The sequence below is a fragment of the Lachnoanaerobaculum sp. MSX33 genome, from assembly GCF_000512995.1.
Lineage (GTDB): Bacteria > Bacillota > Clostridia > Lachnospirales > Lachnospiraceae > Lachnoanaerobaculum.
The window spans coordinates 1-115,343 of sequence record NZ_AZXX01000095.1 but is presented as its reverse complement, the minus strand read 5'-3'; the positions used below and the strand labels follow the sequence as shown (position 1 = coordinate 115,343).

Sequence of the window (115,343 nt, the reverse complement as noted above, 5' to 3'; positions counted from 1 at the left end):
GATGCCTGTTGAGGAAATTGTACTTGAAAATATTACATTAAATTTTGATAAGAATGAGAATATCAAGCCTGTTGTTCCGATAATGATGGACAATTTCCCGACTATGTGTAAAAGAGGAATATTTGCAAAGAATATAAAAAAGCTGATATTAAAAAATATAGAAATTACAGGCAGTAAAGACAGTAATCCTTTTATGGAAAATATTGAGGATTGTGAATGTACAGGGGTGAGTTTTAATTGATAATAGAAGACAATAAAATAATAATCAAAGTCGGAAAAAGAGACGGTGATTACAGCAGTTTAAGAGAGTGTATGCACTCTCTTAATTTTCTAAATACAGTTAATAAAAAGATAGAGATAATACTTACAGATGAAAAATACTTTGAGCAGGTGATTATTACAAAACCTGATATCTTATTGAGAGCAAAAGAGGGGGTAAGCCCTACAATAAGCTTTTATTACGGAATAGGCTATAAATATAAAAGCATAGGAGAGTCGGGCTATTTTGAGGAAAATAAAGGAGAGGATAAGCATTTTGCAAAAAGATGGGGCGCAACGGTTATAGTTGAAAAATCCGCATATAATTTCAGAGCCGAGAATATAAACTTTGAAAACTCTTTTAATCTGTATATGACGGAGAGTGAAATAAAAGACGGCATTGAGAAAATCAGCAGTGAAGAATACGGACAGAGTAAATGTGAAATAAATGAAGAGAGATTATCCCTTGAAATTAAAGTGGGAGAGTATCATAATAAAGAGAGAGCGGCGGCTTTGGTCTGTGAAGCCGACAATTCCGTATTTGTAAACTGTAATTTCAAATCAAGCCAGGACACATTATATGCAGGACATGGCAGGCAAAGATTTATTAACTGCAATATCTATGGCAATGTAGACTATATTTTCGGTGAAGAAGATGCAAGAGCCGATTTTATAAAATGTAATCTTATATGGCTCGGATATACGGGAGAGGAGGCTTCTCCCGGAATAATATGTGCTCCGAAGGGAGTATTTACATTCTATAAATGCAGAATCGAAAAGAATAAGGATAAGAATTATAAAAGTCTTCCGGGATATATGGCAAGACCGTGGAGAGCAAGCGGCGCGGTATTATTTTGTAAATGTGATATAGAAAAAGATTCGGTATGTAGAGAAGGGTTTACAGAAATGAATAAAGTTACCCCTGAGGAAGTGGCTTTTTTCGAGCATGAAAATATTTGCAACGGACAGGTCTTTATTACGGACAGGGGTAAAGCGCTGTTTTAGTGATTAAAAAAAATATCATAGGGGGTATTTTGGTGGCTGTCAGTATTAAAGATAATGAAAAAGCTCTTGCAGGTGCAAGATGTATTATACAAAACTGGATAGAGGCAAAGGAAAATGAGGTATTACATTTTATAACCGATGAAAATCATATTAAAGAAGCAGAAATTTTTGAGCTGGCGGCCTTTGAGTGCGGTGTTATTCCGAAGATAACCATACTTTCCTCAGACGGTGTACAGTCGGGTGAAGTAATAGAAAAAATGAAGGGCACAATGTATTATTCAGATGTGATAATAGGCGCCACACATTATTCATTTATTACTACTGAAGCGGTAGAATACGCCTTGAAAAAAGGTTCAAGATTCCTTTCTTTTCCGATGCATACAAATGACAGCAGCTCTATATTTGAGAGAGAGTTTATCAGAATGAGCCCAAAGGTGGCCAAAAGAATGGGACAACCCTTAGCTGAAAAAATTACAAAAGCTGACAGAGTGGTAGTCAAAACAAAGAAAGGCACAAATGTTGCTTTTAGTATTACCGGAAGAAAGGCAGGCATATTTGCGGGAAGCTGTACAAGAAGAGGAAGAGTGGCTTCTTCAAGCTTTGAAGTATATGTGCCCATTGTAGAGATAATGACAAACGGAGTTGTAATTGCAGACGGTTCGCTTGGATATCTTGGAGCTATAAAAAATCCTATAGAATTGGTATTTGAAAACGGTTATTTGGTTGAGATAAACGGAAAAGAGGATGCGACAAGACTTAAAAAATATATGGAAAGCTTCGGAGATAAAGAAATATACTGTGCCGCAGAACTTGGAATAGGATTAAACACGAAGTCAAAATGTGAAGGCATCTGTTATATTGAAGATGAGTCAACCTATAAAACATTTCATATAGGATTCGGAAGAAATATAGCCCTCGGAGGCAATCATGAAGCAAAAGGGCATTTTGATATTGTAACACATAAGCCTGATATCTTTGTGGATGATATTATGGTTATGCAAGAAGGTGATATTATAAAATAATCGGATTATTTATAATATTCCGCCAATAATATTTGAAACAAATATATATATAGTATATATTCTATTGCTTTAAAAAATAGTGATATCATATTAAATGAATAATAAATATATTTATAAGAATTTTGTAATTAAACATTGCAATTTGATATTAAATACTCTATGATAATCGTAAAGAACTGTATATTTGTCCATAAATTTATACAGTTTTAAATGAGGCGAAATAACTTTTAGAAAGTGAGAAGCTTATGGAGATTATTAAATTAATTGGTGTACTGGTCGTGATTGTCGGTCTTGCTTTAAAGCTTGATACACTGGCTACGGTTGTAGTTGCAGGTATTATCACAGGTCTCGTGTCGGGGATGACACCTATGGAGATCCTTACAGTACTGGGAAATGCATTTATTTCTCAAAGAATATCAACCCTTTTTGTACTTGCACTACCTGCAATAGGTATTTGCGAGAGATACGGTCTTAAAGACAAGGCTGTAGATCTTATTAAAAAGATTGCAAATGCAACCACGGGAAGAATTTTGACATTGTATCTTGCAATTCGTGTATTTGCGGCGGCAACTTCTTTGCGTATAGGTGGTCATATTCAGTTTATCAGACCTCTTATCCATCCTATGGCAAGAGGAGCGGCGGTAGCAAAGCATGGAGATCTTGGTGAGGCTACCGAGGATGATATTAAGGGACTTTGTGCAGGAGTTGAGAACTTTGGAAACTTCTTCGGTCAGAACTGTTTCCTCGGTGCATCGGGAACACTTCTTATCGTATCTACACTTACAGAGCAGGGAATTGATGTTGACGTGCTTGGAGTAGCTATGTGGTCTATTCCGATTGCTATAGCAGCTGTAGTAATAGGAACGGTTTATTTCTTGCTTTATGATAAAAAGCTCGCAAAATCAATGGGAGGTAAATAATGGACAGCGTTTTAAAACTTTCTGAAATCGGAACCTGGGGACTTTCAAAGGTTGTTGCGGAGATTTTCTTTATATGTATAGGTATTGTTTTTATATTGGTAGGAATTAAGGCACTTAAAGATAAGCAGTTTGCCAACAGAAACACTACCGCATTCTTTTGGTTTATTGTGGCTTTTACATTTATAGCAGGACCGTATGCGCCTAAGTTTGTGACAGGAATTTGTGTAATTCTTATGGCACTACTTACAGCTATAGGCAAGGTAGGACAGAGCGCAAGTGATGTACCTACAGCTGCAGAGACAAGAGCAAATGCCGACAGACTCGGAAATAAGATATTTATCGCTCCTTTAGTACTTGCACTCAGTGCTTGGATTATAGCAACGGTATGGAAGAAGCTCGGTGCAAATAATGCCGTAGGTTTGTCTGCTCTTATAGCTTTGATAGTTGTATTCTTTGTAACAGGTGCCAAGAAAGAGTATGCTGTAAAAGACGGTACAAGACTTATGGACAATGTAGGTCCTGTAGGACTTTTGCCACAGGTTTTGGCGGCTCTCGGTGCAGTATTTACAGCAGCAGGAGTCGGTGAGGTTATAGCAAAGGGTATTGAGACAATTATTCCTGATAACAACAGAATCATTGCTGTTATTGTATATTGTCTTGCAATGGCACTTTTCACAGCAATTATGGGAAACGGTTTTGCGGCATTCTCTGTTATTACAGTGGGTATCGGCATTCCATTCCTTATCAACCAGGGTGCAAATCCTTTAGTAGTAGGTGCTATGGGACTCACAGCAGGATATTGCGGTACTTTGATGACACCTATGGCTGCAAACTTCAATATTATGCCGGCTGCGCTTCTTGAGACTAAGAACAAGTATGGAATAATAAAAATGCAATTGCCTTTTGCAATTGTTATGTTAGTTACTCACATCGTATTGATGTATATATGTGCTTTTAGATAAGCATTTGAAAGGATAAAATATGAAATTATTATTGACGGCTTTTGATCCGTTCGGTGGTGATGCTATAAATCCTGCGCTTGAGGCAGTGAAGCTTGTAGCTGATAAAATCGGAAGATTTGATATCGTAAAGCTGGAAGTACCTACCGTATTCAGAAAGTCAATAGATAAAGTAGCAAAGGCTATTGAGGAAGAAAAACCTGATGTAGTTCTTTGTATAGGACAGGCAGGTGGAAGATTTGAGATAACACCTGAGAGAGTTGCTATTAATGTGGATGATGCCAGAATAAAGGACAATGAGGGCAATCAGCCTATAGATACAAAGATTTTTGAAGACGGAGAGAATGCTTACTTTACCACACTTCCTATAAAGGCCATGGTAGAAGCAATCAGAGAGGCAAATCTTCCGGCTGCAGTATCTAATACGGCAGGAACCTTTGTATGTAATCATTTGATGTATGGTGTACTCTATACATTGGCAAATAAATATCCTCATATAAAAGGTGGATTTACACATGTTCCTTTTATACCTGAACAGGTGGCAAGAAGAACACCTGTGGCTCCTTATATGGCACTTGAGGATATAAAGAGAGGACTTGAAGCCGCAATAGCCGCGATTGATAAAAATTTTGATGCGGATATAAATGTAAACGGCGGTAAAGAGTTTTAATAAGTTTAATAAAAGCCTGTTTCGAGAAAACGAAGCAGGTTTTTTTAATCCAAAAAAATTGTGTAAAATAAATTTACAAAATTAACAATTGTTACAGAAAAATATATAAAAAAATACTATACTGAAAGAGTAATGAAGGTTAAAGCTTTTTACCATAAAGGAGAAGAATATGGATAAGTTTTTAAAGAATATAAATCATGAAGAAGTTTTAAAGTTGGCCGATTTGGTTCAGGCAACAGACGGACAGGTGGTTTCAAAGACCTTGGCACAGAACAAGTATGTCAGCATTACAGTTTTCGCATTTACAAAGGGTGAGGAAATTTCAACTCATGAGTCTGACGGAGATGCTTTGGTTACAGTTCTCGAGGGAACAGGGAAGTTTATTGTAGACGGAAAAGAATATATATTAAATGCAGGAGAGAGCGTGGTGATGCCGGCAAGAAAGCCGCATTCGGTTCACGCAATTGAAAGCTTTAAAATGCAGCTTACAGTAGTTTTCCCGTTAGAAAGATAAAATAAATTAAGTAAAGGAATAAAAATATGAGTGCAATACTGGGTCCAATACATCATTGGCTTTTTAGAAAGATAAAAATACAAAACGATTTAACAAATGCTTTAATAGCAACAGCAAAGGATAAGGGCTTGAATGTAGCGGCTCTTGCCGATATAGATGAGAAGTTCGGTTCACTTCCTGAGGGCGATCTTGGAAATATAATAGATCCTACAAATATACATGGTTGGTTACAGGATAAGATAGCCATAGTAGAGAGAAGACTTGCATATGTTGCAAAGAATCTTACAGAGGGAAATGCTGATGCAATCGGCATTATCTGTGAGCGCGCAAGAGCTTTCGGCAAAGAGAATGCTATTGAAAGCGGAGCTTCACCTGTTGACGGTTTTGAGTATTATGAGAATACATTTGTAAGCGGAATGCCATGCGACGGTGTAAATATGATTGTGAATGAGGACAGTGATGAGCTTATGTGGCAGGAAACTGTAGATATTCACAAGCAGTACTGGGATGAAGTAGGTGCAAATGTAGCACTGTTTTATGAAATAAGAAATGCCATGATTGAAGGTGTGTTTGACGGTAGCGGTCTGACATATTATGCTTTGGGAAATGGCTCATATAAGTTGGTAAGGGAGTAATATGTACGGAATAGAAATTTTAGTAGATGAACACAAGAATATAATAGAGTTTTGCAAGAGCATGAAGTCTATGTGCTGCTCAATCATAGAGGGAAGTGAAGTAGATGCAAAACTTGTAAGAGAATGCGTGGCTTTCGGTAAGACATATGCGGACCACCTTCATCACGGAAAGGAAGAGAAGATCCTTTTCAAAATAATGCTTGAAAAGCTGGGTCCTGTAGCAGATAAACTTATCAGAAACGGTATGCTTGTAGAGCATGACCTTGGAAGACTTCATATGAACGAGCTTTTAGAAGCTGCCGACAGATATGAAAAAGATCCGTCCACGTTAAATAAGCTCGATATAATCACAAATGCTGCCGGATATGCTACACTTCTTAACAGACACATAGGAAAAGAGGATGAAGTAGTATATACATTTGCCGAGAGAGCTTTATCGGCTGAGGACAAAGAGAGAGTCGATGTAGAGACTAAAGAATTTGACAATGATCCTGAGAATAAAGCAAATGTGGCTAAATACCTTGAGTGGTTTGAAAGCTTCAGAGCAAAATATCCTGCAAGATAAAAATATAGATTTATTTTATAGAATTAAGAAGAACATTTAATCAAGATTTTTGTAAAAGATGTTTTTCTTAATTCTTTTTTTAGGTAAGATATATTTTGTATTGCTCATACTTTAATCTAAAAATTTGAGTATGCTTTATTTAGAGTATATAGTATGATTATAATCAAAGATTTTTTAAAGATTGTTAAATGCTTTTATGAGGTAATTACAACTGAAAATCAACCGGATGAGTTTAGTAGATATATTTTGCGAAGGGAGAGTATTGATTTATGTTTTCAATATTGGGTGCGGTATTGTTTGGAGTTATAGCAATTATGACAGTTCTTGTTGCCTGCGGTTTGCCTTTGGGTGAGTTTACAATGGGTGGACAATATAAAATATTACCAAAGAAACTTAGAGTTGCGGCAGTTATTTCAGTGGCTATCCAAATTTTTGCAATGATAGTTATTTTGCAAGCCGGAGGTTTTATTTCCTTGTGGTTTCCTTTTAAGGTTACTAAATATATTTGTTTCTTTTTTGCCGCCTACCTATCTCTTAATACTATTATGAATATGATTTCAAAAAGTAGGAAAGAAAAATATGTTATGACTCCGATTTCGCTTATAGCCGGGATATGCTTTTGGATAACGGCATTTCAGATGTAGTATGTAAAATGAGGATAATCTATATTTTGTCAAATAGAAATTTGAGTAAAGGAAAAAAATGATCCTCTTGGACTTTTGAAGAATTTTTAAAATAATGTAGTTTAGAGTTGTTAGAATATAAGCCAAGAATAAAATTATGACTGTGTTTTAAAGAAGGGGAAAATATGATAACTTATGAGATTGCAAGAAACTTTGATATAGAAAAAATAATTGAAGTATTTGAAAGCTCGGGTATAATAAGACCTACAAAAGAAAAAGAGCGTATAAGGTCTATGTTTGAAAATGCAAATCTTATCTACTTTGCTTACAATAATGGGGAACTTATAGGGCTTGCAAGATGTGTTACAGACTTTAGCTACTGCTGTTATCTTTCAGATTTAGCAGTAAAAAAAGAGTATCAAAAACAAGGTGTTGGAAAAAAACTTATAGAAAAGGTGAGAGAGCATATAGGAGAAAAAGTATCGCTAATACTACTTTCAGCAAATCCCGCTATGAATTATTATCCTAAAATAGATTTTGAAAAAGCAGATAATGCATTTATAATTAAAAGAAAATCGTAACAGTAACAAGTATAGTCAGGTTAAATGAAGAATTTGAGGGAATTGAAGATGGGAATTAGAATTGAGAAAGGAATCGATAAAAATAATATTGAACTTTTATGTAGTTGGTCCAATGAACTGGGTTCTGTGTTTCAGGAGCAATGGATGGGTACACAAGTTTCATATCCGTTGAACTATGAGAAAATTGAAAAATTGGAAAACAAATTTTCTATCTTCAATGAAGAAGAGTTCATCGGAATGATACAAGAGGTGCGAATCGAAGAAGATAATATTCATATAGGTAGATTTGTATTAAATCCTAAAAAAACAGGATTGGGTTTTGGAACAGAGGCATTGAAAGAATTTATAGATTTTATTTTCAAAGATAAAAATATTAGAAGCATTTCTTTAACTGTTTTTGATTTTAATAAAAATGCAAAGCAGATTTATGATAAGCTTGGATTTGTGGTTGATGAAGTAATTGAAACTCCAAAACTGAGATTTATTATGAGAAAATATAGATAAATCCGAGTTTATTGTACGAAAAGGAAGTAGAAGCAAATCGCCGATACTTCTTTTTTATTTCGGAAAATGGAAAGAAGCATTTAGGAGAAGAATTTAGATTGAAACCGTTAAGTACATTTATTGACATTTGAAAACTATTTTACTATAATAGCCGAATTAGATATTTCATATATAAAAATTATTACTATTTTACTACTGCGATTCATTGTCCCATATGGGAGACACGAGCCGATGATTCTCGTAGTGATTTTTTGAGGCGGATAAAACCGCTATTGGAGGAGGATCATGAAAAGAGTATTGGTTATAGGAGCCGGAATAGGCGGACTTTCGGCAGCAATTCGTCTTCAAAATGTTGGGTATCAGGTGGAGATTTATGAGAAAAATACTGTTCCAGGTGGAAAGATGCATAGATTGGAATTCGAAGGTCATTCTTTTGATGTGGGACCGACATTGGTTATGATGCCATCAATCTATCGAGAGATTTTTGAAATCGCAGGACGAAATCCGGACGACTATATTCCTATGTCCAAATTGAATCCGATGTATCATGTCTATTTTAATTCATCGCCTCTAAGATTCTATTCACTTTCCAACGATTTGGAAGAACTGCATAATATTTTTGAAAATAAGGGCTTTGTCAATTCGAGCGGATTCTATGATTATCTCAGTTCGATTTACAAGCGTTATCAGATTGCCTTGGAGCATTTTATCACAAGACCTTTTAGACACAGGAGTGATTTTTATAATCCAAAGGTTCTTTGGAATGCCCTGAAATTGAAAACTTTTGACAGTGCCGACCAAATGATGTCAAAGTTCATACCTGATAAAGATCTTCAACAGATGCTTAGTTTCCAAACACTCTATATAGGAGTTTCTCCAAAGAAAGGACCTTCTTTATATAATATTATTCCGATGATTGAGTTACTTTACGGAGTTTGGTTTATCAAGGGTGGAATGTTTACGATGGCAAGTCAAATGGCAAAACTGTTTGAAGAACTTGGAGGAGTGATTCATTACGATATGCCTGTAGAAGAAATTATTACTAAAGATAAAAAGGTGAAAGGGATTTCAGTTTCAGGAAAAGAAATTCTGTCTGATTATGTGATTTGTAATACCGATTTCCCCTATGCGATGAAACATCTGATTCGTGATGATGCCTGTAGGGGTAAGTATAATTCGGCTAAGATAGATGCTATGGATTATTCCTGCTCCTGCCTTGTGTTTTATTGGGGAGTTGAAGGAGTTTATCCTGAACTTGCTGCACATACCTTTGTAATCGCAAATGATTTGGATTCAAATTTGGAAAGTATCTTTGATGGAAGTAAGATTAAAGAGCCATCGGTATATCTTCACATTCCTTCAAATGTGGATTCTTCGATGGCACCTGAAGGCAAGTCTTCTTTTTACCTGCTTATTCCGGTATCGGATGTTGTGGCATCACAGTATGAATGGGATGATGAAACTGTAAATTATTATAGAGAGCAGGCAATTTCAACTTTGGAGAAGTTACCTGCACTAAAAAATTTGAGAGATAAAATTTCCTCGGAGAGATATTTTACACCACGAGATTTTATGACTTCGTTCAATGCCTACCGAGGTGCGACTTTCGGATTGCAACCTACTTTGATGCAAAGCAATCATTTGAGACCTCAGGCAAAATGTCTTTCCTGCGAAGGTTTGTATTTTACAGGCAGCAGTACTCACCCGGGAGCAGGTGTACCGATTGTCATGCAGAGTGGAAAAATATGTGCACAGGAACTCCGTCTTGATGTGGAAGGAGCGGATTTCTCATGAATATAGAATCATCATATCAGGTAGCGGAATCAATTATGAGAAAATGTGCTTCAAGTTTCTATGAGGCTTTTGGTAAAATTGAGAGAGCAAAGTTTTTGGATATGGCGGCGGTATATGCTTTTTGTCGATATGCCGATGATTTAGCGGATACAAAATCTCATAGTAAGGTGATGAAGCTTCAACTCTTAAATGCTTTGGAAGAAGAAGTGAAGTCCTTGTATGAGGGGAGAAGACAGGAAGAACATTATAAAAAATATGCTTGGTGGCTTGCATTTGAGAATGCCGTTAGAATTCGTAAAATTCCACTTGAAGCATTGCTTGAGCAAATTGACGGACAGCGAAGTGATATTAATTTTAAAATCATTGAGGATAAAGAAGATTTAATTCTGTATTGTAAAAAGGTTGCAGGTACGGTAGGCTTGATGTTGGCACCGATGCTTCGAGGCGATAAAGCTGACGGAAAATATGAATCGATTTGTGAATCTTTGGGTATTGCCATGCAGATTACCAATATTCTCAGAGATATTGGAGAAGATTTGAGGGAGCAAAACAGAGTCTATATCCCACAAACCTTTATGAAAAAATATAGTGTTACAAGGAAAGATTTAGAAAATTTATCTGCTTTACCGAGTACTTTATCAATAAGGCATTTGTTTTTCAAATCAAATTTTAGGGTAGAAGATAATATAGTTAGTCTTTGGGAAGAGACGGCTCTGCTGTCCAAGCATTACTATGATGAATTTTATAAGCATTTGTATATGTTCAGTTCAGATGCTGTTTTTCCGGTGACAGCTGCGGCTGTATATTATCAGGATATCTTAGAAGAGGTGAGAAAAAACAATTATAATTGTTTTACAAAAAGATGTTACACGAACTCCAATAGGAAGAGAGATTTACTAAAAACAGTATCTGCCCATATTGAGAAATTTAAAAGTGAGAATTTCAACTATAATGAAGCAAATGCAAAAAATGAAAGATTAACGGATAGTTAGGATATGAAATCTATGGATATATTATTAATAGGACTCTCTTTTTTATATATTTTTTTAGTAATCGGTTTTTCTACAATTATTTTTAGGAAGAATCAAGGTGAACTAAGCCGTAAATTCATTCATATTATGGTAGGAAATTGGATTTTTATTTCTGTTTTTTTTACCGATGTCAAAGCGGCAATATTCGTTCCGGCGGTGTTTATCATTATTAATATATTGAGCCGAAAGTATAAATTGATTTCCTCTATGGAAAGGCAGGATGACAGTTGGGGAACGGTATACTATTCAATCAGCCTTTGTGTTGCGGTGGCAGTTCATTTTGCTACAGGTTGGAATATCTTTCCGATAATTGGAATCTTGATTATGGCTTATGGTGATGGCTTGGCTGCATTAGTCGGCAAAAAATTCGGGGGAAGAAGACAATATTCTTTTGCACCGAAAACCTTGGCAGGAAGTGTGACGGTTTTTATCGTGGCAACTGCAGTTACAATTATAACTATTTTAACTATTGGAGATTCCAAGAATATTGTGCGGATAGGAATTGGAACGGTTTACATAATCGGTCTTTGCAACGGGTTATTATCTGCATTTATTGAAGCTGCGGGAACTAAAGGCTCAGATAATTTGACTCTGCCTCTTGGTTCGGCACTTTTTGCGACCTTGGCGTTTTATTATGGAGATATCTTCTTTTTTGTCTACTTTATATTTTCTGCCGGTGTTCTTTTGTTAAGTCTTAAGTTTAGATTGTTGACTCCCGATGGGGTTATAGCTGCAATTTTGACGGCAATAACACTTTATCTGTTGGGTGGTGTGTGGATTGCTATGAGCCTTTATACTTTTTACTTTCTTGGAAGCATTGTAAGCAAAATTAAGAATAACCGAAAGTTGGAAGCTGATCGATTTCAAGAATCCGGAGGTGCCAGAACATGGAAGCAGGTTGTATGCAATTCTTTGCCCGCTTGTATACTGGTATTTTGTAAATATTTTTCACCGGAGAATATAGTGTTTTCTCTACTGAGTTTTGTGGTTTTTGCAGCAGCAAATGCAGATACTTTTTCTTCAGAAATCGGTGTGCTCGGTAAGGGAAAGGTTTTTAGCATCATCACCGGAAAAAGTATTCAGCGAGGTGTTTCAGGCGGAGTCAGCCGGGTAGGATTTTTTGCAGGATTTGCAGGAGGATTTTTATCGGCTTGGCTTGCTTTTCCACAGTTCGGATATCAGGGGGTTGCATTTGTGACTTTGACAGCATTCTTAGGGACTTTGATTGACAGCATTTTAGGAGCTTTGTTTCAACGAAAATATTTGACTAAAGAAGGCATTATTAGTGATAAAAAATTCTATGATAATCAAAAGCCGATTAAGGGTTTTTCATGGATGTCTAATAATATAGTAAATCTAATCAGTTTATGTATTGTCGTTTTATTAGGCTATGCAATAAACCTGATTTGGAAAATTACTTAAATGATTTAGTGATAAAAGTTTGATAGATATTAGGCTTAAAAAGACTATCTGTAGATACGGGTAATCTTTTTATGAATGAAAAGAAAACAATATCGGATTTATAGATAAAATACTAAAGTGTATATATGAATATTTTAAAAGAGGCGTGTATATGAGATATAAAGATATAAGAAAAGAATGTGAAGAGTTATGGGCAAAAAATAAATATTATGTGCTAAGCAAATCTCATAAAGCATATCTGGAGATAAGGGCATATTTGAGGGAAAAAGAACCGGATGTTTTATGGGTAAACAAAAAAATACAGGAAGCAAGAGATATGAAGGAGAGTAAAAAAGATTTTAGTAATGCCGTTCTTCATATATGGGGATATTTCAAAAAAGAAGCAAGCATAATGGAAAAAGAAGAATTATTTGATATATTAAATGAATATATGGAAGGGGAAAATAACAGGGAAACTGTAATTGAATACCTTAACACTTTACTGAAGAAATACCCCAATGAATATTTAGAGAAATCAACTTTATTAACAGGAGAATAATATGAGACTATGGCATGAAGAACTTATCCGCTTATTACCCAAAAATCAGCTGCTTGGACAACATAGGGAATGTTGTGCTCTAAGGGGCAACGGATGGAAAAAGAAACATAAAACTGTGGACTATGTGTTTTCATATTCCCCATATCATTTATTCATATATCATTCATTGGTTATGGAGGAGATGGAGAAAAGAGGATATAATGTTTCTGTGGAATGGAAGGATAAAAATTATAGAGGAAAAACAGCAGAAAAGTACAATAATCTTGAAGAGGAAATTATAGACAGCCCGATTTACAAAGAGCATAATAGTGAATATCTGTCTGAATGTATAGAAAACTTAGAAAAGAAAGGTATACATTTAAAAGTATAGTTTCTTAGAGAGGATGGCAAGAATTGAAATATTATGAAAACATAAAACTTAAAAATAATATGGTTTGTATTATAAGGAATGCAACAATTACCGATGCCAAGGGAGTGCTTGAGAATACTAAAATTATCCGTGAAGAAACAGACTTCCTTCTTTCTTATCCGGATGAAATAAACTTTAGCATTGAGGAAAAAGAGGAATTTTTGGAAAATAAAGAAAACAGCTCTTGTGAGATACAAATTTGTTCGGTTGTTAATGATAGAATTGTCGGTTTAGCCGGAATTTCAGCTGTCGGATTAAAAGAAAAGGTAAAGCATCGTGCAGAGTTCGGGATAAGTATTGAAAAAGCATATCATGGAAAAGGCATAGGCACTGCATTAACAAAGGCATGTATTCAATGTGCAAAAACTGCCGGCTATAAGCAATTGGAACTTGAGGTGGTTGCTGAAAATACAAATGCGATTGCACTTTATAGAAAATTCGGATTCACGGAAACCGGTCGTAATCCTAGAGGCTTTTGTTCTCGTTATACCGGATGGCAAGAACTTATATCTATGTTATTGGAGTTGGATTAAAGGTTGTTTTGGACAATATATTTATTAAATTTTAGATCTAGGGCAGTCATTTCTATTGCTGTTTTGCAATTTTATTCGAATAAAAAAAGAGGGTGTCGCAAATGCGACATCCTCAAATTTTTTATCTGCTCTGTGTCCAAACACCGCTTCCGTCTACATAGTAGCGGTTGTTATCAACCCACTGATTTGTAAGCATCTTACCGAGGTTGCTTCCACCCTCTGTGCTGAGCCAATACCACTTACCTGAATATGGGCTCTTAAGCCAACCGGTCACCATATAACCTCTGTTATCGAAATAGTACCAGTTGCCGCCTATCTGCTGCCAGTTGTTTGTTGTATATGTTCTGTCGGCATTGATATACCACCAGCCTACATTGTCCTTTAACCAAGCACCTGTGTTACCTGCACTTGAACCGTTAGGTCCTGTACCGTTTCCGCCATTTGAACTTGTCTGTCCGCCAAGGCTTGCTAAAACATCTTCGTCTACATCAAATTCATCTGACTCCGTCCAGTTACCCTTAGTACCGTTGCTTGCAGCTGCACGAATCTTTACAGTATAGCTTCCCTTACCGTACTCACGGATTTTGCTGCGGAAGTCATAGCTTGTTCCTGATGTTGTGATATTATCCTTGATTGAATTGTTACGATAAAGCTTTACTTCATACTGCTTTGCGTAATTTGCACTTTCCCATGTAACTACAGGACTGTCATTATCACCCCATGAAATATCGTTTACTTCCAATGCACCGCTATCGCCTGCACTTGTCTTTGGAAGAGTTACTGTGATTGACATGTTTCCGCTTGTTGTAGAAACTTTAGAGATTGTAGCACCCTTACCGGTAGCATCACTAAGTGTAACATTACCTGAAGGTGTTCCCTTGAATGTATAGTCCTCATCAGGCTTTACCTTTATAGTAACTTTCGGCTTCTTACCGAAGTCTGTGTTTGTAATAGAAGAGACTGTTACACTGTCAACTCCTGTACTGTCACTGTCTACATCAATGTTTCCGGAATTCATACCCGGTGCAAGATCGTAATTTATTTTGATCTTTACATTCTGTACAACTGTCTTTGTGTTTCTGGCAAAAGCCACACCGGCCATTCCAAGAATCATGGAAGCCGTTAAAACAACTGAAGCCACTTTTTTAATATGGTTTCTTATCATATGTTCCTCCATTCTGCAGGTTATCCTGCGAAATAAATCTTTTAATGTTATGACTATATTCTAAAGTATTTTTAGTGGAAAATATAGTCCTTTAGGCTTAAGTTTATCTTACTATATTGTAACTAATTTTGAATTTCGGCGAAAATAACAGAATAAATTTTAAAGAATAACGGAATATTATTTACGGAAAAGTATTTTATTGTAATTATCTGTATTAACATGAAAAATTAAATTAAAAAATTAAATTTGTAAAATATCCTGTATTGCACTTGATTTCCCGGATGAAATAAGGTATAAATAAAAATATAGTTAGGTTAACCTAATTATAAAAATAAAATAACCTAATTTATTAGGAGGGATAATATGTTTAAAAGAAATTTGAGTATACTTATTGCAGCCGCAGGAATGGCTTTATCACTTTGTGCATGTTCGGGAGGAAAAACTTCATATACTCAGGCTACTGCACAAAATACAGAGGCAAAGTCAATGGAGGAAACATCAAAAGCAGGTAGTGATACCATGAATAAGAAGAATGTAGTCGTTACAACTTCATTTTTACAGGATATGGTGGAAGAGCTTGCAGGTGACACCGTTAATGTAGAGCTTATAATACCTGCCGGAGAGGACCCGCATCTATATGTTGCAAAGCCTGAGGACTATACAAAACTTAGTTCTTCAGATCTTACTCTTTATCACGGCCTTCATTTTGAAGGGAAAATGGTGGAAGCACTTGAGGCCAAGGGTGAGGCTGTAAGCAGAAATTTTCCGAAAGATCGCATAGGAACAATGGATGAAGACGGCCAGGTTATTACAGATCCGCATTTCTGGTTTGATATAGGACTTTATAAAATGGCGGTTGAAGCTGCAGGTGAGTCACTTGAAAATCTGAACCCCGAATATAAAGATCAATATGAAGAGAATAAGACAAAGTATTTGGAGGAACTTACAAAGCTTGATGAGTATGTAAAGGAGAATATTTCTTCAATACCTAAGGAGAGCAGATATTTGATCACACCTCATGATGCATTTAATTATTTTTCAAGAGCATATGATATAGAAGTAAAAGCACCTCAAGGTGTAAGTACCGAATCGGAGGTGGCAAATCAGGATATACAGGAAACCATAGATTTTATAGTGGAACATAAAATAAAAGCTATATTTGCGGAATCTACAACCGATCCTGCCCGTATGGAAAAGTTAAGAGAAGGTGCGGCTGCAAAGGGAGCGGATGTAAAGATTGTAAGCGGTGAAGGAAATGAGTTGTTCTCGGATTCATTGGCACCGAAGGGAGAAGACGGCGATACATATATTGATATGTATAAGCATAATGTAAAACTTATTACCGATAATTTAAAATAGTACCTTTGAGGTTTGATATGGAAAAAGTATTGATACATTTGGAAGACTTTACAATGGCATATACAGATATTCCTGTGATATGGGATATGGATCTTGATATCTATGAGGGAAGCATTACTGCAATAATAGGACCTAACGGAGCCGGAAAATCCACATTGATGAAGGGAATACTGGGGCTTATGAAGCCTATTTCAGGTAAAGTAAGTATTATGGGTAAGTCTTACAAGGAGGTATATAAGCAGATTGCTTATATACCTCAAACCACTACTGTAAATTGGAATTTCCCTACTACAGTGATTGACGTGGTGACAATGGGTAGATATGCGGGACTTGGTTTATTTAAAAGAGTAAATGCTTCTGAAAAAGAAAAAGCTTTGGAAGCATTGAAAAAAATGAAAATGGAAGATTTTGCATCCAGACAGATTTCAGAACTTTCAGGTGGACAAAAACAAAGGGTATTCATAGCAAGGGCAATTGCTCAGAATGCCCTTATTTACTTTATGGATGAACCGCTTGCAGGAGTTGATAAGAAAACAGAAAATATAATTATAGAAACAATGAGGGAGTTTAAAAAAGAGGGAAAGACCATTATAGCTGTACACCATGATTTAAACACCCTATGCGAATATTTCGATCATGTAATTATGGTTAATAAGCAGCTTATAGCAAGCGGAAGGACCGAGGAAACCTTTGTAAAAGAGAATATAGATGCGACATATGGGGAGTAGGCTATGAATATAAGTATTATTACACAATATTCGTTTATTGTGGTTGCGATAGGAACAATGCTGCTTGCCATGGCAACAGGTATAGTCGGAACGATAAGTATTTTAAAGGGGCAAAGTCTGATAGGTGATGCTGTAGGACATGCATCACTTCCCGGCATAATTTTGGCATTTATGATATCCGGAAGAAAAAGTGCGGTTATTTTAATGCTCGGTGCAATAGTGGCAGGTATAGTTGCTTTTATGCTGATTCAGATTATTTCGGAAGGTTCCAAGATAGAAGCGGATACTGCAATGGCGGTAATTTTATCTGCAATGTTCGGTATGGGTATGGTATTAAAAAGTTATATACAGGGCAATCCGAAATATCAGGGAGCTTCGCAGTCGGGGCTTGCAAGCTATATATTCGGACAGGCGGCATATATACTGAGAGAGGATGTTTATATAATACTTGCGGTATCGATTATATCTCTTGCCCTGTTTATACTGTTTTACAAAGAGATAAAGGTATATGTATTTGATATGGTTTATGCGTATACAATAGGGATAAATTCAAGACTTACCTCTCTTCTTATAATGATAATAACAATGATTTTGATTGCTGCAGGTCTAAAGGCGGTGGGTGCCATTCTTATAAGCAGTATGCTTATAACTCCTGCCGTTACAGGTTTGCAATGGAGTAATAGCTATGAGAAAGTCTTGGTGATTGCGGCGGTAACGGGAGCCGTATCTGCATTTTTCGGTACTTTTATAAGCAGTGCGGTTAAGGGATTTTCTACAGGACCAAGCATAATACTTATTATGTCTGTTATTGCACTCTTTTCTGTATTGTTTGCACCGAGAGGTATTGTGAGAATGCTTTTAAATATTAGGAAGATGAGGGCAGGGAAATGATTGAATCTTTGTATATTCTTATAATAACCTCACTTGCCTGTGCCGTTTTGGGAGTGTTTTTAGTGTTAAGAAGACTGTCAATGGTTTCCGATGCGATCTCACATTCCGTACTTCTTGGAATAGTTATAGGATATTTTGTTACTAAAGATATAGGGAGTGTTTTATTAATAATAGGAGCAAGTCTTTTCGGTGTATTGACGACTGTTTGTATAGAGTTGCTGATAAAAAGTAAAAGAGTGACTGAAGATGCTTCTGTAGGTATAATTTTTCCATTGTTTTTTTCGATAGCTGTTATACTTATTACAAGATATGCAAGAAATGTGCATTTGGATACCGAGGTGGTTTTGATTGGAGAAATTATACTTGCTCCGCTTCATAGAATAAATTTCCTTGGTATCAGTCTTCCCAAGGCTTTGGTGCAGATGAGTCTTGTGCTTTTTATAAATGCAGCATTTATAGCGGTATTTTATAGAAAACTTAAAATAAGTTCATTTGATCCTGTATATGCAGGCGTAGCAGGTATTGCAGGTACAGGCCTTTATTATGTTTTTATGGCATTGGTTTCATTTACCGCAGTTTCGGCATTTGAATCTGTAGGTGCAATACTTGCAATTGCTTTCTTTATTTCACCGGCTGCAAGTGCATATCTGATATCAAAGGATTTGAAAATAACTATATTTTTGGCAGCTGTATATGCAGTAGTTAATTCTTGCATTGGATATTTTCTTGCTGTAAAATTTAATGTATCCATGTCGGGAATGTGTGCTGTAGTTTCAGGCTTAACATTTATGATAACCATTGCAGTATATCCCGGCGGAATTATCACTAAGATGATAAGATATATTAAAAACAAAAATCGTTTCAGTAGAGAACTTTTGATTTTACACATAGATAATCATACAGGAAAGAAAAATGCACTCGGTGAACTGGGATACAGTACAATAAGAGAGCATATTGCCTGGTCCGACAGAAAGCTCAAAAATGTTTTGGACAAGCTGATAAAAAAGGGATATGTTTATCGTGCAAAAGAAAGAGGTGTATATTCTCTGACTGAAACAGGTAAAAAATTAAGTGATGATATAAGAAAACATTACGGACTTAGAGTAAGGGAAAATGATATGGCTAAGATAGACACCGGCAGAGATGATTATATATTAGCAATTTATGAGCTTATTGAAAAAAAGGAAACTGCAACAAATAAAAAGATTGCAGAGATTTTGGGGGTAAAAGCTGCATCTGTAAGTGAGATGTTAAAAAAACTGGTAGATGAGGGTGAAGTATATACTGAGAACAAGTCGATTCTTTTGACGGAGAGCGGCAAAATAAGAGCAAGAACATTGCTTACAAAACATAGATTGTGGGAGCTGTTTTTGGTGGAATATCTGGGTTATTCATGGCAGGATGTACACGAGGATGCAAAGGCTTTGGAATATGTAACTTCAAACGGACTAAAGGACAGACTGAATGAATTTTTGAAAAAACCTATGCACTGTCCGCATGGAAATGAAATATACGAAAATCATCCTGATACCGATAAATTAAAAAAGCTCTCGGAGGTATCAAGGGGTATTTCCTGTCGCCTTCATAAAGTTGAAGATGACAGAGATTTGATTGAATATCTTGAAGAAAAAAAGATTGCTTTAGGAGATGAATTTGTAGTAAAGGATATTGATGATTTTGACGATTCAATACTTGTAAGCTCTGCAACTGAAGATAAGCATATTGCAGGCAAAGCGGCTGTAAGGATGATGGTTGAAATTATTTGATTTTTTATTTGGAGGATGGAAATTTGAAATTTGGTGTAAGAGCTCACGACTACGGAAAATATGATGCGAAAATTCTTGCAGAGAAGATTAGAGAAAACGGGTTTGAAGCTGTTCATTTGGCTGTAAAAAAATCTTTGCCGGGAATTACCGGAAATATTGATGTAAATCAGGAGGATATTGAATATATAAGAGATGCTTTTTGCGGAATGGAAATAAGTGTTTTGGGCAGCTATATCGACTTTACCACAGATGATGAAGATGTATGGGAAAAGCATAGAGATGAGTTTGTGGCGGCACTTAAAATAAGCAAACCCCTTGGAGCATTATATGTAGGAAGTGAAAGTTCTTACGGAGAAGTGGATATGGAAAACAAGGTAAGACTTTTTCCGAAGCTTCTAAAAAGACTTGATGATGTTTTAAATGAAGCCGATAAATATGATGCCTATGTGGCAATGGAGCCTGTGGCATCACATACGCTTTATAATGCAGAATGTACGGCTAAGATGTTGAATACATTGAATAGTGAGAGATTAAAGATAATATTCGATCCTTTGAATGTACTTACAAAGGAGAGAGTGTATTCACAGGAGGCTCTTTGGAAAGAATGTATAGATGCATTCGGAAAGGAAACAAAAATTATTCATTTAAAAGACGGAGTTTTTCCTGATAAAGGCAGACATGTGGCATGTAAGCTCGGTGAAGGTATTATGAGATATGATATCATTAAAGACTGGATTAAAAAAGAAAAACCGGATATCAGCGTAATAAGAGAAGAAGAAAGAGCTGAATATGCAAAAGAAGATCTTGCATTTATGAAAAATCTTTTCAGATAAAAAAGGGGCTGTAGCACTTGCTACAGCCTCTAAAAATTTATAAATCTTTTAAAGTATTAGTCTACCTTTGGGCCGGCAGCTACTAAAGCCTTACCTGCCTCATTTGTCTCATACTTCTTGAAGTTCTTTGCAAATCTTGAAGCAAGATCCTTTGCCTTGATTTCCCAATCGGCAACATTTGCATATGTATCTCTTGGGTCAAGAATCTTTGTATCAACGCCCTCAAGCTCTGTAGGAACCTCAAAATCAAAGTAAGGAATCTTCTTTGTAGGAGCATTCTTGATAGCACCGCTAAGGATTCCGTCGATGATACCACGAGTATCCTTGATAGAGATTCTTTTTCCTGTTCCGTTCCATCCAGTATTTACAAGATAAGCCTTTGAACCATTCTTTTCCATTCTCTTTACAAGCTCTTCAGCGTACTTTGTAGGATGAAGCTCAAGGAATGCCTGTCCGAAGCAAGCTGAGAATGTAGGTGTAGGCTCTGTGATACCGCGCTCTGTACCTGCAAGCTTAGCTGTAAATCCGCTGAGGAAGTAGTACTGTGTCTGCTCAGGTGTAAGGATTGATACAGGAGGAAGTACTCCGAACGCATCTGCTGAAAGGAAGATTACATTCTCTGCAGCAGGACCGTGTGATATAGGCTTAACTATATTCTCAATATGGTCGATAGGATATGAAACTCTTGTGTTCTCTGTCTTGCTTCCGTCATTAAAGTCAATCTTACCGTTCTCATCAAGAGTAACGTTCTCTAAAAGAGCATCTCTTCTGATAGCATTGTAGATATCAGGCTCAGACTCCTTGTCAAGGTTGATAACCTTAGCATAGCATCCGCCCTCATAGTTGAATACACCGTTGTCATCCCAACCGTGCTCATCATCACCGATAAGAAGTCTCTTAGGATCTGTTGAAAGAGTTGTCTTACCTGTTCCTGAAAGACCGAAGAAAATAGCTGTATTCTCACCGTTCATATCTGTATTTGCTGAACAGTGCATTGAAGCAATTCCCTTAAGTGGAAGATAGTAGTTCATCATTGAGAACATACCTTTCTTCATCTCACCGCCGTACCATGTGTTAAGAATAACCTGCTCACGGCTTGTGATATTGAAAGCAACAGCTGTTTCTGAATTAAGACCAAGCTCCTTGTAGTTGGCTACCTTTGCTTTTGAAGCATTGTAAACTACGAAGTCAGGTTTGAAGTTCTCAAGCTCCTCGGCAGTCGGCTTAATAAACATATTTGTAACGAAATGTGCCTGCCAAGCAACTTCCACGATGAAACGAACAGACATTCTTGTGTCCTTGTTTGCACCACAGAAAGCGTCTACTACATAAAGCTTCTTGTTTGAAAGCTCGTTCTTTGCAAGGTCCTTTAAAACTTTCCAAGAATCCTCTGAAAGCGGATGGTTGTCATTTGCATAATCAGCAGATGTCCACCAAACTGTATCTTTTGAATTCTCATCCATAACTATAAATTTATCTTTAGGGGAACGACCTGTGTAGATACCTGTTAATACGTTAACGGCACCAAGCTCACTAACCTGTCCCTTTTCATAGCCTGATAATGCAGAATCTGTCTCGGCTGCAAATAATTCATCATAAGATGGATTGTGTACTATCTCTGTAGTGCCTGTGATGCCATACTGAGTTAAATCAATATTTGCCATAATAATCCTCTTTTCTATAATTCATTTATTTTGTTATCATGAAACCCGGGTGAAAAGGTATTTTCCCCTTGATACAAAATATAAAGTCATGTACTCTTTGAAGTACAATAACCTTATTAGAATATACATAACAATTTGGAAAAAATCAATAATATTTTGAACTTTGTTAAAAAAAATACGAAATAAAAAAGCACCGAACGAATCAGCGCTTTAAAATAATCAAAATATTATATTTTTGATATCTGTGAAATGGCATTTTCCTTGACCATTACTTTGAAATGTTCTTTATAATAGTCTTCACTGAATGCGGTAGCGGAAAGCTTCACACCGTATTCTGAAAGAATATTTGCTGCCGAGGCGAAATCCTTTTTATTCTCATTCTTTTTTAGAACCAGAATAAAGCGTTTATTTACCTCATCCTTATATAAAGTGTTTTCACCTGAATAGATCTTTACCGCCTTTGCGGCCTCTATAAGTTCATCTAAAGTTTCAAAAGAGTATGCTCTTAAATAGCTTTCCTGTTCTTCAGACTTATCAGTTTCATCAAGATCGAGCGCACCCTCTAAAAGATTATTAAACTTCATATCAAAAGAGGCAAACACATCATCAGCCATAGTCGGAGAGAACTTTGCAAAACGCGTATCCAGCTCATCCGGATCGTCAACTTTTGTTACATATATAACAATGCTTTCGTTTGAAAGCGGAACCGCCTCTATCATCAGAGGAGAGTCATCCGCATCAAATCCTACCTCGTAAGAGGCTTTGCTCAGCATTTCCTGAAACAATGCCTTGGCATTGTCACTGCCGTAGGCCAATTCAACTACATTTAAATTTCTGTTTTCCAAATCCACATTTGACAGTGTACATCTTATCTGATTGGTACTAATCCTTTCAATTCTCAAGGTATCACCCCTTTCTATAGGAATTGTACAAATATATTGTACTTATGTTTTACAATTATGTAAAGAGAGTAAGTGCCTAAAGAAAAGCACAAAAAAAGCAGGTGATGGGAATCGAACCCACGTATTCAGCTTGGAAGGCTGATGTTCTACCATTGAACCACACCTGCAAAAAATTACTTTGTCATGATATCAAAATGAGAGATAAATGTCAAGCGGAAAAAATAGAATAAATATGAGTTTTGTGTATATTTTTTAATACATACCTGTTTGTCTTAAAATATTTTAGAAATAATAAAATATAATTAGATAAGTATTGAAAAGCTTATAGAAAAATGTTAAAATACAAGCTACATTATTAGGTTTTTGTAATTAAAACTGCATAATTCAGAGAGGAGATTTACAATGCTACTAATTGGTAATGGAAGGGTAGTTACTGGAAATCAGGAACAGCCATTGATTGAAGATGGGTCTGTAGTACTGGATGGCAACACAGTTTTAGAGGTTGGAAACTACCGTGATTTGAAGGAAAAATATGCGGATGCAACTTTCGTGGATGCAAAGGGCGGGCTCATAATGCCGGCGTTCATAAACACACATGAGCATATTTACTCAGCTATGGCAAGAGGCCTTAGCATCAACGGTTACAACCCACATGGATTCTTGGAGATCCTGGACGGCTTATGGTGGACAATAGACAGAAATTTAGACAATGAGCTCACATATCTTTCTGCCATGACCACTTACATTGATTGTATCAAGAACGGTGTTACTACTATTTTTGATCATCATGCAAGCTTCGGTGAGATCGAGGGAAGCCTTTTTGCTATTGAAAAGGCTGCAAGACAGACAGGCGTTAGAAGCTGTCTTTGCTATGAGATATCTGATCGTGATGGCGAAGACAAGATGAAGGCTGCTGTTAAGGAGAACGTTGATTTTGCAAATCATGCAAAAAAAGACGATTCAGACATGATTGCAGGTATGATGGGAATGCATGCAAGCTTCACAATTTCTGACAAGTCAATGGAATACGCTATGTCAAGAAAGCCGGAAGATATCGGATGTCATATCCACGTAGCCGAAGGTATTGAAGATTTGCATTCATGCTTGAAAGTACACAACCAAAGAATTGTTGACAGATTATATGACTGGAAGGTTCTTGGCGATAAGTCATTGCTTGCACACTGTATTTATATTAACCCACACGAGATGGATCTCATCAGAGATACAAACACTTGTGTAGTACATAACCCTGAGTCAAATATGGGTAATGCATGCGGATGCCCTCCGACAATGGAGCTCGTTCACAGAGGAATCGTATGCGGACTCGGAAGTGACGGTTATACACATGACGTTTTAGAGTCATGGAAGGTTGCAAATGTGCTTCATAAGCACCATTTATGCGATCCTAATGCAGCTTGGAGCGAAGTTCCGAAGATGCTCTTTGAGTACAATGCAAATATTGCAAACAGATACTTTAAGAAGCCACTTGGAGTGTTAAAACCGGGAGCGGCAGCGGATGTTATCATTGTTGATTATACACCTAATACACCTATGACCGCTTCAAATATCAACAGCCATCTGTTGTTCGGAGTATGTGGAAAAGATGTCAGAACTACAATTGCAAACGGAAATATCTTGATGAAAGATAGAGAGCTTCTTCACATTGATGAAAAGGAAGTACTTGCTAAGGTAAGAGAAGGCGCTATGAGGCTTGCAAATAAGATCAATGGAAGGGGAAATGCATAATGGGCGATATAATGACACCGATTCCTTTTAATAGGATCATGGAAAGACTCCTTGAGGAGAAGGAAAAAGAAGGCTCTTGTTACGGAGTAAAGAAAGCTTATAAGGCTGATAAGAATAAATTCTACACTATTTTCGGAAGAAAATTGGAGACACAGATAGGTCCTGCAGCAGGTCCTCATACACAGCTCGCACAGAATATTATCGCAGGATATTATGCAGGTGCAAGATTCTTCGAGCTTAAGACAGTTCAGAAGATGGACGGTAGAGAGCTTGCAGCTTGCGTGGCTAAGCCATGTATTACAGCTGAGGATGAGTGCTACAACTGTGAGTGGTCAACAGAGCTTACAGTTCAGGAAGCTTTTGAAGAGTACATCAAGGGTTGGTTTGCACTTAAAGTTATCTCAAAAGAATGGGATCTTGGTGGCAGCGACGGCTTCCAGTTCAATATTTCGGTAGGTTACGATCTTGAAGGCGTTAAGCTTCCTAAGGTTGATAATTTCATCAACGGAATGATGGATGCTTCAGAGACTCCGATATACAAAGAGTGTAAGGAATATCTTGAGAAGAATTTAAGCAAGTTCAAGAAGTTTACAAAGGCCGATCTTGATGCTATCACTCCTGATATTGTAAATTCCGTAACAGTATCTACATTGCACGGATGTCCTCCACAGGAGATTGAGGCTATTGCATCATATCTTATTACAGAAAAGGGATTGAATACATTTGTAAAATGTAACCCGACTCTTCTTGGATATGAAGTTGCAAGAGAGATGCTTGACAGCATGGGATATGACTACATTGCGTTTACAGATCTTCACTTTAAAGAGGATTTACAGTACTCGGATGCAGTTCCTATGTTGGAAAGACTTATGGCACTCGCTTCTTCAAAGAACCTTGAGTTCGGTGTTAAGATTACAAATACATTCCCGGTTGATGTAAAGAACAATGAGCTTCCGTCACAGGAAATGTACATGTCAGGAAAGTCACTCTATCCGCTTTCACTTCTTGTTGCGAGAAATCTTTCAAGAAGCTTTAACGGCAAGCTTAGAATTGCATATTCAGGCGGTTGTGATTACTTCAATATAGATAAGGTTGTCGGTAGTGGAATCTGGCCTGTAACAGTGGCTACTACTATCTTGAAACCGGGCGGATATCAGAGATTTATTGAGATGTCAGAAAAGCTTGAAAAGCCTGAGATTAAGGCTTGGTCAGGAATTGATGTAGAGGCTCTTGAGAAGCTTGTTTCAGATGTTAGAAGCGATAAGCATCATGTTAAGCCTGTTAAGCCGCTTCCAAACAGAAAGTCAAGCAAGAAGGTTCCTTACCTTGATTGCTACATGGCACCTTGTGTAAACAGATGTCCTATCAATCAGGATATTACAACTTACGGAATTCTTGTTAATGAAGGAAAGTATGAAGACGCTCTTAATGTTATCTTGGATAAGAACCCGCTTCCGTTCATGACAGGTCATATCTGTACACATACATGTCAGAGTGCTTGTACAAGAAATCACTATGAAGAAGATGTGCAGATCAGAAGAAATAAGCTTATTGCTGCACAGAACGCATTTGAAAAGGTTGTACCTACTTTAAAGAGTGCCGATAAGAAGAACTTAAAGGTTGCTGTAGTAGGTGGCGGTCCTGCAGGTATCGCAGCTGCATTCTTCCTTGCAAGAGAAGGCGTGGATGTTACTGTATTTGATGAGAGAGATACTATGGGTGGTGTTGTTGCAAACATCATTCCGGGATTCAGAATTCCTGCTGACGATATCCAAAGAGACGTAGAGCTTGCAAAGGCTTACGGAGCAAGGTTTGTTACAAACAAGAGAATTGATGATATAAATGCACTTAAGGCTGAAGGCTTTGATAAGGTTATCCTTGCAATCGGTGCACATAAGGAGCTTCCGCTTGAGCTTGAAGAAGGAAAGGCAATCAATGCACTTCACTTCTTAGAGGACTTCAAAAAGACTGAAGGAAAGATGGATCTTGGCGAGAATGTTATCGTTGTAGGTGGTGGAAACACAGCTATGGACGTTGCAAGAGCTGCTAAGAGAGTTCCGGGAGTTAAGAATGTATACCTTGCATACAGAAGAAATGCAAGATATATGCCTGCTGACGAGGAAGAACTTAACGAGGCAATTGAGGACGGCGTAGAGTTCGTTACACTTGTTTCTCCAAAATCATTTAAGGGCGGAAAACTTGTATGTGCTAAGAACGTACTTGGTGAGCCTGATGCAAGCGGTAGAAGAGGTGTTAAGGAGACAGATGAACTTGTTGAATTACCATGTGATACACTTATCGCATCAATCGGTGAGAGTGTAAGAGGTGACTTCTACACAAGCAACGGTATTGAGATCGACAAGAAGAACCTTCCTGTACTTGATCCTGTTACTCTTGAGACAAATGTTAAGGGAGTATATGCTGCAGGTGACGGTGCTAAGGGCGCATCTGTTATTGTAAAGGCTATTGCCGACAGTAAGAAGGTTTGCGAGGCTATCGTAAATCATGCAATCGGTGAGCTTAAGGTTTCAGATACTACTGACGAGAAGGTATACTCATACAGAGGAATCCTTGAAGAGGTAGAGGAGAAGAAGGCTGACAATAGATGTTTAGCTTGTGACTATATTTGTGAGAATTGTACAGAGGTTTGTCCAAACAGAGCTAATGTATATGTTAATGTAAAGGGTAGCCATCAGATAGTTCATGTGGATTACATGTGCAATGAGTGCGGTAACTGTGAGACATTCTGTCCATACGCTTCTGCACCATATAAGGATAAGCTTACATTATTCGCAAGCGAAGAAGACATGCTTGATTCAGAGAATGACGGTTTTGTAATCATTAAGGGAAGCAAGGATGTTAAGGTAAGAATTGACGGACAAAATCTTGTATATAGAATAGGTGAGAGCAATGACAAGCTCAATTATAGATATGCTGAACTTATAGACACTATCTATAATGAATATGAGTATTTGCTCCTATAATATAGACTAAGATAAAATATGATATAGTTAAGATATGCCACCCTAAAAAGTGGCATATTTTGCTATGTAAGGAGATAATATGAATAGAGTTTTTATTAAGGGTGGAAAAATAGTAAATTCCAAAGAAAGCTTTGATGCGGACATACTTATTGAAGATGAGAAAATAAGTAAAATATTTAAAAACGGTGAAGCAGCTAAGCTTGATGAAGGTACAAAGATAGTAGATGCTTCCGGTAAGCTTATATTCCCGGGATTTATAGATGCACATACACATTTTGACTTGCATGTGGCAGGTACGGTAACATGTGATAATTTCTATTCGGGAACAAGAGCTGCGATAAGCGGAGGAACCACAACTATTATCGATTTCGGCACCCAGTACAAGGGAGAAACTCTTAACGAAGGCATGGACAATTGGCTTAAAAAGGCTGAAGACGGAGTATTCTGTGACTATGGAATACATATGTCAATCAGTGACTGGAATGAGGAGGCAAAGCGTCAGTGTCAGGATATGATGGACAGAGGTGTAACCACTTTTAAAATTTATCTGACATACGACATTCTCCTGCATGACAATGAGGCTTTTGAAGTACTGCAAAGACTTAAGGAAGTAGGAGCCATTACCGGAGTACATTGTGAGAATGCCGGACTTATATTTGCGCTTCAGCAGGAATTTGTGGAAGCAGGATTACAGGACAAAGTTTCATCTCATTATAAGACCAGACCGGCTGCAGCTGAGGCGGAGGCTATTAACAGAATACTTCACCTTGCTGAGGTGGCAGGAAGTGATATCATTGATGTTCATCTGACATGTAAGGAAGGCCTTGATGAGATAAGAGCCGCCAGAGAAAGAGGACAGAAGGTATATGCGGAGACTTGTCCGCAGTATCTTACCATGACCAACAGTCTGTATGAGTTACCGGGATTTGAAGGAGCTAAGTATGTTATAGCGCCACCGCTTAGAGAACAGTCTGATATTGACGAGCTTTGGAAGGCTATTGCGGACGGAGAAATTCAAACTGTGGCAACAGATCACTGTTCTTTCACATCCGAGCAAAAGAAACTTGGTATGGAAGATTTTAGAAAGATTCCGGGAGGAATGCCGGGTGTAGAGACAAGAGGTATTGTGATGTACTCCGAAGGTGTTGCCGCAGGTAGAATCAGTGTAGAAAAGATGTGTGAAGTACTTTGTGAGAATCCTGCAAAACTTTACGGACTTTATGACAGAAAAGGATTCATAGAGGAAGGTTTTGATGCCGATATCGTCATATTAGATCCGAAGGCACAGACTAAGATTACTGCCGCTACTCAGGTTTCAAAATGTGACTATGCACCGCTTGAGGGTAAAGTTCTTAGCGGACATATCGATAAAGTATTCTTAAGAGGTAGTGAAATAGTTGATAATGCCAAAATCAAAGATACTCCTGAGGGTAAATTCTTAGAGAGAAAACCATATCAGAAGTTTTTATAATTAAAACAGTTTTGCAGATGCCATGATTTATTTTGTATTCAAATAAATCATGGCACTTTTATTGATTTTATTGTATAATGCTTTAATATAATTAAAAATTTCAGTGTAGCGGATTGGCTCAAACCGTTGCGGAATATAGAAGGGGAAATATGCGACTTATAGATACTAAAGATGCCGTAGGGCATATGCTCTGTCATGATATAACACAGATAATAAAAGGCGAGAAAAAAGGACCGGTATTCAGAAAAGGTCATATTATAAGAGAAGAAGATGTGGAAGTACTGCTTTCAGTAGGCAAGGATCACATCTATATCTGGGAAGTAAATGAAAATATGCTGCATGAAAATGATGCGGCACTTATGCTTTATGATATGTGTAAGAATGAACATCTTACAAGAGATCCTGATATCAAAGAGGGTAAGGTTGAGTTGATTGCGGAGTGTGACGGACTCTTAAAGATAGATAAGGAAAGAATCAATAAGCTCAACTCACTTGGTGAGATGATGATTGCAAGTATACACGACAACTTTCCTGTGAAAGCCGGTCAGCATCTTGCAGGTATGAGAGTCATACCGCTTATTATAGAAAAGGAAAAAATGGAAAAGGCAAAGGAAATTGTAGGAGACAAGCCTCTCTTTGAGCTTTTACCGTACAAACAGATGAAAGTCGGAATAGTGACTACAGGTAATGAAGTTTACTATGGAAGAATTAAGGATACCTTTACACCTGTGGTTATAAATAAGATGAAAGCCTATGGTGCCGAAGTTATAGCACATGAGATAAGCAGTGATGATGTGGAGATGGAGATAGAGTGCATCAAAAAGGTCATGGCTGCAGGCGTGGATATTGTACTTTGTACAGGCGGAATGAGTGTGGACCCTGATGATAAGACACCTTATGCTATAGGACAGAATGCAAGCAGGGTTATTACTTACGGTGCTCCTGTACTGCCGGGAGCTATGTTTATGCTTGCCTATGGAGGGGAGAATGAAAATGTAACCTTTATGGGACTTCCCGGTTGTGTAATGTATGAGAAGAAAACAATATTTGATATTGTATTGCCGAGAATTATGGCAGGGGAAAAGGTGGAAAAGTCTGATATTGACAGTCTGGGAGTAGGCGGATATTGCATGCACTGTCCTGTGTGTATATTCCCGAATTGTTCATTTGGAATGTCATAAATTAAGAAGGAGCGAGGATATGGACAAGGAATTATACAAAATAATAGATGAGTCAAAGAAAAAAGGATTAAGAACATTTGTATTTACATCATTGGGCGATAAAGACTATGGCAGCAAGGCTGTTATAAGAGAAGGTGAGCTTGTATGGATAAGCCCCGATACAAGTTTCTTTAAAGATAATTTTGATGAAATTAAGGATATGACCAAGCCGGGAATTACGGAAATAGACGGAAACAGAGTATATGTGGAACATATATGTAATGTAAGTAAAATAGTAATATGTGGTGCAGGACATACGAGCATAGCGTTGATAAAAATGGGACAGATGATCGGATGTGAGATGATCGTTGTTGAAGACAGAGAAGAGTTTGCCGATAAAGCAAGAGATGCAGGGGCAGACAGAGTTTACTGTGAGGACTTTTCACCGGCACTTGCAAAGTTTAATTCGGATTACGATACATACTATGTAGTGGTGACAAGAGGCCATCAGTGGGATAAAGAATGCATCAGAGAGATTCTAAAGAAGCCTTATGCCTATGTAGGACTTATGGGAGCTAAGAGAAGAGTCGGATTTGTACTTGATGCTATCAGAAGTGAGGGATATCCTGAGGAAAAGATTGAGGAAATTTATACCCCGATAGGACTTGATATAAAGTCTGAAACTCCGGCGGAAATATCTATTTCAATACTTGCCGAGATTATATCTGTAAAGAATGCCAAGACTAAAAATGTCGGATATGTAGACGGAATGCTTGAAAAGATTGAAGAGAGCAATGAAAGAATGGTCATGGCCACTATAGTAGGTAAAAAAGGTTCCGCACCGAGAGGCGTGGGGGCAAAGGCGCTGTTTTTAAAGGACGGCAGCTTTATCGGAACTATCGGTGGAGGAAAAGCCGAGCATGACATTATGGTAAAGGTTGATGAGATATTAAAAGGCGAAGAGATTATAAAGCCTTATTTACTACACGTCGACCTTACGGATGATGAAGCGAGCATTGAAGGTATGGTTTGCGGCGGAAGAATAGAAGTACTTATTGAACTTGTTTAAGAATAAATATGAGAGATTGTTACAATAGAAAAATTGACTATATGAGAATCTCCGTTACCAACAGATGCAATTTCAGATGCACATATTGTATGCCTGAAACTAAAAAAGTGGAAGAGACTCTAAGCCTGGATGAAATATATGAAGTTGCATTTGCGGCAAGCGAATGCGGTATTACAAAGTATAAGATTACAGGTGGAGAGCCTCTTATAAGAGAGGGTATAGTTGATTTTATAAAAAAGCTTCATACCTTGGATAATATAAAAGACATTACAATGACAACAAACGGGTTTTACCTTGAAAAACTTGCAAAAGATTTAAAGAAATCAGGACTTTCAAGTGTAAATATAAGTCTGGATACTCTTGACAGAGATAAATTTAAAAAAATTGCCGGTGTTGATGCATTAAATGATGTAATGGCAGGTATAAAAGAAGCTATAGATGCAGGAATAAGTACGAAGATAAATACGGTAATACAAAAGGGTGTAAATGATGATGAGCTCTTTGATATTATAGAGCTTGCTAAGAATGACAGATTAAACATCAGATTTATAGAGATGATGCCTATAGGTCATGGCAAGGAATCAACAGGGGTAAGCAATGTAGAGATTCTTGAAAGAATAAAAGAAAGATACATTGTTACAGAGGATAATAAAAGACATGGGAACGGTCCGGCAAAGTATATAAAGCTTGAAGGATTTACGGGTTCTATAGGTTTTATCAGTGCAATTCACGGAAAATTTTGTGACTCCTGCAACAGAATCAGATTTACATCTACAGGTAAATTAAAACCATGTCTTTGTTATGAATCAAATATTGATGTAAAGGATATTTTAAAAAATACCACAATCGGACCTGAAGAAAAGCACAATATATTAAAAGAAAAAATCAGAGAATGTATATCAGGAAAGCCCGAAGCTCATGCTTTTGAAGACTTGTCAAAGATCAGTGAAATGAAAGATATGGTAGAAATAGGTGGTTAATGGAGAATAATATAGAAGTTTTAGCGGTATGTATCAGTGAGAAAAAAGGTACTGAGAAAAAAGAAGTAGAAAAAATTATATTAAAAGAAGACTGGGGCATCAAGGGAGATGCACATGCGGGTAAATGGCATAGACAGGTGAGTCTGTTGGCATTTGAAAAAATCGATGCTTTCAGAAAAAAAGGTGCCGAAGTGGACTTCGGAGCATTCGGTGAGAATATAATTGTAGGGGGTGTAGACCTTAGAAGTCTGCCTGTGGGAACTGTCCTTGAAATAGGAGAGGCAAAACTTAGAGTCACACAGATAGGCAAGGAGTGTCACAGCCACTGCAATATATATAAAAAAATGGGCGACTGCATTATGCCGAGAGAAGGTATATTTGCAGAAGTGTTAAAAGGGGGAGTCGTACAAAAGGGAGAGAAAATAAAAGTTATTGAAAAAGAAGAAGGTCCGTACAGAGTGGGTATAATTACCGTTTCTGACAGAGCTTCTAAGGGGGAATATGAGGATAAATCAGGTCCTGTTATAAAGGAGCTGGTGGAAGCTGCCGGAATGGAAGTAGTTGATTATATTATAGTTCCGGATGAGAAGAGTCAAATAGTAAAAAAACTGTTGCACTTCAGTGATCAAAGACAGGTGGATCTGGTATTTACTACAGGCGGTACAGGATTTTCAAAAAGAGATGTTACTCCTGAAGCAACCAAGCAGGTTGTGGAAAGAGAAGTACCGGGTATAGGAGAGGCACTTAGAAGTTATTCACTTACAATAACACCAAAGGCTATGCTGAGTCGTCAAACCGCCGGTATAAGAGGAGATACTCTGATAATAAATCTGCCGGGCAGTCCGAAAGCCTGTAAAGAGAACATTGAATATATATTAACACCGCTAAAGCATGGACTTGGAATATTAAGCGGTAGAGAGACAAATTAAAGACAAAAGGGAGAAATTATGAGATTAAAGAATATTTGTAAAGTATTGGGTGTGGTTGCAGCATTGACATTAGTAGGCTGTGGAGGACAAAAGGCTGCAGAAACCACAGCGCCTGAGACTACAACAGCGGCAGAGACTACTACAGTGGCAGAGACAAAGGCTGAAGAAACAACCAAGGCAGAGAGTAAAGGTGATGCATCTGCAATCAATGTATTTGCGGCGGCATCATTAAAAGAAGCAATGGAAGAGATAATCTCAGAGTACAACAAGGCAAATCCTGATGTAAAGATTGCTTTAAATACAGATTCATCAGGTAAGCTTCAGACTCAGATTGAGGAAGGATTCGCATGCGATATATTCTTCAGTGCCGGTAAGAAGCAGGTTGAGAAGCTGAAAGAAGAAGGATTTATAAAAGAAGGCACCGATGTGGATCTTCTTCACAATAAACTTTGTATAGTAGCACCTAAGGGTTCAGATACAAAGGTTACAGGTATTGCAAATATAAAGGATGCCAAGTCAATATCAATCGGTGAGAGTACAGTTCCTGCAGGTGCATATGCAAGAGAGGCACTTTCAAAGGCTTATCCCGATCTTGGTATAAGCAAGGAGAGCACAGGTGCCGAACTTCAGGAAAAGCTTGGACTTGAAGTAATTGAAAACTCAAATGTTACAAAGACTCTTTTATCTGTTGTAGAGGGATTTGGTGAAGTAGGATTTGTATATGTTACAGATACTTACGGAAAAGACGATGTTCAGATTATTGAAAAGGTAGATGAGAATCTTAGCGGAAAGATTACATATCCTATAGCAAGAGTAAATAATGACGAGGCTGATGAGAAGATAAGTGCAGAAGCTGACAAGTTCTATGATTACTTGAAGTCTGATGATGTAAAGAAGGTATTTGAAAAATATTTATATGAGTAATGTTTTATCACATTTAGACTGGAGCCCTTTTTTTATAACCCTAAAAATAGGGCTTCTTTCTACAATAATATGTTTTTTCCTTGGTGTGGGACTTGCCTACGTAAGTCTTTATATGAACAAAAGAATAATGGCGATATTTGACAGTATACTTACATTGCCTATGGTACTTCCACCTACCGTAGTGGGCTTTTTTCTGCTTCTTATATTCAGTAGAAGGAGACCGGTAGGCATATTTTTATACAGCAATTTTCATATAAAAATAGTACAAAGCTTTATCGGCTGTGTTCTGGCGGCATTTATTATAGCTTTTCCGTTAATGTATAAGAATGCCAAGTCGGCTTTTTTACAGCTGGATAAGAATCTAATATATGCCGGAAGAACTTTGGGACTGTCGGAGTTTCAGATCTTCTTTAAAGTGGTATGCCCTATAACATCGCCGTCACTTTTTTCAGGTGCGATTTTAAGTTTTGCAAGAGCGATAGGAGAGTATGGTGCGACATCCATGCTTGCCGGTAATATATCCGGAAAAACAGCCACAATATCGCAACAGATAGCTTATCTTGTACAAAATCAGAGCTATCTTGAAGCCGGAATATGGGTTTTTATAGTGCTTTTGATAGCCTTTTTAATAATGCTTTTGATGGAGTATATGCAGAGGTAGTATGCTTGAATTAAATATAAAAAAGAAACTTAACAATTTTACTTTAGATATAGAATGTAAGCTTGAAAGTAACAGAATAGGAATACTTGGCGGCTCGGGAGCCGGGAAAAGTATGATTTTAAAAATGCTTGCAGGTATTGAAAAGCCTGATAAGGGCTATATAAAGCTTGATGATCAGCTGCTTTTTGATTCAGAGAAAAAAATAGATATAAAACCTAAGGACAGGCATATAGGATATTGTTTTCAAAATTATGCACTTTTTCCGAATCTTACAGTGTATGAAAATATTGTTATAGGTCTTAGTAAGTCTGAGAGAGCTGATGCGGACAAGTTTCTTGAGAAGTTTGAACTCACAAAGATAAAGGATTCAAAACCGAACAAGATAAGCGGAGGTCAGGCGGCAAGGGTTGCAATGGCAAGGATACTTATCAGAAAGCCGAAAGCATTACTGTTTGATGAGGCATTTTCAGCGCTTGATATTTATCTTAGAGACCATATACAGGAAGAGATAGCACAGATCTTGGAAGACTTTGAGGGCAGTGCAATATTCGTTTCACACTCAAGAGATGAGGTATACAGGCTTTGTGACAGTATGATGGTCATTGATGCGGGTAAAATTTCAAATATCGGCAATACGAAGGATATTTTTAAGTTCCCTAAGACCAAAACGGCGGCAATACTGACAGGCTGTAAAAATATTTCCGATATAAAATATATTTCAGATAATACAATAGAGGCTATAGATTGGGGAATAAAATTTAAATTTACTAAAGAATTGCCGAAGGGAATAAATGCCATCGGTATCAGAGCACATGAGTTCATGCCTGTATGGGGAGAGGCAAGCGGAAATTTTATAGAATTTAATCTAAAAAGTAAGGCAAAGCTGCCCTTTGAGGATAATTATTACCTTTATACAAAAGGGACTGAAGATATTACCTGGCTTGTACAAAAAGATATTAAAGAAAAGCTTGATAGCAATGGTTTACCTGATTTCCTTCAGATAGATGAGGAAAATATTTTATTTTTGAAATAGATTGGAGAGTATATGGAATTTACACATTTTGATGAAAATAAAAATGCGGTAATGGTAGATGTTTCAGATAAAGATATTACAAACAGAGTTGCGATTGCAACAGGCAGAATTACTCTTTGTGATGAAGCCATGCAGGCGGTAACGGGTAAAAAGATAAAAAAGGGTGATGTACTTACGGTAGCTCAGGTTGCAGGCATTATGGGACAAAAAAGGACTTCAGAGCTTATTCCCATGTGCCATAATATAAACCTTACAAGCTCAAAGATAACCTTTGAAATTGAAGGGAATGATATAATCGTATTCTCAAAAGCAAAGACTACAGGTCAGACAGGTGTGGAGATGGAAGCATTGATGGGAGTAAATATTGCACTGCTTACCGTATATGATATGTGTAAAGCCATTGATAAGCGAATGCTTATAAGCGATATTCATCTTTTAGAGAAAACCGGAGGAAAAAGCGGAGACTTTTATTTTTAATAAAAAGTGAGGGTGTAACTTGGTTTTAAGTCGCACCCTCATTTTGAAATATTTATTTAATTATATTTATTACTGATGTTTTACTGTGCCGGCTTAATATAAGCTGTAGCTACATAAGCCTGTCCGCCGTTATAATTGATAATGGACCAGTTTGCATCATGTTCTCCCGCATAATCCACACTTACACCTACATTTAAAGTTGCAAGTATGTCGCCGTCACGGCTTGGTGAAGAACGAACGTTTAACTTTGCAGTTGTAACATACTTAACACTTGCAGCAGTCTCAGGTGCAGTCTCAGCACTTGTCTCTGAAGTATCGGTACTGTCTGATGAAATTGCAGTAGTAGTTGTAGTATTTGTTGTATTGGTCTTCTTCTTTGAAGGAACAAGTGATCTGAACAGTAAAATCAAAACAATAAGGATTACAAATCCTATAATCACCTTGGTCAAGTCTGCAGTATTAACTGTAGGCTTTTTCTTGTTCTTTGAAGATTTTTTTACAACTCTTCTTTTTTGAGTACCTTCAGTACTGGTACCGCTTGTTTTTCTTTGAGAATTATCATTTCTGATAGGTGTAACCACAGGTGATACGCGGGTTTTTCTTGGAGCGTACTCATTTATAAATGTCTGTACTTCCTCAGAGAGTAATTGACATGCAAAAGTTGCATTAAATTCCTCATTATTATTTTCAAGTATCGCTTTATTTCCTATGGAACGAATTTTATGATAATGTTCAAATGAGTCATAGGAAATAACATTACTTGTATATAAAGAATCTATAATATCGGTAATACTCTGCTCATCATCATCATCACGACCGCTGAGCTGCTTTATTATGATTTCCAATGTCTGTTTTGCCTTAATCATTGACAAGTTATACTCTTGAGCAGCCAAAAGCTTTTGAGTATCATAAACTCCGTTTTGAATCTGCTGCCATGCAGTATTTTTGGTTGAGTTTGCCATCAGGTAAACCTCCTATAAAATCGATTATATATCTGTGAATAAAAGTTCAAATACAAAGCTCACAGAAACCTAGCTTTATTATACAATATAAGCTGTATAAAAGACAATATTTAGTGAGAATTATTCGCAAAAAAGGAGTTAAAATTTATAAAAAAATCGACTCTTCACAAGAAAGAGCCGATTTATAATTAAAATATTTTATTTTATGCCTCAGCGATGCACTCGATTTCGCAAAGAACTCCCTTTGGAAGGTCTCTTACAGCGAAGCAGCTTCTTGCAGGCTTTGATGTGAAATACTTTGCATATACTTCATTGAATGCAGCGAAATCAGCGATATCTGCAAGGAAACATGTTGTCTTTACAACCTTGTCCATTCCTGAACCTGCAGCCTCCAAGATAGCGGCTACATTCTTGCAGCTCTGCTCTGTCTGTGCTGTGATTCCCTCAGGAACCTCACCGTTAGCAGGATTTACAGGAATCTGTCCTGATGTGAAAACAAGTCCGTTTGTGATAAATCCCTGTGAATATGGTCCTATTGCACCCGGCGCATTTTTTGTATCGATTACTTTCATGTGAATCTCCTTTTTCTTTTTCTTATATTTTATACTAATTTTTAGATTTGTACACCCTCTTTTTACTGTTGTATGTGAATTTTATTTGATTATAAATATTTAAGAATTGATTTACTGGTATTGATTGTAAAAAATTGATATAATTACATTATTATTGCTTCAAAGATTAAGCGTAACAGGAGGTTAGAATCTATGGGACTTATTTCAGCTATAAGCGGTGCCGCAGGTGGCGTACTGGCAGATTCATGGAGAGACTATTTCTATGAAGATTCGCTGGAAGGGGATATAATTGTAACAAAGGGTAAGAAAAGAGTGGACCAAAGAGGTTCAAATAATAAATCCACAAATAATGTTATTACAGACGGTTCCATCATTGCAGTGGCAGACGGACAGTGTATGATAGTTGTGGAAAACGGAAGAATAAAGGATGTCTGTGCGGAAACCGGAAAATATGTTTACAGCAACACTGAAGAGCCTACGATTTTTGCAGGTAATCTGAAAGAGACAGTTAAAAGAACCTGGGAACAGTTTAAGAACAGACTTGCATTTGGCGGTGGAGCTACAGGAGACAGCAGAGTTTACTATGTGAATACAAAAGAGATACCCGGATTTAAATTCGGTACAACTTCACCGATACCATACAGAATAGTTGATTCAAATATCGGACTTGATATCGATTCAAAAATCAGATGTCATGGCAGTTACTCTTTTAAAGTCGTGGACCCTCTGCTTTTTTATCAAAATGTATCAGGAAATGTAGACGGTGATTATAGACTTGACGGACTGATTTTACAGCAGATGACTGCAGATCTTTTGAATTCACTTCAGCCGGCATTCGGAAGACTTTCAGGAATAGGATCCAGATACAGTGATATTCCAAATCATACAAAGGAACTCTCAGATGAACTTAACAGTATAATGTCAAGTGAATGGGGTGACAGACTGGGAATTGAAATTGTTTCATTTGCAATAAGCGGAATATCCATTCCACCGGAAGATGAGGATCTCATAAAGCAGCTCCAAAGAACAGCTGTATTCCAGAAGGCATCTATGGCAGCCGCAAACCTTACTTTGGCTCAGGCTGATGCTATGAGAGATGCGGCAAAAAATTCAGGCGGTGCAATGATGGGATTTGCGGGCATGAATATGGCAGCCCAGATGGGCGGAATAAATGCAAATCAGCTCTATCAGATGGCTGCAGATGAGCAGGTAAGGCAGCAGATGAATCAGGCCGGGCAGGCAAATACCATGCAGCAAAACGTAGTATCTCAGCAGGGCAGTACTCAGCAGGCGGCAACTACATGGACCTGCAGTCACGGACATGGAAACAATACCGGAAAGTTTTGCTCCGAATGCGGAGAGCCAAAGCCTGTGGCAGCTTCAATTCATTGCTCAGCTTGCGGATATACTCCAAATGATCCGAGCAATCCGCCGAAATTCTGTCCTGAGTGTGGAAAACCGTTCTAAAGAATGGAGATATTATGAATAATATAGATAAAGTAACACTTACGATACCAAAAGAGAAAAATATTGCATTGATTGCACATGACGGCAAAAAGCCTGATATTATAAACTGGTGTGAAGAACATAAGGATGTTTTGGCAAAGCATAAATTATACGGAACAGGAACTACAGCCAGACTTATAACCGAAAAAACAGGTCTTACCGTAAAGGGATACAATTCAGGTCCCCTTGGTGGAGACCAGCAGATAGGTGCAAGAATAGTGGAGGGAAAGATTGACTTTGTTATATTCTTTACCGATCCGCTTACTGCGGCACCTCATGACCCTGATGTGAAGGCACTGCTTCGTATAGTTCAGGTATATGATGTACCTATGGCTATAAACAAATCCAGTGCGGACTTTATAATAACATCATCACTTATGGATACCGAATACGATCATGATGTTATAAATTTCAAAGAGAACGTTTCACAAAGGGTTAAGGAAATGTCATAAAATGACTTGCAGAGAAGCCAGAAAGCTCATCATACCCTTTATACATGATGAGCTTTCAATTGAAGAAACAAGGGATTTTTTGCAACATGTAAGGGGTTGCAAAGCATGTATGGATGAGCTGGAAATCTATTATATTGTTGATGTGGGCCTGGATAAGTCGGATGGTGAAGATATCGATTACAATCTGACTGCAGCTCTAAACAGCCATATAAGAGAGGCCTACCAGAAGATTTTTATATTATTTATAGGTAGGGTGCTTAAGTATTCCATAAATACACTGATGTTTTTCGGAGTGTTTATTATTGCCATGATGCAATTACGAATTTGGTTCTTTTAGTAGGAGATATATGAAGAAATTAGTTCTGATAGACGGACATAGTATTTTAAACAGAGCATTTTACGGAGTTCCTGAGCTTTCAAACTCACAGGGATTGCATACCAATGCGGTTTACGGTTTTTTAAATATCATGTTCAAGATTTTGGACGAGGAGGCGGCTGATTATATAGCAGTCGCTTTTGACTTGTCTGCCCCGACATTTAGACATAAGGCATATGCGGAATACAAAGGCACAAGAAAGTCAATGCCTGATGAACTCAGAGAGCAGGTTCCGCTTATAAAGGATGTGCTTTCATCAATGAATATACCTATACTTACCAAGGAAGGGTATGAGGCTGATGATATTATAGGAACCATTGCAAAGAGATATCAAAGCGATGAAGTTTTTGTAAGTGTAATATCAGGTGACAGAGATCTTTTGCAGTTGTCCGATAAACATATAAAGATAAGGATTCCAAAGACTTCAAAGGGTGTTACAACAGTTCATGATTACCTTCCTGAGGATGTAATGAATGAATATGGTGTTACACCGAAGGAGTTTATAGATGTAAAGGCTCTTATGGGAGATACCTCCGATAATGTGCCCGGAGTCCCTTCCATAGGAGAAAAGACGGCTACAAAAATCATACAGGAATATCATTCCATAGAAAATGCAATTGAGCATGTGGATGAATTAAAGCCGCCAAGAGCTTCAAAAGCACTTAGTGAGCATATAGAGGATGCAAAATTTTCAAAGATGCTTGTTACTATAGTGACCGACGCTCCAATAGAAACCGATATTTCGGATATGGAAGTTGGAAATCTCTATACCAAAGAGAGTCTTGAATGGATAAATAAACTTGAGTTTAAATCATTCCTTAAAAGATATGAAAATGTAGAGATGGAAGCGAGTATAGAACTTGATACAACTGTAATTGACAAACAGGATGCATGGGAGAGCCTTTACAATGAGCTGAAAGATTCAAAAGAATTCGGTATTTCCGTATGCCTGGAAGAGACAGCTATAAAGAGCTATCATGTAAATTCGCTTTATGCCATATCAATTACCTTGGAAAATAAATCCTATATCATAAAGGATTTGGAAAATATTGCGGATATACTTGAGGAGATTATCCGTTTGGATGCAAGAAAGTATACACTTTCATTAAAGCCTCTTATAAAGCTTGTAAAAGATATGAAGGCTGCAAAGAACTTCTATGATATTTCAGTGGCGGCATATCTTATAAATCCTTTAAAAGACAGCTATTTTGTTGAGGATATTGCAAGAGATTATATGGGAAGTGCCTGCTCTTCAAAGACTGAGATGATAGGCAAGGCTAAGCTCAATGAAGTTTTGAGATTTAACGATGAAAAGGCAATAAATTATTTTGCTACAGAAAGCTATGTGGCACTTCATTCCGGAGAAAATATTTTAGCAAAGCTTGAAAGTTTGGAACTTACAGAGCTTTATAAAAATGTGGAAATGCCTTTGATATATTCACTTGCGAAGATGGAAAACACCGGAGTAAGAGTGGATGAAGAAAGGCTGAAAAGATATGCTGATACCTTGCTTGAAAAAATAGCAAAGCTTGAAGAAAGCATAACAACAAAAGCAGGAGAAAGCTTTAATATAAATTCTCCAAAACAGCTTGGAGAGATACTTTTTGAAAAACTCAAGCTTTCAGGCGGAAAAAAGACAAAGACAGGTTACTCCACTGCAGCGGATGTACTTGAAAAGCTTGCGCCTGAGCATGAAATAATAAGAGATATACTTGAATACCGTCAGCTTACAAAGCTTAATTCGACCTATGCTACAGGACTTGCGGGATATATAAGAGAAGACGGCAGAATACATGGTACCTTCAATCAGACAATTACCGCTACAGGACGTATTTCATCTACGGATCCGAACCTGCAAAATATTCCGGTAAGAACCGAGATGGGAAGTAAGATAAGAGATATATTTGTACCGAAGGAAGGCTATGTATTTGTGGACGCCGACTACTCACAAATAGAGCTTAGAGTTTTGGCTTCACTTTCAGGGGATGAAAAACTTATAGAAAGCTATCACTCTGCAGCGGATATTCATGCGGCTACGGCATCACAGGTTTTCCATGTGCCGCTTGAGGAGGTGACACCGGAGCTTAGAAGAAATGCCAAGGCCGTAAATTTCGGAGTGGTATACGGTATTTCCGCATTCGGACTTTCTGAAGATTTAAGTATATCCAGAAAAGAAGCACTGGATTATATAAACAATTATTTTAAGATATATGGCGGTGTAAAGAAGTTTTTGGATAAACAGGTGGCGGATGCCAAAGAAAAAGGCTATGTAAAGACAATGTTTGGCAGAATCAGACCGATACCTGAGATAAAGAGTTCAAACTTTATGACCAGATCATTCGGTGACAGAGTTGCAATGAATTCTCCTATACAGGGAAGTGCTGCGGATATTATGAAAATATCCATGCTGAAAGTGGACGAGGCACTTGAAAAGAGCGGATTTGATGCAAGAATTGTATTACAAATCCACGATGAGCTTTTGGTGGAAGTAAAAGAAGATGAGGCGGCAAAAGTTTCAGAACTTGTAGAAAAGGCGATGAGAGAGGCGGTAAGCCTTAAAGTTCCGCTTGAAGTGGATGCTCATATAGGAAAAACCTGGTTGGAGGCAAAATAATGAATATTTTGCTTTTGGGAGGTATAGGCTCAGGAAAAAGTGAAGCCTTGAATATACTTAGAGAAGAGTATTCTGCAAATATCATAGAAGCCGATAAAGTGGCACATTTTTTATATGAAAAAGACAGGGCAGGTTACACTGCCCTTAGGTCTGTTTTTGGGGATATCATACTGGATGATAAAAAAAACATTGATAGAAAAAAATTAGGTGATATACTTTACTATGATAAAGAAAAATTAAAGCTGGTAAACAGTATAATACATCCGCTGGTATATGAAGAAATCAGAAACCGACTTTTAGAAAACAGATTGAATGTGGTGGAGCAGGCACTTATGCCTGATAATAAAGATATCTATGATGAGATTTGGTATCTGTATACAGATATTGAAATCAGAACAGAGAGACTTATATTATCAAGAGGGCTTGAGAAAGAGAGAATTGAGCAGATAATCGAAAAGCAGCCGAAAGAGTCGGAGTTTGAGTCTATTGCAGATAAAATTATACAAAATAACGGATCCAGGTCTGATTTGGAGAAAAACATTAGAGAGGCTTTGAGGTGATACTTTGAGACTGGTTAGCTTGGCAAGCGGAAGTGACGGAAATTCCACTTATATAGGCAGTGAGAATACCCATATTCTGGTGGATGCAGGTATTTCAAATAAAAAAATAGAGACAAGACTGAACGAATTGGGGCTTTGCGGAAAAGATATTTCAGGAATATTTTTGACACATGAACATAGCGACCATATATCAGGTCTTGAAGTCTTTGTAAGAAAAAATGAAATTCCGGTTTATGCTTCGGAAGGTACGCTCAGATATTTAAAAGACAGAGATAAATACGCTAAAATTAAAGATTATTTTCATATAGTACAATCAAAGAAATATACAAGTCTTGGAGATTTGGAAGTTTTGGCATTTGATATAGACCATGATGCAAATGAGCCATTCGGATACAGGGTGGAGTGCGGAAATAAAAAAATTGCGGTAGCTACGGACCTTGGAAGATATACAAAGGATATTGTGGATAATCTTTCAAATCTGGATGCATTACTTATTGAAGCAAATCATGATATCAGAATGCTTGAAACAGGTCCCTATCCCTATGAGCTTAAGAGAAGAATATTAAGTGAAAGAGGACATCTTTCAAATGAAAATTCCGGAAAGCTTATATGTGAGATCTTAAATGAAAATATCAAGAAAATCTTTTTGGGACATCTTTCAGATAAGAACAATCTTCCGGAGTTGGCTCTTGAAAGTGTAAGATATGAAATTTTTGCGGATGAGAGACCTTACAATCCTAAGGATTTTGATATAGAAGTGGCAAAAAGAGATGCTTTATCTGAAATTTGCTATGTGTAGTGTTAGGAATGGAGAATTTTATGAACAAGGTTATAATAACTGTAGTAGGCAAGGATACAGTAGGTATTATAGCAAGAGTATGTACATATCTTGCGGAAAATAAAATAAATATACTGGACATATCACAGACAATAGTGAGCGGATATTTCAATATGATGATGATTACAGATATGGAAAATGCCACTGAAAAATTCACAAAAGTTGTTGAGGATCTGGATGTACTCGGGGAGGAGATTGGAGTAAAGATAAAAGCTCAAAAAGAAGAAATTTTTGAATCCATGCACAGACTCTAGGAGGAATTATGCTGAATATGTTTGAAGTAATAGAGACTAACGACATGATCGACAAGGATCTGTTGGATGTCAGAACTATTACTATTGGAATAAGCTTGCTTGACTGTATAGATACGGATCTGAATAAGCTTTGTAAAAATATATATGATAAGATAACAAGTACCGCAAAGGACCTTGTAAGAGTAGGTGACGAAATATCAAAGGACTTCGGTGTACCTATTGTAAACAAGAGAATATCGGTCACACCTATCGCTTTGGTGGGTGGAAGCGCCTGCACGACAAAAGAAGATTTTGTACAGATAGCAAAAACACTTGATAAGGCTGCAAAGGACCTCGGTGTAAACTTTTTGGGCGGATATTCAGCCATAGTTTCAAAGGGAATAACTGCGGCTGACAGACTTCTTATCGAGTCAATACCACAGGCAATGAATGAGACGGACTTTATTTGCAGTTCTGTAAACTTGGGATCAACAAAGACCGGACTTAATATGGATGCTGTAAGGCTTATGGGAAAAATAGTAAAAGATACTGCAATTATGACAGCCGACAGAGATTCTATCGGTTGTGCAAAGCTTGTGGTATTTTGCAATGCTCCTGATGACAATCCTTTTATGGCAGGTGCATTCCACGGTGTTACAGAGGCGGATGCCATTATAAATGTAGGTGTCAGCGGACCGGGAGTTGTACGTGCGGCTTTAAAGAAAGCCGAAGGCGAAAACTTTGAGGTGCTTTGTGAGACTATAAAAAAGACGGCATTTAAGATTACAAGAGTCGGACAGCTTGTTGCAAGAGAAGCGTCAAAAAGACTTGGTATTCCTTTCGGAATAATAGATCTTTCATTGGCACCGACACCTTCCGTAGGAGATTCGGTAGCTGAAATACTTGAAGAAATAGGCCTTGAAAGAGTAGGTGCACCGGGAACTACAGCGGCACTTGCACTTTTAAACGATCAGGTGAAAAAGGGCGGTGTTATGGCATCTTCATATGTAGGAGGACTTTCAGGTGCATTTATTCCTGTATCGGAAGATCAGGGTATGATAGATGCGGTGAATGCCGGAGCTTTGACTTTGGAAAAGCTTGAGGCAATGACCTGTGTATGCTCTGTAGGTCTTGATATGATTGCAATACCCGGAGATACTTCAGAGGAGACAATAGCAGGTATTATTGCGGATGAGGCCGCTATCGGTATGATAAATCAAAAGACTACCGCTGTAAGACTTATACCTGTTATCGGCAAAGGCGAGGGAGAAGTGGTAGAGTTTGGAGGACTTTTAGGCTATGCTCCTATAATGCCTGTAAACGGCTTCTCATGTGAGAAATTTGTAAACAGAGGCGGCAGAATACCTGCACCTATACATAGTTTTAAGAATTAAATTATATATCAAAAAACAGGCATATGATCATTGATATGCCTGTTTTTCAAATTCAATTCATATTACTTCAACATCTTAAATCCCGGGAAGTAGCGGAAGATTACCTTTGCAATTATTTTCTCTTTATAAACATAGGGGTGTACCCATCTTCTGGAGTCTGCGGAATTGTTTCTGTTATCACCTAAACAAAAGTAAGCTCCGTCAGGTACTTCAAAATGCATATCGGCCTCAGGTATCATAGGCTCCTTTATATAATCCTCTTCAAGCGGAGTTTCGGAATTGTTCAAATACACTTTGCCGTCCTTGATATCTACAATATCTCCCGGCTCACCGATAATTCTCTTTACATAGTATAGACTCTCATCATCAGGGAATTTAAATATAATAATATCCCCACGCTTCGGTTCCTGGAAAAGATAAGTGAGTCTGAATCCGACAACTCTGTCCCCTGTCATTATAGTATTTTCCATAGATGCAGACGGTACTCTCGAATTTGCTATAATAAAAAGGTTTAAAACAAGCGCTATCACAGCAGCTACCACTATTATAGAAATCCAACTGAAAATTTCTTTTACAACGTCAAAATCTGAATTGTTATTCATCATCTTCTCCAATCTAATTTTCTCTCACAATTTTTTCTTTATTTGAACTCATACTATTTTACGATAATTGAATTTATAATACAACCAAATGATAAAATAATTATGAAAATAATAATAAACAGATTTAGGGATACTTTAAACATCATGTGTTTTGTTTTATGGTATAATAGTTGTATACATAGTAAATGATTAGGAGGCCTTATTAAAGTAATGGTTGCATTTTTACATTTTGAAAAAAGCAAATCGAATATTAAAAGAATTGAAGTCTTGGAATCGGAACTTGAGGGATATAAGATAGATGTAAAAAAGTATAATGACGTATAAAAATTATAAGTAATATTAGTCATATTTAAACAGTGTAGTTTATAACATTTACTTTCATGTTTTGCAAAAGAATAGTATAATCTATATAAATGTTATGGAGCGGATAATCAGGCAGTATATTATCTGAACTGTTACTCAGAATGTTAGAAGGAAGGGTTAAGCTATGGATAAGAATTTATATGATTTGATGGATTGGGCAGCGATAGAGGAGATCACTTATTCAGAATGTGACAGACCGAAAAAGATTCTCGGTTCACATAGAGTGGATGGAGGTTTTTTGGTTCAGGCTTTTATACCAAGTGCAAAAGAGATGGCGCTGTTGATTGACGGGAACAAAAATCCTGTTGCAATGCAATGTATGGATGAAGCCGGATTTTTTGCATGCTTTGTGGGAAGAAAGCAGGAGTTTAAATATAAATTTATAGTTAAATATGATAATGAAGTAGAACAGACAATATCAGATCCATATTCCTTTGACAGTATATACTCCGAGGAAGATCTATCAAAATTTGATGCCGGAATCAACTATGAAATCTATGAAAAAATGGGTGCAAAGCCTATGACAATTTCAGGTGTGGAGGGTGTAAACTTCTCGGTATGGGCTCCTGAAGCTATGAGAGTATCTGTTGTAGGTGATTTCAACCTTTGGGACGGCAGAAGACATCAGATGGAGAGACTCGGTGATTTCGGAGTTTTTGAAATATTTATACCGGGAGTCAGTGTAGGCAGTCTTTATAAATTTGAAATAAAGACAAAAAAGGGAGAGCCTATGTTAAAGTCCGACCCTTATGCATTTTATTCCGAGCTTAGACCGAATACTGCAAGTATAGTTGCGGATATTTCAGGCTTTGAATGGAGTGATGAGGATTGGATGAAAGACAGAGAAAATATCCAGTCTACAAAGATAAATGAATCTGCAGCAATGAATATCTATGAATTACACCTCGGCTCATGGATAAGAAAAGAAATGCAGTATGATGAGAACGGTGAGGAAGTAAACGGCTCCGTATTCTATAATTATCGTGAGATAGCACATAAGCTTTCTGTTTATGTAAAGAAGATGAATTATACCCATGTGGAGATTATGCCTGTAATGGAGCATCCGCTTGATGCAAGTTGGGGCTATCAGGTGACAGGATATTACAGCCCTACAAGCAGATACGGTACACCGGATGATTTCATGTACTTTATAAACTATTTGCATAAGAAGGGAATCGGAGTAATACTTGATTGGGTACCTGCTCATTTCCCAAGAGATTTGCACGGCCTTGCATGTTTTGACGGAAGTCATTTGTATGAGCATGCAGATCCCAGACAGGGTGCACATCCGCATTGGGGTACATTGATATATAATTATGCAAGACCTCAGGTAAGCAACTTCCTTATTTCAAATGCACTTTTCTGGGCGGATAAATACCATGTTGACGGTATAAGAATGGATGCGGTAGCTTCCATGCTTTACCTTGATTACGGTAAGAACTCGGGAGAGTGGGTTGCCAATATATATGGCGGCAATGAAAATCTGGATGCTATAGAGTTCTTAAAGCATCTGAACTCAATTTACAAAAAGAAAAATCCTTCAAGCCTTTTGATAGCCGAGGAGTCTACAGCATGGCCTAAGGTAAGCGGTGATCTAAATGAAGGCGGACTTGGATTTGATTATAAGTGGAATATGGGTTGGATGAATGACTTCCTTGAGTTTATGAAGATTGACCCATATTTTAGAAGCGGAGATTATAATGCTTTGACATTCTCACTTTTCTATCACTACAGTGAGAACTTCATTCTTGTTTTAAGTCATGATGAGGTGGTTCACGGTAAGGCTACTCTTGCAGGAAAGATGCCGGGGGCAACTCAGGAAGAAAAGTTTGCGAATCTAAGAGCGGCATATGGATATATGATGACTCATCCCGGAAAGAAGCTTCTCTTTATGGGACAGGAATTCGGTCAGATGAATGAGTGGAATGAAAATGTATCACTTGAGTGGAATCTGCTGGATTACGATATTCACAGTAAGATGCAAAAGTATTCCAAGGCTTTAAATAAACTTTATCTGGATTATCCTGCACTTTATAAGCTTGATTACAATCCTGACGGTTTCGAGTGGATAAACTGTACATCAAAGGATGAGAGTACGGTTGTATTCCTCAGAAAGACCGAGAATGAGGAAGACACACTGGTTGTGGTATGCAACTTCACACCGGTTGTTTATGAAAGAGAAATCGGTGTTCCATATAAGGGTACATATACCGAGATCTTCAATTCAGATGATAAAAAGTATGGCGGAAGCGGAGTCGGAAATAAGAGAGCAAAGAAATCTGTCAAGAAAAAAGTGGACGGCAGAGAGAATTCACTTAAGATAAAGGTTCCTCCAATGGCTACAATAATATTTAAGTGGGCGAAATAGTGGATTTTTATAATATATTAAAAAGCTTTACCGGAATTTATATGACCGGTGAAATAAGTTCAAGTTTACCGAGTATTTCCGAAAGTGAAGTGGCCGAGTCTGTAGCACAGGATATAGAAAAGCTTAAACCGAGTGTAATGATGCAGACTTTAAAAGAACTTTCTCCGGTATTATTGGCAATCGCCTATAATATTGTGATAGTGATTATTACATTTATTATAGCCGGTCAGGTGATAAAATTTTTATCACGAATGCTTGAAAAGTTTTTGAAAAAGATAAATGTTGATTTGACTATAAGAAAGTTTCTTCTGTCCACGCTGAAAGTATTACTGTATGCCTTGGTAGTACTTGGACTGGCCGAAAGGCTGGGAATAAATCAGGCTAGTGTGGTAGCGATACTTGGTTCTGCAGGTGTTGCAATAGGACTTGCTTGGCAGGGAAGCTTAAGCAACTTTGCGGGCGGAATGATAATACTTTTTTGCAGACCTTTTGTCAGGGGTGATTATATAGTTTCACCGAAGGCTGAGGGTATTGTAGATACTATAGGAGTAATTTATACAATACTTTTGACCCCCGATAATAAGAGGATATCCATACCCAACGGTGCGCTTGCAAACGATGTTATAACAAATGTTACCGCAAATGATACCAGAAGAATAGATATTCAAGTAGGTGTGTCGTATGATTCCGATATCAGAAAGGCAAAGAAGCTTATAAAAGATGCCATTGATGAAAACGGACTGGTATTAAAAAATAAAGAGATTTTGACCTATGTCAGTGATTTGGCATCGTCTGCCGTAATCCTTGGTGGAAGAGCCTGGTGTAAGACTGACGATTATTGGACCGTCAGATGGGGACTTATAGAAGAAATCAAGGTTAAATTTGATAAAAACGGAATAGAGATTCCATACAATCAGTTGGAAGTACATATTAATGAATCCGGTAATTCTTTGATTAATAAAGATAAATAAATTATTATATAAGAGCTGTTGTACTAAAGTCTATAATGTGAGTTGGGTAAATACTTAACATATATTATAGAATATGATTAGTACAGCGGCTTTTTTTATGTAAATATACGATGTTAAAACACTTTAGTATAGTAGTAAAATAAAGTGTTGACAGATACACTTTAGTATGCTACCATAATGAACTATAAAGAGAAAACAAAAGTCAAAGAAAGTTACGAGGTGTATTTATGAAAAAAATTTATTTACTTGGAATCTTAGCAACAATTATGTTGGCAGGTTGTTCATCAGCAAAGACTGTAGAGAGCACATCAGCATCAGCAGACACAAGTGCGGTGGAGAGTAAGTCGGATGATACTGCCACAGCGGCATCAGAGAATAAGTCTACTTTTACAGTTGGATTTGATCAAGACTTCCCACCTATGGGCTTTGTAGGAGATGACGGAGAGTTCACAGGATTTGACCTTGAGCTAGCGGCTGAAGTTGCAAAGAGAATGGGCAAAGAAATCAAATATCAGCCTATAGCATGGGATGCAAAGGATATGGAGCTTACATCAGGAAATATTGACTGTATCTGGAACGGCTTCAGTATTCAGGGTAGAGAAGATAAGTACACATGGTCAAAGCCATATATGAAAAACGATCAGGTTTTTGTTGTAAAATCAGATTCAAGTATTGATTCGATAGAGGATCTTGCAGGAAAGACTGTAGAGGTTCAGACAGATTCATCAGCAGAGGCTGCATTGAAGGAAAACACGGAACTTGCAAATACTTTCGGTAAATTACAGACTGTAGCGGATTATAATACAGGCTTTATGGATCTTGAGATGGGTGGTGTGGATGCCATTGCAATGGACAGTGTAGTAGCAAACTATCAGATTACAAAGAGAGGCGGAAACGGATTTACAGTACTTGATACACCGCTTTCAAGTGAGGAATACGGTATCGGATTTAAGCTTGGAAATGAAACTTTAAGAAATGAAGTACAAAAAGCACTTGAAGATATGAAAGCGGACGGAACAATGAAAACTATTTCAGAAAAATGGTTTGGTAAGGATGTTACCACTTTAGAGTAAAATTAAGGCGCCGACAGATATCTGCCGGCGTTTTCTTTTTCTTATAAATATAAGACTTTTATTTTGCAATCCTGCAAAGCATTAAGAAATAACTTATGGTAGGATTGCAAAATAAAGGATATAATAGTAAGATATTTACACTGATTGGAGATTTTATGAGTATTCTTGATATTGCGTTAAAGCTTGTCCCCGGAATGTTGGTAAGTATACAGATATTTTTTGTAACACTCTTACTTTCACTTCCTTTGGGATTGTTGGTCGCCTTTGGCAGACTTAGTAAAATAAAGTTTATTTCATATCTGTGCAAGGTATATATTTCAATAATGCGCGGTACACCGCTTATGTTACAGCTGATGGTTGTATACTTCGGACCTTATTATATTTTTGGAGTATCCACATCGGGAAATTACAGGATAGTTGCTACCATAATCGGTTTTGTGGTAAATTATGCGGCATACTTTGCAGAGATATACAGAAGCGGAATTCAGTCCATGCCAAGCGGACAGTACGAAGCCGCAAAGATATTGGGATATAGTAAATCTCAGACTTTCTTTGTTATAATACTTCCACAGGTAATAAAGAGAATTTTGCCGTCTATAACAAATGAGGTAATAACTTTGGTAAAGGATACATCTTTGGCCTTTACAATAAGTGTGGCGGAGATGTTTACAATGGCAAAGGCACTTGCAAGCAGTACAACAAGTATGTTACCCTTTGTGTGCGCCGCATTGTTCTATTATATATTTAATTTAATAGTAGCGTTTGTAATGGAAGCAATAGAGAAGAAATTAGAATATTACAAGTAGGTGATTATGTCATTATTAAGTATGAAATCAGTAAAGAAATCCTTTGGCGGTGTGGAAATTTTAAAGGATATATCACTGGAAGTAAAAGAAGGTGAAATTTTAAGTATTATAGGTCCGTCAGGTTCAGGCAAATCCACACTTTTGCGTTGTGCTACATTATTGGAAGATATGGATGACGGAGAGCTTAGCTATAACGAGAATACAGTTTGTAAAAGTGTAGGTGGTAAGGCGGTTTATGAGAGTCAAAGTAAATTGAGAGAAATTTCTGAATACTTCGGCCTTGTATTCCAAAACTTTAATCTCTTCCCACATATGAATGTATTGCAAAATATCTGTGATGCGCCGATAAGAGTACAAAAAAGGGATAAGGAAGAAGTGAAAGAAGAAGCCTTTTCTCTGCTAAAGAAGATGGGGCTTGAGGATAGAGCAGGAGCATATCCTTATCAGCTTTCGGGCGGTCAATCTCAAAGAGTTGCTATTGCCAGAGCATTGGCACTAAATCCAAAGATACTTTTCTTTGATGAGCCGACATCCGCGCTTGATCCTGAGCTTACAGGAGAAGTTCTCAGAGTAATAAAATCTTTGTCTGATTTAAAAATTGCCATGGTCATTGTTACACATGAGATGGCGTTTGCTAAAGAAATATCCGACAAGGTAATATTTATGTCTGACGGAGTAATAGTTGAGTTGGGAAGTCCTGAGGAAGTCTTTGCATCAACTAATGAAAGAATGAAGAATTTTATAGGTGCATTAAGCAAATAAACAAAAAGGTGGAAAATATGAAATACATAGTTATACTTGGAGACGGAATGGCGGATAAAGATATTCCTGAACTTGGCAATAAGACAATACTTGATGTAGCTAAAAAGCCACATATTGACGGACTTAAGGGTGTACTCGGTATGGCAAGAACAGTGCCGAAGGAGTTAAAGCCGGGAAGTGATGTGGCAAACCTTGCGGTAATGGGATATGATCCGCTTAAGTGTTACACAGGCAGATCACCGCTTGAGGCTGTAAGTATCGGCATAAATATGAAAGAAACAGATGTTGCAATAAGATGTAATCTGGTTACTCTATCAGACGAGGAGGATCCGAAAAAAAGAACAATGCTTGACTATTCAGCAGGTGAGATATCTACTGAAGAGGCAAGAGAGCTTATTGAAACAGTGGAAAAAGAGCTTGGAGATGATGAATTCAAGTTTTATCCCGGAATATCATACAGACATTGTTTGATATGGGACAACGGAAAGACCGGACTTGATCTTACACCTCCACATGATATATCTGACAGAGTAATAGGTGAATACTTACCGAAAAATGATAAGATTTTATCTCTTATGGAAAGAAGCTATAGTATTTTAAAGAATCATCCTGTGAACTTAAAGAGAAAGGCGGAAGGTAAGAATCCTGCAAACTCCATATGGCTTTGGGGAGAAGGTACAAAACCTAATGTAGAAAACTTTGAAAAGAAAAACGGACTTAGGGGTGCCGTTATCTCAGCTGTGGATCTTATAAAAGGTATCGGCATCAGTGCCGGAATGGAGAGCATTGATGTGGAAGGTGCTACAGGTACTGTGGACACCAATTATGAGGGTAAGCTTGCAGCTGCAAAAAAGACTTTGCTTGAGGATGGAAATGATTTCTTATATATTCATCTGGAAGGACCGGATGAGTGCGGACATCATGGAGATACTGAAGGTAAGATATTAGCGGTGGAGCGAATTGATGAAAGAGTTGTAGGACCTCTTTGTGAGGCGCTTAGAGAAGCAAATGAAGACTTTGCAATGCTTATAATGCCGGATCATCCGACACCTATCGAGACCAAGACCCATTCTTCAGACCCTGTTCCTTTTAAAATATACAGATCAAATAATGAAACGGATGTTGCAATAACTTATACGGAAAAGAATGCAAAAGAATTCGGAATATTTATAGAGGAAGGATATACACTTTTAGAGAAGTTTATCAATAATAAATTATAAGATATGGAGTCGCTTACCGGCGGCTCTTTTATTTTACTTGATATATGGTTTTTAATACTATATACTGATGTTATGAAAACCAATAAAGAAATTATCAATGATATGATAAAGCATTTTGAGGGCTTGGATATTGTAAAATCGGAAGATATCCCGGATATTTCTTTGTATATGGATCAGATGACAAGTTTTATTGACGAGAAGCTTGAGGGTTTCAAACGAGAGGAGGATGATAAGCTTCTTACAAAAACCATGATCAATAATTATACGAAGAACAAGCTTTTGCCGCCTTCCGATAAGAAAAAATATACCAAGAATCATGTGATGCTCCTTATACTTATATATTTTTACAAGAATGTACTCTCCTTTGCGGATATTAAAAGGCTCTGTGATTTGAGTATATACAACAGCTTTGATAAGGGAGATGAGTCTTTGTCGAAGCTGTATGATATTCTTGTTCGCATAGAGGATGACAAAAAAAACGAGATTGTAGATGATTTGAAAAAAAGACTTGAGTATGCAAAGAATAAAGTGGATGCCTTTGACAAAAAAGATGAAAATGTTGAGTTATTTACTTTTTTATCAGATATTGTAATGGAAGTATATTTTAAGCAACATTTAATTGAATATATTCTGAATAAAATTTGAGCCGAAAGATATGAATAAGTAAGAAAATTTTAACTGTACATATACACTCAAATTACATATACTTATAGTATAAATATATTTGTATCATATGATATGATACAAAAAATATAAGGAGGAATATATGAGGTTAGCTAAAAAAATAGCTGTTTTCGGAACTATTTTATTATGTTCACTTTTATCAAAACCTGCTTATGCTGCAAATAAAACTATTAGCTCAGTCACGATAAAAGTAAATTCGGATTTGAGTATAGGAGATCGTACAGATAATCTAAGTATAAATTACGGAAGTAGCTCAGGCGGAGATATAAATGTATATACTACATCCGACAGATTCAATATAGCGGATGCCGAGATTACAAGCGGAAGAAGCAGCCTGAATATAGGTGATGAAGTAAAGATGAAAATAACTTTGGAAGCAAACAGTGACTATTCATTTAAGGGAACATATTCATCTTCAAACATATCTGTGAACGGTGGAAAGTTTCTTTCTTCATCCAAGAAAAATGGTGATTTGGTAGTAAATATCAAGTTAAATCCATTAAAGGGAACTTATGAAGCCCCTGAGGATGTGGAGTGGAAGGACAGCGGTATAGGTATTGCCAAGTGGGATGAACCATCTGAGACTTCAGGATATTATGAACTTATACTGTTGCGTGGAAGTACACAGGTCACAAGAGTTGAAAACTACAAGGGCAGCAACTATAATTTCAGAAACGATATGACTCAAAAGGGTACATATAAGTTCAGAATCAGAACTGTTTCACATGGAGATAAGGACTATGGAAGACATTCCGAGTGGATTACTTCAGATGAATTCTATCTGGATGCTTCAAATGTCTCAACAGGAAATAACAATGTAACAACTCAGGTTGGAAACGGCATAGGCTGGAATAAATCGGGAGATACATGGTATTTCAGATTCCCTGACGGAAGTCTTAAGACAAGCGGATGGGAATATATAGCAGATAAATGGTATCTTTTTGATGATGCAGGCAGAATGCTTACAGGTTGGCAGAAGGTCGAAGGAGAGTATTATTATATGAATTCCTACGGACATATGACAACAGGTTGGCAGCAGTCAAACGGTAAGTGGTATTACATGAATGCGGAGGTTCCAAGAGGCAAGATGCTCAGCAATACATGGCTTCACAGCAGTGACGGAAAGTATTACTACCTTGACAGCAACGGTGCTATGTGTGAGGGATGGACACAGATCAGCGGAAACTGGTACTATTTTTATCCCGGCTCAGGATATATGGCTACAAATACAACAGTTGATTCATTCAGACTCGGCGCAAACGGTGCATGGGTAAGATAAGTATAAAAAGAGGAAGGGGATTACCCTTCCTTTTATAATTCTCTAAAATGAAATTCTTTATTTCCGTTTGCATAATCTGCAACTATATCGCCGTTTCCATAGAGCTTGTATTTGTAAGTACAAAGACCTTCAAGACCTACAGGACCTCTGGCATGAAGCTTTCCGGTACTGATACCCACCTCGGCTCCGAAACCGTATCTAAATCCGTCAGCAAATCTTGTGGAACAGTTCTTATATACATTTGCGGAATCAACCCTGCTCATAAAATAATCTGCATTGGCATCTATATTTGTAAGTATGGCATCTGTATGATGTGAACCGTAAGTATTTATATGAACAATTGCTTCATCAATGCTCTTTACAGGTTTTACATTGATAGTCTTTTCAAGATATTCCGTATGGAAAGACTCATCATTTGCAAGGTTTGCATTATCAAAATATGACAAAACATCCTTGTCGGCATATACCTTAATGCCTGCCTCCATAAAGGCTTTATTAAGTTCCGGCAAAAGCTTTGTAACCGCTCTTTCATGAACCAACAAAGTTTCGGTAGTATTACATGCGGAAGGGTACTGAGTCTTTGCATCTATCAAAATCCTTACAGACTTTTCAAGATCAAAGTCCTCATCCACATATGTATGACATACACCGTCGGCATGTCCCATAACAGGAATATTTGTATTGTCCATAATATATTTTACAAAAGAGTTTGAACCTCTCGGTATAAGTAAGTCCACATATTCACTGCAGCCAAGTAACTCGCCCACATCACTTCTGGCTTCAAGCTGTATAAGTATATTCTCAGGCAATCCGGCTTCTAAAACGGCTTCTTTTATACTTTCAAAAAGTGCTCTGTTTGTAAGTTTGGCTTCACTGCCGCCTTTAAGTATGGCTGCATTTCCGCTCTTTATACATAAAGAAGCAATCTGAACAAGGGCATCAGGTCGTGCCTCAAAGATAACTCCTATAACACCTATCGGAGTTGTTGTTCTGGTAAGAGTGAGTCCTGCATCAAGCTCTCTTTTTAATGTAATCTTTCCTATAGGATCTTCCATCTTTATAAGTTCATTGATACCTGCTATAACCGTATCCATCTTATGCTCATCAAACAAAAGTCTTGAAAGTATGGAAGAGGATATATTTTCAGCCTTTGCATTTTCAATATCCTTTTGATTTTCCAAGAGTATATGTTCTCTGTTTTTATTTAAATTTTTAATAATATTTTGAAGACAGTTATTTCTCATCTCATTGCTGCTTGCCATCAGAATAAAACTGTCCGCTTTTACTTTTTTTGCAATCTCTTTCATAAATCTCCTTAAATGCGTAATCTATAATTAAGATATATTAATTCATAAATAATTGCAAGCAATTTATTTAAAAATAAATTGTATAAGAAACATATAAAGTATTGTTCCTGCAGAGATGGAAAGAATCATCTGCCTTTTCCAAAAATGTAATATTACAATAATCGCAATGCTTATGGTTTCAGGCAAAGCATGTAACTCATTAAATATTGATACATCTTTAAGAGAATATACCACTAAAAGTCCAAGTACCGCTGCCGGCAAAACCTTGCCCAGATACTTTATATAGGAAGGAGTTTCTTTGTTTGCCGGAAAAACTATAAATGGTAAAAATCTGGTTATCATTGTGGCAAATGCTACGATTAATATTATTATAAGCTGTTGTATTTTACTCATGTTTTTCCAATCTCCCTCTAAGTAATGTAAGTACACTAAGTATTATAATCATTGAAGGAATGATAAAATTTGTACCCTTAAAAATTATAAGACATATAAACGAAATAAAAAGTCCGATAACAGAGGCGCTGTGATCTTTTTCCTTTAGACAATTTTCAAGGAATATAACCACAAAGAGTGCAGTCATAACAAATTCTATTCCTTTGGTATCAAAGGGGATAAAGCTTCCGAATATTCCTCCTATAGTGGCACCTGCTACCCAATATATCTGGTTTAACATGGTTACAAAGAACATAAACAGGCCCTTATCAATGTCTTTCGGAACATCTACCGTGGCATTAATTGAGAAGGACTCATCACACATGCCGTAAATTAAATAAAGTTTCTTCCATCCCGGAATATTATATTTTTCAAGCATTGAAAGCCCGTAGAATAAATGTCTTGCATTTATCATAAGCGTAAGGAAGAAGATGTTTACAGGATCAAAGCTCCCAAGCAACCATGAAACGGTAGCAAATTCCACAGAGCCTGCAAATATGATAAAACTCATAAACATCGGATAGTAAAATTTAAAACCGGATTGATTCATATATATGCCATAGGCAATACCTAAGAATAAAAATTCGGCCAAAATAGGGATTGTATTTGGAAATGCCGCAAAGAAAGCTGCCTTTATCTTTTTAGAAACCATAAAAACTCCTTGTAAATTAAATCAAGATACAAGTTTACTACCCGAATATAAAAAAATCAATAAAAAATGTATACCCGCATGATACGGGTATACATATAAAAACATTTTATTTCTTCAAACACTCAACAATCTTGTCAGCCATTGCTACCGTATCAGCGTACTGATCCTCTGTAAGGAGAGATTTGATGCTGATTGTTTCCTCGGCAATATTTACCTTCTTTAACTGACCTATAATCTCACGCATGCTCTTGCCTGCCGTAAGAGCCCATGAACCGTTCTCAACCACGAAAACATCTCTGTTCTGGAAGTTATGTGCAACAAGATCCATAAGGAAGTTTTCCATAGGAGTGAAAAGTCCGCCATTGTAAGAAGATGATGCAAATACAAGTACCTTTGCTCTGAAAGCTTCTGAAATGAGGTAAGATACATCAATTGATGAAATATCAAGAACCTTTGTATTTTGGATACCTCTTTGTGCTACCAGAGTGGCAAGTAATGTTGAAAATTCTTCTGTATGTCCGTAGACGGAACCTGAGAAGATAACCACCTCATCATCCTCAGGAGAGTATGAACCCCAGGTCTGATACTTTTTGAAACATGCAAGTATATCTTCTTTTTTTCTATAAATAGGACCGTGAAGTGAACAGATAAGCTCTATATCCAAATCGGCAAGTTTCTTTAATATATTTAATACCTGTAATCCGAACTTTCCTACAATATTTGCATAATATCTTCTTGATTCCGGATACCACTCGCAATCATAATTCAACTCATCTGCGAATATATTTCCTGAGAGTGCGCCGAAGCAACCGAAAGCATCTGAAGAGAAAAGCGCTTTTGATTTCTCGTCATATACCATCATTACCTCAGGCCAGTGAACCATAGGAGCAAAATAAAATTTAAATGTATGCTTGCCTGTGCTTAATGTATCGCCTTCTTTTACTTCCAAGAATCTGTGATCCAAAGAGAAGTCAAAGAATTGACCGATCATTGTCTTAATCTTTGCATTACCTACTATCATCATTTCAGGGTGAATATTTAAAAGATCGCCCAAAGTAGCAGCATGATCAGGCTCCATATGTGTTATTACTACGTAGTCAAGGGGTCTGTCACCAAGTGTTGCTTTTAAGTTCTCAAAGAATACTCCTTCTACAGATCTGTCAACAGAGTCAAAGAGTATAGTTTTTTCATCCAATATAACATATGAGTTGTAAGACATTCCGTTCGGAATAGGATAGGCATTCTCAAAAAGTCTCTGCCTTCTGTCACTTCCACCCACATAATATAAATTGTCCTTAATACATTGTTCCTGATGCATAATTCCTCCATATACATTTGCATATATAAAGCAGCCGAAGCTACTATATTATTAAATAACTTATTCTTACTGTTTTACATCTAATAGTATAATGCAAAAGTTTATATTTGCAAGATTTTTATATAATACAATTTTATAAAGTTTTATTTTGCTGTGGGTTTTGTGGATTTAATGACTGTAAAATCAAATTTTAACGAAAATGGGCGAAATATTGTATACAAGATTTTGTTAAAAATCACCATTATCATCTTTTTAGTAAGAAAATATCAAAAAATCAATGTAAAAGGTAAATAATTTTCTTTTTTATGCTTTGCTATATTATATGAATATGGTATAATGGTGGACGGAAAATACAGGAAAATACATATGGAGGTTTTACGTATGGCAAATAAGTGGGTATACCTTTTTACAGAGGGTAACGCAACAATGAGAAATCTTTTGGGTGGTAAGGGTGCAAACCTTGCAGAGATGACAAATCTCGGTTTACCTGTACCTCAGGGATTCACAATCACAACAGAGGCATGTACTCAGTACTATGAGGACGGCGAGAAGATAAATGATGAGATCATGGGTCAAATCATGGAGAATATTACTAAGATGGAGGAAATCACAGGAAAGAAATTCGGTGATAAGGAAAATCCTCTCTTAGTTTCAGTTCGTTCAGGTGCAAGAGCATCTATGCCGGGTATGATGGATACAATTCTTAACCTCGGTCTTAACGAAGAGGTTGTAGAGGTTCTAGCTGCAAAGTCAGGTAACCCAAGATGGGCTTATGACTGCTATAGAAGATTTATCCAGATGTTCTCAGACGTAGTTATGGAAGTTGGTAAGAAGTATTTTGAGGTTCTTATCGACCAGATGAAAGAGAAAAAGGGAGTTACACAGGACGTTGACCTTACAGCTGAAGATTTGAAGGAACTTGCAAATCAGTTCAAGGCTGAGTATAAGTCAAAGATCGGTTCAGACTTCCCATCAGATCCTAAGGAACAGCTTATGGCTGCCGTTAAGGCCGTATTCCGTTCATGGGATAACCCACGTGCAAATGTATATCGTCGTGACAATGATATTCCATATTCATGGGGTACAGCAGTTAACGTACAGATGATGGCATTCGGTAACATGGGTGATACATCAGGTACAGGTGTTGCATTTACAAGAGATCCTGCTACAGGTGAGAAGAAGCTCATGGGTGAGTTCCTTATGAACGCTCAGGGTGAGGACGTTGTTGCAGGTGTTCGTACACCACAGCACATCGATCAGTTGAAGGAAGTAATGCCTGACGTTTATAACGAGTTCGTTGAGATCTGCCATAAGCTTGAGGATCATTACAGAGATATGCAGGATATGGAGTTTACTATCGAGGATAGAAAGCTTTACATGTTGCAGACAAGAAACGGTAAGAGAACAGCATTTGCCGCACTTAAGATTGCATGTGACCTTGTAGACGAGGGTATGATTGACGAGGCTAAGGCTGTATCAATGATCGAGCCTAGAAACCTTGACACACTTCTTCACCCTACATTTGATACAGAGGCTGTTAAGAAGGCTACACCTATCGGTAAGGGTCTTGCAGCTTCACCGGGTGCTGCAAGCGGACAGATCGTATTTACAGCAGAGGATGCTAAGACATGGGCTGATGCAGGTAAGAAGGTTGTTCTTGTAAGACTTGAGACATCACCTGAGGATATCGAGGGTATGAAGGCTTCACAGGGTATCCTTACAGTTCGTGGCGGTATGACATCACACGCAGCCGTTGTTGCTCGTGGTATGGGTACCTGCTGTGTATCAGGTCTTTCAGAGATCATTATGGATGAGGAGAACAAGAAGTTCGAACTCGGCGGAAAGACATTCCACGAGGGAGATGTTATCTCATTCGACGGTACAACAGGAAATGTTTATGACGGTGCTATCCCAACTCAGGAAGCTCAGATCGCAGGTGAGTTCGGAAGAATCATGGGATGGGCTGATAAGTATAGAAGACTTAAAGTTCGTACAAACGCAGATACACCTGAGGATGCAAGAAAGGCTAGAGAGCTTGGTGCAGAGGGTATCGGACTTTGCCGTACAGAGCATATGTTCTTTGAGGGCGACAGAATTGACGCATTCAGAGAGATGATCTGTTCAGATACAGTAGAAGAGAGAGAGAAAGCTCTTGATAAGATTTTACCTGTACAGCAGGGAGATTTTGAAAAGCTTTACGAGGCACTTGAGGGTAACCCTGTTACAATCAGATTCCTTGATCCGCCACTTCATGAGTTCGTTCCTACAGAGGAATCAGAGATTGAGAAGCTTGCAAAGACTCAGGGCAAGAGCGTAGCACAGATTAAGGCTATCATCGCTTCACTTCACGAGTTCAACCCTATGATGGGACACAGAGGACTTCGTCTTGCAGTAACATATCCTGAGATTGCAGTAATGCAGACAAAGGCTGTTATCAGAGCGGCTATCAATGTAGCTAAGGCTCATCCTGATTGGAACCTTAAGCCTGAGATTATGATTCCGCTTTCATCTGACGCTAAGGAGCTTAAGTACGTTAAGGATATCGTTGTTAAGACAGCAGATGAGGAGATTGCTGCAGCAGGATCAGACATCAAGTATGAAGTAGGTACAATGATTGAGATTCCTAGAGCATGTCTTACAGCTGATGAGATCGCTAAGCAGGCTGAATTCTTCTGCTTCGGTACAAACGACCTTACACAGATGACATTCGGTTTCTCAAGAGATGATGCAGGTAAGTTCCTCAATGCTTACTATGACAGAAAGATCTTCGAGAACGATCCGTTTGCTAAGCTTGACCAGGTTGGTGTAGGTAAGCTTATGAAGATGGCTATCGAGCTTGGAAAGCAGACAAGACCTGAGATCCACGTAGGTATCTGTGGAGAGCACGGTGGAGATCCTTCATCAGTTGAGTTCTGCCACAAGATCGGTCTTGACTATGTGTCATGTTCACCGTTCAGAGTGCCGATTGCAAGACTTGCAGCAGCACAGGCAGCTATTGCGGAAAAGAGGAATTAGGCAGCAATATATTTATTTTTGCAGCTTAACGGTGAGGCGAGCGGATGTGCAGGCATTTATGGCTGAACATCCTGAGTACACAAAGGCAAACAGATTTAAAGATATTGAAGTAAAAGTCTATATATAAAGTTCTGCGAGGGAAAGCATTTATTGCTTTCCCTTGTTTAATATTTGGGAATAAGCACTTTTTATAAGTGTTTGTTCCCTTTTTTATATCTATAAGGAGGTTCAATATGAACAGTACAGCGTTAAGTGCAAAAAACAATAGAAAACAGTCTATTATCTTTATCAACAAAGCACATGAAAAATTCTACTATGAAAAATTAAAAGAGGTAAAGGAACAAGATGTCTATCATAAGGCACTTTGTTATTGTCTAGGCATCAGCCCTGATACGAGAAGAAATATTAACAGTATTTATGATTTTAAGACCGGTGATATAAAGACCGAATGTTTGTGTGAGGGGTGGCAAACAGGTAGCAGTATGAAGCAAGCAATACAGATTCACTATCCTGACTACGCTAATTATAATTGTGAGATATAAGCTTTATTGGAGGTGCAAACTAATGCTGAAAATCAGATTGATGGGAACAAAGAGTGATATTGCATGGTTTCAAAAAATATTAAGCAGTAATAATAAAATAGAAGTTCTGGAGGTATCAGAGCTTTATAGCAATAAAGGAACAAAAAAATATTACAGAGCTTATGCACAAGTGAAGAAAGTAGATTTAAAAAAGACAACTAAAACGGTAGAACAATAGGAGAATTATATCATGTGTAGAGTTATAGCTATTGCAAATCAAAAAGGTGGTGTTGGAAAAACCACAACAACAAGTAACTTGGGAATTGGGCTGGCAAGTCAAGGAAAGAAGGTTCTGTTGATAGATGCAGATGCGCAAGGAAGCCTTACGGCAAGTCTTGGAATTAGGGAGCCGGATAGATTGGAAATTACACTTGCAACTATAATGGGAAACATTATTAATGATGAGGAAATAAGATCAGATTATGGAATTTTAAGCCATGATGAAGGAGTTGATTTTATACCCGGAAATATAGAACTTTCAGGTTTGGAAACTTCACTTATTAATGTGATGAGCAGAGAAACCGTACTGAGAACCTATATAGACTTGCAGAGAGAAAATTATGATTATATTTTGATTGACTGTATGCCATCCCTTGGAATGATTACAATAAATGTTTTTACTTGTGCAGATAGTATTTTAATTCCTGTACAGGCGGCATATTTACCGATAAAAGGCTTGGAACAACTTATTAAAACCATAGGGAAAGTAAAGCGTCAGATTAATCAGAAACTTGAGATTGAGGGGATTTTGCTAACAATGGTTGATAACCGTACTAATTATGCAAAAGATATCAGTAATCTGCTTATTGAAAATTACGGGAGCAAAGTTCATATATTTGAAAACAGTATTCCAATGTCGGTAAGGGCAGCGGAAATTTCTGCGGAAGGTGTGAGCATATACAAGCACGATCCGAATGGGAAAGTTGCAAGTGCATATCAGTCATTGACAAAGGAGGTGCTTTGCAATGAATAAGACAGGAAGTGCCACAAAGGTAAAGCTTAACAGCTTTGATGATTTATTCGGGATTGAGCAGCCACAGTCAGGAATAGAGCAAGTACAGGAAATTGCATTAACAGAACTTCATGGGTTCAAAGAACATCCGTTTAAGGTATTGGATGATGAAAAGATGCAAGAAATGATTGAAAGTATTAGAGAGTATGGGGTATTGATGCCGGGTATTGCAAGACCGATGAAAGGTGGCGGTTACGAAATTATCGCCGGACATCGTAGAAAATATGCATGTGAAATGGTTGGACTCTCTACAATGCCGATGTTTATTCGTGATTATACAGATGATGAAGCTACAATTATCATGGTAGATTCTAATATTCAGAGAGAAGATATTCTGCCAAGTGAGAAATCAAAAGCGTACAGAATGAAATATGATGCAATGAAACATCAGGGAAGTAAAGCAGGTGGACTTACACTTGGAGAACTTGGAGAAGCGGCAGGAGAGAGTGCAAAGACTGTTCAGAGATATATATGGATTTCACGCTTGTTAGATGACTTGCTTGATATGGTGGATACAAAGAAAATAGGCATCATACAGGCGGTTGATTTATCATTCTTATCAGAGGATGCACAGCAATGGGTTTTGGCTGTAATACAGGAAACAAATGTTATTATTACAACTCAGCAGAGTGCCATGCTCAAGGAAAGCGATAAAAAGTGGGAGCTTACACTTCCGATGGTTCGTATGCTGCTTGAAAAAGAGAAAACTGTGGAGCGAAAGGTTATTATAAAAGCAGAGCGTATCAACAGTTATTTCCCTGTAACATATAGCAGAAAAGAAATAGAGAACATTATTTATCAGTTATTGGATAACTGGAAGAACAATCAATAGAAAGGAGGAGCCGGGAATGAGTGAAATATTACAACTGGATTATTATTATGGGATTGAAGCGGAGCAGTTCTCATTCTATAGAGTTCCTCGCTTGCTTATTAAGGATGAACGATTTAAGAAATTATCAAGTGATGCAAAACTTTTATATGGTCTTATGCTTGATCGTATGTCCTTATCTATAAAAAATAAATGGTTCGATGATAATAATAGAGCATATATAATATATACCATAAGTAGTATTATGGAAGATTTGGGATGTGGAAAGGAAAAGGCTGTTAAGGTTCTTGCAGAGCTGGACAATACTAAGGGAATTGGTCTGGTAGAGAAAGTTCGTAGAGGATTGGGTAGACCGGATATTATATATGTCAAGAATTTTGCTTCGTCGGAGGGAAATGTAGATAAAAAAGAGGTAGTAAACACTGATAAAATCACTGAAGTCGGAAGATCGGACTTCAGGAAGTCGGAAAATCAAACTTCTAGAAGTCAGAAAACAGGACTTCAAGAAGTCGGAAAATCAGACCTCAAGAAGTCAGAAAATCAAACCTTTGGAAGTTCGGAAATCGAAACTCAAGAAGTTGGAGAATCGAACCCTAATTATACTAAATATAATAAAACTGATTTAAACTATATTGAGGAGAATTATATCAATCCTATCATTCAATACGGTTCAGAGAAGAATGATGTGATAGATGATGTACAGAAATGCATAGAACTGATCAAAGAAAATATCAGTTATAATCATCACATGCAATATGATAGTTATGGAGAAAAAGAACTCTATGATGAACTGTTTCAAGTAATATGTGAGGTAGTCTGTGTGAGGCGTCCAACAATCAGGGTAGCCGGAGAAGAATATCCGTATGAGCTTGTGAAATCAAGATTTTTGAAACTGGAGGGCAGTCATTTGGAATATGTGATTGAATGTATGAAGAATACAACCACTAAAATCACAAATATCAAGGCATATATGATTACGGCACTTTATAATGCAACTACTACAATAAATCATTTTTATCAGCAGGAAGTAAATCACGATATGTATGGGGGCGGCTGGTGTAAAAAGGATATTATTTAAGGTAATGCTGTTATTGCTTTTGATTGTATTGTAGAATAAAATACAAGGTATATAAAGAAACTGTGTATCTGCTTTTTTTATAACTTCTGGTCATAATGTCCAGAAGTGGGAAGGGAGAAAAAAGGTACAGATAAGCGAAGATTATAAGGTATGACGACATAAAGGTTGCAGTGGGGAAATGGTATAATAGTTATAATTTATTTAAGAATTGAGAGGTGATTTTGTGTCTAAAATAAATGTTGAAGGATCTGAAATCAGCATTATAGCCATAGATGATAAAGATTATATTTCTTTAACTGATATGGTAAGAAATATTGAAAACGGTTTAGCTCTAATCGAGAAGTGGTTAAGAAATAAAAATACCATAGAGTTTTTAGGTATTTGGGAGGAAATGTATAATCTTGATTTTAATTCCCTCGAATTCGAGGGAATTAAAAATGAAGCCGGACTGAATCGCTTTGTTTTATCGGTAAAACAGTGGGTAGAAAAAACCAATTCTATTGGTATTGTTGCAAAAGCAGGAAGATACGGAGGAACTTACGCACATAAAGATATTGCTTTTGAGTTTGCTTCTTGGGTATCCCCATACTTTAAGTTGTATTTAATAAAAGAATTTGAACGCTTAAAAGAAGAAGAACAAAAGAAGCTTGGTTGGGATATAAAAAGAAATTTGGCAAAAATCAATTATAGGATTCATACGGATGCTATAAAGAATAATCTTATACCTGAAAAACTGCCAAAGGAAAAAATCAACTTTATTTATGCAAATGAGGCTGATATTTTGAATATGGCTTTGTTTGGAATGACTGCAAAGGAATGGAGAGATGAAAATCCAAATTTAAAGGGAAATATCAGAGATTATGCGGATATATCTCAGCTTGTTTGCCTTTCTAATCTCGAAAACCTAAATGCAGTATTTATAAATGAAGGTATGAAACAGTCGGACAGATTGGAAAAATTGAATTCCATTGCAATTGAGCAGATGAAAATATTATCTGAAGCTGAAACTGTAAAAAAGCTGAAGTAAAATGAATCTTAAAAGAATCCTGTAAACAGGTGATTGGAGTAACATCTAACCACCTTTTTTCTTGTAATAAATGAAGGAGGTGAACTATTGATCAATGAAGAAGTAAGCAGACAGGTTATTGCCGTGGTAGAAAGAGGAAACATAAGATCAGCAAAAATGGTAATAGAACTTATGAAAAAAATGTTAAATATGGCAGCCAAAAAAGGTAAAAGCCTAAAGGAATTTATAGAAGAAAAGAAACCGACAACCGTAAAAGATTTGGTGAAGAAAGGGAAAGTTGAAACATTAGAACTAAATGACCTTGACTTTAAGGGCTTAAAAAGAGAGCTGAATAAAAACGGAGTAAAATTCAGCATCAAAAAAGATCTTACTACAGGAAATAACATTATCTTCTTTCAGGCAAAGGATGAAAAGGTCATGGAGCGGGCGTTTAAGGAAGCAGTAGAAAAATTTGCCGGAAAGAATAAGAAAAGAGAATCGGTAATGGGTAAACTAAATCAATTCAAAGAAAAGGTGAAAAACGCACCTAAGAAAGATAAAATCAAAGAAAAGCTTAAAGAACAGAGTTTGTAGAAGGAGGGGGAAATACGAAGATTGTAAAAGAGATACTAAAAGATATAAAAAATATATTTCATATAAGAGATAAGAAAAAGTTTGTAATTCAAAACTTACCTTATCTCTTTTTATTTTATCCGGGAAACATCCTATCAGCACATGTTAGAAGTTATATAGGTGGAGATATTTTGGATAAGATTTTTAAGGCGATTTTAGAAATTGACAAAATAAGTTTTATTCCAAGTATTCATTTAATAGATATAATGGTGGGAATAATAGTAGCAGCCCTAATCAAAGTAATTGTCTATACCAAAGGTAAAAATGCCAAGAAGTTTAGGCAAGGGAAAGAGTATGGATCAGCAAGATGGGGGAACTCAAAAGATATAGAACCGTATGTAGATGAAAAGTTTGAAAATAACATTCTTTTAACTGATACGGAAAGACTGACCATGAATGGTAGACCTAAAAACCCTAAATATGCAAGAAATAAAAATATACTTGTGGTGGGAGGATCAGGAAGCGGAAAGACCAGATTTTTTTTAAAGCCCAATCTTATGCAAATGCACTCATCCTATGTTGTAACAGATCCTAAGGGTACCGTTCTCGTAGAGTGTGGAAAGATGCTTGAGAAAAACGGATATGATATTAAAGTGCTAAATACCATAAATTTCAAAAAATCCATGCACTACAATCCATTTGCCTATCTGAGAAGTGAAAAAGATATTCTAAAGCTTGTACAAACCATTATAGCTAATACGAAAGGCGAAGGAGAAAAATCCAGTGAGGATTTTTGGGTGAAAGCAGAACGCCTTTATTACACCGCACTGATTGGATATCTTTATTATGAAGCACCGGAGGAAGAGCAAAACTTTGAAACACTGCTTGCTTTTATTGATGCCAGTGAAGTAAGAGAAGAAGATGAAAACTTTAAAAATGCCGTTGACTATATCTTTGATGCGCTGGAAAAAGAAAAGCCAAACCACTTTGCGGTAAAGCAATACCGTAAATACAAGCTTGCAGCCGGAAAAACTGCCAAATCGATTCTTATAAGCTGTGGTGCAAGACTTGCTCCCTTTGATATTGAGGAGCTTAAAAACCTTATGGAGTATGATGAGATGGGCTTAGATACTATAGGAGATAAAAAAACAGCCTTATTTATTATCATATCCGATACAGATGACACATTTAACTTTGTAGTGGCAATGATGTATACTCAGCTATTTAATCTACTTTGTGATAAGGCGGATGATGTCTATGGCGGCAGACTTCCCGTTCATGTAAGGTGTTTATTGGATGAGTTCAGTAACATCGGTCAGATTCCAAAGTTTGAAAAGTTAATTGCAACCATTCGTTCAAGAGAAATATCTGCAAGCATAATCCTTCAAGCAAAATCACAACTTAAAGCTATATATAAAGATAATGCCGATACGATTTCAGGTAATTGTGATAGTGAGTTGTTTTTGGGTGGAAAGGAAGGAACAACCATAAAGGAGTTGTCCGAGAACTTAGGAAAAGAAACCATAGACCTGTATAACACATCGGAAACAAGGTCAAATCAAAAATCTTTCGGACTGAACTATCAAAAGCTTGGAAAGGAACTGATGAGCAGGGATGAACTTAAAGTTATGGACGGTGGGAAGTGCATACTGGAGATAAGGGGAGCAAGACCTTTTTATTCAGATAAGTTCGATATTACAAAGCATAAAAATTATAAGCTGCTTTCAGATTACAACAAGAAAAATACCTTTGATATAGAAAAATATTTAAAAAGAAGAGATAAGGTCAACTTAAAAGAAGAAATGCGGGTAAAAGTAGTGGAGGTTGATAGGTAAGCTCGTGATAACTTTAGTTCAAAATGAGCAAAAGTTAATATCAAACCGAATTTTTGAAAGGATTAGTAAATGGATGAATGGGAAAAGATAGAAATGAGAATTAAAAAAGCAGGGAAGAGGTTGGGGCAGATAAAATACAGAATAAACATATTAAATAAAAAGCTTAAATATATAAAAACGAAGAATGAATTTCATAAAGCATATAGCAGCCAAAGTAAAGGATTAAGATAAATCAAATCTAAGTCTTTTTTTGTTAAAGAAAAGGAGAAATGGTTAAGTGAAAGCAATGGTAAGAAGCCCTCCGACTTCAGTTCAAAATGAGCAGAAGTCGGAATGAAAGCGATAAAATTAAATATAAAAAATATAGACAAGACTATAACAAATTAAAAAGAAGTTGTGGTCTTTTTTTGATTAAATCAAATAGAAAACGGAGAAATTATATGCAAAAAGAAATGCTTAACATCAACGGAAATCTGATTAATGAAGTAGAGATAAAAGTTATTAAGGGTAAGGACGGCGAAGTTAAAGCTGCTAATTTTACCCTATTTAGAAAGATGGGAAAGGTAGGAGAGAAAAAGAAGGAATATATAAATTGTAATGTTTACGGTGAAAAAGTCGAACTTACAAAGGACTTTGAAAAAGGCGATTTTATTCATGTTTTCGGCTATTTTAAAGAGGTTAAAAAGGAAGATAAAAGTTATAGAAACTTTATTGTAAAACATCTTAACAAGGCAGATAAGACAAAAAACACAGTAAATGAGGAGGAAGAATAATGGCATTTTTTACACAGGCGGTAGATGTATTAAAGATTTTGGTAACAGCAATAGGGGCAGGACTTGGAGCATGGGGAGTCATAAACCTGCTTGAAGGTTATGGAAATGACAACCCCGGAGCGAAATCACAGGGAATTAAGCAGCTTATGGCAGGGGGTGGAATAGTTTTAATAGGGCTGAAACTAATTCCGCTACTTGCCACTGTACTTAATTAAGATGTTGGATTTATTTGGAAAAATAGATGAGTTTTTCAAGAATATCATGATTGATGTAATTAAGGATAATCTCTCGGCAATGCTTTTAGATATTAATGAGAAAGTGGGAACAGTTGCCGGAGAGGTTGGCAAAACTCCGAGTTCATGGAACTCGGAGGTATTTGCCTTCATAAAATCAATCAATGAGAATGTTGTTTTACCCATAGCAGTAATAATCCTTACAGCAATCTGTTGTATTGAATTAATTCAAGTGGTAATGCAAAAAAACTCCATGCATGATACGGATACATTTGAGTTTTTCAAATACATCATCAAGATGTGGGTAGCTGTATGGCTTGTATCCCATGCCTTTGAGTTTTCCATGGCGGTCTTTGATGTTGCACAGGACATGGTAGGAAAGGCAGCCGGAGTTGTGGGAAGCAGTGCGAATATTGCACCGGGAGATTTTGATGCTATGGTTGATGCCCTAAAAGAGAAAAGTGTTGGAACACTCATCGGAATTTCACTTGAGACAGGACTTGTTAAAATCTCTTTAACAATACTTTCTGTTTTAATTACAGTAATCTTATACGGAAGAATGATTGAAATTTATATTTACTGTTCCGTAGCCGCTATTCCTTTTGCCACAATGGGAAATAAGGAATGGAGCAGTATAGGAACAAATTATATAAAAAGTTTGTTTGCACTTGGACTTCAAGGACTGTTTATTTTAATCTTTTTCGGGATCTATGCGGTACTTGTAAAAACCGTAAACTTTACGGATATTCATGTAAGTATTTTAAAGGTGCTGGCATACGGACTGATACTTGGAGTAATGATGATGAAGTCTGGAAGTATAGCAAAGGCTATTCTTAACAGTCATTAGATGACTTTTGTTCAAAATGAGCAAAAGTAAAAGATTGAAATGATGAAATTAAAACAGTAGGTTTAAGTAAAAATATAAGTACCGGGAGGTAGCAATGAAAATATTAAATAAAAAAATGATAATAATATTAGGAGCAGGAGTAATGCTTTTTATAGGGGTTTTGCTTGGAAAGATCATAAGCAGGAAAAAGCAGGATATATCAGTACCTTTAGATAAAGATTTTGACTTTGTAAAAATAAAAGATGATGAAAATATCTTATGTAAAGCTGATTTCGAACTTGCAGAAGAATTGCAGAAGATAAAAGAGGAAATCATCTCACTTTGGGAACATATAGAAGCGCTTTCAAATAGCGAAAAATCAAGGGAGAAAAGTTTATGGCATATGTAAAAGTACCGAAGGATCTTAGCAAAGTAAAAACAAAGGTAGCCCTTAACCTTACTAAAAGGCAGCTGATCGGCTTTAGTATAGCAGGATTATTAGGTTTTCCTGTTTATCTGTTATGTAAAAACTTTTTAAGTACGGATATTTCAATGATACTGATGAGTATAGTAGTACTTCCGATTTTGTTTGCAACGCTTTATGAAAAAGATAACCTGCCATTTGAAAAGCATTTGGCATATATAGTAAGGTTTCATAAGGCTGAAAAGATAAGGGTATATAAGATAAAAAGCATTTATAACACTGATAAGAAAGACAAAATAAAAGAGAAAATAATTATAAATAAGTCCGGCTTAAAGAGTAATGGGAGGAGAAGAATTGAATAAGGAGAAGAAGAAAAAACAGGAGCAAAGAATACAAAGGGATGAAATGGAGCTTAGGAAAAACAGTAAGGAATTATCCGAGTTAAAAAAGTTAAGCAGAAAGAATACAGGCAATAAAAAAGACGGGAAATCATTCATAAAAAAGGGATGGTTTCCTTTTCTGATAAAGTCTAAGAAAAAGGAAACCGTACAGGATACAATTCCCTATAAAAGAATGTTAAAGGACGGGATCTGTCAGGTTGAAAAGGATAAATACAATAAAACTATTCGCTTTTTTGATATTAATTATAGACTTATGGAAGAAGAGGATCAGGAGGGGATATTTGCCGACTTTTCTTCTTTTCTTAATTTCTTTGATTCAAGTGTGGAAGTGGAGTTTAACTATATTAACAGCATAGGTGAGAATGAAGAAAGGAAAGAGCTTATTAATATCAAAGAAACCGAGGATGATTTCAATGAGATAAGAAATGAATATAGACAAATGCTCCTAAATCAAAGTAGCAAGGGAAATAACGGACTGTCAAAAAATATGTATTTAACCTTTACCATAAAAGCTGAGGATTTAAAGCAGGCAAAAAGTAGATTAGAGAGAATAGAATCGGATATATTAAATAACTTTAGGCAGATGGGTGTAAAGGGCTATGTACTTGACGGAGAAGAAAGGTTAAAAGTCATTCACGATATATTAAATCCTGAGGACAGGTTTATTTTTAACTTTGAAGATTTGAAATACAGCGGACTTACAACAAAGGAATATATTGTACCGACTTCCTTTAATTTTTCAAAGCCTACCTATTTTAAGATGGGAGAAGTATTTGCAGAGGTAAACTTTCTACAGATTTTAGCATCGGATATAAAGGATGAAATGCTTTCAGAATTTTTAGAGGTTGAAGAAAATATGATCGTTACCTTTCATATCAAAGCTGTTGACAGGATGGAAGCGATTAAAAATATAAAAAGAAAAATAACCGACCTTGATAAGATGAAACTTGAGGAAAATAAAAAAGCAATCAGAGCAGGATATGATATAGATATCCTGCCAAGTGATCTTGTAACTTATGGAGCGGAGGCAAAGAACTTACTTTCTGAACTTCAAAATCATGATGAAAAGATGTTTTTAGTAACGATCCTTATTATGAGTACAGGTAAAAGTAGAACTAAGCTTGAAAATACCGTATTTACACTAAAATCCATTGCGAACAGGCACAACTGTAACATTAAAAACTTAAACTACAGGCAGGAACAGGGGCTTGTTGCAAGCCTTCCGCTTGGAATAAATGAGGTGGAAATAGAAAGAGGACTCACCACAAGTTCGGTGGCTGTATTTATTCCCTTTACAACGGAGGAACTCTTTATTAAGGGTGAAAGTTTGTATTACGGTTTAAATGCTTTAAGTCGAAATATTATCATGGCTGACAGAAAGAAACTTAAAAATCCGAACGGGCTGATACTTGGAACACCGGGTAGCGGAAAATCTTTTGCGGCAAAGAGAGAGATTACCAATGCTTTCTTGATTACGGATGATGATATCATTATTGCAGATCCTGAGGCTGAATATTCTCCGCTTGTTAATGCCCTAAAGGGGCAGGTTATTAAAATATCACCGATTTCAAAAGACTATATAAATCCCCTTGATATCAACACCGACTATGCGGATGAAGATAATCCGTTGTCATTAAAATCTGATTTTATACTGTCCCTTTTTGAACTTGTAGTTGGAGAGAAAAAGCTAAGTGCGGAAGAAATCTCAGTTATTGACAGGTGCTTGCCAATTCTTTATAAAGCCTATTTTGAAAATCCGATACCTGAAAATATGCCTATACTGGAAGATTTATATAATCTTCTTAGAAAACAGGAGGAGAAAATAGGAAAGAAACTTGCGGTAGAGATGGAGATTTATGTAAAGGGAAGCCTTAATGTATTTAATCACAGAACGAATGTAGATACAAACAACAGGGTGGTTTGCTATGACATTAAAGAACTTGGAAAACAGCTTAAAAAAATAGGAATGTTAATAATACAAGATCAGGTTTGGAACAGAGTAACAATAAATAGGACAAGTAAAAAAGCAACAAGATATTTCGTTGATGAATTTCACCTTCTTTTAAAAGAGCCGCAAACAGCCAACTATTCTATAGAGATTTGGAAAAGATTCAGAAAATGGGGAGGTATGCCAACAGGCTTAACACAAAATATCAAAGATCTTCTTGCAAGTCCGGAGATTGAAAATATCTTTGATAATACCGACTTTATTCTGATGCTTAATCAGGCGGGAACAGATAGAGATACACTGGCTAAGAAGCTTAATATTTCAAAGCACCAGCTTTCTTATGTAACAAACAGTAATGAGGGAGAAGGTTTAATCTTTTATGGAAATACCATTGTCCCCTTTATAGATCAGTTTCCTAAAAATACAAAACTGTACTCACTGATTACAACAAAATTAAGTGAGACAGGAAAAGATAAAAAGTGAGAAGCAGTATGCAAAATTCAAGATAAATACAGAATATATGGGGTTTGTAAGAAAGACTAGTGAGGTGAAAGAAATTGAGAGAGAAAAAGAACGTAAGGTATAAAAACAGTAGAGAAAAACCGTTAAATCAAGAGATAAAGCCTTTTCCATCTGAAAATCAAACAGGTTATAAAAAAGAAGATGTTAAAAATCAGTATGTTCTCATTAAAGATGATATGCCGACTGAAGTAAAAACATCTTCATCTAAGAAAACATTTATAAATCATCCGTATAGAGAGGATAAATATAAGGACTTAAATAAAGGTAGTGATTCTTATGAGATACCGGGTAAGGGAAATATAAGTCAAAATAAATCTTTTCTTGAGCCAAAAAAGGATAAAAAGGTCAGACAAAAGCAGATAGGAAGATTTTATAATAAAGAAAAAGAAACCTATGAAGATTTATCTAAAGATACGGATAAAAATATAGCTTCTAATCAGTATGATATGGGCTTTAGGAATGATAAAGCTTTACAAAAGGTATCAGCCAAGGAGCAAAGGCATAAAGAAAATGTCGCCACCATAACAACTGATAATTTTAAAAATAAAGCAAGAGCAAATAGGAAACGATATAAGAAAATCCTAAAAGAAAATCATGACAAAGAAGATTTAAGCTTAAAGAAACGTTCAAAGAAGTATTTTAAAAGTAACTTTGAAGATGAAGAATTTACAAGGACTAAGAATAAGAAAAATCCTCTAAACACAAAGGATGGAGTAAAAGAGAAAAACGGTAATAAAGGAGAAATAGCGGATAATTCAAAGCCTAAGCCTAAAGAATATTCAAAAAAAGCCAATGATAAATTTAGAAAGCAGGAAAAGAAAATTTTAAAGATTCAGCATAAAAAGCAAAGCTTTGAAAAGAAACTCAAATATAATAGCAAGGACAGCATATCTTCTAAAAGTGCAATAGTTGTGGTAGGAGCGGTAAACAGGTATCTTGAAAGTGGACAAGAGGACAATGCCGGTGTCAGTGCTGCTCATAAGACCACAGATGGCATAGAAAGTCTTGCAAGAAAAGCTCACAATCATGGAAAAAGTAGGGTGTTAAAAAGACAAAAAAGGATGGTAAGGCTCGAAAAAGATATTGAAAAACAGGAAAAAAAGCTGCTTTTTAAGAAAAATATAGAAGAGTTTAGGAAAAGTAGCGAGTATCAAAACACGTCAAGGTTAAGACAGTTTTTTAAAAGGAGGCAGTATAAAAAGCAACTTCAAAAGAAATATAATGATAAGATAAAGAATGGGCTTAAAAAATCCTTAGCAAAGGGAAGCAAAAAGTTTGCAGAATTTATAAAAGAAAGAAGTAAAAAGATAATGTTCCTAATACTTTTGGTGGTAGGAACATTTTTTATGCTCTTTCAGGCAGGAAGCATGGTGATGAATATAGGAACAGGGACAATCAGTGATACCGTTTCTACAACCTATCTTTCCTCAGAAGAGACCTTAAGGAATATCAATCAGGAATTTTCTTCTTTAGAACAGGGACTGCAAGAGGAAATGGAAAGCGTAGAGGAAACTCATCCGGGATATGATGAATATATAATAAACGGAAAAGAAAAAATCGGTCATAATGTCCATGAGTTGCTATCTTATATAACATCTCGATATGGTGTGGTAAAAGAAGTATCTGAAATAGCCGGGGAAATACAACAGCTGTTTAATCAAATGTATACATTGACCTATGATGAAGAAATTGAAATCAGATATAAAACCGTTACATCAAGCTATATTGATGAAGCGGGGAATGAGCAGACAGAAAGCCATGAAGAAGCTTATGAATATAAAAAACTTATTGTAAACTTAGAAAAAAGAGAAATGGACGATATCATCAGAGAAGTATTTAATTCTAATCCCAACAATTTAGCCCACTATGAAGCACTGCTTTCAAGTAAAGGCAATATGGAGCTTGTTTTTGGGAGCGATAACGGGGATCTATCGGAGATTATAAACAATCCCGACTTTTCAAATCCGGGAATCGCCTTTGATGATGTAACGGTTAAGGCATTGTTTAACGAAGCGGAGAAACATATAGGTAAGAAATATGTATTTGGAGCAAATGGACCGAATAACTTTGATTGTTCGTCCTTTGTATGCTGGAGTTTCACACATTCAGGAGTTAAAAATATGCCAAGAACCACTGCTTGGGGGATTTATAAAACTTATTGTAATCCCATATCTCCAAGTGAAGCAAAGGCGGGAGATATTATCTTCTTTAAAAACACTTATAACAGCAAGAGTCCGATATCCCATGTAGGTATCTATGCAGGAGACGGAATGATGATACATGCAGGCAATCCTATTCGCTTTGTAAGTATCAATACACCTTACTGGATAGAACATTTCTATGGTTTCGGTAGAGTTAAATAACAGGAGGAAGAAGTTGAATAAAAAATATCAAAAGAATATCGAAAATCAAAAGGCGATTGAAGAAAAAATAGAAGAACTTAGGTTGAGGCAGGAAATACTTAAGGAAGAGCGGGAAGAAATGGAGCAGGTTGAGGTTCTAAAAGAATATAGGAGCATTGATATTTCACTTGATGAGTTTTTAGAAATGATGAGAAATTACAAAAAGGAAAGGCAAAGCGAAAAGAAAATGAAAGAGCCGGAAGATTCTAAAGAAGTAGAGGAAAACAGAGAAAAAATCATGGAGGATATGAATGAAGGAAACTAAATCTAAAAAGAACAGGGTGAAAAGATTGGTAGGAGTTATTTGCTTACTTGTGATGTTTGTTGTAGGGAATGTTTACCCTACATATACTTTTGCACAGGTTAATGAAAGTGAAATAGAAAGTGAGGAGACTCGTGAAACAGCCTTAGAAAAAGATAATGGGGAAAGAGAAGTACGCTTTCCTAATAAACTGGAGGCAAAAGAGCCTCCAAGTGATAATCAGGTAGGCAGCCAAAGTGATGGTATAAATAAAGGTATTCCTACAGTAGAAGGCAGTGCAAAGGCGGAACTTATAGAAAATGTAAATAATGCCAATCAAAGCTATCCTATTTATCATGGAGAAAGTACGGGGGATGAAAGTGGTAAATATTTTGCTGATGCCAGACAGTTCATTACATTTAAAACAAAGTCAGGAAAGACCTTTCATCTAATCATTAATTATGATGAAGAAGGACAAAATGTCATGCTGCTTACAGAGGTTAGCGAAGATGATTTACTAAATATGGTTGAAGCAAAAGAAAAACCTAAAGAGGAAGTAAAAAAAATAGAAGAGGTACCGCCACCAACAGAAGCAACAAAAGAAGAACCGGTAAAGGATGAGCCTAAAAAGAAAGAAGAAAGTAAAGGAGCAGGGCTTTATATATTTTTAGGATTACTTGTCATGGCAGTTGTCGGAGCAGGATATTATTTTAAAATTTACAAGAAAAAGCAGGAAGAAAGTGAGGATGATGAAGATTATAATGAGCTTGAGGATGATTATGAAAGCGAGGATAATATAGAAGAACCGGAAGAAATACCGGAGGAAGAGGAACAGGAGGAAGTGGATGATATGGCAATAGATGCCTATGAGGAGGATTATGATGAGTAAAAAAGGATAAAGAATATATGTTCTTTTTTGTTTATATATAGTATGATATCTACGTAGCTTGTATTTGATACAAGTAGTCAACAAATTAGAATTTACCGAGGTAACATAGAATGAAAAAGATGAGAGCAATAGTAGAAAAAGGGCGCTCAGGTGTTCCAAGACCGTTGTTTTTGATTTTGATGACCATTTTTCTTCTGACTGGTTGTTTGGTAAATACTGCCGGTTCAGTGCAAGAGGTCGAGAGCTATCATCAGATCGATCAAGATATGGCAAAGCAGATGATGACCCGGGATGACGGGCATGTGATTGTAGATGCCCGCAGGCAAGATGAATACGATGCAGGCCATATTCCTGGCGCAATTCTAATTCCAAATGAGAGCATTGAAGCGGAGCGGCCGGAAGAACTCCCGGATCTGGATCAGATCATCCTGATTTACTGCCGAAGCGGGAACAGATCCAAGCAAGCAGCGCAAAAGCTTGCGGACATGGGATATACCAACATCTACGAATTCGGCGGGATCAACACCTGGTCCGGAGAGATCGTGACAGGAGAAACTACTATGGAGATACCGGAGAATATAAAAACAATCTATCTTGCAGGCGGCTGCTTCTGGGGAACGCAGAAGTTCTTTGATCAGTTTGTCGGCGTAATCCGAACAGAAGCAGGTTATGCAAACGGACCTGACGAAGCTCCGACCTATCAGGACGTCTGTAACAGCAGCGGGCATGCCGAGACAGTGCGGGTCGACTATGACCCTGCTGTAATTTCTCTGACTGATTTGCTGAATTACTATTTCATGGTGATCGATCCGCTCTCTGTAAACAAACAGGGCAATGATCGAGGCATCCAGTACCGGACGGGGATCTATTATACGGAAGAAGACCAGCTTCCGGAAATCGAAGCGGTTTATCGGGCGGAGGAAGAGAAAGCCGGAGCCAGGCTTGCTGTTGAACTGCTTCCGTTGGAAAACTTCTTCCCCGCAGAAGAGTATCACCAGAAGTATCTGGACAAGAATCCCGGCGGCTACTGCCATATCCCGCGCAGTTACTTTGATCTTCAGCAAAACAGCGCAGAAGAATCTGCAGATGAACTTCGGGTGCGGATCGGCGATTTGGCCTTTGAGGTCACACAGCACGCCGCCACGGAGTACGCCTTCACCGGCGAGTATGACGACTTCTTTGAAAAGGGCCTTTATGTCGACATTGTCAGCGGCGAACCGCTCTTTACATCCATGGACAAGTATAGTATAATTCTGGGTGTGGCTGGCCGGCGTTCACCAGGCCGATCGCGGAAGATGCTGTCACTGAGGCCGTGGACACTTCACATGGTATGGTCCGGACGGAAGTGCGCAGCAGCGGCGCGGATTCCCATCTGGGTCACGTGTTCAACGATGGTCCCCGCGAGTCCGGCGGGCTGCGTTATTGCATCAACTCGGCAGCTCTTAGATTCATTCCCTACGATGAACTGGAAGAACAAGGGTATGGGGAGTATCGGAAGCTCTTTGAGTAAGAATAATCAAAAATCAATACAAGGAGGCATATAGCAATGGAAGAAAAAAGAATCTATGAAATGGACATGGTAAAACAAGAAGACAAAAAAGCTGCAAAGAAAACACCTTTTTACCAAACAGAATCTACAGGAGGGTTGGTGTGGGTGATTAAACCGGGACAAACCTTGCAGAAGCACCGTCACCACAATTCTGATGATATCTGGATCATTTTACAGGGAGAAGGAATATTCTATCCCGAACCGGATAAAGAGATTCCCTTAAAAAAAGGACAGGTTATCGTTTCTCCTAAAGGTGCATGTCACGGCGCAATGAACACAGGAACAGAGGATATAGTTTTTGTGAGTATCGTTGCACCGGTTCCGGCAGATTATGATCCTATAGGCGAATGAAATACATTTTTTTGAATGTGTTTTGATAAATTCAAGTTTAGCAAGATATGGTTAAATTAGAATTTGAAGAGTTGAAACTTTAGTTTTAGATTATGAATTATAATAATAAATCATATATTATTTTCAAATCTAAATAGAAAATATAAAAGAAATGAGGAGAGAGTACACATGAACGAACAAGTGCTTAAGATGAAAATACAAATATTAAAGGGATAAAACTATTAGATTTTGAATTCCCATTACGATCCGGTATATATGCAATTACTGGAGAAAATGGATCGGGGAAAAGTACTCTTATTTCATGTGCATCATCCGTGTTTTATCAAATGCCAATGATTGAATTTTTTGGAAGACCAGAGAATGCAAGTATTAATTTTATGTTAAATGAAATGACAAGAAGTTGGGAATGTAATGGTAAAGTGTGGACAAGCCAATCTTCTAAAAATAGGATGAATATTAGCGGATTTTATGAAGGAAGTATAATATTTGGTAATCGATTTAAGGATACAAATATATCTACAATCAACAAATTGGATAATTTGACTAAAAATGACCTTGAACCTGCACGAGAGTTTGTTTATAAAAATTTAGGGCAAATTCTAAAAAATGATGAAGAATTTTATAAAGAATTATTTTTGGTTAAGAAAAACTCTGCAAAAAATATAGGATTGACAAGAGAGGCATTTTGTATAAAAAAGGCAGGAAATCAATTTATTAGTCAGCCTAGAATGTCTACTGGGGAGAACCTACTGTTAAGCATTTTGCAGTCCCTTGAATATGTTCGCAAAAGAAGAAAAAAAAACAATGAATATCCTTGCATTGTTTTTTTAGATGAGATAGAGTTGGCTTTGCATTCATCAGCATTGAGACGTTTAGTTGTTTTCTTGAAACATATTGCAGAAGAACTAGAATTATCAATTTTTTTCTCTACACATTCAATTGATTTATTGAGAGAAATCAAAGCTCAAAATATATTTTATTTATCTTCATTTTGGGATAATGATATCATGGTTACTAATCCCTGTTATCCTGCGTACGCTACACGTAATTTATATGGCGATGATGGATATGGGAATGATATGGTAATTCTTGTCGAGGATGATTTAGCAAAATTAATAATAGAAAAGTTGTTATTAGAGAAACAATTAGTTAACAATATACGCATTAAAATACTTCCAACAGGTGGATGGACCAACACAATTACAATGGCATATGATGTTACCACATCTAATCTTTTGCAAAAAGGAACAAAGTTAGCGGTTGTTCTTGATAAAGATATTAAGGATGAAGTGCCAGATTTTTTTTCAAGGCATAAACAATATTCTGGTATAAAAGTAGATTTTCTTCCTATAGCAAGTTTAGAAAAGTATTTATATTCCAAGCTAGTGCGCGATAAGGATAAAAAATTATTTATTCTACTAGATACGTATTTATTTCAAAAGAGACCGCTGTTAGATATATTGAACCAATATCAAAAAGAGGTCAAAGCTAAAGATAACGATGGAAAATCATTGTATGGTGTCTTAATAAATGAAGTTAAATCTATGAGGAAGGATCGAGAAAATTTAGTGGAAATTATTGTTAAGTATATAATAGAAAATGAAAAGCAAAGTGTCGAAGAATTATCGAATTATGTAATAAATAAGGTAAAAGCATAAATGTACTAAAGCAATTTATCGTACTGCTTTGGAATGCTATATTTTAAAATAAATAGTAAAACCAAAAGGTAATCAGAAGGAAAAACTCTGATTGCCTTTTTTCATGCAAAAAAAGGAGGATTTATAAATGAATTTAGTGATATGTGAAAAGCCGAGTGTTGCAATGAGTATTGCCAAGGTTATTGGTGCAACCGGCAGGCAGAACGGATACTATGAGGGAGGTGGATATATTGTAAGCTGGTGTGTGGGGCATTTGATACAGATGGCAAGTCCTTCAGCTTATGATGAAAAGTACGGTAAGTGGAGATTGGAGGATTTACCGATTATTCCGAGCAAGTATAAGTACGAGGTTGTAAAGGCAACTAGGGGTCAGTTTAATACTCTTAAAAAGCTGATGAACTCTAAAGAGGTTGAAGAGGTTATTAATGCCTGTGATGCGGGGCGTGAGGGAGAGTTAATCTTCAGGCTTGTGTACGAGCAGGCAGGTTGTAAAAAGAATATCAAAAGACTTTGGATCTCATCAATGGAAGATGTGGCAATTAAAGAAGGCTTTAAGCAGTTAAAAGATGGAAAAGAGTATGAAGCTCTATACCGATCAGCTCTTGCCAGAAGTAAGGCGGATTGGCTTGTCGGCATGAACATGAGCAGGCTTTATTCCCTTATTTACAATCAAAATTATTCTGTTGGAAGAGTACAAACACCCACACTTGCCATGATAGTAAAAAGAGATGATGAAATAGCGGTTTTTAAGAAAGAAAAATATTATATAGGCGAGCTTTATTTTACCGGTTTTACTCTTTCAACAGACAGAATAGACAGTCTTGAAATCGTAGAAGATTTAGTAAATGTGGTAGGAAATAAAATCATAGTAAGAAATGTGGAGAAAAAGGAGAAGATAACAAAGCCTGACTTGCCGTTTGATTTAACAACACTTCAAAGAGAATGTAACAAGTACTTCGGATACAGTGCAAAACAGACACTTGACTATGCACAAAGCCTTTATGAAAAGAAAATGATTACATATCCTAGAACGGACAGCCGATATCTGTCGAAAGATATGATTATAAATACGGTAAACAACATACTTGGCAAAAATGACTTTGATACAGAAAGAATTAAAGTTATTTTTAACTCAGCTAAGGTAACGGATCACCATGCAATCATACCTACAGTAAGTTCTTTAGAGGAAGATATGTCCACAATTCCTGAAAGTGAAAGAAAAATATATAAACTTATCTTAAATAAACTCCATGCAAGTGCAGGCTATCCCCTAATTGAAAATATGACAAAGATTGTTGCTGTATATGAAAGTCAGGGTGATGTATTTGAATTTAAGGCAAACGGTAAGGTTATTACAGATGAAGGTTTTACAAAATATCTTAAACAGTACGGTTCAAAGAAAAATGAAGATGTTGTATTACCGGATTTAAATGTGGGAGATGTACTTAAAATCAAGGATAAAGAGATAAAAGAAAAATATACGACACCACCAAAGCATTTTACAGAGGATACTCTTCTTAAGGCTATGGAGATTGCAGGTAATGATGCACTGCAAAAGGGAATTGAGGTTGAGCGAAGGGGACTTGGAACGCCGGCAACAAGAGCAGGTATTATAGAAAATCTGATTTCCAAGGATTTTATAGAAAGAGATAAGAAAAATCTTATTGCAACCAAAAAAGGAAAAGCTCTTATAGAGATAGTGGAGGATAACTTTAAGTCGGCTAAAACAACAGCAAAGTGGGAAATGGACTTATCTGATATAGCACTGGGTAAAGCATCAAATGAAGCATTTTTATCAGGTATTGAAACTGAGATAAAAGAAACCGTTGCCAAGTATCAGGAAAGATAATCTATGTTTGATACATTGATGAAACTTGATAAAGACAGAGAGGTCTTGGATTTTTATGCCACAGATAAAAGAGCAACAAAGGAGCTTTTAATAAGAGAAAATTTCAGAGAAACAATATATGAGCCTGCCTGCGGTCAGGGGCATATCGGAAAAGTACTGGGAGAGCATGGATACAGGGTAAAAGCTGAAGATATTTGTTACAGAGGATATGGAAGCAAAAGAGAGGTGGATTTTTTTACGGTCAAGGAAAATACCTTAGACATAGTAACCAATCCGCCTTATTTTTGTGCGGATGAATTTCTAAAACACGCCCTTGAAATATCTGTCCCGAAAGTAAAGATTGCAATGCTTTTTCGCTTAGCATTTTTGGAGGGACAAAAAAGATATGAGTTATTTAAAAAATATCCTATAAAAAAGGTATATGTATTTTCCAAAAGACTTAACTGTGCTAAAAATGCCGAGTTTGAAAAGTATAAAAGCAATGCTATTGCATTTGCATGGTTTATATGGGAAGTAGGTTATACAGGAATTACGCAACTACAATGGATCTTATAAAAACAATAAAGAACAGAATTTAAGGAGGATGAAATGAACGATAATAAAAACATTCAAAGACAGGAAGAACAGGCCAAGGAAGTTATAAATGAGATCAAAAAAGAATATACAAAAACAGCCGACTTTTTAGAAGATAATACGGATACACAACTTAAAATTGCCGGGGAGCTTAAAGAAGAGCTAAAAAATAATGACTTTGATGTAAATATTGAAGAGTTAAAGGCACTTAAAGATGAAATAACAGGTCTTAAGGCGGAAATCAAAAGACTTAATGAAATAGATAATATAAGCCTTAGCTCACTTATTGCCAAGGATATTAGGGCAGTAGGAAAATCTCTTATTAATCTTCAGGAAAAGGCGGTAGGAAGTATTAAAAATCTTTATGACAGCATGAAACACCAGCTTACCTATAACCTTACGAAGGCACAGGAAAAGTTTGTTGAGATGAAAATAGGAATTGTAAAGGGACTTGTAAACTCAATGCAAAGTTTTATAAAGGAGCAGCAAAAGAAGCTTAATAACTGTCTTGAAAAACTGGATACCTTATCTAAAGAGATACAAAAGGATGAGGAAAAATTAAATAAGGGAAATAAGGAAGAGATTAGTCAACCGGATAATGAAAATAAAGACATTAAGTCAAGTGAAAAAACAGCTGTGAGAAATGGAGGTGAAAGGCAAGGTACAAATATTCAAAAAAGCAATGAGAAAAAGCCTAAAAGTATGGAAAGAAAACCTTCCGTATTAAAAACACTTAAAGAAAATCAGCAAAAGATCAGGCAGGAAGAAAATGTGAAAGGAGAAAAGACAGTAAAAAAGGATAAGGGAATGGAAATATAATGAAAGAAGACGACCTTATCAAATATAAAAATATTCCTGATGAATTAAAGCGAGAGAAAAGATGGTGTCTTTATAAAATCATTGTAAGAGACGGAAAAAACACAAAAATGCCTATTATGCCAAACGGAAAACCTGCCAAGTCAAATGATAGAAAAACTTGGCACAGTTTTGATGATTGCATGGATGCTTTATGTAAAAATCAAGGAACCGGCTTGGGATTTTTCTTAGGGGACGGGTATATAGGAATTGATATAGATAAGGTAAGTGATGAAATAATGGAATACAGTATGGACTTTAATGCTGCTTCCATGACAGCTAACTTTTTAAGAGGGATTTCCACCTATGCGGAAATCTCTCCGTCAAAAACAGGATTACATTTTATAGGAAAGGGTAAGATGCCGGGAGAAAGAAAAAGGTATAAAAACCTTGAAATTTATGACAGGGACAGATTTTTTACAATAACCGGCAATATATTAAAGGATAAAGACAGAAGTAAAATAGTAAATATCAATCAGGAATTATTACCGCTTTATCAAATATATATGCCAAGTATAGACTCCGTAGAAGGCAAAGCGGGTAGGATTAATCTAAATCCAAGTAGTTTGGCTTATAAAAACAGGTTCTCGCAAAATGATATTCTTAACATACTTTTTAATAGGGGATACTTTAACTATAGCGGAGAAGATCTAAGACAAATATATAACGGGAATTATCAAAACTATTTTAACAGCCAATCTGAGGCTGATTTTTTTATGCTTGGAAGGTTGCTTTATTACACCGCAGATGTGGAAGCGTCAATCAGCCTTATGGAAAGAGGCGGACTTAAAAGAAACAAGTGGTATAAAAGGCGAGGTAGTACAGACTATATACACTATATTGCAGACAGGGCAATGAACGGAATAAGCAAGTTTTATGATTGGAATAAAGAAAAGGCTGATATTGCAAAAGATATAAAGCAAGAAGAGACTGAAAATAATAAGAAGGAGGGAAAGATGCCAAGATATTCAACTGAAAAAATCGGTGATATTTTATCTCACTCGTTAGAGGAAATAAGAAGGGATGTAAGTGCCTACAAAGATTTTCTAAAGACAATGGGAAACAACTATAAATACTCATATATGCACCAGTTAAGTATTTACAGTACCTACAAGAGAGCAACTGCCTGTGCGGAGTATGATTTTTGGAAAAAACTTGGAAGAAGTGTAAAAAGAGGAGAAAAGGGAATACCGATTCTTGATTTAAGCATGAGACTACCAAAGGTGAAGTATGTATTTGATGTCAGCCAAACAGTAAGTATAGGAAATAAGATCAATGAAGTAAAACTGTGGAAATATGAACCCGAGAAGCATGCTTTGGCTATTGATTTACTGATTGACAACTTTAAAGAAAGAAACAGCAGGCTGCTTTTTTCACAGGAAGAAAAGATAAATGCACTTATAGATTTATATGTTAGGAAAAAGATATATACCATCTTTGATATGATGACGGATGATACGCTTAAGAGTTATACCAAAGTAGAATTGATGCAATTTATCACAGAATCCATAAAGATTTCACTTGCACAAAGAATGGATATAGGTATTCCTGTTGATGAGGGCAAACTGAAAACAGTATCAGGTATTAAGCATGGACAGGATATTGACAGCATCCTTGGAGAAATATCTTTAATTTCCAAAGAAATGCTTATAGCTATCGGAAGAGAAATACAGAAAATAAGTGATAGAGAAAAAATTAAAGAAATAGAGATAAAAGAGCAGACAAAGACCGACAAGGAGCATTATAATGTAAATGATAGCAGTGAAAATACCGGAGTAATAAATAATGAGATAGAAGAAAATAAAGGAGGCTTGGCTGATGAGAGAAACAGTAATACTGGCGGACAGGGAATATCTTTTGGAGGAAGAAACCTACATTCCAGTAATCAAAGAGAATCTGTTCGAGAAACAGGGGGGAACATACAGTTTGGAGAAGATGGAAGATGGAGAGGAAGTTTTGATATCGAATATCAAGATGCCAAAGATAATAGATCAGAGCAGACTGAACAGATTTGGCAGGGAGAGGCTCAAATTCCTGAAGGAGAACAGGGAGAATCAGTATCAGAGCATGTATTACAAAGAGACACTGATGGAGCATCTTTTAAATATAGAGGAGCAGGCACAGGAGTTTTTGGAGAAGGAAGAGCCGAAAATGATGCAGGCTTGGGGGCTTACAAACGAACTGAAGTCGGAGGATTTTCTGAAATACACGGGACTGAAGAAAAATCTCGATATGACACTGACAAGAATGGTACTGGAACAGATAATCTGGGTATAGAAAGTGATTCACAACTAAATATCAGAAATATTGAAAGGGAAGTTGAAAAGACTTCCTTTTCTTTTGCCGGGAATGAAGGCGGTCAGGTGAGATTTAACTTACCCTTACAGCAAAAAGAAATAGACACGGTTTTAATTTATGGAGGAAATAAAGAAAACCTAAGATTAAAGATTTTGGCTGAGTATTCTAAAGGAAAAGGTGTAGAAGAATTAGCTGATTTCCTTAAAAGCAACTTTAGAGGTGGAAATGGTTATGAGGTAGCCGGGAATAAGGTTTGTGCATGGTATGATAAAGAAGGCGTTTACTTATCCAATGACATTTCATCAAAAACAAATCCTATGCAGATTTTATCATGGAGTAATGCAGCGAAACGTATAGAAGAACTTATTGAAAGCAGTGAATATGCAACCAATGTAGAGGTGGCGGAAGCCTTTTCCTATGAAAGAAAAGAACTTGTAGAAAAATTGTGGTACTTAAAAAGAGATTTTGCAGATGATGTAAAAGAAGCTTACCTACAGGTTCTTGACCGAACAGAAAAAATCGGATTTCCTGACGAAACCGAAGAACTTTCAGAAAAGCTTAGAAGTCCTGAATTTAGAAATAAGCTTAGAGAAGAATATAGTATATTTATACAGGACTATATGGAAAATAAGGGGATATTAAGATTTCATTTTCACAAGGTGGAAGAGATTTTAAAAAGTCTGAATGATTTGGAGATACCAAGGAAGGAATTTAGTTCAGGTCTTATTGAACTACCAAAGATAAAAGAATTTATCACAGAAGATGAGATAGATGAAAATTTAAGAAGAGGAAGTGGTATTTCAGGAGGTGAAAAACGGATTGCCGACTTTTTTAGAGAAAATCATACACTTTCAGAACAGGCGGAGTTTTTAAAAAATGAGTACGGCACAGGTGGAAGAACTCATGCTTTATCAGGAAATATGGAAAGCAGTGAATGGCATGATGCTAAGGGAATCGGGCTTAAAAAGGGAAACTCTCCGGAAGTTATGCTTAGCTGGAGTCAAGTGGCAGTAAGGATTAAAGACTTAATAAAGAATGATCGATATGAAAATAAGGGTGTTGTGTCCGATGTGCAAAAACAGCTAAAATCAAAAGAAGAAAATATAGAGTCGGGGAATTTTAATCCGGAAGAAGAACAGGATATAACGGATAAAGAAAACGGTACCGACATTAATCCTGATATACAAAGAGAAGAAGAAAATAAAAATGCATCAGAGCTTAGAGCTAAGAATGAGATTATATCTGCTTTGACTTTTAAAGAAGGAAAGAAAGAGGATGAATATCAATTAAACCCACAAAAAGAAGAATTTACTTTGCTTAAAAAAGCTGTAAGTAAAGAAGACTTGAAAGTACCGGAGCATATAAGAAACAGCATAGACGGGAAAACCGGGTATGAAGCTGAACTTGTCTTAGACATGAAAAACCGAGAATTAAAGCAGCTTTTAAGGTATAACGGATATTTATTAAATAGTAATGTAGCAATATCTTATGACAGTTACAAAAAGATGCTACAAAATCTTCCCTATTTACTTGATGATAACCATAGAAATGTACTTCTTACAGGTTATATAAATGGGCAGATTAAAAAGGCAAATGAACAAGAAAATGTAAATGAGCCGATTTTTAAAGAAGGTATGCAGGTAAGATATCAAGGAAAGGAATACCTGATTTCGGAAATAAAGGATTATGGAAGCTATAAGACAATAAAATTGGATGATAATGAGGGGTATCTTACCGGATTTATTACAGGAAGTGAGATTCTGACATTTAGAAATGAAAATGAACTTGATTTTGAGATACTTTCTATAGCAGAAAAATCACTAAAGGAGAGTGTAGATAAAGAAGAGTTATCTGTCTTAAATAAAGAAGCCTTAAGTGAAATACCAAAGCAAGAAGAAACATATACAAGCAGAGAATATGTGAAAAATATCTCCCCTGTCAATTACAGGATAACAAGAGAAGATGAAGTCCTACCACCGTCAGAACGATTAAAAAACAATATCGAAGCAATAAAGGTACTAAAACAGCTTGATAAAGAAAACAGAAATGCAAGTAAAGAAGAGCAGGATATTTTAAGCAAATATGTAGGTTGGGGAGGACTTTCAGATGTCTTTGATGAAGAGCGGGGTGGTCAGTGGAAGGAAGCAAGGATGTTCTTAAAAGAAAACCTATTACCTTCAGAGTATGAAGCTGCCAAAGAGAGTACGCTTACCGCCTTTTATACACCTAAGGTAGTAATAGATGCTATTTATCATACTTTATCCGATATGGGATTTGAGAGTGGAAATATCTTAGAGCCAAGTATGGGAACAGGAAGATTTATAGGAAATCTACCCGGATCAATGCAAAAATCAAAGTTTTACGGCATAGAACTTGACAGTATCAGCGGACAGATTGCTAAAAAGCTTTATCCCAATTCAAACATTCAGGTAAAAGGCTTTGAAAAGACTGCTTTTTCAAATAATCTTTTTGACATAGCTGTAGGAAATGTACCCTTTGGAGAGTATAGGGTATCCGATCGTGAATATGAAAAAAACAACTTTCTTATTCACGATTATTTTTTTGCTAAAACACTGGATAAGGTGCGTAACGGAGGAATAATTGCTTTTATAACTTCATCAGGCACAATGGATAAAAGAAATGAGGATATAAGAAGATATATCAGTGAGCGGGCAGAGTTTCTGGGAGCAATAAGACTGCCGAATAATATATTTAAAGGTGAAGCCGGTACAGAGGTTACAAGTGATATTATTTTCCTAAAGAAAAGGGACAGGCTGTTAAAGATAGATGAGGACTGGGTTAAGATTGATAAGGACAGGAAGGGACTAAGCTATAACAAATACTTTGTAGATAATCCACATATGGTACTTGGAAATATGCAGGAAGTACCAGGAAGGTTTGGCACTACTCTTTCTTGCATTGCAGATGAAAGTAAACCGATAAAAGAACAGCTTGAGGATGCAATTAAAAATATAAAAGTTACTTATGAAAAGGCGAAGTTAAACGAAGAACTTGAAACAGAAACACTTCCGGCTGATGACAATGTTAAAAATTATTCCTATGTAGTGATTGAAGATAAGGTGTACTTTAGAGAAAACTCAATTATGCAAAGGGTACTTCTAAATAAGGCTGATGAGGAGAAGATAGGGGCATATCTTGAAATAGAAAAAGTATTAAGAGGAGTAATTACCTATCAAAAGGAAGATTATCCGGAAGGAGAAATTAAAGCATTACAAAGCAGATTAAATAAGCTTTATGATGATTTTTCAGGTAAGTATGGATTGATTAATTCAAGAGCAAATAAAAGACTACTCCAGGAGGATGCCAACTACTCTTTAGTGTCCACCTTGGAAAACCTTAATAAAGAGGGTAACTTTATCGGCAAGTCTGATATTTTCACAAAAAGAACCATTAAAAAAGCGGAATTAATAGAACATACGGATAACTTAACCGAGGCACTGATCCTTTCCATATCTCAAAAGGGAAATGTCAACCTTGAGTATATGGAGGAGCTTACAGGAAATATAAGAAAAGAGCTGATAGAAGGACTAAAAGGGGAGATATTCCTAAATCTTGACAGTTTTGAACCAAGTGATATTACGCCTTTTTTATCAGCTTTAGATTTGGGAGATTTTTCAAGAGATTATGTCAGTGCAGATGAATACTTATCAGGTAATATCAGAGAAAAAATTGAAGTAGTAGATGCATATATAAAAAATATAGATTATGAAATTAATAAAAATAAAGAGGAGTTAGATAAGCCTCAGGTATTACAATCGGGTATTGACGGGGGAAGATCCAAGCAGGAAGAATTATCACATAAATCAGAAATAACAGAGAAAATTTCGGTATTAAAACAGGAATTATCAGCTCTTAATTATCAAAAGAAAAAGTTAGAAGAAGTAATGCCGAAAACTCTTGAAGCAAGTGATATAACTGTCAAGATGGGTTCTACATGGATACCTGAAAAAGACTATAAGAGCTTTATGTTTAATCTGTTAAAGACCTCCGCATCAAACAGATGGAATATAGATATTAAATATACTGATTTTACGGGAGAGTATAGGGTAGAGGGAAAAAGCACAGATAAAAATAACGACCTGGCTAATTTCACCTATGGAACAAGCAGAGTGAGTGCATATAAGCTTATAGAGGATAGTCTAAATCTTAGAGATACCAAAGTATATGACCAGATCATTGATTCGGATGGAAGAAAAACATCAGTTCTAAATCAAAAAGAGACCATGCTTGCAAGGAGTAAACAGGAAATTATAAAAGAAGAATTTAAAAACTGGATCTTTGAGGATGTGGACAGAAGAAACAGACTGGTGAAAAAATATAATGAAAGATTTAATTCCCTTCGATTAAGGGAGTATGACGGAAGCCATTTGCCTTTTGATGGGATAAATCCTGAAATTAAGCTTAGACCACATCAAAAAGATGCAATAGCAAGGGGACTTTTTGGAGGGAATACCCTGCTTGCACATGAAGTAGGGGCGGGAAAGACTTTTGAGATGATAGGAATTGCGATGGAGTCTAAAAGGCTTGGGATGAGTTCTAAAGCCATGTTTGTAGTTCCAAATCATATCGTGGAACAGTTCGGGCGTGAGTTTAACGAGCTTTATCCGGCAGCCAATATACTTTGTGCTACGGAAAAGGACTTTACACCGGACAAGCGGAAAAGATTTTGCAGTAGGATTGCAACAGGAGACTATGATGCGGTGATTATCGGACATAGTCAATTTGAGAAAATTCCGATTTCAAAGGAAAGACAGGAGTATGAACTTAAAAGTCAGATCGATGAGATTGTGGAATTTATTGGAGAGTATAAAAGAGACAGGGATCAAAGATTTAGTGTAAAACAGCTTGAAAAAACAAAGAAAAGTCTGGAAGCAAAATTAAAGAAACTTAATGATGATTATAAAAAAGATGATGTGGTAACCTTTGAGGAACTGGGAATTGATAAGCTTTTTGTGGATGAAGCCCATGCATATAAAAATCTGTACCTGTTTTCAAAAATGAGAAATGTTTCAGGAATCAGTGCAACGGATTCGCAAAAGTCAAGTGATATGCTTATGAAGTGCAGATATATGGATGAGATAACAGGTGGTAAGGGAGTTGTTTTTGCAACAGGAACTCCGGTTAGCAACAGTATGGCTGAACTTTATACCATGCAAAGGTATCTTCAGTATGACGGACTTAAAAAAATGCACCTTCAGCACTTTGATTCGTGGGCATCTACCTTTGGAGAAACGGTTACGGCAATAGAGCTTAATCCTGAAGGGAACGGATATAGAATTAAGACAAGATTTTCAAAGTTTTACAACCTCCCGGAGCTTATGAACATGGTTAAGCAGTTCATGGATATAAAAACGGCGGATGTATTAAATCTTCCCGTTCCAAATGCACATTTTGAAACCATAAAGACAAAGCCTACCGAGGAGCAAAAGCAAATACTTGAAACTTTTTCAGAAAGGGCGGATAAGGTTCGAGCAAAACAGGTGGATTCCTCTGTCGATAATATGCTGCTTATTACTAATGACGGAAAGAAGATGGCACTTGATCAGAGGCTTATAAATCCCTTACTTCCCGATGATGAGAACAGCAAGGTAAATACTTGTGTAAAAAATATCTTCAGCATATGGGATAAATATGCAGATAAAAGGTCGGCTCAGCTTGTCTTTTGTGATATGTCCACACCCTCAAGCGAGTTTAATATTTATGATGATATTAGGAACAAACTCATTACAATGGGAATTCCAAAAGAAGAAATTGAATTTATCCATAATGCAAATAACAACAGTGAAAAGGATGCTATTTTTGGTAAGGTAAGGAAAGGAGAAATTCGTGTGCTTTTAGGCTCTACACAGAAAATGGGAGCGGGAACCAATGCACAAGATAAACTCATTGCCATTCACGATCTTGATGTCCCATGGAGACCTGCGGATCTGGCACAAAGAGCCGGAAGAATCGTAAGACAGGGAAATGAAAATAAGGATGTTTATATCTTCAGATATGTAACTGAGAATACCTTTGATGCTTATCTTTTTCAAACACTTGAAAATAAACAAAAGTATATTTCACAGATAATGACAAGTAAAACACCGGTAAGAGTTGCAGAAGATGTGGATGAGGCTACATTAAATTATGCTGAAATAAAGGCACTTGCGACAGGTAATCCTTTAATTCGTGAGAAGATGGATCTTGATGTCGAGGTATCCAAGCTAAAAATGCTTGAGTCCAACTTCAAATCAAACCTGTATAAACTTGAGGATAAGGTGGTAAAGGTTTACCCTAAGGAAATAGAAAATTTAAAAAATAAAATAGAAAACCTGAAAAAAGATATAAAAGCAGTAGAGCCATATAGAGAAGAAAATATAGATAAGGCAGTATATATTCAGTCAAGTTTGGAGAATGTAGGAGAAAATTTAATGGAGATAGAGAAAAAGTCGGATAAAGAAACAGTATCAAAATTCACCTCTCTTATTCTTGGCGGAAAAAAATATACTGATAAAAGACAAGCCGGAGAATTTTTGATAAGCAAGATAAAAAGCATAAAAAAGACGGATGATTTTAAGTCGGAAGAAGTAAAAATCGGAGAGTACAGAAACTTTGATTTATTTGCATACTATGACAGCTTTTCCAATCAGTATAAATTTAATCTAAAAGGCGAAGAGAATCATTATGGTGAATTTGGAACGGACGGTATCGGAAATATAACGAGAATGGATAATGTCCTTGATAGAATGCCTGAGAGACTGGAGCAAACTTTAGGTAAGCTTAGTGATACCGAAAGTCAACTAGAAACCGCAAAACTTGAAATCGGGAAGAAATTTCCACAGGATGAACTTCTAAAAGAAAAGACACTAAGACTTGCAGAGGTAAATAATCTACTTGATATGGGGCAAAAAGAAGCAGTAACAGAGGAAAAAAATCCGTTACTTGAAGAAGTAAAAGAAGAATTGATTCACTTTTTAAATAAAGAGTATGAGGAAAATCATAGTGTAGAGGATTTTGATACTTTGTTTCCCGACTTAAACGATATAAGGCTTGCTTATACGACTACGCCGGATGAAAAGCATGAAATACAGACAAGCCTTGATTTAATCAATTATAAATTAAACACTTATGTTGATAATACTTTAGTTAACAGCTTTCAGTATACCTATGATCCTCTTGATGCAAGCGATAGAAGAGAGCTTGTGCAAATAAAGGCAAACATAGGTTTTTGGGATTTTAATGAGCTTATCTATGTGGATGAAGAAAAGTTAAAAGAGGTACTGGGGCTTGAAATTGATGATGAGGGAAATTTCTATGATCCGTTAGAAAAAGATACAGACTTGGACGGTGTAGCAGACAGGTACGATGCCGACTTTAGAGACAGTAAGGTACAAAGTATCGGAGATCTTAATAAAAGAGATAGAAACTCTGTAGTAGAAAAATTAAACGGGTATAAGGAACAAGTAAGTCAAATAGGTGTAAGGGAAAATCAATTAGAATACTTTGAGGATGCAAGGTAGGATTCAGATAAAAAATATCATATGAAAATATTGGAAGAGAGTATCTTTTAGTGGTACTCTTTTCTCAATCTTTAATAGAAAAATAAACTGTAAAGACAGAATGGAGGAATTTATGAACTTAAAAAAAGGAGATATTATTAAAACAGCACTGGGAGAACATACAACGGTATTAGATGTAAAGAAAAATCAGGTGGTATTATTTTCGGGCGAACAATTTGTTATAGCATCAGGAATTAAAGAGAATAAAGAAACCGGTAAATTTGAGTGGCTAAACGGAAGATATGCAAATGATTTAAAAAGTATTTCAAATATGCAAAACAACAGCTTTGAAAGTATGAAAGAAACTTTATCATTCCTGGCAGAATACAATCATAGTGATTTTATCAAGGGAATAATATCACTGGAAACAGATATAAATAATGAAGACATACTGGATAATGCTTATGACAACTATATGAATGACTCTTATATGGGGTTGATTGATGAAAGGTTTATGGACTTTATTGATGAAGACCTAAAAGCAGCGAAAGATATAAAGCAGAAAGAGATAGAAAAAGATGCAGACATTCAGGAAAAAAGCAAAGAAGAAATAAGTGAAAACGAGCAATACCAAACACAGGAAAACACACTAAAAGAAAATACAAGTCTGAAATATAATAATGATCAAGAAAAGCAGTATATAAAAGGTAATCTTACCGGAGATGTTGAAGTGAAGGATCTAAGATCAAATGATGGACAGGATTTCAGAGTGGCAAGTTTTTCTATTGCTAAAAATGACGGGATGGGGAATGTAAAGTTTATGAATTGCTTTGCCTATAATGAACAGGTTCAAGCAGTGAAGGACTTTAGAAAAGGAGATTTTGTTTCGCTTTCAGGAAAAGAAAAGCTTAGTATCGGAAAAAATGGAAAGCAATATACAAACTTTAAGGTATATTCCGCCAAGTTGTTAAAAGCCAGAGGACAATCTCAAGATACAAAAGAGAAGCCTTCAACACTTAAAAAACTAAATGATTATAAGGAAAAAACAGATAGCAGATCAAAAGAACAAGGGAATATGAAAAGTGAAAAAGGGTTAGAAAGATAAAAGTGTGGGGATTGGCAGCCTGATAAGCTGCTGTCCCCCGTCTTTTTTTGATTCTCTTTTAAACTTAAAATAAGGGTTTGCTAAAAAAGAAGAGGGGCGTTATAGTATAAGAAAAATAGGATTATTTTAGTCGAAAGGATGAAATGATATGATTGGTATTTTTATAGCCTTAATTATATTATATTTGGGAGTTATACTGTTTGTAGGAACAACATTTGTAAAAATAAGCTTATTTGCAATGGATAAACTTGCGGTATTTATAGCAAGTTGGTATTATACTCACCATTATTTTTCCATCAAGTTTTCATCCGGATATGCCGTATATTTTTGGGATATATTAGCGGCAATAGCGGCAGTAGTGCTATATTCTGTCTTATTTAAGCTTATTCATGATAAATTTGTATTGATTGGAAAGATCCTTAATTTAGCTATATCGTTTTTCAGCTCAATGACGGTATATTGTATTTTAGTACATGGATTTATTACAAATGAAAAATCTTATTTTCTACCACTTTTAAATAATGATTTAGCCAATCAGGTGGTAAACTATATCATAATAAGTATAATCTCTTTAGTTGTATGGAAAAGAAGAGAAGATTATCTTATAGAAATGGACAAGTGATAAAGAAGCCTGCCGTTTTTCCTTGGATATTTAGGCTTGTCTAAGAAAAGTCTGCCCCTTTGTCTATATAATCTGTTATTTATAAAGAATGAGGCTATTTTCTACCGACAAATCATGTAGGAACAGCCTCCTTCTTCTTTATTTTTCCAGATGGTTATTAAGGTATATATCCGTATTTTTCTTTGCCTGTTGAAGATCATGGAGCATGAAGTTTTGATATGTATATTCTTCCATAAGGCTAAGTTTTTTCTGTTCCAAAACAGCGTATTTATCTGACAGTTCCGGAATACTTAATGTACGGTATCCTGATTTTTCAAGTTCTCTTAAGGCGATTTCATAGGCAATAATCTGAGGCTTGTATTCTTCATAAAAGGCGATATTTTCTTTATCTTTAATATACATGTCATAAATTAACTGATTTTTAGAAAGGGTGTTTTTATTTTCTATCACATAATATATGGATTTCATTTCCTGTTCAGCTTGTTTTATCTGATCTAATAATTGTTGCCTGTCTGAAGCTGCCTTCTTTAATTTTGATTCCAGTTCTTCATAGGTGTTTATGCCATATCTTCTCATTTCGTTTAAGGATGAAGCCATTGTTTTCATGTTATGTTTACCTGCCCATACTTCATAACCTTTTGAGGATTTTACCTTTTCATTGTTCTTTATATTTACAATAGTATCCGGCTTTTTATAAGAGAGTTTGTCATAAAACTGTTCCTTATTATAAATCTGATGTTTGGTTGTATCTTCAATTCTTTCTTTAATTCGCTCTTTGGTATAATCTTCTCCAAGCACATTTGCCTTTGTTCTTGTAAACCTTCCTGTATCTTTTTTGTCTTTATGACGGAATGAAAGATACTTTCCAATCTTAATTTCATATCCTAAATCTTCCATTGCTTTTAAAAACTCTTCGTAAGTACCGGACTTTAAAATTGCTTTATCAATGGCAAGGTGAAGCCTGTTTTTCCAAGAACTGCCTTTCTTAAATTCCATATATTCAATATAGCTTTTACCGTTTGTGGAATATCTGTTCTTGAATTTTTTATAGTTTTCATCAATTACAGATAAACCGTTTTCTTTACAAATCTCATCACTGATAGTTCTGATTTGATGATAACTTCTTTTGTTGCTTTGATACGCCTTACCGGTTAAAAAACTTACATTATTAAATAAAACATGATTATGAAGATGCCCCTTATCTATGTGGGTAGTGAGTACATACTCATACTTTCCTTGGAAGACTTTTTCGCATAGTTCCAGTCCTATTTTGTGTGCCTGCTCAGGAGTGGTTTCTCCGGGAGCAAAGGACTGGATTAAATGTCTTGCTAAGATTTTTGCCTTGGAATTACATTCTCTTTTCGTCTGCTCAAACTCAAGATGAGCAAGCTTAGGATTGCAGTTAAAAGAGGAAATAAGTATTTTTTCATCAGTCTTATCAGCATTCATGATGTAGTTTAGGGCTAAGTGTAAAGTTTTTTCTATGGGATGAATCTTTGTAACAGCCATCAGATCTCCTCCGTATTTATACTTTCTAAATTTCCAAGGTCATATAGTTTTTTTCGCAGAGAGTAAATATCTTTCCCCTGCTTTTTTAGCAGCTCTTGTATATCAATGATGTCATCTTTATAGATAGCTGCGGTAGAATTTACACGCTTTGCAATCTGATTTATGCTGCCTGTTATTCTGCCGATACTTGTGGAAAGTTCCCTAAAAACTGCCATATCCAATACGAAAATATCCTTGCCTAAGATGCATTTCATAATAAACTGACGCAAAGTTTTACAACCGGAGAGCCTATATTTTTTCTCCAAAACCTTTAGTTCATCATCTGAAAGCATTAAATAAATGCCATGAGCTCTTACTCTGTTTGCCATGTCAAAACCTCCAAATCCTAAAAACAACAAAAGAAAAAACCTGTAGAATCAAGTGCTAAGCTTGATTTACAGGTTTTGCTTTATAGTATATTTCCAGATCAGAAATCTCCTGTAGAGAGATAAAATAGTTATATAAGTTACAAGAGAATTATAACATTTTTGAAAGTAAGCTTCAATGAAATAAGCAGAAACTTTTTCAAATACTACTTAGGTAATGGAATAAAGTAAGTTACTTAAGCAGGGGTTTGGGGATATTCCCCAACAAGCAAAAATTGACTGAAAGAACCCGAAGTGAAAACGAGGCTTAAGTCAATTTTTCGTAAGTGCATATGCACTTACTGTGCTTGCTAATATTATCCGGAAAAGTCCACATAATATTTTTGTTTTTTAATCATTCAAATCATGTTGGTTTTAAATTTCAACTATAAAAAAGTCGGTATAACTTTTTGTTGAAATCATAAAAATAAAAAAGATAATAGAATTTACCATGGAGTACCGCTCAAAACTGATATTTTAGTAGAGTTTACAGCTGAGAAATAGGTATAACTAACCTTAACTTTAATACTATTTTATATATCGTAGTATAGATGTAAATTATATTAAAAAACTTGAAATTATTCTGTATATATGCTACTATCGTAAGCAGATAAGGGATATAAAAATTTGTGAATAAGATATGTGTAATTGTTGTTTTATTGTTATTAAGAAATTGTTTTTTAGTAAAAATATATACTGTTGGTAGCTGGAGTTAGTTCTGATAGAGATAAACAACATAATTTATCTGTTGTTATTTTTCTATTTAGTCTATGTTCTGTACTGCCAATAATGATAGTTATTGGTTTTGTGTCTTGTAGGGATTCCTATTGTTTATATTCCTTTTACCCGATATGTAATGAAATCTTAGAGCTTGTATTTTATATAAGAAAAATATAGATTTAAGGAGATGCAGGATGGCAGAGAGTATTATAAAGCAAACTAATCGTACTTTGTTGATTGAAGAGATTAATCCTGAAAAGCTTAACTTACTTACTTTGGTCGGTGATGTAAGAGGGCTGGACAGCTTAAGTGATGACAAGATAAAAGAAATCAATGAAGCACTACTTGTCAGAAGCTTTGAAGAGTTTTTAGAAAAGTTTGACCCTACGGTGTATTCTTTTTTTAATGCTGCAACCGGAAAGATCGTGTATTCCAAGGAAAAACCGGCGGGGGTTCCAGAGAGCATGTTAAGCATAGTTCATCTTAATGCACATAACGATTTTCTAAAGATGCTTATGACCTTGGTTGAAACCAAAAGAAGTCAGGGAATTATCAATGCGGATTTTAAGTTTGAAAAACTTACGGAAATGATTTCTCCTTCAAAGGTTATGGATGACATAAAGCAGGTAAGAAAAGAACTTCAGTATACTTATGCGGAGTATGCAAAACTTGAAGATGGAGATCCTCATAAGCTTGATCTTGGTGATAAGCTTAATTCGATGTTTGAAGAAGCAAGTGCCAACTACCAGAATCTTATGGCGATGATTCCTCTTGCTATCTCAGATATAAAAACAAGACTTTTGCTTGGAGAATCAAAAGAGTCTGAAAGTAACGATGCCCTAACCCTAGGACTTCTTACCATGTCTTCAGAAGGAGAACTTACAGTAATAGAAGCTCCAAAGGTGGAAGAAAGTGCATTGGTAGCTACAGATGACAACTCAAATGCAGGGCTTATTGAAGCACTTGAAGATGACTATGATGCCCTTAATTCTGAAGGAAACAGCTATGTAAAACAGTTGGTGGTAAGAACTTTTTGTCCTCTTAATTCATCAATGCAAAGTCAGATTGATGTTAAAAAGGAAGTGGACAATTATAACACATATCTTGAGTTTTATAAAAATGCCAAGGATGATTTTATAAAGGTTGTAAAACCTTTGGTCGAGAAGATTTTAGGTGTATGGGCATTTTTTGAACAGTATCCCAAGCAAGTAAAGGGAATGAAACCAAGTCTTCTGATTGCCAATGTTAAAAATGAAGCCATGGCAAACAGCCTAAATGTACCTAAGCTTTGTGCTTATTTAAATACTGTAAATGAAAAGAATGATTATGGCAATACCGTTTGGTATGCAATTGTTGCAGGTGTGTCTTTGGATGAAAAATCAAAGATGAATGTTACAAGGGAAAGATTTAAGGGAAGTAAAGACAGTGTAAAAACTGAAAATGTCAGTGTGGAGTCTTTGGCAAGAATTGCGGATGCTCTTAAGGATTACGGTGTACAATGCTTTTACTCCTATGAAACAGGGGATAAGACAACATTTAACAGCATGGCAATGACTGGAGTGGGATTTTTTGATGACAGATGTGCAAGCCTTAGCGGTAAGCCTTATTCAGAGTATTTGATTCCATGTGTGCCGAACTTTACAATTATTCCAAAGGACAAGTCTGGAGTAAAGCTTGAAAGCAGGATGATTGTTAATGAAAATGAAGCCGCTGAACTTTCAAAAGCCAAGGAAGATATCATGAAGCTTTGGATAGACGGAGTTTACATAGGTGCAGCATATGTGGCAGCCGGATTTGTGGCAAGTTATCAATCTCCAGAGTATCTTAAAGAGTATTTTAAGAAAGATGTGGATACGGATTTACCGGGTGTAAGATTTGATATTGAAGCAAAGAATAATTCTCTTAAGATACATACTACCATGTCAAAGGAGATTACCGGATTTACAAACAGTGTAAAAGATGATATTAACAAAAGAGGATTCGGATTTGTATTTTCTTCAGAGAATGCGGTATTAGACGGAGAAAATATCAGCCATATAATGGTATATAAAGCAAGAAACTTAAAACTTTCAGGTGGCAGTTATGAGCCTATTTATAAAACACAGACCGCTAACTATATTGAGAGGATTTTAAGGCATGCCACAGGAGATTTTAAGGCGGAAAATATAGCAAAGTTCTTCTCAAATAATCCGTCCAGTCAAAAAAGTATATGGCTTTCTAAAAAGACAAATATTAACGGTATACTGGGAAGTAATGATGATATTACCTATGAAGCGGATGAAACGGCAGGTGTATGTGCTATAGAGATAAGTTTCGGAAATGCTGTTAAAAGAGTTGAGGTGCCGCTAAATCGTGTAGCGGGAGAGTAAGGATTCATATTAAGATGTGATATAAAATGAGAACTTCATTTTTGAGTTGATTACAAAAAATATTTTAAATATTTGGAGTAGTTTTATAAAGAATATATATTTTCATAGGAGGTAGCACAATGGGAATTAGGTTTAGAGTAACCGGTTCGGAAGTAGCAGACTTTGATGAGAGAAGCATAGTAAACGCAGAGTTTTTGTCCGAGTCTCCAAAGGATTCAAATGCCAAAGCAACAGATTACGGTCTTGGTGTAAAGGTATGGGGAAGAGTTTTATACAATGTCGGAGCGGATGTTGATGATGTATTAAAACTTGCCAAGTGGTCTCAGATTCCTTCCGAGAATGCGGATTGCTACAGAGTAGCGGAAGTAACAGTGGTATCTGCCGGCTCTGTTGTAAGAAAGTATGTAATTCCGAATGCATTCGTGGTGGAGTATTCTGAAAAGGCGGATGATGTAAACGGTACCGGAGAGTTTTATATCCATATCCGTCAAAAGAAGGATAATAATGCAAAAGTGGCGGTAGAAGGCGGATATGCCGGAGAATAAGAAATAGGAGGGATTAGAGCATGGCATACAAAGTAAAAATAGAAGGTAATGAAAGCTTTGAACTTGCAAAGGAATGTGTAAACAGCGTATTTTTATCCACAGACATTCCTATTGATTCAAATGCTCGTACCAATGATGCCGGTGCAACAATGGAGATTACCGGTAAGATTTTAACAGCAGTAGACGGAGATCCTTTTGACTCAACAAGAAATATGGCACTTTGGTCAATGGTTCCGGCACAAAACAAGGATTGCTATAGAAAGGTTACCGTAGAACAGATAGTAGCGGGAATTACTAAAAGAAAATATGTATTTCCGAATGCTTTTGTAGTGAACTATAAAGAAAGGCATGGGGATGAAGAAGGAGTAGGAAACTTTACTCTTGTAATAAAACAGAAAAAAGATAAGATGGCAGGTCTGATAGTTGAAGGCGGATACGCAGCCGAGTAACAAAAAATCAGTCGTTAAAAGTTTGGGCTGCAAGACATTTATTGTCATGCAGCCTATTTTTATAAATTATCTTAGAAGCCTACATAAAGGAAATTATCGCATTTAGGGAACACCACAATGATGAAGAGTAGGGAGATAAATATTTCCTATACAATTAAAAGTGGTTGGAATGGGAATATATGAATAGAAGATTTGTATTTGATGTTTCAGGAATAATTGCAGCTATCTTGTGTGTCGTAATTGTTGGATTTTTGGGAAGAGGATTAAAAGGTGGATATATATTTTATATGTTTTCTTTTTTAATTTCAGGTTCTTTGATTTACTTTGCAGTAAAGGACTTTTCTTTTAAAAAAGAAAAGATACAAGATACATTTTTGTCCGAGCTTGTACTTTTAAGTGAAGAAGATACCGTAGTAAAAACATGGAATATTTTAGGAAAAAACTCATTGGTAATCGGAAAGAAAAACAGTGAAGAGGATATAGATATAGATTTATCTGACACCTATTTTTCGGGAACCGTAAGTGATGTTCATGCAATACTTAACTATGTGGACGGGTCATGGTATATAGAAGATATGCAAAGCAAGAACGGAACACAGATTAAAGGATTTTTAGAAGATAAACTTTATAACATTAAAGACGGACAAAGTAAGCTTACAAGAAAAGACTATATTTTTATAGGACTTAATAAACTACAGATAAGGTAAGGAAGTTATCATGGGAAATTTAATAAGATGCAAAAATGGACATATGTTTTCAAAAAGAAGATACGGAAATATCTGCCCCTATTGCAACATGGATATGACGGAAAGAAAAGAACTTGAAGAATCATTTGATGATAAGGAGCTTGAAGAAAGTTTGGTAAGAATAAAAACCAAGCCGGTATGTGCATGGCTTGTGTGCATCAAGGGACCAAGATACGGAAAAGATTATCGTGTGGTATTCGGGAAAAACTATATCGGAAGAACGGATGCCATGGATATTCCAATCATTGGAGATAATGCCATAAAGCAGGAAAACCATGCTATTTTATCCTTTGATGAAAAAGACCTTGAAGCAACTCTTATCTGTACAGAGGGGGGAGGAATTACCTACCTAAACGGAAAGGCAGTTTACACTCCACAGACTCTTGAAACTTATGATGTCATTACCATGGGGGAAAGTGAGTTTTTATACATTGCTTTATGTGGAAAGCAGTTTTCATGGTAAATGCTTTTAATAAGCAATTGGAGAAATCCCATAGGAATAGGGAAAATATAACAGATGTTTCTAAAAAAAATAAGGGGAAAACAGATATGGGGACTGCTTTTTGGATGGCTTTAATTCTTATTCTAACCGCTTTTTTTATTCTTTCATGGAGAGTGTATACATGGATCAAAGAAGAAAAAATCATGATATACGATATAGGAGCCTTACTTGATATTGGAAAAAGACAGGTTCAGGCAAATGCATACGGATTCAAACAGGAAAAAGACAGACTTATGGCAATACTTAGCGCAGGGGAAGGAAAAGAGTATACCGGGAAGGTTGCAGCACTGACTACAGTAAGAACTTTCACTAAACTTTATAACCGATATGATAACAACCAAAGCAGTCGCTATTTCTTTGACAGAGCCTTTGAGACGGCTAACATGAATGTTTTAAATGCACTTAGAGGAGAAAACGGAAGGGCGTATGCAGCCTGTCTAATGCTTAGAGGAAATCTTTTAAGCTATGCCATTATGGGGCATATAAATATTTATATTTTCCGCAGAAAAGAACTTATACTTCTTAGCAAGGGTCAGATAATGGAAGAACTTATAAAAGAAAAGGTAAATAAGGGACTTTTAAGTAAGGAAGCGGCTCGTAGAATTTCTGATACGGATAGGGCATATAACTGTATAGGAAGGGACGACTATATGAAACCGCTTATGCCTAAAGAAGAAATAAGGCTAAAGAAAAAGGATATGGTTGTTATAATGACCGCCGGAGTAGAAAAAAACATCTCTGTCAGGGAACTTGAAATAATCATTTCAAGGAAACATAGCTGTAATGGAACGGCAAAAGAGATTATTGAAACAATAAAAAAGAAAAATAACGAAGACTTGGACAATCTTGGACTAATAATTATAGGGATTTAGGAGGCTTGAAGAAGATGCGTAAGCAAAACAGTAAATTCAATACAAACTTTATTTCGGAAGAAGGCAGTTCATTAAAAAACAGTGATTTTTTTGCTTATGCTGAACTTGATAACTTTGCCTGCTATGTGCTTGCTGACGGTATTGAAGATGTGGCGGATACCGAATCGGCAAAGGAAGCGGTGGAAAGTATCATAGCAAAGTTTCAGGAAAAGCCTTCCATATCTAAAGGGAAAATACACGGATACTTAAACCATGCCAATGAAGTGCTTTTAAAAGCTGAAAAATACATGAAGCTTAAAGCATCAATTGTAGTTGCCATAACTGATTATGAAAGTGTACGCTTTGCCTATGCAGGAAATGCAAGGGCAAAGCTTTACAGGAATAACAAGTCATTTTATAAGACTACGGATACATCACTAAGCAGTGAAATGGTATCAAAAGAAATGATTAGCGAAGATGCCCTGTCAAGACATGAACAAAGAAGTAATCTATATGCCTTTTTAGGGCAAAAAGGATTTTCACCGGTGATATCGAGAAAGATAAAACTTGTTGATACTGATATTTTAATTCTTTATACAAAAGGGGTTTGGGAAAATGTATCGGAAGGAGAGATTGATAACATCTTTGCTGACAGCGGAAAAGAGCCGAAAGATGCCATTGAGAAGATTGAAAAAGTACTTCTTGATAAAGAGTCCGAGTACATTGATAACTATACGATTGTCGGTATTTATATTGATAAGGTATTTGTAGAGTCGGATACCAAAAAGAAAAAAAGAAGGAAGATGATTTTAATAGTATCAATTGTGTTGGTGGTTGTGATACTTGCAGCCGTTATTGCCCTTTACTTTTATAACCGATACAGAAAAGAACTTAGGGAAGATATGAATACACACTATGAAAAGATGCTTAAATTTATAGAAATGGAAAACTATACAAAGGCGGATACTGAGTGTGAAGAGTCCATAAAGAAGGCGGAAAGCCTTAGAGATAAGGAAATGAAAGACCTTTTGTACCACTATGAGCAGGTTATAGAAGGAATACTTGAAGCGGATGAAAAGTATGATGCTAAAAGCTACAAGGAAGCAAAACCTTTATATGAATTTATACTTAGTGAAATTCCTTATGCAGACAATGCAGGACTTTCCTATGTAAGAAAAAGGCTTGATTTTATTGCAGGGTATGAAAGTGTAAACTTAAGCCTTGATAACGGAGATATCCTTTTTGATTCGGAAATATATGATAAAGCAAGAGAAAGGTATGTTGATGCGAAAACTGAAGCAAGAGATATAGGATATGAAGAGGGAAAGTTAAAAGCGGAAGCAAAGCTTTTAGCGGTAGATCAAGCTATTGAAAAGGAAAATGAAGGGAAACAGGCGGAAGCTGATAAGCAATCTAAAAATCTGCAATCCGCAAACGATATGCTAAGTGCCGGAGATGAGGCACTAAGTAAAGGAGATTTTTTATCAGCAAGAGCTAATTATAATACGGCAAAAGATATTTTGGAAAAATCAGGTGAAAGTGCCGGACTTTCCGATCTTGAAGAAAAAATTTCTACGGCGGATAAAAAAATCAGTGAAAGTGAAGAGGAAAAAAATGCCGCTGCAAGCTACGCAATAGCAGCAGATGAAGCTTTTTTAAGAGGAGATTTTGAAACGGCCAGAGATAATTATGAGTATGCCAGAAGACTTTATGTAAAACTTAATGATGAGATAAATACCATAGAAATGGATAAAAAGCTTAGTGATGTGCAAAAAAGAATTGATGAAAAAGAAAAAGAAGAACTGAAGGCGGCACAAACAGCAGTACAAACCACCCAGCAACAGACAAGTGAGGCAGAGACTTCTGCAAGCATAAATGCTGAGTAATCAGGTATTTATTTAAAACTTGTGTATCAGTGCAAGTGGCAATTGTTTTACCTATTAAAGATAAAAGAGGTGTTTTTATATGGACGTAGCGTACTTGGATGAGTTTGACATAAAAAAGTATGTAAAGGATAGGCTTTCAGAGATAAAAGATGAAGATGAGTATGCCTTGGCAAAAAGTGTTCTATATGACGGTCTTTACAGGATGAGTGAGGTTTTTGAAGAAAGATACAGATCTTTATACAAGAAAGTCTATGATGAGCTTGAAAGTAAAGAAGAAAGTTATGAGATTGCAATACTTTTACTTTCAAAAAATGAAAACGTATTTTTAAGGATGTTTTTTCCGATATCGGATTTAGATGTTTTGGAAGACAAGGAAAAGAATGTTAAAGAAGATTATAGCGAAAGTAAGGATCTTATAAAAAACGTTTATCTTAATGCAACCGATACTGTATGTAAGGAATTTTTACAAGAAAAGATAGGAGTAAGTTTTACAAATAACGGAGAAAAACACACACTTTCAGTACAACCTAAAAAAAACCTTCGCTACAGAAAAGAAGTCGGTAAACTTTATGAAACTTTCTCTTATAATGGACTTAGATGGAATACAGTAAATACCGCCTACCTTGACCGCTTTTTTGATATTGACCTGTCCAAACTTCCTCAAAATGCAAGAGATGTAGAAGTGGACTACGGGAAATATGCCGATATGATAAAAGAAGAACTTTATCCGGTATGGAATGTAGAAAAAACAGTATTTAAGAGCAGCACATTTTTAAGTCCGAGTAAAGACGGATTATACTATGAATGGGAAATGGTTAAGCAAAGGGATAAGGAGATTATCTTAAGACTTGTGCAAAAGACTGAAGGCATGGTAGGAATAAGACAGGAAGAAGAAAAGATTATAGTAAAGACCTATGAAGAAGGTTACTCAGATTTGGAAGGATATCATATCTTTGATATACGATATACGAAAGAAGAATTACCAACCGGCTTAATAAGTAACAAAAGAGAAGATGGAATGATTGGACGATTTCTAAATAAAACAGAAGAAAAAATCCATACCGAGGCGGAAATAGAAAGGATTATTGAAGAACTTGATATTGGAGAGTATGTATCACTTAAATCCTGTGAAAGATTGCCGATATGGAAAGAAGTTTCGGAGGAAAGTAGAATACTTCCTGATATGAATAACTTTTTAAGTAGTGACTTTCCTCTAACAGAAGAAAGTCCAAAGCTTGTTTTAAGGTTTTTAAGAAACAGCGACAGCAACCTTTGTGAAGCAATGGTAAGATATGTCGTTTCTCAACTACAGATAAGCTTTGATGAATATATCTGTGTAGGGGTTTTGGAAAACACCTATTATACAAAAGGGATTGTATAGAAAAAATATAGAACAGGAGCAAAGCATGAACTGTGTATGGGAGATTGTACTTAAGGCACAAAAAAGCGGATATAACTTAGAAGAGCTTAGATTTATAAACAGTGGGAGTCCAAGCCCTTATACTGAAAGCTCCTTTGATTTTCTAAATTCCGATACCATTGAAGAAAGTGAAATAGAGGTAAATCCGCTATATCGTTTTGCAAATGAACTGGGCGAAGTATTCTTACCCGATGTGAAGGGGTATGAGAAGGCAAGAGAAATATTTTTAGATGTAATAATGCACTATGTAGCGGTATGGGATCTTAGAAGCGGAGGAGATAAAAAAGAGCTAAGGGCAATGTATATCTTAAAAGAGATAGAAGAGGGAAGGTTTCTAAAAAGTATAAGAAAAACTCTATTTTCCCTTGACTTTGAAAAATCTAAAAGAATTATTTTTTGCCTGCTTGATTTATGCAAGTGTAAAGATTACATCACGATTTTTAGAAAGGCACTGAGAGAACTTTATCCTAAAGCAAACCTTTACATCCACTCTGAGAATTTAAGGAAACTTACCGTTTTTACGGGGGTGGATAAGACAAAAGAAGATATGGAAAGAATTGAAATGTTGAAGAAACTTTTTTTGCCGATATCTTATGAAACGGATGTTTTTTGGAAATATCACTTCGGTATTATAGGAGTTGATGACAGCATGAAAATTGGAAAAACGGCGATGTACTAAAATATTTTAAGAGAAAATACAATATGTGTTTTCCGGGCTAAAATCACAGAATCGTAGGTATTATCGACTTTTCATATGTGTTTTGGCATATACACAAAAAAAGAAGATGGAAGGAAAATAAGATGGGCTATAAGCTTAACAGAAACATAACCAAAGAAGAGCAGGCTGCGGCGTATACAAGAAAAGAGCTTGAGCTGATGAGTGAATATCGACTTAGAGAGGTTTGCCTAAGAGAGCGTATCGTAAGGGGACTTGATAAGGATATGACAAGTAAAGAGCTTATAGATGCTATACTTTCCTACTGTCAAACCTTTGAAGATGAACTTATCAAAGAAGAAAAGGAAGGCGGAAGAGAGAGGATTGAAGAGTGTTTTGATAAACTAAGCGTAAAAGAACCCGAAAAGGATGAACTTAGAATATCCGGCAAAATTAGTATTTATGAAGGAGCGGCACTTAATTTCCTTGATGATTATAAAATAGAATACAAAGAAAAGTTTCTAAATACCAATGCTTTGATTGTGAGCGGAGATAAAAAGGTATGTGCCGTATTCAATGTAGTTGCCATGGGAGATAAAAAAGATTCTTTATACCTTGTAAAAGAGGCAGCCCTTTCAGGTATAGTTACGGATATAAAAGACTATAGTCTATACCTTATGGAAAGAGATGCATCAAAGTTTATATACCGTATATATATGGGAGAAGAGGAAAAAGACCTTACAAAGTACAGAATATATAAGATTCCTTTAATGGACTTTGAAATTCTTCCCCTGATTGAACTTCACATGCCCATAGCACTTGATCTTGGCTCGACCAATACCACTGTAGCTATATATGCGGACAGCAGTTACTACAGACAGATACATACGGCAAAGCAAAGAGAAATCAAGGAAAACACTATATGTCATACACTGTTTTTAGAGTCGGTGGGAGGAGAAACCTTTATTGAAAGGATGATACCGACGGTTGTAGCCGTAACAGATGTAAATGAAGACGGTATAGATTATGTTTTTGGAAGAAGAGCCTTATGGTTTGCAAACTTAAGCTATACTGATAAAGGATTTTCCGTATTTTATGATATTAAAAGATGGGCAGGGGATTTTGAAAGAAAAGAAGAACTTACGGATACCAAGGGAAGATACAGGTATGTACAAAGGATAGAGATTATAGCCGAATACCTGAGATATGTACTTAACATCACAAGAGATAACTTCAAGTGTCAGATAAAAGAAGTATATATCACAGTACCGGTTAAGCAAAAGCATGTGTATGAGCAGATGTTGGAGCTTTTATCGGAAATGCTTTCTATAAGTCTAAAGGTTACCTTAGATGAAAGCACTGCCGTACTTTACAGCTTTATCAGCAAGATGAGAGAGAAAAATCGTCTTAAAGACGGAGAAAGTTATAAGGCACTGATAATGGACTGTGGGGGAGGGACAACGGATCTGAGTGCCTGTAAGTTTAAGGTACAGGCAAAGGGTGATATACAGACCTATACGATGGAAAACAGCTATAAAAACGGTAACACGGACTTTGGAGGAAACAATATCACCTACAGAATCATGCAACTTTTAAAGCTTAAACTTATATCCAAGCTGTCAGGCTTAGACAGGGATCTTGGAAACGAAATAATTGATGGGTTGCCTACAGACCCGTATAGGTATATAGATGAAGAAGGTGTTGAAAGTTTCTATAAGGGGTTACAGGAGGCTTATGAACAGGCGGAAGAGATTTTACCTACAGCTTTTAAGCGTTTTGAAACTTATGGAAAAGAAGGGTATTACAGGGTAAGGAATAATTACTTTTTTCTATTTACATTGGCGGATGAGATTAAGCAGGAACTTTTTTCGGGAAATGATATCGTTATAGAAGTTCCTGAAGAAAAAAACGGGAAAATGGGACTTTTAAGACTGGAAGCGGACAGGTATAAGCTTTCAGTCTTTAGAGGAGAAAGGCTTGAGATTTTAGAGGGGATGCCGAAGCTAAGTTTTAACCGTTATGAGGCGGAAAGGCTGATTGCAGGAGAAATATATGCCGTTATGAAGGTTTTTATGGAAAGACTTTATAAAAACGGAGAACTTTATAACTTTGACATGATAAGACTTACAGGACAGTCCTGTAAGATAGGGTTATTTAGAGATGCTCTAAAAGAATTTGTACCCGGCAACATGATGCAAAGTGGAGGCAGTGTTAAAAAAGAAGAGCTAAAACTTGCCTGTGTGGACGGACTTATGCGCTATCTTTACGATAAAAGAACCGGATATGCGGGATTTGACATAAGAGAAGAAGAAGCTCTAATTCCCTATAAAATAAAAGCACTTTCATACTCAGGCAGACAAGAGATTCTTATAGACGGATTTGAAAGTAACAAGATGACGGGAAGCCTGCTTAGAAGCCTTGAAGATATCCTGCTTAGAATGTATCTGTATGATGCTTCGGAAAGTGTACGGTTTGAGTACCTGTTTCACTTCAAAAAAGATGAGGCAAGAGAAACTGACAAGATGGAGCTGGCGGGAAGGTACAGCGGCTATATAAAGCAGGAAGATACGGATGACATACAAAACGGGGAACTTAAGATATTTGCTTTTGTAGATTATAAAAAATGGGGATTTCAGATCGTGCCGATATACAGACTTGAAGACACACTATACGCAGGAGAAGGACAAGAATATAAGTTTGAAACGGATGAGTGGATTTGTGATTTCTTTGATGGAGAACACTAAAGACATAAAGGAGAAGCTAATGGAAAACAGATACCCTTTGTTTGAAACGGGAAGAATCTTAAAAAAAGAAGCACTTGAGGTAATAAGAGACTATCCGAAAGACCTACTTTCTATACTTTATGATGGATATACAAACGGAGTCATAAGAGGATTAAGATTAAGTTCAGACCATGAAAACAGAACCCTTATTATAGGAAGGGGACTTGTAAAACTAAAAGGCGAGGTATACCTGATAAATAAAGAGGTAAAGGCATCCTACACTCATACCGAACGAAGGAAGTATCTTAGGTTAAAGCATAGTGAAATAAGGGATAAAGATTGGAAGATAAGTGAAATAGAGGCTTTTCTTTCTGATGATGAAGAAAGTAAAGACGGAGAAATCCTGCTTTGCGACTTTTTATTAAAATCGGGTTTTGTATTAAGGGATACCTACCTTGACTTTGCAGATATGAAGTCAGAGTATGATACCATACATTTGATGAATGCCGATTATGCAGGGTATGGAGAAAGCTCCTTTAATATAGAGGTCTTAAAAATGTATGCAAGAGAGTACCTTAATACAAAAAAGTGCGAAGAAACAGACCGAATTTTTTGCTATATGGTATTAAACAGCATGGAAGGAATAGAAAGAAGCATTATAGAAAACTATATAGCAGTTAAAGAAGGAAAGGCAAAAGGAACAAGCTTAAGCAATAAAGAAATTTATACCGGACTTTTGGATATATTAAGCAGTGCAAAAGACCCTGACGGACATAGAGGTACAGGATTTAGCCCCAAAAAGATTTTAGTAGATTAGTGATAATTAGGAGCCGGTAAAGTTGTAAATAACAAGGAGAAAAAGATGTCAAATATTATGCGTTGCCCATATGGACATGTATTTTCCAAAACAAGGAACGGTACTATATGCCCGACATGCGGCTTTGATCTGGATACCCCTGAAAAGGTATATGTGAACTTACGGAAAGAATGTGGACTTTCCCTAAAAGAAGAAAGACCGGTATGTGCATGGCTTGTATGTATAGAGGGAGCAAGAAAGGGAAAAAGTTATGTCATAAGTTATGGAGAAAACTTTGTAGGGACGGACAGGGATAATGAGATACAGGTTTTAGGGGATGAAAAGATAAAGGAAAAGCATACCCTTATATATTTTGATGAGGAAACATGTGAAGGGATACTGTTACCGGCAAGAGCGGACGGGATTGTATATATAGATAATAAAGCTGTGTATGAAAGGCGTATATTAAAAGAACAAAAAATACTGGAAATCGGAAAATCAAAATTTATTTATGTAGTATTTGAAGGCAAATATGGAAAAATGTGGCAGGAATGTATAGAAGAGAGAAAACTATATAAAGAGAAGGAGAAAGAAGACAAGGAACTGGCGGCACAATTAAAAAAATACAGACTTTTAAAAAGGGAAATAGTCAATGAAGAAGAAAAATTTGCAAAAAGAAGGGAAGAAAAAGAGGCGGATTTTACAGAAGAGTATCCTGTGTGCGGTTGGTTGGTGTGCACTAAAGGAGCCAGAATTGGAAAATCATGGGTACTTATAGAGGGAAAAAACTATGTAGGAAGCAGCGACATAATGATGATACAGATACTTGGAGATGAAGAAATCAGAGGTGAAAAACATATAGTGATAGTATTTGATGTCAGAGAGAAAAGAGCTTTTCTTTTAGGTGAGGAATGTATGGGATTCGTAAGGGTGAATGATAATGCGGAGTATGGAGTAAAAGAACTAAATAATGGTGATAAGCTGTCATTCGGTACTGGTGAATATATGTATATAGATTTTGCTGGCAGCATACATATTTGGTAAAGTAATAATTAATAGTGTAGGTGATATTTAAGTAACAAAGCTGGATTTATATAAAAATGCCCTGTATATAAGGAGGTTGACATGAGAGCTGAATTGTTGTATGTGGAAGGTTTTGATTTTATCAATATAAATGATTATAAAAGTATAATTATTCCAAATCAACATGGAACGGTATTTATCAAAGGAAATATAAGAAAAGAAAGCAGATAGGATTGCCTTGAAAAAGTGGGAAGACTTGTAAAAGTATCGGCTAAAACGGAGGAAAATACGACAAGAGCATTTTAGAACATTTCAAAAAACAAGTACGTCTTATGATGAGATATTGGAACTGATTGTTAAAGAATATAATAAAGGTGCCTTTATAAGTGCTGTCAAAAAGCAGGGTATGGTAAACGGCTTTTTATGTCAATGCAGGGAAAATGACTGGGAATATATAAAAAGACTGGCAGGAAATAATGAAGATGTAATTTACTCCGACTATATGACTGAGGGAGTCAGGTTTTTTATGGGAGTCCCAAACGGAAGGGATATAGGATAGATAAAAAGTGAATACTATGAGTTCGGTACGGTAGAAAAAGAATATTTTGGGATTCCGTTTGAATATGTAACTTACAAACTGGTTTTAAGAGATATCTATGATATAGTTGATAATGTTAATTTCAACAGAGAAAAACTTAAGGTTATCAGCAGAAAATCAAGATTTGAACATAATGAGATTATACATGAATATTTGCTTGCAAGGGAAGGAAGTTTAAGAGGTGTTCCTTATGATAATGAAAGATTAAGCGGTGCAGCGGTATTCGGGAAAGTAACAGGAGTGGAAAACGAACTTGTGAGCGTAGCACTTGATGATGATGAAAATGATAACGGCGGACAGAGTTTGTTAAGTTATGCCACAATCTATTCAAGCCCTGACGGAGGCGGATGGTACTGTGTGCCGGAAATAGGGGACAGGGTTATGGTAAAGTTTCCTGACAGTAAAGATAGTAATGCCTATGTACAGAATGCGGTTCATGTGGGAGCCGGAAACGGAAGGAATAATCCCAAGGTAAAGTTTTTCAAGAATAAAGAGGGAAAAGAAATAAGATTAAGTCCTGAAAGTATCATAATTACGAAACAAGTATAGAGCTTATAGATGATGACGGTGTATATATAAAAAGCAGGGGTATACTGTCAATTGATGCAAATCTTGAGGTGGATATTGAAAGTAAATCTTCAAGTATAAAAGTGATATCTAAAGACAGCATACAACTAAATCAAAACGGAACCCATATGGAATTATTGGATAGAGCTATAATGAGAGGTTCAAAAGTGTATTTAACCTAATAGCAAAGAAGTAGGGAGATAAGGAGCATGGATCAGCATAAAAAAAGTAATCAATTTTACATGGGCTTTGACAAAGAACTTAATGAGCTGTCAGTTCAGGGGATTGCAAAACTTGAAAGATACTTAGAAACTCATAAGGAAGAAATAGAAAAAGAATTTACTTTAATCATGAATACATTGATTGGTAAAAAGAAGAATAATTTAAGATATTGGTCCTATGTCAAGATTTAGTACAAATTAAAATGAGAGGTTCTACCGGCTAAGATGCCGGAAGAACATTTGTCTTATTATAAAGTGCTTCAAACTCGTAAGGAGACATATAATCACAATGACTATGAATCCTTACCGTGTTATAAAAGGCTTCAATGTACTCAAATACAAG

107 protein-coding genes, 1 tRNA gene and 1 pseudogene (1 of these 109 running past the window's edge) are annotated in these 115,343 nt (G+C 36.3%); 95 read left to right on the top strand and 14 right to left on the bottom strand.

Annotated features, from left to right (window positions below):
- From HMPREF1495_RS12540 to HMPREF1495_RS12455, 18 genes are all read left to right on the top strand, one after another.
- Positions 1 to 241, top strand: the 3' end of a protein-coding gene (locus HMPREF1495_RS12540; protein WP_034215435.1) for a glycoside hydrolase family 28 protein. It extends 1,340 nt beyond the left edge of the window; 241 of the gene's 1,581 nt are visible here — the last part of the coding sequence; its start codon lies off the left edge, out of view; the stop codon is at positions 239 to 241.
- Entirely contained in the window at positions 238 to 1,263 is a 1,026-nt protein-coding gene (locus tag HMPREF1495_RS12535) for a pectinesterase family protein (RefSeq protein ID WP_034215433.1), read from the top strand. The genes HMPREF1495_RS12540 and HMPREF1495_RS12535 overlap by 4 nt, the downstream gene beginning before the upstream one ends.
- A gap of 32 nt (positions 1,264 to 1,295) precedes the next feature.
- Positions 1,296 to 2,285 (top strand): peptidase, encoded by a 990-nt coding sequence (locus HMPREF1495_RS12530; RefSeq protein ID WP_034215482.1) that lies wholly within the window; start codon positions 1,296 to 1,298, stop codon positions 2,283 to 2,285.
- Positions 2,286 to 2,530: 245 nt separating this feature from the next.
- Positions 2,531 to 3,205, top strand: coding sequence for a DUF969 domain-containing protein (locus tag HMPREF1495_RS12525; protein ID WP_034215431.1), 675 nt, complete (start codon positions 2,531 to 2,533; stop codon positions 3,203 to 3,205).
- The gene (locus HMPREF1495_RS12520) at positions 3,205 to 4,167 is read left to right on the top strand and encodes a DUF979 domain-containing protein (RefSeq protein ID WP_034215429.1); all 963 of its coding nucleotides are present in this window, start codon (positions 3,205 to 3,207) and stop codon (positions 4,165 to 4,167) included. The genes HMPREF1495_RS12525 and HMPREF1495_RS12520 overlap by 1 nt, the downstream gene beginning before the upstream one ends.
- Before the next feature lie 19 nt (positions 4,168 to 4,186).
- Complete coding sequence (gene pcp / locus HMPREF1495_RS12515) at positions 4,187 to 4,834, top strand: pyroglutamyl-peptidase I (protein ID WP_034215426.1); 648 nt, start codon at positions 4,187 to 4,189, stop codon at positions 4,832 to 4,834.
- A gap of 169 nt (positions 4,835 to 5,003) precedes the next feature.
- Entirely contained in the window at positions 5,004 to 5,348 is a 345-nt protein-coding gene (locus tag HMPREF1495_RS12510; protein ID WP_007595987.1) for a cupin domain-containing protein, read from the top strand.
- A 26-nt stretch (positions 5,349 to 5,374) separates the two neighbouring features.
- Entirely contained in the window at positions 5,375 to 5,983 is a 609-nt protein-coding gene (locus tag HMPREF1495_RS12505; protein ID WP_034215424.1) for a hypothetical protein, read from the top strand.
- A gap of 1 nt (position 5,984) precedes the next feature.
- Complete coding sequence (locus tag HMPREF1495_RS12500; RefSeq protein ID WP_034215421.1) at positions 5,985 to 6,548, top strand: hemerythrin domain-containing protein; 564 nt, start codon at positions 5,985 to 5,987, stop codon at positions 6,546 to 6,548.
- Between the two features lie 269 nt (positions 6,549 to 6,817).
- A complete protein-coding gene (locus HMPREF1495_RS12495) occupies positions 6,818 to 7,192 on the top strand; it encodes a hypothetical protein (RefSeq protein ID WP_034215418.1) in 375 nt (124 codons plus the stop codon).
- A 164-nt stretch (positions 7,193 to 7,356) separates the two neighbouring features.
- Positions 7,357 to 7,752, top strand: a complete 396-nt coding sequence (locus HMPREF1495_RS12490; RefSeq protein WP_034215416.1) for a GNAT family N-acetyltransferase — start codon at positions 7,357 to 7,359, stop codon at positions 7,750 to 7,752.
- 48 nt (positions 7,753 to 7,800) lie between these two features.
- A complete protein-coding gene (locus HMPREF1495_RS12485) occupies positions 7,801 to 8,256 on the top strand; it encodes a GNAT family N-acetyltransferase (protein ID WP_034215414.1) in 456 nt (151 codons plus the stop codon).
- Positions 8,257 to 8,541: 285 nt separating this feature from the next.
- Positions 8,542 to 10,050: a phytoene desaturase family protein gene (locus HMPREF1495_RS12480; protein WP_084544529.1), complete on the top strand. Its 1,509-nt coding sequence runs from the start codon at positions 8,542 to 8,544 to the stop codon at positions 10,048 to 10,050.
- The gene (locus HMPREF1495_RS12475) at positions 10,047 to 11,042 is read left to right on the top strand and encodes a phytoene/squalene synthase family protein (protein WP_034215410.1); all 996 of its coding nucleotides are present in this window, start codon (positions 10,047 to 10,049) and stop codon (positions 11,040 to 11,042) included. Before HMPREF1495_RS12480 ends, HMPREF1495_RS12475 begins: the two co-directional genes overlap by 4 nt.
- A gap of 12 nt (positions 11,043 to 11,054) precedes the next feature.
- Positions 11,055 to 12,503, top strand: a complete 1,449-nt coding sequence (locus HMPREF1495_RS12470) for a DUF92 domain-containing protein (protein WP_034215409.1) — start codon at positions 11,055 to 11,057, stop codon at positions 12,501 to 12,503.
- Positions 12,504 to 12,654: 151 nt separating this feature from the next.
- Positions 12,655 to 13,041, top strand: coding sequence for a YbgA family protein (locus HMPREF1495_RS12465; protein ID WP_034215406.1), 387 nt, complete (start codon positions 12,655 to 12,657; stop codon positions 13,039 to 13,041).
- 1 nt (position 13,042) lies between these two features.
- Positions 13,043 to 13,411 (top strand): TIGR02328 family protein, encoded by a 369-nt coding sequence (locus HMPREF1495_RS12460; protein WP_034215404.1) that lies wholly within the window; start codon positions 13,043 to 13,045, stop codon positions 13,409 to 13,411.
- Positions 13,412 to 13,434: 23 nt separating this feature from the next.
- On the top strand, positions 13,435 to 13,983 hold the full coding sequence (locus tag HMPREF1495_RS12455; protein ID WP_034215402.1) for a GNAT family N-acetyltransferase: 549 nt from the start codon (positions 13,435 to 13,437) through the stop codon (positions 13,981 to 13,983).
- Positions 13,984 to 14,104: 121 nt separating this feature from the next.
- Here HMPREF1495_RS12455 and HMPREF1495_RS12450 read toward each other — a convergent pair whose 3' ends face one another.
- Positions 14,105 to 15,148 carry a cell wall-binding protein gene (locus HMPREF1495_RS12450; RefSeq protein ID WP_034215399.1) on the bottom strand — a complete coding sequence of 348 codons (1,044 nt, stop codon included), beginning with the start codon at positions 15,146 to 15,148 and terminating at the stop codon, positions 14,105 to 14,107.
- Positions 15,149 to 15,511: 363 nt separating this feature from the next.
- Here HMPREF1495_RS12450 and HMPREF1495_RS12445 point away from each other — a divergent pair, with 363 nt between their 5' ends.
- Genes HMPREF1495_RS12445 through HMPREF1495_RS12425 form a run of 5 tightly spaced genes read left to right on the top strand, consistent with a single transcriptional unit; the run spans position 15,512 to position 20,725 of the window.
- A complete protein-coding gene (locus tag HMPREF1495_RS12445) occupies positions 15,512 to 16,507 on the top strand; it encodes a metal ABC transporter solute-binding protein, Zn/Mn family (RefSeq protein WP_034215396.1) in 996 nt (331 codons plus the stop codon).
- 17 nt (positions 16,508 to 16,524) lie between these two features.
- Positions 16,525 to 17,235 (top strand): metal ABC transporter ATP-binding protein, encoded by a 711-nt coding sequence (locus HMPREF1495_RS12440; protein WP_007596019.1) that lies wholly within the window; start codon positions 16,525 to 16,527, stop codon positions 17,233 to 17,235.
- A gap of 3 nt (positions 17,236 to 17,238) precedes the next feature.
- Complete coding sequence (locus tag HMPREF1495_RS12435; RefSeq protein ID WP_034215393.1) at positions 17,239 to 18,126, top strand: metal ABC transporter permease; 888 nt, start codon at positions 17,239 to 17,241, stop codon at positions 18,124 to 18,126.
- Positions 18,123 to 19,892 carry a metal ABC transporter permease gene (locus HMPREF1495_RS13685; RefSeq protein ID WP_084544527.1) on the top strand — a complete coding sequence of 590 codons (1,770 nt, stop codon included), beginning with the start codon at positions 18,123 to 18,125 and terminating at the stop codon, positions 19,890 to 19,892. Before HMPREF1495_RS12435 ends, HMPREF1495_RS13685 begins: the two co-directional genes overlap by 4 nt.
- A 23-nt stretch (positions 19,893 to 19,915) precedes the next feature.
- Positions 19,916 to 20,725 carry a sugar phosphate isomerase/epimerase family protein gene (locus tag HMPREF1495_RS12425; RefSeq protein WP_034215390.1) on the top strand — a complete coding sequence of 270 codons (810 nt, stop codon included), beginning with the start codon at positions 19,916 to 19,918 and terminating at the stop codon, positions 20,723 to 20,725.
- 56 nt (positions 20,726 to 20,781) lie between these two features.
- On the opposite strand, the gene pckA is transcribed toward HMPREF1495_RS12425, so the two are convergent.
- The 3 genes from pckA to HMPREF1495_RS12410 form a co-directional block, all read right to left on the bottom strand.
- A complete protein-coding gene (gene pckA / locus HMPREF1495_RS12420) occupies positions 20,782 to 22,389 on the bottom strand; it encodes a phosphoenolpyruvate carboxykinase (ATP) (RefSeq protein ID WP_034215387.1) in 1,608 nt (535 codons plus the stop codon).
- 227 nt (positions 22,390 to 22,616) lie between these two features.
- On the bottom strand, positions 22,617 to 23,291 hold the full coding sequence (locus tag HMPREF1495_RS12415; RefSeq protein ID WP_034215384.1) for an adaptor protein MecA: 675 nt from the start codon (positions 23,289 to 23,291) through the stop codon (positions 22,617 to 22,619).
- A gap of 96 nt (positions 23,292 to 23,387) precedes the next feature.
- Positions 23,388 to 23,458: transfer RNA gene (locus HMPREF1495_RS12410), tRNA-Gly, on the bottom strand.
- Positions 23,459 to 23,693: 235 nt separating this feature from the next.
- On the opposite strand from HMPREF1495_RS12410, the gene ssnA reads away from it, so the two are divergent.
- From ssnA to moaC, 11 genes are all read left to right on the top strand, one after another.
- Entirely contained in the window at positions 23,694 to 25,037 is a 1,344-nt protein-coding gene (ssnA, locus tag HMPREF1495_RS12405) for a putative aminohydrolase SsnA (RefSeq protein WP_034215381.1), read from the top strand.
- On the top strand, positions 25,037 to 28,021 hold the full coding sequence (gene ygfK / locus HMPREF1495_RS12400; protein ID WP_034215378.1) for a putative selenate reductase subunit YgfK: 2,985 nt from the start codon (positions 25,037 to 25,039) through the stop codon (positions 28,019 to 28,021). The genes ssnA and ygfK overlap by 1 nt, the downstream gene beginning before the upstream one ends.
- A gap of 79 nt (positions 28,022 to 28,100) precedes the next feature.
- Entirely contained in the window at positions 28,101 to 29,492 is a 1,392-nt protein-coding gene (gene hydA / locus HMPREF1495_RS12395) for a dihydropyrimidinase (RefSeq protein ID WP_034215375.1), read from the top strand.
- 149 nt (positions 29,493 to 29,641) lie between these two features.
- Positions 29,642 to 30,673: a molybdopterin-binding protein gene (locus HMPREF1495_RS12390; RefSeq protein ID WP_034215372.1), complete on the top strand. Its 1,032-nt coding sequence runs from the start codon at positions 29,642 to 29,644 to the stop codon at positions 30,671 to 30,673.
- Positions 30,674 to 30,692: 19 nt separating this feature from the next.
- On the top strand, positions 30,693 to 31,721 hold the full coding sequence (locus HMPREF1495_RS12385; protein ID WP_034215369.1) for an XdhC family protein: 1,029 nt from the start codon (positions 30,693 to 30,695) through the stop codon (positions 31,719 to 31,721).
- A gap of 8 nt (positions 31,722 to 31,729) precedes the next feature.
- Entirely contained in the window at positions 31,730 to 32,701 is a 972-nt protein-coding gene (gene moaA, locus HMPREF1495_RS12380; protein WP_034215366.1) for a GTP 3',8-cyclase MoaA, read from the top strand.
- The gene (gene mog / locus HMPREF1495_RS12375) at positions 32,701 to 33,630 is read left to right on the top strand and encodes a molybdopterin adenylyltransferase (protein WP_034215363.1); all 930 of its coding nucleotides are present in this window, start codon (positions 32,701 to 32,703) and stop codon (positions 33,628 to 33,630) included. The genes moaA and mog overlap by 1 nt, the downstream gene beginning before the upstream one ends.
- An 18-nt stretch (positions 33,631 to 33,648) precedes the next feature.
- A complete protein-coding gene (modA, locus tag HMPREF1495_RS12370; protein WP_034215360.1) occupies positions 33,649 to 34,554 on the top strand; it encodes a molybdate ABC transporter substrate-binding protein in 906 nt (301 codons plus the stop codon).
- Positions 34,547 to 35,215: a molybdate ABC transporter permease subunit gene (gene modB / locus HMPREF1495_RS12365; protein ID WP_034215477.1), complete on the top strand. Its 669-nt coding sequence runs from the start codon at positions 34,547 to 34,549 to the stop codon at positions 35,213 to 35,215. The genes modA and modB overlap by 8 nt, the downstream gene beginning before the upstream one ends.
- Before the next feature lies 1 nt (position 35,216).
- A complete protein-coding gene (locus HMPREF1495_RS12360) occupies positions 35,217 to 36,248 on the top strand; it encodes a sulfate/molybdate ABC transporter ATP-binding protein (RefSeq protein WP_034215357.1) in 1,032 nt (343 codons plus the stop codon).
- Between the two features lie 12 nt (positions 36,249 to 36,260).
- Positions 36,261 to 36,725, top strand: coding sequence for a cyclic pyranopterin monophosphate synthase MoaC (gene moaC, locus HMPREF1495_RS12355; protein WP_034215353.1), 465 nt, complete (start codon positions 36,261 to 36,263; stop codon positions 36,723 to 36,725).
- An 80-nt stretch (positions 36,726 to 36,805) separates the two neighbouring features.
- Here moaC and HMPREF1495_RS12350 read toward each other — a convergent pair whose 3' ends face one another.
- A complete protein-coding gene (locus HMPREF1495_RS12350) occupies positions 36,806 to 37,687 on the bottom strand; it encodes an SH3 domain-containing protein (RefSeq protein WP_034215350.1) in 882 nt (293 codons plus the stop codon).
- Between the two features lie 203 nt (positions 37,688 to 37,890).
- Positions 37,891 to 38,259, bottom strand: coding sequence for a RidA family protein (locus HMPREF1495_RS12345; RefSeq protein WP_007596054.1), 369 nt, complete (start codon positions 38,257 to 38,259; stop codon positions 37,891 to 37,893).
- A 192-nt stretch (positions 38,260 to 38,451) separates the two neighbouring features.
- Here HMPREF1495_RS12345 and HMPREF1495_RS12340 point away from each other — a divergent pair, with 192 nt between their 5' ends.
- From HMPREF1495_RS12340 to HMPREF1495_RS12305, 8 genes are read left to right on the top strand one after another with little or no spacing between them, the layout of a single operon-like run.
- Positions 38,452 to 39,726 carry an SPFH domain-containing protein gene (locus HMPREF1495_RS12340; protein ID WP_034215347.1) on the top strand — a complete coding sequence of 425 codons (1,275 nt, stop codon included), beginning with the start codon at positions 38,452 to 38,454 and terminating at the stop codon, positions 39,724 to 39,726.
- Between the two features lie 14 nt (positions 39,727 to 39,740).
- Positions 39,741 to 40,217 (top strand): methylglyoxal synthase, encoded by a 477-nt coding sequence (locus HMPREF1495_RS12335; protein WP_007596063.1) that lies wholly within the window; start codon positions 39,741 to 39,743, stop codon positions 40,215 to 40,217.
- 1 nt (position 40,218) lies between these two features.
- Positions 40,219 to 40,554, top strand: coding sequence for a zf-HC2 domain-containing protein (locus HMPREF1495_RS12330; protein WP_034215344.1), 336 nt, complete (start codon positions 40,219 to 40,221; stop codon positions 40,552 to 40,554).
- 10 nt (positions 40,555 to 40,564) lie between these two features.
- Complete coding sequence (polA, locus tag HMPREF1495_RS12325; RefSeq protein ID WP_034215341.1) at positions 40,565 to 43,207, top strand: DNA polymerase I; 2,643 nt, start codon at positions 40,565 to 40,567, stop codon at positions 43,205 to 43,207.
- A complete protein-coding gene (coaE, locus tag HMPREF1495_RS12320) occupies positions 43,207 to 43,767 on the top strand; it encodes a dephospho-CoA kinase (RefSeq protein ID WP_034215338.1) in 561 nt (186 codons plus the stop codon). The genes polA and coaE overlap by 1 nt, the downstream gene beginning before the upstream one ends.
- 4 nt (positions 43,768 to 43,771) lie before the next feature.
- Entirely contained in the window at positions 43,772 to 44,566 is a 795-nt protein-coding gene (locus tag HMPREF1495_RS12315; RefSeq protein ID WP_034215335.1) for an MBL fold metallo-hydrolase, read from the top strand.
- 20 nt (positions 44,567 to 44,586) lie between these two features.
- A complete protein-coding gene (locus tag HMPREF1495_RS12310) occupies positions 44,587 to 44,859 on the top strand; it encodes an ACT domain-containing protein (RefSeq protein ID WP_242832909.1) in 273 nt (90 codons plus the stop codon).
- 8 nt (positions 44,860 to 44,867) lie between these two features.
- Positions 44,868 to 46,232, top strand: coding sequence for a PFL family protein (locus HMPREF1495_RS12305; RefSeq protein WP_034215333.1), 1,365 nt, complete (start codon positions 44,868 to 44,870; stop codon positions 46,230 to 46,232).
- 62 nt (positions 46,233 to 46,294) lie between these two features.
- On the opposite strand, the gene lepB is transcribed toward HMPREF1495_RS12305, so the two are convergent.
- The gene (gene lepB, locus HMPREF1495_RS12300) at positions 46,295 to 46,834 is read right to left on the bottom strand and encodes a signal peptidase I (RefSeq protein WP_009662907.1); all 540 of its coding nucleotides are present in this window, start codon (positions 46,832 to 46,834) and stop codon (positions 46,295 to 46,297) included.
- 487 nt (positions 46,835 to 47,321) lie between these two features.
- On the opposite strand from lepB, the gene glgB reads away from it, so the two are divergent.
- From glgB to HMPREF1495_RS12260, 8 genes are all read left to right on the top strand, one after another.
- On the top strand, positions 47,322 to 49,565 hold the full coding sequence (gene glgB, locus HMPREF1495_RS12295) for a 1,4-alpha-glucan branching protein GlgB (protein ID WP_034215327.1): 2,244 nt from the start codon (positions 47,322 to 47,324) through the stop codon (positions 49,563 to 49,565).
- Between the two features lie 41 nt (positions 49,566 to 49,606).
- Positions 49,607 to 50,536: a mechanosensitive ion channel family protein gene (locus HMPREF1495_RS12290; RefSeq protein ID WP_051402838.1), complete on the top strand. Its 930-nt coding sequence runs from the start codon at positions 49,607 to 49,609 to the stop codon at positions 50,534 to 50,536.
- A 227-nt stretch (positions 50,537 to 50,763) separates the two neighbouring features.
- Positions 50,764 to 51,609, top strand: a complete 846-nt coding sequence (locus tag HMPREF1495_RS12285; protein WP_034215324.1) for an amino acid ABC transporter substrate-binding protein — start codon at positions 50,764 to 50,766, stop codon at positions 51,607 to 51,609.
- Between the two features lie 155 nt (positions 51,610 to 51,764).
- Positions 51,765 to 52,415 (top strand): amino acid ABC transporter permease, encoded by a 651-nt coding sequence (locus HMPREF1495_RS12280; protein WP_034215470.1) that lies wholly within the window; start codon positions 51,765 to 51,767, stop codon positions 52,413 to 52,415.
- Positions 52,416 to 52,421: 6 nt separating this feature from the next.
- Entirely contained in the window at positions 52,422 to 53,177 is a 756-nt protein-coding gene (locus HMPREF1495_RS12275; protein WP_034215321.1) for an amino acid ABC transporter ATP-binding protein, read from the top strand.
- Between the two features lie 17 nt (positions 53,178 to 53,194).
- Complete coding sequence (locus tag HMPREF1495_RS12270) at positions 53,195 to 54,397, top strand: cofactor-independent phosphoglycerate mutase (protein WP_034215318.1); 1,203 nt, start codon at positions 53,195 to 53,197, stop codon at positions 54,395 to 54,397.
- A gap of 72 nt (positions 54,398 to 54,469) precedes the next feature.
- The gene (locus HMPREF1495_RS12265) at positions 54,470 to 55,042 is read left to right on the top strand and encodes a DUF1836 domain-containing protein (RefSeq protein WP_034215466.1); all 573 of its coding nucleotides are present in this window, start codon (positions 54,470 to 54,472) and stop codon (positions 55,040 to 55,042) included.
- 121 nt (positions 55,043 to 55,163) lie between these two features.
- Positions 55,164 to 56,360, top strand: coding sequence for an N-acetylmuramoyl-L-alanine amidase family protein (locus tag HMPREF1495_RS12260; protein WP_007596087.1), 1,197 nt, complete (start codon positions 55,164 to 55,166; stop codon positions 56,358 to 56,360).
- 32 nt (positions 56,361 to 56,392) lie between these two features.
- On the opposite strand, the gene HMPREF1495_RS12255 is transcribed toward HMPREF1495_RS12260, so the two are convergent.
- The 4 genes from HMPREF1495_RS12255 to HMPREF1495_RS12240 form a co-directional block, all read right to left on the bottom strand.
- A complete protein-coding gene (locus HMPREF1495_RS12255) occupies positions 56,393 to 57,667 on the bottom strand; it encodes a glutamate-5-semialdehyde dehydrogenase (protein ID WP_034215315.1) in 1,275 nt (424 codons plus the stop codon).
- 63 nt (positions 57,668 to 57,730) lie between these two features.
- Positions 57,731 to 58,060, bottom strand: coding sequence for a branched-chain amino acid transporter permease (locus HMPREF1495_RS12250; protein ID WP_034215312.1), 330 nt, complete (start codon positions 58,058 to 58,060; stop codon positions 57,731 to 57,733).
- Positions 58,053 to 58,751 (bottom strand): AzlC family ABC transporter permease, encoded by a 699-nt coding sequence (locus tag HMPREF1495_RS12245; protein ID WP_034215310.1) that lies wholly within the window; start codon positions 58,749 to 58,751, stop codon positions 58,053 to 58,055. The genes HMPREF1495_RS12250 and HMPREF1495_RS12245 overlap by 8 nt, the downstream gene beginning before the upstream one ends.
- Before the next feature lie 106 nt (positions 58,752 to 58,857).
- A complete protein-coding gene (locus HMPREF1495_RS12240; protein WP_034215307.1) occupies positions 58,858 to 60,069 on the bottom strand; it encodes an FprA family A-type flavoprotein in 1,212 nt (403 codons plus the stop codon).
- A 381-nt stretch (positions 60,070 to 60,450) separates the two neighbouring features.
- Here HMPREF1495_RS12240 and ppdK point away from each other — a divergent pair, with 381 nt between their 5' ends.
- The 29 genes and pseudogenes from ppdK (at position 60,451) to HMPREF1495_RS12105 (ending at position 97,016) form a co-directional block, all read left to right on the top strand.
- The gene (gene ppdK / locus HMPREF1495_RS12235; RefSeq protein WP_034215304.1) at positions 60,451 to 63,084 is read left to right on the top strand and encodes a pyruvate, phosphate dikinase; all 2,634 of its coding nucleotides are present in this window, start codon (positions 60,451 to 60,453) and stop codon (positions 63,082 to 63,084) included.
- Positions 63,085 to 63,317: 233 nt separating this feature from the next.
- Entirely contained in the window at positions 63,318 to 63,626 is a 309-nt protein-coding gene (locus HMPREF1495_RS12230; RefSeq protein WP_034215302.1) for a DUF6075 family protein, read from the top strand.
- Between the two features lie 22 nt (positions 63,627 to 63,648).
- Positions 63,649 to 63,843 (top strand): hypothetical protein, encoded by a 195-nt coding sequence (locus tag HMPREF1495_RS12225; RefSeq protein ID WP_034215299.1) that lies wholly within the window; start codon positions 63,649 to 63,651, stop codon positions 63,841 to 63,843.
- A gap of 12 nt (positions 63,844 to 63,855) precedes the next feature.
- Positions 63,856 to 64,638 carry a ParA family protein gene (locus HMPREF1495_RS12220; protein WP_034215297.1) on the top strand — a complete coding sequence of 261 codons (783 nt, stop codon included), beginning with the start codon at positions 63,856 to 63,858 and terminating at the stop codon, positions 64,636 to 64,638.
- Positions 64,631 to 65,509: a ParB/RepB/Spo0J family partition protein gene (locus tag HMPREF1495_RS12215; protein ID WP_034215295.1), complete on the top strand. Its 879-nt coding sequence runs from the start codon at positions 64,631 to 64,633 to the stop codon at positions 65,507 to 65,509. Before HMPREF1495_RS12220 ends, HMPREF1495_RS12215 begins: the two co-directional genes overlap by 8 nt.
- A gap of 16 nt (positions 65,510 to 65,525) precedes the next feature.
- A complete protein-coding gene (locus HMPREF1495_RS12210; RefSeq protein WP_034215292.1) occupies positions 65,526 to 66,584 on the top strand; it encodes a DUF6017 domain-containing protein in 1,059 nt (352 codons plus the stop codon).
- A gap of 223 nt (positions 66,585 to 66,807) precedes the next feature.
- Positions 66,808 to 67,611 carry a KilA-N domain-containing protein gene (locus tag HMPREF1495_RS12205; RefSeq protein WP_034215290.1) on the top strand — a complete coding sequence of 268 codons (804 nt, stop codon included), beginning with the start codon at positions 66,808 to 66,810 and terminating at the stop codon, positions 67,609 to 67,611.
- Between the two features lie 87 nt (positions 67,612 to 67,698).
- Complete coding sequence (locus HMPREF1495_RS12200) at positions 67,699 to 68,184, top strand: PcfB family protein (protein WP_034215288.1); 486 nt, start codon at positions 67,699 to 67,701, stop codon at positions 68,182 to 68,184.
- A gap of 284 nt (positions 68,185 to 68,468) precedes the next feature.
- A pseudogene (locus HMPREF1495_RS12195) lies at positions 68,469 to 69,998 on the top strand (VirD4-like conjugal transfer protein, CD1115 family); the annotation flags it as partial.
- Positions 69,999 to 70,067: 69 nt separating this feature from the next.
- Complete coding sequence (locus HMPREF1495_RS13935) at positions 70,068 to 70,229, top strand: hypothetical protein (RefSeq protein WP_198013563.1); 162 nt, start codon at positions 70,068 to 70,070, stop codon at positions 70,227 to 70,229.
- Between the two features lie 209 nt (positions 70,230 to 70,438).
- On the top strand, positions 70,439 to 70,771 hold the full coding sequence (locus HMPREF1495_RS12190; protein WP_008752397.1) for a single-stranded DNA-binding protein: 333 nt from the start codon (positions 70,439 to 70,441) through the stop codon (positions 70,769 to 70,771).
- Positions 70,771 to 70,986 (top strand): Maff2 family mobile element protein, encoded by a 216-nt coding sequence (locus tag HMPREF1495_RS12185; protein ID WP_005541812.1) that lies wholly within the window; start codon positions 70,771 to 70,773, stop codon positions 70,984 to 70,986. The genes HMPREF1495_RS12190 and HMPREF1495_RS12185 overlap by 1 nt, the downstream gene beginning before the upstream one ends.
- Before the next feature lies 1 nt (position 70,987).
- A complete protein-coding gene (locus HMPREF1495_RS12180) occupies positions 70,988 to 71,851 on the top strand; it encodes a VirB6/TrbL-like conjugal transfer protein, CD1112 family (protein WP_034215282.1) in 864 nt (287 codons plus the stop codon).
- Between the two features lie 94 nt (positions 71,852 to 71,945).
- Positions 71,946 to 72,239 (top strand): hypothetical protein, encoded by a 294-nt coding sequence (locus tag HMPREF1495_RS12175; RefSeq protein WP_034215280.1) that lies wholly within the window; start codon positions 71,946 to 71,948, stop codon positions 72,237 to 72,239.
- A complete protein-coding gene (locus HMPREF1495_RS12170) occupies positions 72,227 to 72,616 on the top strand; it encodes a PrgI family protein (RefSeq protein ID WP_034215279.1) in 390 nt (129 codons plus the stop codon). The genes HMPREF1495_RS12175 and HMPREF1495_RS12170 overlap by 13 nt, the downstream gene beginning before the upstream one ends.
- 43 nt (positions 72,617 to 72,659) lie before the next feature.
- Entirely contained in the window at positions 72,660 to 75,086 is a 2,427-nt protein-coding gene (locus tag HMPREF1495_RS12165; RefSeq protein ID WP_051402837.1) for a VirB4-like conjugal transfer ATPase, CD1110 family, read from the top strand.
- 74 nt (positions 75,087 to 75,160) lie between these two features.
- The gene (locus HMPREF1495_RS12160) at positions 75,161 to 77,488 is read left to right on the top strand and encodes a C40 family peptidase (protein ID WP_034215276.1); all 2,328 of its coding nucleotides are present in this window, start codon (positions 75,161 to 75,163) and stop codon (positions 77,486 to 77,488) included.
- A 13-nt stretch (positions 77,489 to 77,501) separates the two neighbouring features.
- Entirely contained in the window at positions 77,502 to 77,792 is a 291-nt protein-coding gene (locus HMPREF1495_RS12155; RefSeq protein WP_034215272.1) for a hypothetical protein, read from the top strand.
- Positions 77,779 to 78,657 (top strand): CD1107 family mobile element protein, encoded by an 879-nt coding sequence (locus HMPREF1495_RS12150; RefSeq protein WP_034215269.1) that lies wholly within the window; start codon positions 77,779 to 77,781, stop codon positions 78,655 to 78,657. The genes HMPREF1495_RS12155 and HMPREF1495_RS12150 overlap by 14 nt, the downstream gene beginning before the upstream one ends.
- Before the next feature lie 110 nt (positions 78,658 to 78,767).
- A complete protein-coding gene (gene msrA / locus HMPREF1495_RS12145; protein WP_034215267.1) occupies positions 78,768 to 80,201 on the top strand; it encodes a peptide-methionine (S)-S-oxide reductase MsrA in 1,434 nt (477 codons plus the stop codon).
- Between the two features lie 2 nt (positions 80,202 to 80,203).
- Positions 80,204 to 80,557, top strand: a complete 354-nt coding sequence (locus HMPREF1495_RS12140) for a cupin domain-containing protein (RefSeq protein ID WP_034215265.1) — start codon at positions 80,204 to 80,206, stop codon at positions 80,555 to 80,557.
- 377 nt (positions 80,558 to 80,934) lie between these two features.
- Complete coding sequence (locus HMPREF1495_RS12135) at positions 80,935 to 82,215, top strand: AAA family ATPase (protein ID WP_330368743.1); 1,281 nt, start codon at positions 80,935 to 80,937, stop codon at positions 82,213 to 82,215.
- Between the two features lie 127 nt (positions 82,216 to 82,342).
- Entirely contained in the window at positions 82,343 to 84,064 is a 1,722-nt protein-coding gene (locus HMPREF1495_RS12130; protein ID WP_034215261.1) for a DNA topoisomerase 3, read from the top strand.
- Between the two features lie 3 nt (positions 84,065 to 84,067).
- Positions 84,068 to 84,619 (top strand): hypothetical protein, encoded by a 552-nt coding sequence (locus HMPREF1495_RS12125; RefSeq protein WP_034215258.1) that lies wholly within the window; start codon positions 84,068 to 84,070, stop codon positions 84,617 to 84,619.
- A 33-nt stretch (positions 84,620 to 84,652) separates the two neighbouring features.
- Positions 84,653 to 85,456, top strand: coding sequence for a hypothetical protein (locus tag HMPREF1495_RS12120; RefSeq protein ID WP_034215254.1), 804 nt, complete (start codon positions 84,653 to 84,655; stop codon positions 85,454 to 85,456).
- A gap of 1,854 nt (positions 85,457 to 87,310) precedes the next feature.
- Positions 87,311 to 87,769, top strand: a complete 459-nt coding sequence (locus tag HMPREF1495_RS14430) for a TnpV protein (protein ID WP_442911242.1) — start codon at positions 87,311 to 87,313, stop codon at positions 87,767 to 87,769.
- Positions 87,770 to 88,107: 338 nt separating this feature from the next.
- Positions 88,108 to 95,310 carry a helicase-related protein gene (locus HMPREF1495_RS12115; protein WP_442911241.1) on the top strand — a complete coding sequence of 2,401 codons (7,203 nt, stop codon included), beginning with the start codon at positions 88,108 to 88,110 and terminating at the stop codon, positions 95,308 to 95,310.
- Between the two features lie 112 nt (positions 95,311 to 95,422).
- Positions 95,423 to 96,394, top strand: coding sequence for a single-stranded DNA-binding protein (locus HMPREF1495_RS12110; protein ID WP_034215248.1), 972 nt, complete (start codon positions 95,423 to 95,425; stop codon positions 96,392 to 96,394).
- 148 nt (positions 96,395 to 96,542) lie between these two features.
- The gene (locus tag HMPREF1495_RS12105) at positions 96,543 to 97,016 is read left to right on the top strand and encodes a hypothetical protein (RefSeq protein ID WP_034215245.1); all 474 of its coding nucleotides are present in this window, start codon (positions 96,543 to 96,545) and stop codon (positions 97,014 to 97,016) included.
- 138 nt (positions 97,017 to 97,154) lie between these two features.
- On the opposite strand, the gene HMPREF1495_RS12100 is transcribed toward HMPREF1495_RS12105, so the two are convergent.
- Positions 97,155 to 98,525 (bottom strand): relaxase/mobilization nuclease domain-containing protein, encoded by a 1,371-nt coding sequence (locus tag HMPREF1495_RS12100; RefSeq protein WP_034215243.1) that lies wholly within the window; start codon positions 98,523 to 98,525, stop codon positions 97,155 to 97,157.
- Positions 98,525 to 98,893, bottom strand: coding sequence for a plasmid mobilization protein (locus HMPREF1495_RS12095; protein ID WP_034215239.1), 369 nt, complete (start codon positions 98,891 to 98,893; stop codon positions 98,525 to 98,527). The genes HMPREF1495_RS12100 and HMPREF1495_RS12095 overlap by 1 nt, the downstream gene beginning before the upstream one ends.
- Positions 98,894 to 99,843: 950 nt before the next feature.
- Here HMPREF1495_RS12095 and HMPREF1495_RS12090 point away from each other — a divergent pair.
- From HMPREF1495_RS12090 to HMPREF1495_RS12025, 16 genes are all read left to right on the top strand, one after another.
- A complete protein-coding gene (locus HMPREF1495_RS12090) occupies positions 99,844 to 102,018 on the top strand; it encodes a hypothetical protein (RefSeq protein ID WP_034215236.1) in 2,175 nt (724 codons plus the stop codon).
- A 119-nt stretch (positions 102,019 to 102,137) separates the two neighbouring features.
- Positions 102,138 to 102,563 carry a hypothetical protein gene (locus tag HMPREF1495_RS12085; protein ID WP_009662844.1) on the top strand — a complete coding sequence of 142 codons (426 nt, stop codon included), beginning with the start codon at positions 102,138 to 102,140 and terminating at the stop codon, positions 102,561 to 102,563.
- 20 nt (positions 102,564 to 102,583) lie between these two features.
- A complete protein-coding gene (locus HMPREF1495_RS12080; protein WP_008752381.1) occupies positions 102,584 to 103,012 on the top strand; it encodes a hypothetical protein in 429 nt (142 codons plus the stop codon).
- A 179-nt stretch (positions 103,013 to 103,191) separates the two neighbouring features.
- Complete coding sequence (locus HMPREF1495_RS12075) at positions 103,192 to 103,719, top strand: FHA domain-containing protein (RefSeq protein WP_034215231.1); 528 nt, start codon at positions 103,192 to 103,194, stop codon at positions 103,717 to 103,719.
- A 10-nt stretch (positions 103,720 to 103,729) separates the two neighbouring features.
- Complete coding sequence (locus HMPREF1495_RS12070) at positions 103,730 to 104,221, top strand: FHA domain-containing protein (protein ID WP_034215228.1); 492 nt, start codon at positions 103,730 to 103,732, stop codon at positions 104,219 to 104,221.
- An 86-nt stretch (positions 104,222 to 104,307) separates the two neighbouring features.
- Positions 104,308 to 105,132 (top strand): protein phosphatase, encoded by an 825-nt coding sequence (locus tag HMPREF1495_RS12065; protein ID WP_034215463.1) that lies wholly within the window; start codon positions 104,308 to 104,310, stop codon positions 105,130 to 105,132.
- 14 nt (positions 105,133 to 105,146) lie between these two features.
- Positions 105,147 to 106,997 carry a PP2C family protein-serine/threonine phosphatase gene (locus tag HMPREF1495_RS12060; protein WP_034215226.1) on the top strand — a complete coding sequence of 617 codons (1,851 nt, stop codon included), beginning with the start codon at positions 105,147 to 105,149 and terminating at the stop codon, positions 106,995 to 106,997.
- A 79-nt stretch (positions 106,998 to 107,076) separates the two neighbouring features.
- Positions 107,077 to 108,378 (top strand): hypothetical protein, encoded by a 1,302-nt coding sequence (locus HMPREF1495_RS12055; RefSeq protein WP_034215223.1) that lies wholly within the window; start codon positions 107,077 to 107,079, stop codon positions 108,376 to 108,378.
- A 25-nt stretch (positions 108,379 to 108,403) separates the two neighbouring features.
- On the top strand, positions 108,404 to 109,096 hold the full coding sequence (locus HMPREF1495_RS12050) for a hypothetical protein (RefSeq protein WP_034215221.1): 693 nt from the start codon (positions 108,404 to 108,406) through the stop codon (positions 109,094 to 109,096).
- 122 nt (positions 109,097 to 109,218) lie between these two features.
- Entirely contained in the window at positions 109,219 to 111,816 is a 2,598-nt protein-coding gene (locus HMPREF1495_RS12045; RefSeq protein WP_034215219.1) for a molecular chaperone, read from the top strand.
- A 19-nt stretch (positions 111,817 to 111,835) separates the two neighbouring features.
- Positions 111,836 to 112,612, top strand: a complete 777-nt coding sequence (locus HMPREF1495_RS12040) for a hypothetical protein (RefSeq protein ID WP_034215461.1) — start codon at positions 111,836 to 111,838, stop codon at positions 112,610 to 112,612.
- 45 nt (positions 112,613 to 112,657) lie between these two features.
- Positions 112,658 to 113,635 carry an FHA domain-containing protein gene (locus HMPREF1495_RS12035; protein WP_034215216.1) on the top strand — a complete coding sequence of 326 codons (978 nt, stop codon included), beginning with the start codon at positions 112,658 to 112,660 and terminating at the stop codon, positions 113,633 to 113,635.
- Positions 113,636 to 113,716: 81 nt separating this feature from the next.
- Complete coding sequence (locus tag HMPREF1495_RS13805) at positions 113,717 to 113,845, top strand: peptidoglycan transglycosylase (protein ID WP_156912999.1); 129 nt, start codon at positions 113,717 to 113,719, stop codon at positions 113,843 to 113,845.
- Between the two features lie 112 nt (positions 113,846 to 113,957).
- Positions 113,958 to 114,173, top strand: a complete 216-nt coding sequence (locus HMPREF1495_RS13490; RefSeq protein ID WP_051402836.1) for a hypothetical protein — start codon at positions 113,958 to 113,960, stop codon at positions 114,171 to 114,173.
- Positions 114,174 to 114,365: 192 nt separating this feature from the next.
- On the top strand, positions 114,366 to 114,761 hold the full coding sequence (locus HMPREF1495_RS13485) for a hypothetical protein (RefSeq protein ID WP_051402835.1): 396 nt from the start codon (positions 114,366 to 114,368) through the stop codon (positions 114,759 to 114,761).
- 227 nt (positions 114,762 to 114,988) lie between these two features.
- Positions 114,989 to 115,192 carry a hypothetical protein gene (locus HMPREF1495_RS12025; protein ID WP_034215213.1) on the top strand — a complete coding sequence of 68 codons (204 nt, stop codon included), beginning with the start codon at positions 114,989 to 114,991 and terminating at the stop codon, positions 115,190 to 115,192.
- A 28-nt stretch (positions 115,193 to 115,220) separates the two neighbouring features.
- Here HMPREF1495_RS12025 and HMPREF1495_RS14365 read toward each other — a convergent pair whose 3' ends face one another.
- Positions 115,221 to 115,328 carry a hypothetical protein gene (locus tag HMPREF1495_RS14365; protein ID WP_242832912.1) on the bottom strand — a complete coding sequence of 36 codons (108 nt, stop codon included), beginning with the start codon at positions 115,326 to 115,328 and terminating at the stop codon, positions 115,221 to 115,223.
- Positions 115,329 to 115,343 lie beyond the last annotated feature (15 nt).

What these genes read in the sequence shown, in the direction of transcription:
- HMPREF1495_RS12525 (WP_034215431.1), top strand. Translation starts at nt 2,531, where the DNA reads ATGGAGATTATTAAATTAATTGGTGTACTGGTCGTGATTGTCGGTCTT.
- HMPREF1495_RS12520 (WP_034215429.1), top strand. Translation starts at nt 3,205, where the DNA reads ATGGACAGCGTTTTAAAACTTTCTGAAATCGGAACCTGGGGACTTTCA.
- pcp (WP_034215426.1), top strand. Translation starts at nt 4,187, where the DNA reads ATGAAATTATTATTGACGGCTTTTGATCCGTTCGGTGGTGATGCTATA.
- HMPREF1495_RS12510 (WP_007595987.1), top strand. Translation starts at nt 5,004, where the DNA reads ATGGATAAGTTTTTAAAGAATATAAATCATGAAGAAGTTTTAAAGTTG.
- HMPREF1495_RS12505 (WP_034215424.1), top strand. Translation starts at nt 5,375, where the DNA reads ATGAGTGCAATACTGGGTCCAATACATCATTGGCTTTTTAGAAAGATA.
- HMPREF1495_RS12500 (WP_034215421.1), top strand. Translation starts at nt 5,985, where the DNA reads ATGTACGGAATAGAAATTTTAGTAGATGAACACAAGAATATAATAGAG.
- HMPREF1495_RS12495 (WP_034215418.1), top strand. Translation starts at nt 6,818, where the DNA reads ATGTTTTCAATATTGGGTGCGGTATTGTTTGGAGTTATAGCAATTATG.
- HMPREF1495_RS12490 (WP_034215416.1), top strand. Translation starts at nt 7,357, where the DNA reads ATGATAACTTATGAGATTGCAAGAAACTTTGATATAGAAAAAATAATT.
- HMPREF1495_RS12485 (WP_034215414.1), top strand. Translation starts at nt 7,801, where the DNA reads ATGGGAATTAGAATTGAGAAAGGAATCGATAAAAATAATATTGAACTT.
- HMPREF1495_RS12480 (WP_084544529.1), top strand. Translation starts at nt 8,542, where the DNA reads ATGAAAAGAGTATTGGTTATAGGAGCCGGAATAGGCGGACTTTCGGCA.
- HMPREF1495_RS12475 (WP_034215410.1), top strand. Translation starts at nt 10,047, where the DNA reads ATGAATATAGAATCATCATATCAGGTAGCGGAATCAATTATGAGAAAA.
- HMPREF1495_RS12470 (WP_034215409.1), top strand. Translation starts at nt 11,055, where the DNA reads ATGGATATATTATTAATAGGACTCTCTTTTTTATATATTTTTTTAGTA.
- HMPREF1495_RS12465 (WP_034215406.1), top strand. Translation starts at nt 12,655, where the DNA reads ATGAGATATAAAGATATAAGAAAAGAATGTGAAGAGTTATGGGCAAAA.
- HMPREF1495_RS12460 (WP_034215404.1), top strand. Translation starts at nt 13,043, where the DNA reads ATGAGACTATGGCATGAAGAACTTATCCGCTTATTACCCAAAAATCAG.
- HMPREF1495_RS12450 (WP_034215399.1), bottom strand. Translation starts at nt 15,148, where the DNA reads ATGATAAGAAACCATATTAAAAAAGTGGCTTCAGTTGTTTTAACGGCT.
- HMPREF1495_RS12445 (WP_034215396.1), top strand. Translation starts at nt 15,512, where the DNA reads ATGTTTAAAAGAAATTTGAGTATACTTATTGCAGCCGCAGGAATGGCT.
- HMPREF1495_RS12440 (WP_007596019.1), top strand. Translation starts at nt 16,525, where the DNA reads ATGGAAAAAGTATTGATACATTTGGAAGACTTTACAATGGCATATACA.
- HMPREF1495_RS12435 (WP_034215393.1), top strand. Translation starts at nt 17,239, where the DNA reads ATGAATATAAGTATTATTACACAATATTCGTTTATTGTGGTTGCGATA.
- HMPREF1495_RS13685 (WP_084544527.1), top strand. Translation starts at nt 18,123, where the DNA reads ATGATTGAATCTTTGTATATTCTTATAATAACCTCACTTGCCTGTGCC.
- pckA (WP_034215387.1), bottom strand. Translation starts at nt 22,389, where the DNA reads ATGGCAAATATTGATTTAACTCAGTATGGCATCACAGGCACTACAGAG.
- ssnA (WP_034215381.1), top strand. Translation starts at nt 23,694, where the DNA reads ATGCTACTAATTGGTAATGGAAGGGTAGTTACTGGAAATCAGGAACAG.
- ygfK (WP_034215378.1), top strand. Translation starts at nt 25,037, where the DNA reads ATGGGCGATATAATGACACCGATTCCTTTTAATAGGATCATGGAAAGA.
- hydA (WP_034215375.1), top strand. Translation starts at nt 28,101, where the DNA reads ATGAATAGAGTTTTTATTAAGGGTGGAAAAATAGTAAATTCCAAAGAA.
- HMPREF1495_RS12390 (WP_034215372.1), top strand. Translation starts at nt 29,642, where the DNA reads ATGCGACTTATAGATACTAAAGATGCCGTAGGGCATATGCTCTGTCAT.
- HMPREF1495_RS12385 (WP_034215369.1), top strand. Translation starts at nt 30,693, where the DNA reads ATGGACAAGGAATTATACAAAATAATAGATGAGTCAAAGAAAAAAGGA.
- moaA (WP_034215366.1), top strand. Translation starts at nt 31,730, where the DNA reads ATGAGAGATTGTTACAATAGAAAAATTGACTATATGAGAATCTCCGTT.
- mog (WP_034215363.1), top strand. Translation starts at nt 32,701, where the DNA reads ATGGAGAATAATATAGAAGTTTTAGCGGTATGTATCAGTGAGAAAAAA.
- modA (WP_034215360.1), top strand. Translation starts at nt 33,649, where the DNA reads ATGAGATTAAAGAATATTTGTAAAGTATTGGGTGTGGTTGCAGCATTG.
- modB (WP_034215477.1), top strand. Translation starts at nt 34,547, where the DNA reads ATGAGTAATGTTTTATCACATTTAGACTGGAGCCCTTTTTTTATAACC.
- HMPREF1495_RS12360 (WP_034215357.1), top strand. Translation starts at nt 35,217, where the DNA reads ATGCTTGAATTAAATATAAAAAAGAAACTTAACAATTTTACTTTAGAT.
- moaC (WP_034215353.1), top strand. Translation starts at nt 36,261, where the DNA reads ATGGAATTTACACATTTTGATGAAAATAAAAATGCGGTAATGGTAGAT.
- HMPREF1495_RS12350 (WP_034215350.1), bottom strand. Translation starts at nt 37,687, where the DNA reads ATGGCAAACTCAACCAAAAATACTGCATGGCAGCAGATTCAAAACGGA.
- HMPREF1495_RS12345 (WP_007596054.1), bottom strand. Translation starts at nt 38,259, where the DNA reads ATGAAAGTAATCGATACAAAAAATGCGCCGGGTGCAATAGGACCATAT.
- HMPREF1495_RS12340 (WP_034215347.1), top strand. Translation starts at nt 38,452, where the DNA reads ATGGGACTTATTTCAGCTATAAGCGGTGCCGCAGGTGGCGTACTGGCA.
- HMPREF1495_RS12335 (WP_007596063.1), top strand. Translation starts at nt 39,741, where the DNA reads ATGAATAATATAGATAAAGTAACACTTACGATACCAAAAGAGAAAAAT.
- HMPREF1495_RS12330 (WP_034215344.1), top strand. Translation starts at nt 40,219, where the DNA reads ATGACTTGCAGAGAAGCCAGAAAGCTCATCATACCCTTTATACATGAT.
- polA (WP_034215341.1), top strand. Translation starts at nt 40,565, where the DNA reads ATGAAGAAATTAGTTCTGATAGACGGACATAGTATTTTAAACAGAGCA.
- coaE (WP_034215338.1), top strand. Translation starts at nt 43,207, where the DNA reads ATGAATATTTTGCTTTTGGGAGGTATAGGCTCAGGAAAAAGTGAAGCC.
- HMPREF1495_RS12310 (WP_242832909.1), top strand. Translation starts at nt 44,587, where the DNA reads ATGAACAAGGTTATAATAACTGTAGTAGGCAAGGATACAGTAGGTATT.
- HMPREF1495_RS12305 (WP_034215333.1), top strand. Translation starts at nt 44,868, where the DNA reads ATGCTGAATATGTTTGAAGTAATAGAGACTAACGACATGATCGACAAG.
- lepB (WP_009662907.1), bottom strand. Translation starts at nt 46,834, where the DNA reads ATGAATAACAATTCAGATTTTGACGTTGTAAAAGAAATTTTCAGTTGG.
- glgB (WP_034215327.1), top strand. Translation starts at nt 47,322, where the DNA reads ATGGATAAGAATTTATATGATTTGATGGATTGGGCAGCGATAGAGGAG.
- HMPREF1495_RS12290 (WP_051402838.1), top strand. Translation starts at nt 49,607, where the DNA reads ATGACCGGTGAAATAAGTTCAAGTTTACCGAGTATTTCCGAAAGTGAA.
- HMPREF1495_RS12285 (WP_034215324.1), top strand. Translation starts at nt 50,764, where the DNA reads ATGAAAAAAATTTATTTACTTGGAATCTTAGCAACAATTATGTTGGCA.
- HMPREF1495_RS12280 (WP_034215470.1), top strand. Translation starts at nt 51,765, where the DNA reads ATGAGTATTCTTGATATTGCGTTAAAGCTTGTCCCCGGAATGTTGGTA.
- HMPREF1495_RS12275 (WP_034215321.1), top strand. Translation starts at nt 52,422, where the DNA reads ATGTCATTATTAAGTATGAAATCAGTAAAGAAATCCTTTGGCGGTGTG.
- HMPREF1495_RS12270 (WP_034215318.1), top strand. Translation starts at nt 53,195, where the DNA reads ATGAAATACATAGTTATACTTGGAGACGGAATGGCGGATAAAGATATT.
- HMPREF1495_RS12265 (WP_034215466.1), top strand. Translation starts at nt 54,470, where the DNA reads ATGAAAACCAATAAAGAAATTATCAATGATATGATAAAGCATTTTGAG.
- HMPREF1495_RS12260 (WP_007596087.1), top strand. Translation starts at nt 55,164, where the DNA reads ATGAGGTTAGCTAAAAAAATAGCTGTTTTCGGAACTATTTTATTATGT.
- HMPREF1495_RS12255 (WP_034215315.1), bottom strand. Translation starts at nt 57,667, where the DNA reads ATGAAAGAGATTGCAAAAAAAGTAAAAGCGGACAGTTTTATTCTGATG.
- HMPREF1495_RS12250 (WP_034215312.1), bottom strand. Translation starts at nt 58,060, where the DNA reads ATGAGTAAAATACAACAGCTTATAATAATATTAATCGTAGCATTTGCC.
- HMPREF1495_RS12245 (WP_034215310.1), bottom strand. Translation starts at nt 58,751, where the DNA reads ATGGTTTCTAAAAAGATAAAGGCAGCTTTCTTTGCGGCATTTCCAAAT.
- HMPREF1495_RS12240 (WP_034215307.1), bottom strand. Translation starts at nt 60,069, where the DNA reads ATGCATCAGGAACAATGTATTAAGGACAATTTATATTATGTGGGTGGA.
- ppdK (WP_034215304.1), top strand. Translation starts at nt 60,451, where the DNA reads ATGGCAAATAAGTGGGTATACCTTTTTACAGAGGGTAACGCAACAATG.
- HMPREF1495_RS12230 (WP_034215302.1), top strand. Translation starts at nt 63,318, where the DNA reads ATGAACAGTACAGCGTTAAGTGCAAAAAACAATAGAAAACAGTCTATT.
- HMPREF1495_RS12225 (WP_034215299.1), top strand. Translation starts at nt 63,649, where the DNA reads ATGCTGAAAATCAGATTGATGGGAACAAAGAGTGATATTGCATGGTTT.
- HMPREF1495_RS12220 (WP_034215297.1), top strand. Translation starts at nt 63,856, where the DNA reads ATGTGTAGAGTTATAGCTATTGCAAATCAAAAAGGTGGTGTTGGAAAA.
- HMPREF1495_RS12215 (WP_034215295.1), top strand. Translation starts at nt 64,631, where the DNA reads ATGAATAAGACAGGAAGTGCCACAAAGGTAAAGCTTAACAGCTTTGAT.
- HMPREF1495_RS12210 (WP_034215292.1), top strand. Translation starts at nt 65,526, where the DNA reads ATGAGTGAAATATTACAACTGGATTATTATTATGGGATTGAAGCGGAG.
- HMPREF1495_RS13935 (WP_198013563.1), top strand. Translation starts at nt 70,068, where the DNA reads ATGGATGAATGGGAAAAGATAGAAATGAGAATTAAAAAAGCAGGGAAG.
- HMPREF1495_RS12190 (WP_008752397.1), top strand. Translation starts at nt 70,439, where the DNA reads ATGCAAAAAGAAATGCTTAACATCAACGGAAATCTGATTAATGAAGTA.
- HMPREF1495_RS12185 (WP_005541812.1), top strand. Translation starts at nt 70,771, where the DNA reads ATGGCATTTTTTACACAGGCGGTAGATGTATTAAAGATTTTGGTAACA.
- HMPREF1495_RS12180 (WP_034215282.1), top strand. Translation starts at nt 70,988, where the DNA reads ATGTTGGATTTATTTGGAAAAATAGATGAGTTTTTCAAGAATATCATG.
- HMPREF1495_RS12175 (WP_034215280.1), top strand. Translation starts at nt 71,946, where the DNA reads ATGAAAATATTAAATAAAAAAATGATAATAATATTAGGAGCAGGAGTA.
- HMPREF1495_RS12170 (WP_034215279.1), top strand. Translation starts at nt 72,227, where the DNA reads ATGGCATATGTAAAAGTACCGAAGGATCTTAGCAAAGTAAAAACAAAG.
- HMPREF1495_RS12165 (WP_051402837.1), top strand. Translation starts at nt 72,660, where the DNA reads ATGGAGCTTAGGAAAAACAGTAAGGAATTATCCGAGTTAAAAAAGTTA.
- HMPREF1495_RS12150 (WP_034215269.1), top strand. Translation starts at nt 77,779, where the DNA reads ATGAAGGAAACTAAATCTAAAAAGAACAGGGTGAAAAGATTGGTAGGA.
- msrA (WP_034215267.1), top strand. Translation starts at nt 78,768, where the DNA reads ATGAAAAAGATGAGAGCAATAGTAGAAAAAGGGCGCTCAGGTGTTCCA.
- HMPREF1495_RS12140 (WP_034215265.1), top strand. Translation starts at nt 80,204, where the DNA reads ATGGAAGAAAAAAGAATCTATGAAATGGACATGGTAAAACAAGAAGAC.
- HMPREF1495_RS12135 (WP_330368743.1), top strand. Translation starts at nt 80,935, where the DNA reads ATGTTAAATGAAATGACAAGAAGTTGGGAATGTAATGGTAAAGTGTGG.
- HMPREF1495_RS12130 (WP_034215261.1), top strand. Translation starts at nt 82,343, where the DNA reads ATGAATTTAGTGATATGTGAAAAGCCGAGTGTTGCAATGAGTATTGCC.
- HMPREF1495_RS12125 (WP_034215258.1), top strand. Translation starts at nt 84,068, where the DNA reads ATGTTTGATACATTGATGAAACTTGATAAAGACAGAGAGGTCTTGGAT.
- HMPREF1495_RS12120 (WP_034215254.1), top strand. Translation starts at nt 84,653, where the DNA reads ATGAACGATAATAAAAACATTCAAAGACAGGAAGAACAGGCCAAGGAA.
- HMPREF1495_RS14430 (WP_442911242.1), top strand. Translation starts at nt 87,311, where the DNA reads ATGAGAGAAACAGTAATACTGGCGGACAGGGAATATCTTTTGGAGGAA.
- HMPREF1495_RS12115 (WP_442911241.1), top strand. Translation starts at nt 88,108, where the DNA reads ATGCAGATTTTATCATGGAGTAATGCAGCGAAACGTATAGAAGAACTT.
- HMPREF1495_RS12110 (WP_034215248.1), top strand. Translation starts at nt 95,423, where the DNA reads ATGAACTTAAAAAAAGGAGATATTATTAAAACAGCACTGGGAGAACAT.
- HMPREF1495_RS12105 (WP_034215245.1), top strand. Translation starts at nt 96,543, where the DNA reads ATGATTGGTATTTTTATAGCCTTAATTATATTATATTTGGGAGTTATA.
- HMPREF1495_RS12100 (WP_034215243.1), bottom strand. Translation starts at nt 98,525, where the DNA reads ATGGCTGTTACAAAGATTCATCCCATAGAAAAAACTTTACACTTAGCC.
- HMPREF1495_RS12095 (WP_034215239.1), bottom strand. Translation starts at nt 98,893, where the DNA reads ATGGCAAACAGAGTAAGAGCTCATGGCATTTATTTAATGCTTTCAGAT.
- HMPREF1495_RS12090 (WP_034215236.1), top strand. Translation starts at nt 99,844, where the DNA reads ATGGCAGAGAGTATTATAAAGCAAACTAATCGTACTTTGTTGATTGAA.
- HMPREF1495_RS12085 (WP_009662844.1), top strand. Translation starts at nt 102,138, where the DNA reads ATGGGAATTAGGTTTAGAGTAACCGGTTCGGAAGTAGCAGACTTTGAT.
- HMPREF1495_RS12080 (WP_008752381.1), top strand. Translation starts at nt 102,584, where the DNA reads ATGGCATACAAAGTAAAAATAGAAGGTAATGAAAGCTTTGAACTTGCA.
- HMPREF1495_RS12075 (WP_034215231.1), top strand. Translation starts at nt 103,192, where the DNA reads ATGAATAGAAGATTTGTATTTGATGTTTCAGGAATAATTGCAGCTATC.
- HMPREF1495_RS12070 (WP_034215228.1), top strand. Translation starts at nt 103,730, where the DNA reads ATGGGAAATTTAATAAGATGCAAAAATGGACATATGTTTTCAAAAAGA.
- HMPREF1495_RS12065 (WP_034215463.1), top strand. Translation starts at nt 104,308, where the DNA reads ATGGGGACTGCTTTTTGGATGGCTTTAATTCTTATTCTAACCGCTTTT.
- HMPREF1495_RS12060 (WP_034215226.1), top strand. Translation starts at nt 105,147, where the DNA reads ATGCGTAAGCAAAACAGTAAATTCAATACAAACTTTATTTCGGAAGAA.
- HMPREF1495_RS12055 (WP_034215223.1), top strand. Translation starts at nt 107,077, where the DNA reads ATGGACGTAGCGTACTTGGATGAGTTTGACATAAAAAAGTATGTAAAG.
- HMPREF1495_RS12050 (WP_034215221.1), top strand. Translation starts at nt 108,404, where the DNA reads ATGAACTGTGTATGGGAGATTGTACTTAAGGCACAAAAAAGCGGATAT.
- HMPREF1495_RS12045 (WP_034215219.1), top strand. Translation starts at nt 109,219, where the DNA reads ATGGGCTATAAGCTTAACAGAAACATAACCAAAGAAGAGCAGGCTGCG.
- HMPREF1495_RS12040 (WP_034215461.1), top strand. Translation starts at nt 111,836, where the DNA reads ATGGAAAACAGATACCCTTTGTTTGAAACGGGAAGAATCTTAAAAAAA.
- HMPREF1495_RS12035 (WP_034215216.1), top strand. Translation starts at nt 112,658, where the DNA reads ATGTCAAATATTATGCGTTGCCCATATGGACATGTATTTTCCAAAACA.
- HMPREF1495_RS13805 (WP_156912999.1), top strand. Translation starts at nt 113,717, where the DNA reads ATGAGAGCTGAATTGTTGTATGTGGAAGGTTTTGATTTTATCAATATA.
- HMPREF1495_RS12025 (WP_034215213.1), top strand. Translation starts at nt 114,989, where the DNA reads ATGGATCAGCATAAAAAAAGTAATCAATTTTACATGGGCTTTGACAAA.